111 protein-coding genes, 5 tRNA genes and 1 riboswitch (2 of these 117 cut by a window edge) are annotated in these 112635 nt (G+C 70.3%); of the genes, 86 read left to right on the forward strand and 30 right to left on the reverse strand.

Translation table 11 applies throughout. The features are described 5' to 3' along the window. The 7 genes from AB0M63_RS36200 to AB0M63_RS36230 form a co-directional block, all read left to right on the forward strand. A protein-coding gene (locus AB0M63_RS36200; protein WP_355925102.1) for a DUF4241 domain-containing protein crosses the window boundary here: on the forward strand, positions 1-133 show its 3' end. The gene continues 527 nt to the left of window position 1, outside the view; only the last 133 of its 660 coding nucleotides appear in the window; its start codon lies beyond the left edge, outside the window; it ends in the stop codon at positions 131-133. A 55-nt stretch (positions 134-188) separates the two neighbouring features. Further along, positions 189-920: an HAD family hydrolase gene (locus AB0M63_RS36205; protein ID WP_366022344.1), complete on the forward strand. Its 732-nt coding sequence runs from the start codon at positions 189-191 to the stop codon at positions 918-920. A gap of 92 nt (positions 921-1012) precedes the next feature. Then, positions 1013-1084, forward strand: a tRNA-Gln gene (locus AB0M63_RS36210). A gap of 42 nt (positions 1085-1126) precedes the next feature. Then, a tRNA-Glu gene (locus AB0M63_RS36215) sits at positions 1127-1199 on the forward strand. A 62-nt stretch (positions 1200-1261) separates the two neighbouring features. Further along, positions 1262-1334 (forward strand) — tRNA-Glu (locus tag AB0M63_RS36220). Positions 1335-1354: 20 nt separating this feature from the next. Continuing rightward, positions 1355-1426: transfer RNA gene (locus AB0M63_RS36225), tRNA-Gln, on the forward strand. 27 nt (positions 1427-1453) lie between these two features. After that, positions 1454-1526: transfer RNA gene (locus tag AB0M63_RS36230), tRNA-Glu, on the forward strand. A gap of 53 nt (positions 1527-1579) precedes the next feature. Here AB0M63_RS36230 and AB0M63_RS36235 read toward each other — a convergent pair. After that, positions 1580-2224 carry a MerR family transcriptional regulator gene (locus AB0M63_RS36235; RefSeq protein WP_366022345.1) on the reverse strand — a complete coding sequence of 215 codons (645 nt, stop codon included), beginning with the start codon at positions 2222-2224 and terminating at the stop codon, positions 1580-1582. Positions 2225-2335: 111 nt separating this feature from the next. On the opposite strand from AB0M63_RS36235, the gene AB0M63_RS36240 reads away from it, so the two are divergent. After that, on the forward strand, positions 2336-2830 hold the full coding sequence (locus AB0M63_RS36240) for a DUF4188 domain-containing protein (RefSeq protein WP_355922775.1): 495 nt from the start codon (positions 2336-2338) through the stop codon (positions 2828-2830). 59 nt (positions 2831-2889) lie between these two features. Here the strand turns inward: AB0M63_RS36240 and ndgR are convergent, their stop codons facing one another. Then, positions 2890-3606 carry an IclR family transcriptional regulator NdgR gene (gene ndgR, locus AB0M63_RS36245; RefSeq protein WP_019068721.1) on the reverse strand — a complete coding sequence of 239 codons (717 nt, stop codon included), beginning with the start codon at positions 3604-3606 and terminating at the stop codon, positions 2890-2892. 188 nt (positions 3607-3794) lie between these two features. Here ndgR and leuC point away from each other — a divergent pair, with 188 nt between their 5' ends. The 4 genes from leuC (at position 3795) to AB0M63_RS36265 (ending at position 7102) form a co-directional block, all read left to right on the forward strand. Beyond that, complete coding sequence (leuC, locus tag AB0M63_RS36250) at positions 3795-5219, forward strand: 3-isopropylmalate dehydratase large subunit (protein ID WP_355922772.1); 1425 nt, start codon at positions 3795-3797, stop codon at positions 5217-5219. 5 nt (positions 5220-5224) lie between these two features. Then, positions 5225-5818, forward strand: a complete 594-nt coding sequence (gene leuD / locus AB0M63_RS36255) for a 3-isopropylmalate dehydratase small subunit (protein WP_355922769.1) — start codon at positions 5225-5227, stop codon at positions 5816-5818. Positions 5819-6082: 264 nt separating this feature from the next. Beyond that, a complete protein-coding gene (locus AB0M63_RS36260; RefSeq protein WP_019068724.1) occupies positions 6083-6313 on the forward strand; it encodes a hypothetical protein in 231 nt (76 codons plus the stop codon). Between the two features lie 138 nt (positions 6314-6451). Further along, positions 6452-7102, forward strand: a complete 651-nt coding sequence (locus AB0M63_RS36265) for an HU family DNA-binding protein (RefSeq protein WP_366022347.1) — start codon at positions 6452-6454, stop codon at positions 7100-7102. Positions 7103-7214: 112 nt separating this feature from the next. Here the strand turns inward: AB0M63_RS36265 and AB0M63_RS36270 are convergent, their stop codons facing one another. Beyond that, complete coding sequence (locus AB0M63_RS36270) at positions 7215-7418, reverse strand: hypothetical protein (protein WP_355922763.1); 204 nt, start codon at positions 7416-7418, stop codon at positions 7215-7217. Positions 7419-7437: 19 nt separating this feature from the next. Beyond that, positions 7438-8076 carry a 2-phospho-L-lactate guanylyltransferase gene (gene cofC / locus AB0M63_RS36275; RefSeq protein WP_366022349.1) on the reverse strand — a complete coding sequence of 213 codons (639 nt, stop codon included), beginning with the start codon at positions 8074-8076 and terminating at the stop codon, positions 7438-7440. 144 nt (positions 8077-8220) lie between these two features. On the opposite strand from cofC, the gene AB0M63_RS36280 reads away from it, so the two are divergent. The 3 genes from AB0M63_RS36280 to AB0M63_RS36290 are packed head-to-tail and all read left to right on the forward strand — an operon-like array spanning position 8221 to position 11230. Then, the gene (locus tag AB0M63_RS36280) at positions 8221-9006 is read left to right on the forward strand and encodes a lysophospholipid acyltransferase family protein (protein ID WP_355922757.1); all 786 of its coding nucleotides are present in this window, start codon (positions 8221-8223) and stop codon (positions 9004-9006) included. Further along, a complete protein-coding gene (locus AB0M63_RS36285) occupies positions 9003-10013 on the forward strand; it encodes an NAD(P)H-dependent glycerol-3-phosphate dehydrogenase (RefSeq protein WP_366022350.1) in 1011 nt (336 codons plus the stop codon). The genes AB0M63_RS36280 and AB0M63_RS36285 overlap by 4 nt, the downstream gene beginning before the upstream one ends. A gap of 59 nt (positions 10014-10072) precedes the next feature. After that, entirely contained in the window at positions 10073-11230 is a 1158-nt protein-coding gene (locus AB0M63_RS36290; protein WP_355922751.1) for a D-alanine--D-alanine ligase family protein, read from the forward strand. 1 nt (position 11231) lies between these two features. Here AB0M63_RS36290 and AB0M63_RS36295 read toward each other — a convergent pair whose 3' ends face one another. Next, complete coding sequence (locus AB0M63_RS36295; RefSeq protein ID WP_355922749.1) at positions 11232-11723, reverse strand: DUF3515 domain-containing protein; 492 nt, start codon at positions 11721-11723, stop codon at positions 11232-11234. Positions 11724-11743: 20 nt separating this feature from the next. After that, positions 11744-11977 carry an Lrp/AsnC ligand binding domain-containing protein gene (locus AB0M63_RS36300; RefSeq protein WP_003997603.1) on the reverse strand — a complete coding sequence of 78 codons (234 nt, stop codon included), beginning with the start codon at positions 11975-11977 and terminating at the stop codon, positions 11744-11746. Positions 11978-12180: 203 nt separating this feature from the next. On the opposite strand from AB0M63_RS36300, the gene AB0M63_RS36305 reads away from it, so the two are divergent. Together AB0M63_RS36305 and thiD are read left to right on the forward strand one after the other, a co-directional pair. Then, complete coding sequence (locus tag AB0M63_RS36305) at positions 12181-13146, forward strand: thiamine-phosphate kinase (RefSeq protein WP_355922746.1); 966 nt, start codon at positions 12181-12183, stop codon at positions 13144-13146. Beyond that, a complete protein-coding gene (gene thiD / locus AB0M63_RS36310; RefSeq protein WP_366022352.1) occupies positions 13143-13937 on the forward strand; it encodes a bifunctional hydroxymethylpyrimidine kinase/phosphomethylpyrimidine kinase in 795 nt (264 codons plus the stop codon). The genes AB0M63_RS36305 and thiD overlap by 4 nt, the downstream gene beginning before the upstream one ends. An 83-nt stretch (positions 13938-14020) precedes the next feature. On the opposite strand, the gene rpmB is transcribed toward thiD, so the two are convergent. Then, on the reverse strand, positions 14021-14206 hold the full coding sequence (gene rpmB, locus AB0M63_RS36315; protein WP_004924906.1) for a 50S ribosomal protein L28: 186 nt from the start codon (positions 14204-14206) through the stop codon (positions 14021-14023). Positions 14207-14433: 227 nt separating this feature from the next. On the opposite strand from rpmB, the gene AB0M63_RS36320 reads away from it, so the two are divergent. Beyond that, positions 14434-16155: a DAK2 domain-containing protein gene (locus AB0M63_RS36320; protein ID WP_366022353.1), complete on the forward strand. Its 1722-nt coding sequence runs from the start codon at positions 14434-14436 to the stop codon at positions 16153-16155. 3 nt (positions 16156-16158) lie between these two features. Here the strand turns inward: AB0M63_RS36320 and AB0M63_RS36325 are convergent, their stop codons facing one another. Continuing rightward, on the reverse strand, positions 16159-19095 hold the full coding sequence (locus AB0M63_RS36325; RefSeq protein WP_366022355.1) for a tetratricopeptide repeat protein: 2937 nt from the start codon (positions 19093-19095) through the stop codon (positions 16159-16161). Continuing rightward, positions 19095-20933 carry an HSP90 family protein gene (locus AB0M63_RS36330; RefSeq protein ID WP_366022356.1) on the reverse strand — a complete coding sequence of 613 codons (1839 nt, stop codon included), beginning with the start codon at positions 20931-20933 and terminating at the stop codon, positions 19095-19097. The genes AB0M63_RS36325 and AB0M63_RS36330 overlap by 1 nt, the downstream gene beginning before the upstream one ends. 169 nt (positions 20934-21102) lie before the next feature. Here AB0M63_RS36330 and recG point away from each other — a divergent pair, with 169 nt between their 5' ends. The 8 genes from recG to mutM all read left to right on the forward strand — a co-directional run bounded on the left by recG (position 21103) and on the right by mutM (position 28456). Further along, the gene (gene recG / locus AB0M63_RS36335) at positions 21103-23322 is read left to right on the forward strand and encodes an ATP-dependent DNA helicase RecG (RefSeq protein ID WP_366022358.1); all 2220 of its coding nucleotides are present in this window, start codon (positions 21103-21105) and stop codon (positions 23320-23322) included. A gap of 99 nt (positions 23323-23421) precedes the next feature. Continuing rightward, on the forward strand, positions 23422-24009 hold the full coding sequence (rsmD, locus tag AB0M63_RS36340; RefSeq protein WP_355922728.1) for a 16S rRNA (guanine(966)-N(2))-methyltransferase RsmD: 588 nt from the start codon (positions 23422-23424) through the stop codon (positions 24007-24009). Continuing rightward, the gene (gene coaD / locus AB0M63_RS36345) at positions 24006-24515 is read left to right on the forward strand and encodes a pantetheine-phosphate adenylyltransferase (RefSeq protein ID WP_366022359.1); all 510 of its coding nucleotides are present in this window, start codon (positions 24006-24008) and stop codon (positions 24513-24515) included. The genes rsmD and coaD overlap by 4 nt, the downstream gene beginning before the upstream one ends. A gap of 99 nt (positions 24516-24614) precedes the next feature. Beyond that, positions 24615-25685, forward strand: coding sequence for an ATP synthase F0 subunit B (locus AB0M63_RS36350; protein ID WP_355922722.1), 1071 nt, complete (start codon positions 24615-24617; stop codon positions 25683-25685). A gap of 134 nt (positions 25686-25819) precedes the next feature. Continuing rightward, a complete protein-coding gene (locus AB0M63_RS36355) occupies positions 25820-26479 on the forward strand; it encodes a YceD family protein (RefSeq protein ID WP_355922784.1) in 660 nt (219 codons plus the stop codon). A gap of 2 nt (positions 26480-26481) precedes the next feature. Continuing rightward, positions 26482-26655 (forward strand): 50S ribosomal protein L32, encoded by a 174-nt coding sequence (rpmF, locus tag AB0M63_RS36360; protein WP_015657589.1) that lies wholly within the window; start codon positions 26482-26484, stop codon positions 26653-26655. A 7-nt stretch (positions 26656-26662) separates the two neighbouring features. Continuing rightward, positions 26663-27517: a ribonuclease III gene (gene rnc / locus AB0M63_RS36365; protein ID WP_366022361.1), complete on the forward strand. Its 855-nt coding sequence runs from the start codon at positions 26663-26665 to the stop codon at positions 27515-27517. 78 nt (positions 27518-27595) lie between these two features. Beyond that, positions 27596-28456, forward strand: a complete 861-nt coding sequence (gene mutM, locus AB0M63_RS36370; protein WP_366022362.1) for a bifunctional DNA-formamidopyrimidine glycosylase/DNA-(apurinic or apyrimidinic site) lyase — start codon at positions 27596-27598, stop codon at positions 28454-28456. Here the strand turns inward: mutM and AB0M63_RS36375 are convergent. Together AB0M63_RS36375 and AB0M63_RS36380 are read right to left on the reverse strand one after the other, a co-directional pair. Next, complete coding sequence (locus tag AB0M63_RS36375; RefSeq protein ID WP_355922713.1) at positions 28429-28830, reverse strand: helix-turn-helix domain-containing protein; 402 nt, start codon at positions 28828-28830, stop codon at positions 28429-28431. The genes mutM and AB0M63_RS36375 overlap by 28 nt on opposite strands. Before the next feature lie 81 nt (positions 28831-28911). Further along, entirely contained in the window at positions 28912-30102 is a 1191-nt protein-coding gene (locus AB0M63_RS36380; RefSeq protein ID WP_366022363.1) for a CAP domain-containing protein, read from the reverse strand. A 155-nt stretch (positions 30103-30257) separates the two neighbouring features. Here AB0M63_RS36380 and AB0M63_RS36385 point away from each other — a divergent pair, with 155 nt between their 5' ends. The 4 genes from AB0M63_RS36385 (at position 30258) to AB0M63_RS36400 (ending at position 36676) form a co-directional block, all read left to right on the forward strand. Then, on the forward strand, positions 30258-30539 hold the full coding sequence (locus AB0M63_RS36385) for an acylphosphatase (protein WP_355922707.1): 282 nt from the start codon (positions 30258-30260) through the stop codon (positions 30537-30539). 393 nt (positions 30540-30932) lie between these two features. Continuing rightward, positions 30933-31133, forward strand: coding sequence for a hypothetical protein (locus AB0M63_RS36390; protein ID WP_019068749.1), 201 nt, complete (start codon positions 30933-30935; stop codon positions 31131-31133). Positions 31134-31355: 222 nt separating this feature from the next. Continuing rightward, positions 31356-35045, forward strand: coding sequence for an AAA family ATPase (locus AB0M63_RS36395; protein ID WP_366022365.1), 3690 nt, complete (start codon positions 31356-31358; stop codon positions 35043-35045). Between the two features lie 209 nt (positions 35046-35254). Then, complete coding sequence (locus AB0M63_RS36400) at positions 35255-36676, forward strand: sugar porter family MFS transporter (protein ID WP_355922700.1); 1422 nt, start codon at positions 35255-35257, stop codon at positions 36674-36676. Positions 36677-36750: 74 nt separating this feature from the next. Here AB0M63_RS36400 and AB0M63_RS36405 read toward each other — a convergent pair whose 3' ends face one another. Then, positions 36751-37110, reverse strand: coding sequence for a hypothetical protein (locus tag AB0M63_RS36405; protein WP_355922697.1), 360 nt, complete (start codon positions 37108-37110; stop codon positions 36751-36753). Between the two features lie 52 nt (positions 37111-37162). After that, entirely contained in the window at positions 37163-38134 is a 972-nt protein-coding gene (locus AB0M63_RS36410; RefSeq protein WP_355922694.1) for an LLM class flavin-dependent oxidoreductase, read from the reverse strand. A gap of 135 nt (positions 38135-38269) precedes the next feature. Between AB0M63_RS36410 and ftsY the strand changes: the two genes are divergently transcribed. After that, positions 38270-39457, forward strand: a complete 1188-nt coding sequence (ftsY, locus tag AB0M63_RS36415) for a signal recognition particle-docking protein FtsY (RefSeq protein WP_355922691.1) — start codon at positions 38270-38272, stop codon at positions 39455-39457. A gap of 122 nt (positions 39458-39579) precedes the next feature. Here the strand turns inward: ftsY and AB0M63_RS36420 are convergent, their stop codons facing one another. Beyond that, on the reverse strand, positions 39580-40245 hold the full coding sequence (locus AB0M63_RS36420; protein WP_366022368.1) for a bifunctional DNA primase/polymerase: 666 nt from the start codon (positions 40243-40245) through the stop codon (positions 39580-39582). A 446-nt stretch (positions 40246-40691) separates the two neighbouring features. On the opposite strand from AB0M63_RS36420, the gene AB0M63_RS36425 reads away from it, so the two are divergent. The 6 genes from AB0M63_RS36425 (at position 40692) to ftsH (ending at position 50434) form a co-directional block, all read left to right on the forward strand. Then, complete coding sequence (locus AB0M63_RS36425; RefSeq protein WP_355922685.1) at positions 40692-42176, forward strand: hypothetical protein; 1485 nt, start codon at positions 40692-40694, stop codon at positions 42174-42176. 455 nt (positions 42177-42631) lie between these two features. Continuing rightward, entirely contained in the window at positions 42632-43966 is a 1335-nt protein-coding gene (locus AB0M63_RS36430) for an ammonium transporter (protein WP_355922682.1), read from the forward strand. Further along, positions 43963-44301 carry a P-II family nitrogen regulator gene (locus AB0M63_RS36435; RefSeq protein ID WP_003997576.1) on the forward strand — a complete coding sequence of 113 codons (339 nt, stop codon included), beginning with the start codon at positions 43963-43965 and terminating at the stop codon, positions 44299-44301. The genes AB0M63_RS36430 and AB0M63_RS36435 overlap by 4 nt, the downstream gene beginning before the upstream one ends. 26 nt (positions 44302-44327) lie before the next feature. Further along, entirely contained in the window at positions 44328-46778 is a 2451-nt protein-coding gene (locus AB0M63_RS36440; protein ID WP_355922679.1) for a [protein-PII] uridylyltransferase, read from the forward strand. Between the two features lie 82 nt (positions 46779-46860). Continuing rightward, entirely contained in the window at positions 46861-48414 is a 1554-nt protein-coding gene (gene ffh, locus AB0M63_RS36445) for a signal recognition particle protein (protein WP_355922676.1), read from the forward strand. A gap of 73 nt (positions 48415-48487) precedes the next feature. Beyond that, positions 48488-50434 carry an ATP-dependent zinc metalloprotease FtsH gene (ftsH, locus tag AB0M63_RS36450; protein ID WP_366022370.1) on the forward strand — a complete coding sequence of 649 codons (1947 nt, stop codon included), beginning with the start codon at positions 48488-48490 and terminating at the stop codon, positions 50432-50434. 3 nt (positions 50435-50437) lie between these two features. On the opposite strand, the gene AB0M63_RS36455 is transcribed toward ftsH, so the two are convergent. Beyond that, the gene (locus AB0M63_RS36455) at positions 50438-51295 is read right to left on the reverse strand and encodes an SAM-dependent methyltransferase (protein WP_366022371.1); all 858 of its coding nucleotides are present in this window, start codon (positions 51293-51295) and stop codon (positions 50438-50440) included. Positions 51296-51493: 198 nt separating this feature from the next. Between AB0M63_RS36455 and proS the strand changes: the two genes are divergently transcribed. From proS to AB0M63_RS36545, 18 genes are all read left to right on the forward strand, one after another. Then, complete coding sequence (gene proS / locus AB0M63_RS36460; RefSeq protein ID WP_366022372.1) at positions 51494-52909, forward strand: proline--tRNA ligase; 1416 nt, start codon at positions 51494-51496, stop codon at positions 52907-52909. A 260-nt stretch (positions 52910-53169) separates the two neighbouring features. Then, positions 53170-53766, forward strand: a complete 597-nt coding sequence (locus AB0M63_RS36465; RefSeq protein WP_355922664.1) for a hypothetical protein — start codon at positions 53170-53172, stop codon at positions 53764-53766. Between the two features lie 275 nt (positions 53767-54041). Further along, positions 54042-54470, forward strand: coding sequence for a 30S ribosomal protein S16 (rpsP, locus tag AB0M63_RS36470; protein ID WP_355922662.1), 429 nt, complete (start codon positions 54042-54044; stop codon positions 54468-54470). A gap of 2 nt (positions 54471-54472) precedes the next feature. Continuing rightward, a complete protein-coding gene (locus AB0M63_RS36475) occupies positions 54473-54712 on the forward strand; it encodes an RNA-binding protein (RefSeq protein ID WP_005479813.1) in 240 nt (79 codons plus the stop codon). Between the two features lie 83 nt (positions 54713-54795). Further along, positions 54796-55341: a ribosome maturation factor RimM gene (gene rimM, locus AB0M63_RS36480; protein ID WP_355922659.1), complete on the forward strand. Its 546-nt coding sequence runs from the start codon at positions 54796-54798 to the stop codon at positions 55339-55341. Then, on the forward strand, positions 55341-56174 hold the full coding sequence (gene trmD / locus AB0M63_RS36485; protein WP_355922656.1) for a tRNA (guanosine(37)-N1)-methyltransferase TrmD: 834 nt from the start codon (positions 55341-55343) through the stop codon (positions 56172-56174). The genes rimM and trmD overlap by 1 nt, the downstream gene beginning before the upstream one ends. Positions 56175-56308: 134 nt before the next feature. Beyond that, positions 56309-56659, forward strand: coding sequence for a 50S ribosomal protein L19 (gene rplS, locus AB0M63_RS36490; RefSeq protein WP_148010680.1), 351 nt, complete (start codon positions 56309-56311; stop codon positions 56657-56659). A 44-nt stretch (positions 56660-56703) separates the two neighbouring features. Further along, entirely contained in the window at positions 56704-57429 is a 726-nt protein-coding gene (lepB, locus tag AB0M63_RS36495; protein ID WP_355922653.1) for a signal peptidase I, read from the forward strand. Next, positions 57422-58534: a signal peptidase I gene (lepB, locus tag AB0M63_RS36500; protein ID WP_355922650.1), complete on the forward strand. Its 1113-nt coding sequence runs from the start codon at positions 57422-57424 to the stop codon at positions 58532-58534. The genes lepB (AB0M63_RS36495) and lepB (AB0M63_RS36500) overlap by 8 nt, the downstream gene beginning before the upstream one ends. After that, positions 58422-59405 carry a signal peptidase I gene (gene lepB / locus AB0M63_RS36505; protein WP_355922648.1) on the forward strand — a complete coding sequence of 328 codons (984 nt, stop codon included), beginning with the start codon at positions 58422-58424 and terminating at the stop codon, positions 59403-59405. Before lepB (AB0M63_RS36500) ends, lepB (AB0M63_RS36505) begins: the two co-directional genes overlap by 113 nt. A 77-nt stretch (positions 59406-59482) precedes the next feature. Continuing rightward, positions 59483-60259, forward strand: a complete 777-nt coding sequence (gene lepB / locus AB0M63_RS36510; protein WP_355922645.1) for a signal peptidase I — start codon at positions 59483-59485, stop codon at positions 60257-60259. Continuing rightward, positions 60249-60782, forward strand: coding sequence for an NUDIX hydrolase (locus AB0M63_RS36515; RefSeq protein ID WP_366022375.1), 534 nt, complete (start codon positions 60249-60251; stop codon positions 60780-60782). The genes lepB (AB0M63_RS36510) and AB0M63_RS36515 overlap by 11 nt, the downstream gene beginning before the upstream one ends. Positions 60783-60839: 57 nt before the next feature. Further along, positions 60840-61148 carry a DUF2469 domain-containing protein gene (locus AB0M63_RS36520; RefSeq protein ID WP_003965949.1) on the forward strand — a complete coding sequence of 103 codons (309 nt, stop codon included), beginning with the start codon at positions 60840-60842 and terminating at the stop codon, positions 61146-61148. A 126-nt stretch (positions 61149-61274) separates the two neighbouring features. Then, a complete protein-coding gene (locus AB0M63_RS36525; RefSeq protein WP_355922640.1) occupies positions 61275-61637 on the forward strand; it encodes a YraN family protein in 363 nt (120 codons plus the stop codon). A gap of 1 nt (position 61638) precedes the next feature. Continuing rightward, positions 61639-63264 carry a YifB family Mg chelatase-like AAA ATPase gene (locus tag AB0M63_RS36530; RefSeq protein ID WP_366022376.1) on the forward strand — a complete coding sequence of 542 codons (1626 nt, stop codon included), beginning with the start codon at positions 61639-61641 and terminating at the stop codon, positions 63262-63264. Further along, positions 63261-64433, forward strand: a complete 1173-nt coding sequence (gene dprA / locus AB0M63_RS36535; RefSeq protein ID WP_366022377.1) for a DNA-processing protein DprA — start codon at positions 63261-63263, stop codon at positions 64431-64433. Before AB0M63_RS36530 ends, dprA begins: the two co-directional genes overlap by 4 nt. 271 nt (positions 64434-64704) lie before the next feature. Next, complete coding sequence (whiG, locus tag AB0M63_RS36540; protein ID WP_355919261.1) at positions 64705-65547, forward strand: RNA polymerase sigma factor WhiG; 843 nt, start codon at positions 64705-64707, stop codon at positions 65545-65547. A gap of 118 nt (positions 65548-65665) precedes the next feature. After that, positions 65666-66223, forward strand: coding sequence for a helix-turn-helix domain-containing protein (locus tag AB0M63_RS36545; RefSeq protein WP_355919515.1), 558 nt, complete (start codon positions 65666-65668; stop codon positions 66221-66223). A gap of 13 nt (positions 66224-66236) precedes the next feature. Here the strand turns inward: AB0M63_RS36545 and AB0M63_RS36550 are convergent, their stop codons facing one another. Further along, the gene (locus AB0M63_RS36550) at positions 66237-66818 is read right to left on the reverse strand and encodes a M23 family metallopeptidase (protein WP_366022379.1); all 582 of its coding nucleotides are present in this window, start codon (positions 66816-66818) and stop codon (positions 66237-66239) included. A gap of 270 nt (positions 66819-67088) precedes the next feature. Between AB0M63_RS36550 and rpsB the strand changes: the two genes are divergently transcribed. The 10 genes from rpsB to AB0M63_RS36600 all read left to right on the forward strand — a co-directional run bounded on the left by rpsB (position 67089) and on the right by AB0M63_RS36600 (position 77513). Then, positions 67089-68045: a 30S ribosomal protein S2 gene (rpsB, locus tag AB0M63_RS36555; protein WP_355919267.1), complete on the forward strand. Its 957-nt coding sequence runs from the start codon at positions 67089-67091 to the stop codon at positions 68043-68045. Between the two features lie 175 nt (positions 68046-68220). After that, the gene (gene tsf / locus AB0M63_RS36560) at positions 68221-69057 is read left to right on the forward strand and encodes a translation elongation factor Ts (RefSeq protein WP_355919269.1); all 837 of its coding nucleotides are present in this window, start codon (positions 68221-68223) and stop codon (positions 69055-69057) included. Between the two features lie 172 nt (positions 69058-69229). Continuing rightward, positions 69230-69988 (forward strand): UMP kinase, encoded by a 759-nt coding sequence (pyrH, locus tag AB0M63_RS36565; RefSeq protein ID WP_355919272.1) that lies wholly within the window; start codon positions 69230-69232, stop codon positions 69986-69988. 130 nt (positions 69989-70118) lie between these two features. Further along, positions 70119-70676 (forward strand): ribosome recycling factor, encoded by a 558-nt coding sequence (gene frr / locus AB0M63_RS36570; RefSeq protein ID WP_355919275.1) that lies wholly within the window; start codon positions 70119-70121, stop codon positions 70674-70676. Next, positions 70676-71869 carry a phosphatidate cytidylyltransferase gene (locus AB0M63_RS36575; protein ID WP_366022380.1) on the forward strand — a complete coding sequence of 398 codons (1194 nt, stop codon included), beginning with the start codon at positions 70676-70678 and terminating at the stop codon, positions 71867-71869. Before frr ends, AB0M63_RS36575 begins: the two co-directional genes overlap by 1 nt. 127 nt (positions 71870-71996) lie before the next feature. Then, a complete protein-coding gene (locus AB0M63_RS36580; RefSeq protein ID WP_366022382.1) occupies positions 71997-72443 on the forward strand; it encodes an SRPBCC family protein in 447 nt (148 codons plus the stop codon). A 56-nt stretch (positions 72444-72499) separates the two neighbouring features. Then, complete coding sequence (gene rlmN, locus AB0M63_RS36585; protein WP_355919284.1) at positions 72500-73606, forward strand: 23S rRNA (adenine(2503)-C(2))-methyltransferase RlmN; 1107 nt, start codon at positions 72500-72502, stop codon at positions 73604-73606. A 31-nt stretch (positions 73607-73637) separates the two neighbouring features. Further along, positions 73638-73744: riboswitch (TPP riboswitch) on the forward strand. Beyond that, on the forward strand, positions 73741-74817 hold the full coding sequence (locus AB0M63_RS36590) for a thiamine ABC transporter substrate-binding protein (RefSeq protein WP_355919287.1): 1077 nt from the start codon (positions 73741-73743) through the stop codon (positions 74815-74817). Its footprint overlaps the riboswitch before it by 4 nt. A 47-nt stretch (positions 74818-74864) precedes the next feature. Beyond that, a complete protein-coding gene (locus AB0M63_RS36595; RefSeq protein ID WP_366022383.1) occupies positions 74865-76466 on the forward strand; it encodes an iron ABC transporter permease in 1602 nt (533 codons plus the stop codon). Further along, the gene (locus tag AB0M63_RS36600; protein WP_366022384.1) at positions 76467-77513 is read left to right on the forward strand and encodes an ABC transporter ATP-binding protein; all 1047 of its coding nucleotides are present in this window, start codon (positions 76467-76469) and stop codon (positions 77511-77513) included. A 55-nt stretch (positions 77514-77568) separates the two neighbouring features. Here the strand turns inward: AB0M63_RS36600 and AB0M63_RS36605 are convergent, their stop codons facing one another. From AB0M63_RS36605 to AB0M63_RS36635, 7 genes are all read right to left on the reverse strand, one after another. Then, positions 77569-78249: an LAETG motif-containing sortase-dependent surface protein gene (locus AB0M63_RS36605; RefSeq protein WP_366022386.1), complete on the reverse strand. Its 681-nt coding sequence runs from the start codon at positions 78247-78249 to the stop codon at positions 77569-77571. Positions 78250-78409: 160 nt separating this feature from the next. Then, a complete protein-coding gene (locus tag AB0M63_RS36610) occupies positions 78410-79531 on the reverse strand; it encodes an LOG family protein (RefSeq protein ID WP_355919299.1) in 1122 nt (373 codons plus the stop codon). Between the two features lie 25 nt (positions 79532-79556). After that, entirely contained in the window at positions 79557-79964 is a 408-nt protein-coding gene (locus tag AB0M63_RS36615) for a VOC family protein (protein WP_355919302.1), read from the reverse strand. A gap of 61 nt (positions 79965-80025) precedes the next feature. Beyond that, entirely contained in the window at positions 80026-81363 is a 1338-nt protein-coding gene (locus tag AB0M63_RS36620; RefSeq protein WP_366022388.1) for a hypothetical protein, read from the reverse strand. Further along, positions 81345-82085, reverse strand: a complete 741-nt coding sequence (locus AB0M63_RS36625; RefSeq protein WP_355919308.1) for an ATP-binding cassette domain-containing protein — start codon at positions 82083-82085, stop codon at positions 81345-81347. The genes AB0M63_RS36620 and AB0M63_RS36625 overlap by 19 nt, the downstream gene beginning before the upstream one ends. A gap of 192 nt (positions 82086-82277) precedes the next feature. Next, positions 82278-83657, reverse strand: coding sequence for an aspartate aminotransferase family protein (locus AB0M63_RS36630; protein WP_356056766.1), 1380 nt, complete (start codon positions 83655-83657; stop codon positions 82278-82280). Then, positions 83642-84157: an Lrp/AsnC family transcriptional regulator gene (locus tag AB0M63_RS36635; protein ID WP_355919314.1), complete on the reverse strand. Its 516-nt coding sequence runs from the start codon at positions 84155-84157 to the stop codon at positions 83642-83644. The genes AB0M63_RS36630 and AB0M63_RS36635 overlap by 16 nt, the downstream gene beginning before the upstream one ends. Before the next feature lie 165 nt (positions 84158-84322). On the opposite strand from AB0M63_RS36635, the gene AB0M63_RS36640 reads away from it, so the two are divergent. After that, positions 84323-85762, forward strand: coding sequence for a gamma-aminobutyraldehyde dehydrogenase (locus AB0M63_RS36640; RefSeq protein ID WP_366022390.1), 1440 nt, complete (start codon positions 84323-84325; stop codon positions 85760-85762). Between the two features lie 393 nt (positions 85763-86155). On the opposite strand, the gene AB0M63_RS36645 is transcribed toward AB0M63_RS36640, so the two are convergent. Further along, positions 86156-86680 carry a hypothetical protein gene (locus AB0M63_RS36645; protein WP_366022391.1) on the reverse strand — a complete coding sequence of 175 codons (525 nt, stop codon included), beginning with the start codon at positions 86678-86680 and terminating at the stop codon, positions 86156-86158. A 122-nt stretch (positions 86681-86802) separates the two neighbouring features. Between AB0M63_RS36645 and AB0M63_RS36650 the strand changes: the two genes are divergently transcribed. The 3 genes from AB0M63_RS36650 (at position 86803) to AB0M63_RS36660 (ending at position 90003) form a co-directional block, all read left to right on the forward strand. Further along, the gene (locus AB0M63_RS36650; RefSeq protein ID WP_355919323.1) at positions 86803-87459 is read left to right on the forward strand and encodes a response regulator transcription factor; all 657 of its coding nucleotides are present in this window, start codon (positions 86803-86805) and stop codon (positions 87457-87459) included. An 8-nt stretch (positions 87460-87467) separates the two neighbouring features. Beyond that, complete coding sequence (locus tag AB0M63_RS36655; protein ID WP_366022392.1) at positions 87468-88694, forward strand: ATP-binding protein; 1227 nt, start codon at positions 87468-87470, stop codon at positions 88692-88694. A gap of 109 nt (positions 88695-88803) precedes the next feature. Then, complete coding sequence (locus tag AB0M63_RS36660) at positions 88804-90003, forward strand: extracellular solute-binding protein (RefSeq protein ID WP_366022394.1); 1200 nt, start codon at positions 88804-88806, stop codon at positions 90001-90003. Between the two features lie 56 nt (positions 90004-90059). On the opposite strand, the gene AB0M63_RS36665 is transcribed toward AB0M63_RS36660, so the two are convergent. Continuing rightward, complete coding sequence (locus AB0M63_RS36665) at positions 90060-90509, reverse strand: MarR family transcriptional regulator (protein ID WP_355919332.1); 450 nt, start codon at positions 90507-90509, stop codon at positions 90060-90062. Positions 90510-90614: 105 nt separating this feature from the next. On the opposite strand from AB0M63_RS36665, the gene AB0M63_RS36670 reads away from it, so the two are divergent. The 7 genes from AB0M63_RS36670 to AB0M63_RS36700 all read left to right on the forward strand — a co-directional run bounded on the left by AB0M63_RS36670 (position 90615) and on the right by AB0M63_RS36700 (position 95993). After that, entirely contained in the window at positions 90615-91691 is a 1077-nt protein-coding gene (locus AB0M63_RS36670) for an ABC transporter permease (RefSeq protein ID WP_366022395.1), read from the forward strand. Between the two features lie 88 nt (positions 91692-91779). Then, complete coding sequence (gene lpdA, locus AB0M63_RS36675; protein ID WP_366022396.1) at positions 91780-93201, forward strand: dihydrolipoyl dehydrogenase; 1422 nt, start codon at positions 91780-91782, stop codon at positions 93199-93201. A gap of 159 nt (positions 93202-93360) precedes the next feature. After that, positions 93361-93732, forward strand: a complete 372-nt coding sequence (locus AB0M63_RS36680; RefSeq protein ID WP_366022397.1) for a sortase-dependent protein — start codon at positions 93361-93363, stop codon at positions 93730-93732. Beyond that, the gene (locus AB0M63_RS36685) at positions 93729-94349 is read left to right on the forward strand and encodes a class F sortase (RefSeq protein ID WP_366022398.1); all 621 of its coding nucleotides are present in this window, start codon (positions 93729-93731) and stop codon (positions 94347-94349) included. The genes AB0M63_RS36680 and AB0M63_RS36685 overlap by 4 nt, the downstream gene beginning before the upstream one ends. A 113-nt stretch (positions 94350-94462) precedes the next feature. After that, entirely contained in the window at positions 94463-94954 is a 492-nt protein-coding gene (locus tag AB0M63_RS36690; protein ID WP_366022399.1) for an RNA polymerase sigma factor, read from the forward strand. Then, positions 94938-95426 (forward strand): hypothetical protein, encoded by a 489-nt coding sequence (locus tag AB0M63_RS36695; RefSeq protein WP_366022400.1) that lies wholly within the window; start codon positions 94938-94940, stop codon positions 95424-95426. Before AB0M63_RS36690 ends, AB0M63_RS36695 begins: the two co-directional genes overlap by 17 nt. 42 nt (positions 95427-95468) lie before the next feature. After that, positions 95469-95993 carry a hypothetical protein gene (locus tag AB0M63_RS36700; protein WP_366022401.1) on the forward strand — a complete coding sequence of 175 codons (525 nt, stop codon included), beginning with the start codon at positions 95469-95471 and terminating at the stop codon, positions 95991-95993. Here the strand turns inward: AB0M63_RS36700 and AB0M63_RS36705 are convergent. Further along, positions 95986-97140: a serine hydrolase domain-containing protein gene (locus AB0M63_RS36705; protein WP_366022402.1), complete on the reverse strand. Its 1155-nt coding sequence runs from the start codon at positions 97138-97140 to the stop codon at positions 95986-95988. The two genes, AB0M63_RS36700 and AB0M63_RS36705, sit on opposite strands and share 8 nt — an antisense overlap. A gap of 268 nt (positions 97141-97408) precedes the next feature. Here AB0M63_RS36705 and AB0M63_RS36710 point away from each other — a divergent pair, with 268 nt between their 5' ends. Together AB0M63_RS36710 and AB0M63_RS36715 are read left to right on the forward strand one after the other, a co-directional pair. Further along, positions 97409-98692, forward strand: coding sequence for an alginate lyase family protein (locus AB0M63_RS36710; protein WP_366022403.1), 1284 nt, complete (start codon positions 97409-97411; stop codon positions 98690-98692). 23 nt (positions 98693-98715) lie between these two features. Then, positions 98716-100908 (forward strand): sigma-70 family RNA polymerase sigma factor, encoded by a 2193-nt coding sequence (locus AB0M63_RS36715; RefSeq protein WP_366022404.1) that lies wholly within the window; start codon positions 98716-98718, stop codon positions 100906-100908. On the opposite strand, the gene AB0M63_RS36720 is transcribed toward AB0M63_RS36715, so the two are convergent. Beyond that, on the reverse strand, positions 100890-101249 hold the full coding sequence (locus tag AB0M63_RS36720) for a helix-turn-helix domain-containing protein (RefSeq protein WP_366022406.1): 360 nt from the start codon (positions 101247-101249) through the stop codon (positions 100890-100892). The two genes, AB0M63_RS36715 and AB0M63_RS36720, sit on opposite strands and share 19 nt — an antisense overlap. A gap of 39 nt (positions 101250-101288) precedes the next feature. On the opposite strand from AB0M63_RS36720, the gene AB0M63_RS36725 reads away from it, so the two are divergent. After that, positions 101289-101957, forward strand: coding sequence for an NAD(P)-binding domain-containing protein (locus AB0M63_RS36725; RefSeq protein ID WP_366022407.1), 669 nt, complete (start codon positions 101289-101291; stop codon positions 101955-101957). Here the strand turns inward: AB0M63_RS36725 and AB0M63_RS36730 are convergent. Next, complete coding sequence (locus tag AB0M63_RS36730; protein ID WP_366022409.1) at positions 101941-102627, reverse strand: glycerophosphodiester phosphodiesterase; 687 nt, start codon at positions 102625-102627, stop codon at positions 101941-101943. The two genes, AB0M63_RS36725 and AB0M63_RS36730, sit on opposite strands and share 17 nt — an antisense overlap. Positions 102628-102663: 36 nt before the next feature. Next, a complete protein-coding gene (locus AB0M63_RS36735) occupies positions 102664-103731 on the reverse strand; it encodes an adenosine deaminase (RefSeq protein WP_366022411.1) in 1068 nt (355 codons plus the stop codon). A 199-nt stretch (positions 103732-103930) separates the two neighbouring features. Here AB0M63_RS36735 and AB0M63_RS36740 point away from each other — a divergent pair, with 199 nt between their 5' ends. Further along, a complete protein-coding gene (locus AB0M63_RS36740) occupies positions 103931-104707 on the forward strand; it encodes a DUF4190 domain-containing protein (protein ID WP_366022412.1) in 777 nt (258 codons plus the stop codon). Here the strand turns inward: AB0M63_RS36740 and AB0M63_RS36745 are convergent. Continuing rightward, positions 104692-105282: an NADAR family protein gene (locus tag AB0M63_RS36745; protein WP_366022414.1), complete on the reverse strand. Its 591-nt coding sequence runs from the start codon at positions 105280-105282 to the stop codon at positions 104692-104694. The two genes, AB0M63_RS36740 and AB0M63_RS36745, sit on opposite strands and share 16 nt — an antisense overlap. Positions 105283-105493: 211 nt before the next feature. On the opposite strand from AB0M63_RS36745, the gene AB0M63_RS36750 reads away from it, so the two are divergent. The 6 genes in view from AB0M63_RS36750 to AB0M63_RS36775 are tightly spaced (at most 52 nt apart) and all read left to right on the forward strand, a layout consistent with a single transcriptional unit that may run on beyond the window. Beyond that, complete coding sequence (locus AB0M63_RS36750; protein WP_355919379.1) at positions 105494-107029, forward strand: gamma-aminobutyraldehyde dehydrogenase; 1536 nt, start codon at positions 105494-105496, stop codon at positions 107027-107029. Between the two features lie 52 nt (positions 107030-107081). Beyond that, positions 107082-108329, forward strand: coding sequence for a spermidine/putrescine ABC transporter substrate-binding protein (locus AB0M63_RS36755; RefSeq protein WP_355919382.1), 1248 nt, complete (start codon positions 107082-107084; stop codon positions 108327-108329). Next, positions 108326-109486: an ABC transporter ATP-binding protein gene (locus AB0M63_RS36760; RefSeq protein WP_355919385.1), complete on the forward strand. Its 1161-nt coding sequence runs from the start codon at positions 108326-108328 to the stop codon at positions 109484-109486. The genes AB0M63_RS36755 and AB0M63_RS36760 overlap by 4 nt, the downstream gene beginning before the upstream one ends. Next, the gene (locus AB0M63_RS36765) at positions 109486-110415 is read left to right on the forward strand and encodes an ABC transporter permease (protein ID WP_355919388.1); all 930 of its coding nucleotides are present in this window, start codon (positions 109486-109488) and stop codon (positions 110413-110415) included. The genes AB0M63_RS36760 and AB0M63_RS36765 overlap by 1 nt, the downstream gene beginning before the upstream one ends. Continuing rightward, positions 110416-111216, forward strand: a complete 801-nt coding sequence (locus AB0M63_RS36770) for an ABC transporter permease (RefSeq protein ID WP_355919391.1) — start codon at positions 110416-110418, stop codon at positions 111214-111216. 29 nt (positions 111217-111245) lie between these two features. Beyond that, on the forward strand, positions 111246-112635 hold the 5' portion of the coding sequence (locus AB0M63_RS36775; protein WP_366022415.1) for an FAD-dependent oxidoreductase. 29 nt of this gene lie beyond the right edge of the window; 1390 of the gene's 1419 nt are visible here — the first part of the coding sequence; the start codon lies at positions 111246-111248; its stop codon lies off the right edge, out of view.

The following is a 112635-nucleotide window of genomic DNA, read 5'->3' on the forward strand; positions in this document are numbered from 1 at the left end:
CCCCGACACCGGGCACAACCTGATCGCCTTCACCTCCGGCTGGGGCGACGGCGCCTACCCCACCTGGATCGGCCGTACGGCGGCCGGCGAGGTCACCTGCTTCGTCACGGACTTCTTCGTCGCCCCCGAGTGACGGCCGGGCAGGGGGGGGGCAGACGTGCCCCCGGGCCCCGGGTTACCGTCGGATCATGACCATTCGGGCCGTTGTCTGGGACGTCGACGACACCTTGTTCGACTACACCGGCGCGGACCGCGCCGCCATGTGCGCGCACCTGGCGGCCGAGGGGCTGCTCGACGGGCACGCGAGCGTGGTGGACGCCCTGGAGCGCTGGCGGGAGGCCACCGAGTTCCACTGGGCGCGGTTCTCGGCCGGCGAGGTCTCGTTCGAGGGGCAGCGCCTGGACCGCGTCCGACTGTTCCTGGGGCGGGAGCTGACCGACGCAGAGGCCGAGGACTGGTTCCGGCGCTACAAGACCCACTACGAGACGGCCTGGGCCCTCTTCCCGGACGTCCTGCCCGTCCTCGACGCCCTCGCGGCCACCCACCGGCACGCCGTCCTGTCCAACTCCAGCCTCATTGTCCAGGACCACAAACTGCGCACCCTCGGCGTGCACGACCGCTTCGAGGTCATTCTGTGCGCGGCCGAACTGGGCGTCTCCAAACCCGAGGCCGGGGCCTTCCTCGCGGCCTGCGAGGCGCTGGGACTGCCGCCGCGCGAGGTGGCGTATGTCGGAGATCACCCCGAGATCGACTGGCGGGGTGCGGCGGACGCCGGACTGCTGTCCGTCTGGATCGACCGCCACGGTGTGCACGCCCCCGTCGAGGCCTTCGTGGGACGGCACCGGATCGCCTCTCTCGCCGAACTCCCCGCGCTCCTCGGCGCGGATACCCGTTTTGGAGCCCCGTCCACCTTCGGGTAATGTTCTTCCTGCGCCGCCGGAGAGCGGGCCGGAAGGTCCTAAAGCCGGAGGCGCAAGCTAGAACAAGATCTCCATCAGAGGTTGCGTTCCAGTGGCCTATGGTGTAATTGGCAGCACGACGGTTTCTGGTTCCGTTAGTCTAGGTTCGAGTCCTGGTAGGCCAGCTCGCAGAGCTCATCTGCACCGCAGAGATCCAGCTCTGCAAAGCCCCCGTTGTGTAGCGGCCTAGCACGCTGCCCTCTCACGGCAGTAGCGCCGGTTCGAATCCGGTCGGGGGTACAGATCCTTCTCAGGGAGGCAGTCCGGGTCGCACCCGCTGTGTCTCATGCAGGATCGCTAGGGCCCCCGTTGTGTAGCGGCCTAGCACGCTGCCCTCTCACGGCAGTAGCGCCGGTTCGAATCCGGTCGGGGGTACGCTTTACCTTGCAATACCTTGGTCTATGGTGTAATTGGCAACACTACGGTTTCTGGTACCGTCATTCTAGGTTCGAGTCCTGGTAGACCAGCTCTGATCTGCGGAAACGCACATCTAGGCCCCCGTTGTGTAGCGGCCTAGCACGCCGCCCTCTCAAGGCGGTAGCGCCGGTTCGAATCCGGTCGGGGGTACGCGTGAATGAAGGCCCTCCACTTCGGTGGGGGGCCTTCGTCGTACCCGATGCTCACTCGAAGCCGTACCGCCGAGCCGACTCCTCCTCCTGTGCCAGCCGGTGCAGTGCCTGGAGCACCGGCTCGTTGAGGATCGCCCCCAGGATCGCGAACTCGACCCGCTCCGCCTCCGACGGATACGTCTCCATGTTGTCCAGGTCGAGGACGGCGGTCCGGTGCATCAACTCGGCGTACGGCGCGAGCAGTTCGGCCCCGAAGCCGTAGCCGATCCGGCGGAACGCGGCCACCGCCACCACGAGCGAGCGGTACGCGGGGGAGATGGTCGTGAGCTGTTTGGCGTTCTCCCAGCCGAGCCGGTCGAGGAGCGCGGCGACCGTCTGGTGCGCGGCCTGGACGTACTCGTCCTCCTCGTCCGGCTCCGGCACCTGTGGCAGTGCCCACAGGGTCGCGCCGAGCCGGATCGTGCGGCCCAGCGAGTCGTCGTCGACATGGCCGAGCACCTCCCGGACCGTCGCCACCGGGACGCGGCCGACCTGGATCATCGCGCGCACCAGCCGCAGCCGGCGCAGGTGCTCCTCGTCGTACTCGGCGGTGGTCGCGTTGAGTTGCCGCCCCGGCGCCAACAGGCCTTCGCGCAGGTAGTACTTGATCGTCGCGGTGGACACACCGCTGCGCTCGCTCAACTCGGCCAGCCGCATCTGTCGCGCCTTTCTTCGGGGGGCTTGCGCCCTCCCATTGGGAAGTGTCACTATCCAAGCATCGTCCAGAAGGATAGTGCCGCTATCCGATCAGGGAATCAGGGGGCTGCCATGTTCGCGAAACCGGTGTCGGGCCGTACGACCGCGGATGCCGAGGGCGATGTGGTGGTCCTGCTGATCGGGATGCGCGTCAACCACTTCTGGGCGGTGCACCAGTGGCTCCCGGTGATGCTGTCGATGTTCCGCATGCTGGGGGAGCTTGCGCGGGACAGCACCCGGGGGCTGCTGGGGCACGTACTGCTGACGGCGTCCCCGCGGACGTACTACGTCGTCCAGTACTGGGAGTCCAAGGAGAAGCTCTACGCGTACGCGAGTTCGCCCGACATGTTCCATCACAAGGCGTGGGCGATCGTCAACCGCAAGGAGAGGGCCGGGAAGGTGCGCGGCCATGTCGGGCTCTGGCACGAGAGCTATGTGGTGCCACAAGGGTCGTACGAGGCGATCTACGCCGACATGCCGGCCTTCGGGCTCGCCGCCGCGCACGGACAGGTGCCGGTGGAGAAGCGGGGGCGGCGGGCCAAGGACCGGTTCGCGTACCGGTCGTAGACATGACGGAGGGCCTGCCGCGGCGTTGAGGCAGGCCCTCCTGTGGTGTTCCCGGGGGTTCAGCCGGTGCGGCGCAGGGCCTCGGAGAGGCGGGCGGCGGCGTCGATGACCGCCTGGGCGTGCATACGGCCCGGGTGGCGCGTCAGGCGCTCGATGGGGCCGGAGACGGACACCGCGGCCACCACGCGGTTCGAGGGGCCGCGCACGGGCGCGGAGACGGACGCGACGCCCGGCTCCCGCTCGCCGATCGACTGGGCCCAGCCCCGGCGCCGTACGCCCGAGAGGGCGGTGGCCGTGAAGCGGGCGCCCTGGAGGCCGCGGTGCAGGCGCTCCGGCTCCTCCCAGGCCATCAGGATCTGCGCGGACGAACCGGCTTTCATCGTGAGCGTGGAGCCGACCGGGACCGTGTCCCGGAGTCCGGACAGGCGTTCCGCCGCGGCGACGCAGATGCGCATGTCGCCCTGGCGGCGGTAGAGCTGCGCGCTCTCGCCCGTGATGTCCCGCAGATGCGTGAGCACCGGGCCCGCCGTGGCGAGCAGCCGGTCCTCGCCGGCGGCCGCGGCCAGCTCGGCGAGCCGGGGACCGAGAATGAAACGGCCCTGCATGTCGCGCGCCACCATACGGTGGTGTTCCAAAGCCACGGCCAGTCGGTGTGCCGTGGGTCGTGCCAGCCCGGTCGCCGCGACCAGACCCGCGAGGGTGGCCGGACCGGACTCCAGAGCGCCCAGGACAAGGGCTGCCTTGTCCAGGACGCCGACGCCGCTACTGTTGTCCATGAAACGATACTCGCGTCTCACTCTGTGAAACGCAAGTTCCTTTTTCCGTGAGACGCGCAACCCTTGTATGCACAGCGGCCCGCCGACCAACGGGCCAGGCGGCGGCTGCCCGTGAACCAGGGGTGCGAGCGCCGTCTCCTCAAGATCTCTAGTTGGGCCGACGCGTTTTGCCGGCCGGAGGGAAAGCGATGGGTAGGACACTCGCGGAGAAGGTCTGGGACGACCATGTCGTCCGGCGCGCCGAGGGCGAGCCCGACCTCCTCTTCATCGATCTGCACCTGCTGCACGAGGTGACCAGCCCGCAGGCCTTCGACGGTCTCCGCCAGGCCGGGCGTCCCGTGCGGCGCCTCGACCTCACCATCGCCACCGAGGATCACAACACCCCGACCCTCGACATCGACAAGCCCATCGCGGACCCGGTCTCCCGGGCCCAGCTGGAGACGCTGCGCAAGAACTGCGCCGAGTTCGGTGTGCGCCTGCACTCCCTCGGCGATGTCGAGCAGGGCGTCGTCCACGTCGTAGGGCCGCAGTTGGGCCTGACCCAGCCCGGTACCACCGTCGTGTGCGGTGACTCCCACACCTCCACGCACGGCGCCTTCGGCGCGCTGGCGTTCGGCATCGGCACCTCCCAGGTGGAGCATGTGCTGGCCACCCAGACGCTGCCGCTGGCCCGCCCGAAGACCATGGCCATCACGGTCGACGGCGAACTGCCCGACGGCGTCACCGCCAAGGACCTGATCCTCGCCATCATCGCGAAGATCGGCACCGGCGGCGGCCAGGGCTACATCCTGGAGTACCGCGGCTCCGCCATCGAGAAGCTCTCGATGGAGGCCCGCATGACCATCTGCAACATGTCGATCGAGGCCGGCGCCCGCGCGGGCATGATCGCCCCCGACGAGACCACCTTCGAGTACATCAAGGGCCGCGCCCACGCCCCCGAGGGCGAGGACTGGGACGCCGCCGTCGCGTACTGGAAGACCCTGAAGACCGACGCGGACGCGGAATTCGACGCCGAGGTCGTCATCGACGGTCCCTCGCTGGCGCCGTTCGTCACCTGGGGCACCAACCCCGGTCAGGGCGCGCCGCTTTCGGCGTCCGTCCCCGACCCGGCTTCGTACGAAGACGCTTCGGAGCGCCACGCCGCCGAAAAGGCCCTGGAATACATGGGGTTGGAGGCCGGCCAGCCGCTGCGCGACATCAAGGTGGACACCGTCTTCGTAGGTTCGTGCACCAACGGCCGTATCGAGGACCTGCGTGCGGCCGCCGCGATCGTCGAGGGCCGCAAAGTCGCCGACGGCGTACGGATGCTGGTCGTCCCCGGCTCCGCGCGGGTCGGTCTCCAGGCCGTCTCCGAGGGCCTGGACGTCGTCTTCAAGGACGCCGGCGCCGAATGGCGGCACGCGGGCTGCTCGATGTGTCTGGGCATGAACCCGGACCAGTTGGCACCCGGTGAGCGCTCCGCGTCCACCTCCAACCGCAACTTCGAGGGCAGGCAGGGCAAGGGCGGCCGTACGCACCTGGTCTCGCCGCAGGTCGCCGCCGCGACCGCCGTGCTGGGCCACCTGGCCTCGCCCGCCGACCTGTCCGACGCCCCTGTGCCCGCTGGAGTCTGAGAGCCATGGAAGCATTCACCACGCACACCGGCCGGGCCGTCCCGCTGCGCCGCAGCAACGTGGACACCGACCAGATCATCCCTGCTCACTGGCTCAAGAAGGTGACCAGGGACGGGTTCGAGGACGGGCTCTTCGAGGCCTGGCGCAAGGACGAGAACTTCATCCTCAACCGCCCCGAGCGCAAGGGCGCCACGGTCCTGGTCGCCGGCCCCGACTTCGGTACCGGCTCCTCCCGTGAGCACGCCGTGTGGGCGCTGCAGAACTACGGGTTCAAGACCGTCATCTCCTCCCGTTTCGCCGACATCTTCCGCGGCAACTCGCTGAAGAACGGCCTGCTCACGGTGGTTCTGGACCAGAAGATCGTGGAGGCCCTCCAGGACCTCGCCGAGCAGGACCCGCAGGCCGAGATCACGGTCGACCTGGAGGCCCGCGAGGTGCGCGCCGAGGGCATCACCGCGTCCTTCGAACTCGACGAGAACGCCCGCTGGCGACTGCTGAACGGGCTGGACGACATCTCCATCACCCTCCAGAACGAGGGCGACATCGCCACGTACGAGGCCAAGCGCCCCTCGTACAAGCCGCGGACGGTCCAGGTCTGACCGAACCCCCGCGCCAGGTCGGGATCCGGCCACCGCGACACCCCGTCTGTACCCCCGATCGCCACGATTGGGGGTACAGCCATGTCTGCACCCGAACGGCCCTGCGCGCCTGCAACGCTTTGCTCAACTTCCCGTGTTAGACAGGGTGTTGACCGGGTAGGCGCTGCTTTGAGCCAACGCCGCCGCCGGGCTCCGGAAGGCTGTCTGAGGTGCCAGTTGCTACCCCCGCAGGCGACAACTCGCCCCAGATGGCACAATCTGTGCATGGAACACGACGGCCAACTCAAGCTCTATGCGGCGGTCGCGGACCAACTCAAGGAAGCGCACACAAGGGTGCGCGCACTGCAAGTCCCGGAGGGCGTACGGATGGCGCTGGCCCGGAAGCTGCTGGTCATTACGGCCGCGGCCAAGCACGATCTCGCCGACGCGACAAGGCGACTGGACCGCTTCACCGCGGACCTCGACGCGGGTCGATTCCCGGAAGAGGAACGCTGAAACAAGTCCAGGACAGCCGAGTTCGTTGCGGCGCACGGGTGATTAGCCCGTTTCGTGTTTGATTTGCGGTATATATCTGCCTAACGTGCGAAAAAGCCGGAGCAGTTTCGTTCCGGCAATGTCTCCGAAGGGGAAGACGTGAACAAGGCGCAGCTCGTAGAAGCGATTGCGGACAAGGTCGGTGGCCGTCAGCAGGCCGCCGAGGCGGTCGACGCGGTACTGGACGCTGTCGTCCGCGCCGTGGTGAATGGGGACCGGGTTTCGGTCACCGGCTTCGGTTCGTTCGAGAAGGTCGACCGTCCGGCCCGTTACGCCCGCAACCCCCAGACGGGCGAGCGGGTTCGGGTCAAGAAGACCTCCGTGCCGCGCTTCCGCGCGGGCCAGGGTTTCAAGGACCTGGTGAGCGGCTCGAAGAAGCTCCCGCGCGGCGGCGAGGTCGCCGTCAAGAAGGCGCCCAAGGGCAGCCTGAGCGGCACGGCTTCGGCGACGGTCAAGAAGGCCGCGGCCAAGAAGACCACCGCCAAGAGGGCCACGGCCACCGCGAAGAAGACCGTGGCGAAGAAGACGGCGGCCAAGACGGCCACCGCCAAGAAGACCACGGCCAAGAAGTCGACCGCCAAGAAGACCACGGCGACGGCCAAGAAGACGGCGGCCAAGAAGGCCACCGGTACCGCCAAGAAGGCGACGGCGAAGAAGGCCCCGGCCAAGAAGGCGACGGCCAAGAAGGCCCCCGCCAGGAAGTCGACGGCGCGCAAGACCACCGCCAAGAAGGCCACCGCCACCCGCTAGTCACGGGTCGCAGGGCACTCACGCGCCGGGCCGGACTCCCTGAGGGAGTCCGGCCCGCGGCGTATTCACGGCCCCTGGAGGGTCGTTCGGAAGTTCTGTCCAGAAGGTCTGCTCAGAAGGTCTGCAGGGTCACCAGTGTGACCCTGAGCCCGTCCTTCGGTCCCTCGGTCTCGATCCGCACCCGCTGTCCCGGCCGCAGCAGCCGAAGCCCGCCCGCGTCGAACGCGGCGGCGTCGAAGGGCACCGGGGTGCCGTCGTCGAGCAGCACACTGCCGGTGCGGGTCCCGGCGTCGTAGGTGTAAGCGGTCGCCTGCATGGCCGCAGCCTACTGCCGTCTACTGCCCGGGAATCAGCAGCCCCGCCGCCGCTGCCGCCGTGCGCGGCCCCACCCCGAGCGCCAGCGCCGCCCGCAGGTCCTCGCCGGTGTCCACGTCCTGTCGTACGGAATCCACCGCGTCCAAGGCGAGTTCCGTCGCCCCCGAGGCGTGATGGCGGGCGCGGGAATCCGGGCCGAAAGCCGGGCGCAATTCGCGACCGTCTCTCGCGGTGAGCAAGGTGGTGCCGATTGCGGCCGCGTCCGGGAGAAATGCGCGCGGGAATTCCGCGGCCGCGTCCAGGACCCTGGCCAATTCCGCGGGGCGCAGCGCCGGCAGATCGGCGTTCAGGGCCGCGACCGCGCTTTCGGGGCGGGAAACCCGCACGACCCCCGCCGCGTGCCGCAGCGCGGCGTTGAGGCCCCCTCCCGGCTCGTCCGCGACGATCCGGGCGCCCAGTGCGGCGAGTTCGCGGCCGGCCAGGGTGTCGTCCGTGACGACCGCCACATCATGGACCGCCGGGCAGGCCAGCGCGGCCGCCACGGTGTCCTGGGCGAAGGCGAGGGCGAGGCCCGGGCGCAGCCCGTCGCCCGCGGTGTCCGAGAGCCTGCTCTTGGCTCGCGCCAGAGACTTCAGGGGTATGACCAAGGTCCACTGCACGAGCGTTCCGTCCCTCTCTTGTCCGCGCCATTGTCACCCGGCACCCCTGGCGGTGTCGGTGGCGGGGCGTACGGTGTTCTCGACAGACCGGCGGCCTGGGGCGACACTTGTGCGGCCCCCCAGGTCCTAGAGGAAGGTGTTCGCGTGCCCCGCCGCAGAATCGGGTTCTGGTACCGCTTCGCAGCGGTCCTCTGCAAACCGCCGCTGGTGGTTCTGATCAAGCGGGACTGGCGCGGAATGGAGCACATTCCGGCCGAGGGCGGATTTATCACCGCGGTGAACCACAATTCGCACGTAGATCCCCTCGCGTACGCTCACTTTCAGTACAACACCGGGCGCGTTCCGCGATTCCTCGCGAAGAGCGGTCTTTTCAAGAAGGGATTCGTCGGCGCCGCGATGCGCGGTACCGGACAGATCCCCGTCTACCGCGAGACCACCGATGCGCTGAGCGCCTTCCGCGCCGCGATCGACGCCGTGGAGCGTGGTGAGTGCGTCGCGTTCTATCCCGAGGGCACCATCACCCGGGACCCCGACCAGTGGCCCATGACCGGCAAGACCGGTGCCGCGCGGGTGGCCCTGCAGACCCAGTGCCCGGTGATTCCCGTCGCGCAATGGGGCGCCAACGAGTTGCTGCCTCCGTACGCCAAGAAGCTGCACGTCCTCCCGCGCAAGACCAGCCATGTGCTCGCGGGCCCGCCGGTGGACCTCACGCGGTTCTACGGCAAGGACATGAGCCCGGACCTCCTGAGGGAGGCGACCGAGGTCATCATGGCCGACATCACCCGCCTGTTGGAGCAGATCCGCGGCGCGCAGGCGCCCGAGACGCCCTACGATCCCCGCCGCGAGCGGATCGAGCAGCGGCGCCGGACGGCCGCGGAGACCGAGCAGTTGGAGCCCAGGGTGGAACAGGAAGAGGGGCAGGGCACGTGAGCAAGCCGGTCAAGGCGGCTGTCTTCAGCGCCGGTTCGTGGGGCACGGCCTTCGGCATGGTGCTCGCCGACGCGGGGTGCGAGGTCACGCTGTGGGGGCGCCGCGCGGAAGTCGTGGAAGCCATCAACTCCAGCCGTACGAACCCCGATTACTTCCCGGGCATCGAACTCCCGCAGAACCTGCGGGCCACCACCGACCCCGCCGAGGCCGCCGCCGGCGCCGACTTCACCGTCCTGTCGGTCCCTTCGCAGACGCTGCGCGCCAACCTGGCCGACTGGGCACCCCTGTTGGCGCCAGACACGGTCCTCGTCTCTCTCATGAAGGGCGTCGAACTCGGCTCCGTCATGCGGATGAGCGAGGTCATCGAGGACGTCGCCAAGGTCGGCCCGGACCGTATCGCCGTGGTCTCCGGACCCAACCTCGCGCGGGAGATCGCCTCCCGGATGCCGGCCGCCGCCGTGGTCGCCTGCACCGACGAGGCGGTGGCCCGCAGGCTCCAATCGGCTTGCCACACGCCGTACTTCAGGCCTTACACCATCACCGACGTGGTCGGCTGCGAGCTCGGCGGCGCGGTGAAGAACGTGATCGGGCTCGCCGTCGGCATCGCGGACGGCATGGGGCTCGGGGACAACGCGAAGGGCTCGCTCATCACCCGCGGTCTCGTCGAGACCACCCGGCTCGGTATCGCGATGGGCGCGGACCCGCTGACCTTCTCCGGACTCGCGGGCCTCGGCGACCTGGTGGCGACCTGCTCCTCGCCGCTGTCGCGCAACCACACCTTCGGCACCAACCTCGGCAAGGGCATGACCCTCCAGGAGACCATCGCGGTCACCAAGCAGACCGCCGAGGGCGTCAAGTCCTGTGAGTCCGTGCTGGATCTGGCCCGCAGGCACGACGTCGACATGCCGATCACCGAGACGGTCTTCGAGATCGTGCACGAGGGCAAGCCCCCGGTGGTCGCCGTCAAGGAGCTGATGTCGCGCAGCGCGAAGCCCGAGCGACGCTGAGCAAACCCGGTGGGTGGACGCTGTATCAGGGCAGTACCACCGGGTACGCTCATCGCGATATGAGCACCGAGAACCTCTCCCAGAACCCTGAGCAGCCGCCTCGCAAGCCGCGTGTGGCCGTCGTGTTCGGCGGCCGCAGCTCCGAACACGGGATCTCCGTGGTCACCGCCGGCGCCGTCCTCGCGGCCATCGACCGGACCAGGTACGACGTCCTGCCGATCGGCATCACCCGCGAAGGCCGCTGGGCCCTCACCGCCGACGAACCGGACCGCATGGCGATCACCGACCGCCGCACCCCGGACGTCGCCGAACTCGCCGAGTCGAGCGAGGGCGGCGTGGTGCTCCCGCTCGACCCCGGAAACCGCGAAGTCGTCGTCAGCGAACCGGGATCCGTGCCCAAGGCCCTCGGCGAGGTCGACGTCGTCTTCCCCGTCCTGCACGGCCCCTACGGCGAGGACGGCACCCTGCAAGGACTCCTGGAGCTGTCCGGGGTGCCGTACGTGGGCGCCGGTGTGCTCGCCTCGGCCGTCGGCCAGGACAAGGAGTACATGAAGCGGGTGTTCACCTCGTTCGGCCTCAGGGTCGGCCCCTACGTGGTGATCCGGCCGCGCGAGTGGGAGCGGGACGAGTCCGCCGCCCGCAAGAAGATCATCGACTTCGCGGGTGAGCACGGCTGGCCGCTGTTCGTGAAGCCCGCGCGCGCGGGTTCGTCGATCGGCATCACCAAGGTCGACGACCTGGGCGGGCTCGACGAGGCGATCGCGGAGGCGCAGCGGCACGACCCGAAGATCCTCGTGGAGGCCGCGCTGCGCGGACGCGAGATCGAGTGCGGGGTGCTGGAGTTCGAGGACGGGCCGCGGGCGAGCGTGCCCTCGGAGATCCCGCCGCCGGACGCGCACGCGTACTACGACTTCGAGGCGAAGTACATCGACTCGACGCCCGGCATCGTGCCCGCCCCGCTGACCCCCGAGGAGACCGCCGAGGTCCAGCGGCTCGCGGTGGACGCCTTCGAGGCGGCCTCCTGCGAGGGGCTCGTGCGCGCGGACTTCTTCCTCACCGAGGACGGCGAGTTCGTCATCAACGAGATCAACACCATGCCCGGCATGACACCGATCTCGATGTACCCGCAGATGTGGCAGGCCAGCGGGGTCTCCTACCCCGAGCTGGTGGAACTCCTCGTCCAGGCGGCCCTGCGCCGGTCCACCGGACTTCGCTGAGCTAGTCGGCGATCCCTTCGGGGATCGCCTTCTTGACGGCCTTCGCCAGGTCGACCAGGGGCGCCAGACCGTCTCCGGTGCGGTCCTTCGGTATGGTCACCTCGACATAGGCCTTGCGCAGCGTCGTGGTGAACCGGAACGCGCCGTCGTCCTGCTTCTGCAGCAGCCAGCCCACCCCGTTCACGTCGACGCCGTCCGCCTCCGGGTCGTTCATCTTCGCGGGCCTGACGACACCGCAGCGCAGTATGATCGCCGGGTTCCCCCAGCCCGCGGTCAGCGCGGACGCGGGCTCGGGATCCCGGCGGCCCTGGCTGTCGACTTCTGACGGCAGCACCTTGTCCAGATTCCGGCACAGCCCGGTGACCTTCGCTCCCGGCGAGGGAACCGCCGCCGACGCGCTGTCGTCTGCTGAGGAGCAGCCCGCGACGGTGATCAGCAGGGCGAGCACGGGCAGCCCGGCGGCAGAACGGCGCCGGGGACGGAGAGAGTTCACCGGCCAAGGGTAGACGGGGGCTACAGATGCACCACCGGGCAGGTCAGGGTTCGGGTGATGCCGTCCACTTGCTGGACCTTGGCGACCACCATGCGGCCGAGGTCGTCGACCGTGTCGGCCTGGGCCCGCACGATCACGTCGTACGGTCCTGTCACGTCCTCGGCCTGGATCACTCCAGGAATCTTGCTGATCGTCTCGGCGACGGTCGACGCCTTGCCGACCTCCGTCTGGATCAGGATGTACGCCTGTACCACGGAACCTCCAGGGCGGCCACGAGGATCATGTGGGGAAAAGGAACGCCACGGTATCGCGTCGCCGCTCGCCGCGGGGAGACCCGCGGGGACCTGGACCTGCGCGCCGGGGCCCGGGCACGACCGAAGTTGACGGTCACCTCGACCGTACCGAGCACACCGACGGCTCGCGACCGGGCGCTGTCGTCACGAGAAGAGGACGAACGATGAAGGGCACCGTCGGTGAGTTGGGGGAGTTCGGGCTCATCAGGGAGCTCACTTCCCGGCTCACCACCACCCCCGCGGTCCGGGTCGGTCCCGGCGACGACGCCGCGGTCGTCGCCGCGCCCGACCGCAGGGTCGTGGCGAGCACCGACATCCTGCTGGAGGGGCGGCACTTCCGCCGCGACTGGTCCACCGCGTACGACGTCGGGCGCAAGGCCGCCGCACAGAACCTCGCGGACATCGCCGCCATGGGCGCCGTACCGACCGCGCTGCTCCTCGGCCTGGTCGTGCCGGCCGAACTCCCGGTCACCTGGCCCATGGAGCTGATGGACGGGCTGCGCGACGAGTGCCAGGTCGCGGGCGCCTCGGTGGTCGGCGGCGATGTCGTACGCGGCGACACGATCATGGTGTCGATCACTGCGCTCGGTGATCTCCGGGGCCGCGAGCCGGTCACCCGGGGTGGCGCCCAGCCCGGCGACGTGGTCGCGGTGACCGGCTGGCTGGGCTGGTCCGCGGCCGGGTACGCGGTGCTCTCCCGGGGTTTCCGCTCACCGCGCGCGTTCGTGGAGGCGCACCGGCGCCCCGAGCCGCCGTATCACGCGGGTCCGGCGGCGGCCGGGCTCGGGGCGACCGCGATGTGCGATGTCAGCGACGGGCTGATCGCCGACCTCGGGCACATCGCCGAGGCCAGCAAGGTGCGGATCGACATCCGGTCCGGGGCGATCGACGTCCCGACGCAGATGAACGACATCGGGCAGGCCGTCGGCGTCGACCCCATCCAGTGGGTGCTCACCGGGGGAGAGGACCACGCGATCGTGGCGACCTTCGCACCGGACGTGAAGCTGCCGGCCCGCTGGAAGGTGATCGGCGAGGTCCTCAACCCGTCCGCGCTGCCCCAGGTGACGGTGGACGGGGCGCCGTGGACCAGCAAGGGCGGCTGGGACCACTTCGGGGACATCGAGTCGTGAAGCCCCTCGTGCTGACCGTCGCGGGCTCCGACTCCGGTGGCGGGGCCGGGATCCAGGCCGACTTGAAGACGATGCTCGCGCTCGGCGTGCACGGTATGAGCGTCGTCACGGCGGTCACCGCGCAGAACTCCCTGGGCGTGCAAGGGGCTTGGGAACTTCCGGCGGAGGCGGTGCGCGCCCAGTACCGCAGCGTCGTCGACGACATCGGCGTACAGGCCGTGAAGACCGGGATGCTCGCGTCTGCCGAACTCGTCGAGACGGTCGCGGAGTTGCTCGCGGGGACGGACGCCCCGGCGGTCGTCGACCCGGTGGGCATCTCCAAGCACGGCGATTCGCTGCTGGCCGACTCCGCGCTGGACGCGGTCCGCACGCACCTGCTGCCGGAGGCGACCGTGGCGACGCCGAACCTCGACGAGGTGACCCAGTTGACCGGTGTACGGGTCGACTCGGAGGACGGGTTGCGGGAAGCAGCGGCGGCCGTGCTGTCGTACGGGCCGCGCTGGGTGCTGATCAAGGGCGGTCATCTGCCGGGTGACGCCGTGGACCTGCTGACCGACGGCTCCGAGGAACACTGGCTGCGCGCGCCCCGGCACGACAACCGGCACACCCACGGCACGGGCTGCACACTCGCCTCGGCGATCGCCGCGCACCTCGCCATGGGGCGGTCGGTGCCGGAGGCGGTGACGGCGGCGAAGGAGTACGTCACAGGCGCGATCGCGGCGGGGTTCGCGCTCGGCGGCGGGATCGGGCCGGTGGACCACGGGTGGGCGCTGCGGCGGGGCACCTACTGACAGGGCACGGCAAAAAGCCGGCCCACACGAGGTGGACCGGCTCGATGCAGCGAACCAGCAGTGGCCGCGCGCTCAGCAGTGCGTCAGCGCGAGACCTTGCCGGCCTTGATGCACGAGGTGCAAGCGTTCACGCGCTTCGGCGTCCCGCCGACCACGGTACGGACGCGCTGGATGTTCGGGTTCCAGCGACGGGGCGTACGGCGGTGCGAGTGCGAGATGTTGTTGCCGAAGCCCGGCCCCTTGCCGCAGACGTCGCAGTTGGCAGCCACGGGTCACTCCAAAGACTTCAGATGCACAGATGCACTTACGGATGATCCCGGCATGCCGGGATCGAGATCGTGAGATCTGAGTGGCACTGCCAGGGGGGATGGCCCGATCGGGATCGGGCAACCGGAGCAGCATACAACGACTGCGCCAGTACAACGAAACTACCATGCCTGGTCGGGGGCCCGCTCCGGCCCTCCTCGGGCCCGGACGGCCCCGGGGTCTACGCTGCGTGCCAGTCCAGCAGCTCAAGGAGGCGCAGGTGCCGCAGGTGTCGCGGACATTCTTCGATGCTCTCGCGGTGCGCACCTGGTGCGGTCTCGCGCTGCGGGCGCTGGGGCGGGCGCGCGAGGAGATCGACGCGATCAACGTGTACCCGGTGGCCGACGGCGACACCGGTACCAACCTGTACCTGACCATGGAGTCCGCGGTGACGGCCGTCGAGGCGTTGTTCGACGGACACGACACCCTGACCGGGCAGAAGCCGCCGCTGGCCGACGCAGCCCGCGCGATGGCCCACGGGGCGCTCATAGGGGCGCGCGGGAACTCCGGGACCATCCTCGCGCAACTGCTGCGGGGCATGGCCCATGTGCTCGCCGCCGACGGTGAGACGACTCACACGGACGGGGAGGGACTGCGCCTCGCCCTGCGGCACGCGGCCGACTCCGCCCGGCACGCGGTGGCCCACCCGGTCGAGGGCACGGTCCTGTCGGTCGCCTCGGTGGCGGCGGACGCGGCCGACGCCACCGAGGGCGACTGCGGGACCGTGGCGCGGGCCGCCTACGAGGGGGCGTGCGCGGCGCTGGCCGAGACCCCGGGGCAACTGGCCGTCCTGGAGCGCGCGGGAGTCGTCGACGCGGGCGGACGGGGGCTGGTGGCGGTGCTGGCCGCGCTGGTCGAGACGTTCACCGGCGAGCTTCCGGTCTTCACGGCCCTGGAGACGCACGCACGCGTGCCCGGCGACGCCACGCACGCACGCGTGGAGACCGTTTCCGTTCCCGGTGCTCCCGAAGGCACCCCGTGCGCGGGCGGCCCCGCCTTCGAGGTGATCTACCTCCTGGAGGCCGAGGACACCGCCGTTGACCGGCTGCGGGAGCGGCTGGACGCGCTCGGCGACTCGCTCGTCGTGGTCGGCGGCGACGGCCTGTGGAACGTCCACGTGCACGTCGACGACGCCGGTGCCGCGGTGGAGGCAGGCGTCGAGGCCGGACGGCCGTACCGCATCCGGATCACCCACTTCGGGCTCGGTGACGTCCACACCACCGGCGCCGAACGACCGCCCAGGGAGCGCGCGCAGCGGGCCGTCGTCGCCGTCGTCCCCGGCGAGGGCCTGGCGGGGCTCTACGGCGAGGCCGGCGCGACCACCGTGCTCGCGCGCCCCGGGGAGCCGCCGGCCAGCGGGGAACTGGTCGCGGCCGTGCGGCGGGCACACGCGCGTGAGGTCGTGCTGCTGCCCAACGACGCGGACCTGCGCCAGACCGCGGCGGCGGCCGCCGAGCAGGCCCGGGCCGAGGGCATCCGGGTCGCGCTGATCCCGACCCGGTCCGCGGTCCAGGGGATCGCCGCGCTCGCCGTGCACGAGCCGCAGCGCCGCTTCGACGAGGACGTCGTCTCCATGACCTCGGCGGCGGGCGCGACCCGCTACGCCGAGGTCGCCGTCGCGGAACGCCAGTCCTGGACCATGGCCGGCATCTGCCAGGCCGGGGACGTCCTGGGCCTCGTCGACGGCGACGTGGCCGTGATCGGCGCCGACGTCACGGCCACCGCCCGGGCCGTCCTGGACCGCATGCTCGCGGCCGGCGGCGAACTCGTCACCCTCGTCCTCGGCGACGAGGCCCCCGCGGACGTCGCCGACATCCTGGAGGTCCACGTCCGGGAGTCGTACCTCGCGGTCGACACGGTGGTGTACCGGGGCGGCCGGCAGGGCGCCCTGCTGCTCATCGGCGTGGAGTGACCCCTACTGGTGCCCGGTCTGCTCCTCCATGAGTTGGAGCAGTTGCTCCGCCTCGGCGCGGCGCGCGGCCACCGTCTCGTCGCCGTCGTCGGCACCCTCGTAGGCCTTCAGCACGCCACGCGCGCGTGCCGCCGCGTCGGCGGGACGGCTGAGGTCGGCCTCCAGCCAGCCCGCGGCCAGTTCGGCGGCGGTGCGCGTGTGCACGGCGCCCTCCCCGAGGGCGGCGAACACGGCGACGGCCTCCGCCGTCTGTGCCAGGGCGTCCTCGAACGCGGCCTGGATCGCGGTGTCCTCGGCCTCCTCGGCGACGGAACGCGCCAGCAGCTCGCCGAACTGCCGGTGCGTGTGGCCGAGTTCACCGGTGAGCCGCTGCCGCGCCTCCTCGTCGTCCGTCACGAGCAGCGCCACCTCGCACTCCTCGATGCCTTCCGACATCAACTCCCGCGCGCTGTCCGGACTTTGATCCGCGCGCAGGGCCAGCCAGGCGCGGGCGCGCAGCGAGCGGACGAGCCCGTGCACGTTCCCCAGGGACCGCCACAGCTCACCCGCGCGCGCGTACGCCTGATCCGCCTCGACGGGCAGCCCCGCCTGCCCCAGGGACTCGGCCGCGAGGTGCGCGAGCGTCGCGTGGTCGTGCTGCTCGGGCCACTCCCGCGCGATCTCGGCCGCCTGCAACCGCCGCTCGGCAGCGGCCCGGTGCTCACCCAGCTCGCTCAGACAGTCACCGAGCCACCACTGCGTCTGTACGACCGCGCCGTCGCCGTGCGTCTCGGCGCTCAGGTCGGGCAGCGCCGACTCCAGCACCTCCGCGGCCTCGGCCCACCGGCCCTGTCGCAGCAGGAAGCCGCCGAGCTGATGCCGTGCCCAGGCGCCCAGCGTCGGCCCCTCGCCCGCCTCGTCGGACCAGTGCGCCGCCTCCAGGGCGTGTTCCGCCGCCTCCTGGGACCGGCCCCGGCCGCCGAGCACCTCGGCGAGCTGAAGGTGCAACTGGGCCCGTCCGGGAGCCTCCAGATACGGCCCGCCGTGCTCCAGGGCCGCCCGCAGCGCCCGCTCCGCCTCCGTGACGTCGCCGAGCTGATGGGCGAGCCCGGCAGAGCGGGCCTCGTACTCCACCGCGAACCACGGCAGCCCCGCGCCCACGAACGCGGCCGACGCCTTCGCGAACAGCCGGACGGCCGTCTCCGCGTCCCCGCCCCGCAGCGCGAGTTCGGCCAGCATCGCCTGCCCCTCGGCACCCCGCGCGGCCAGCCGGACATCGTCCCCCGTGTGCCCCTCGACCAGCGCCAGCACCTCCCGTACGGCGGCCTCGGCGGCGGCCATGACCTCCGCGTCGGGGGAGTCGACCGAGGGGTCCTCGTGCACGGCCCGCATCAGGACGCGCGCCCGGCTCATCAGCACGGCCGCCGTCTGCCGTACGCCCGTGGCGCTCTCGGAGTACAGGGCCAGCACCCCGTCGTACGGCTCGGCGATCACCGCGAGCGCCTCGTCGACCTCGCCCGCCAGAGCCCGTACGTACGCTCCACGCGCGCGTGCCGCCAGCGCTTCCCCGGGGTCGCCCGCCTCCGCGTACAGCTCGGCGGCGCGCTCGAAGAGGGCGATGCCCTCGGGGCCCCGGTCCATCGCCTGGTGGTCGGCGATCTCGGCCCGGTCGCGGGCGTCCAGCTCGACCCCCTCGGCGGCCCGGGAGACCGCCGACCAGGCCTCCACGGCGTGCGGTCGCAACGTGTCCGACAGCCGTCGGGCCTCCGTGAGCAGCGCGGCGAGGTCCTGCTCCGGGGACGATTCCGGGAGCGTGGCGGCCGCCACCGGTGCCGGGGCAGGCCGGGCCGCCGAACGCACCCCCAGGGGCAGCCGTTCCACCGACGGGCGCTGGTCCATGCGCGCGCGTGCCCCGTCGCCGACGTACGTCGTGCCGTTGCGCTCGTCGAAGCGGGCGGCCAGCGCGAGGGCCTCCACGCGTGCGTGGACGGCGAGTTCGCCGGCCGTCCATGCCCGGCCGGGCGGCCCCGGCACCCGCTGGTCGCCGAGCCCCAGCACGGTCAGGCGGTCCATCAGCAGCGCCACCACGGACAGGAACTCCAGCCCGCTGCGCGGGTTCCCGGAGTCCGTGAAGTACGCCGGACGCTCCGCGAGCAGCTCCAGACCGCGCGCCTCGTTGCCGCTCAGCGCGCAGAACTCCACATGGTCCGCGTACGCGCCCCGCATGCTCTCCATGGGCCGTACGAGACGGAAGCCCCGCAGATGATGGGCGCGGGCCTCGTCGGGCCGCCCCAGGCGCAGCAGCGGGGCCAGGGAGGACGCCAGGACGGTGTGCGGCTCGTGGGCGCAGGTGAACTCGCCCTCCAGGACCGGCGCCCACAGATCGAGCGCCTCGGCGTCCCGCCCCCGCCGCACCTGCCACTCGCCCTGGCTGTGCAGCTCGCACGCGTGGCAGTCGGCCATGGTGTCCCGGTCGGCGGCCAGCCACGCCGCGTACGCCCGCTCGGCCCGCGCCAGGTCCCCGATGTGCGAGGCGACACTGAACTCGGCGCTGCGCACCGCCCGTTCGGAATGTCCCGCCAGCCGGTAGCGGTGCTCCATCTCGCCGAGCCACTTCTCGATCGACGCGAGCGGGATGTGCGGCTGGCCGAGCATGCCGGACGACATCCACTTGAAGACCCAGTGCAGCGAGTGGACCTCGTACTCGTCGAAGTCCTCGGGCCGCTCGTCCCACATGCGCAGCAGGCGCGCGAAGGGGACGAACATCTTGTCCTTCTCGGAGCTGTAGTTGTAGACCTTCAACTGGTGCCCGAGCGCCTCGATCACCGCGAGCGGGATGTCCAACTTCTCGGCCTCGGCGAGCAGTTGCTCCGCGCGCGCGTTGCGGGCCGGTCCCTCCGGCTCCTCGGAGTTCTCGGCCATCGCCCGGCGCAGCGCGTCGAAGTCCGTGATCCCTGTCATCAGTGGTCGCCCTCCCCGTGTGTCTCCCCGTGTGTGGCCCACTCCAGGAGGCCGATGAACGCCCGGTTCAGCAGTGCCGAGTCGGCGGGGCGCAGGGGGCGCTGCGCCATCAGGAGTGCCTGCCCGTAGAGCGACTCCGTGGCCGTCCCGATCAGGTCCCGGTCCTTGAGCGAACTGATCCGCCGGATCAGCGGGTTGAGATGGTTGAGCACGAGACGCGCGCGGGGCGCGCTGCCCCGCAGCGAGCCCAGGATGCCCGCCCACAGGTCGTCGGCCTGCTCCTCGGCCTCCGCGCGGGCCTGCTCGTGCCGGGCGGACCGGTCGTCCAGGTGCAGCGCGGGCACCGACAGCGGATGGAACGCCCGGAGGACCACGTCACAGCCCAGCGGGTCCAGCTTGGCCCGCGCCGCCGCCAGGAAGTCCGCCAGCGCCAGCTCCTCGGCCGGGTCCACCGAGTCAAGATGCGCGGTCACGGTGTCCGAGTCCAACTCGGCGACCACCGTCCCCGGGCGCACCGACGGCAGCGCCTCGACCAGCTCGCCGTCGTAGGTGTAACCGCCGTTGATCACCCCGATGCCCTGCGCGGACGCGATGGGGGCGACCTGCCGGTACTCCTCGACGGTCCGCGTGAAGTGCACCACCGGGTGCCGCTGCGCGAACTCCTCCAGGGACACCCGTCCGTCGGTCGTCTCGAAGGGGAGCCACGGCAGCATCGTGCGCAGCATCTCCGGGTCGTGCCGCGCCAGGGACTTCACGCCCAGGTGGTGCACCGCCAGGAACGCGGCAAGCCGCTCCGGATCACCGGCCGCGAGCCCGGTCAGCCAGGAGCGAATCCTTTCCCCGAGCGCCTCCCGTACGGCGGCCAGCGTCTCGTCCTCGTACAGCGACTCGCGCGAGGCCGTGGGCCGCAGACTGTCCGTGTCCAGCACGCAGCGCACGAAGAACGCCCAGTCGGGCAGCAGCTGTTCGGCCCGCTCGGTCAGCAGCATGCCCTTGAGATGCACCCGGTGGGTCGCGCGCTGCGCCGGGCTCACCGCCGACGGCAGCACATAGGCGACCCCGCGGATCCCGGCGAGCGGCACGGACAGCTCGATCGAGTCCAACGGCGTGAACCCGAACAGCTCGTGACAGTGCCGGGCCAGCGCCACCCTGCGGCTGCCGGGACTCGGATACGGCCGGTCCCAGGGCGCGGGCAGATCGGTGATCGCCTCACCGTCCACCCGCACGTCGTACGGCAGCAGCGCCCCGAAGTCCCGCGCCAGCGCGAGCACCCGCTCCTTGGTGAGCCACTCGCCGGCCCCGGCGCGCGCCACCAGGTGCACGGTGGTGCCCGGTTCGGGATGCTCGGCGGCGGGCAGCGTCCGCACGGTGTACGAGCCGTCGTCGGTCGCCGTCCACTCCACGGGCGGCGCCTCGGGCGTACGGGCGCTGCGGCTGACGACCCGGATCCGCTCGGCGACCACGAAACAGGCGAGCAACCCGATGCCGAACTGCCCGAGGAACTCGGAGCGGGCCTCCTGGAGCCCGTCCGCCCGCTTGGAGCTACGGCCGATGGTGGCGAGGAGGTTGTGCACGTCCGCCTCGGTGAGACCGACGCCGGAGTCCTCGACGCGCAGGGTGCCGCCCTCGGCGCACAACCGCACCACGGCAGGGGCGTCGGGCTGTTCGGCCCGGCGGGCGGTGATCGCGTCCACGGCGTTCTGCAGCAGTTCGCGCAGATAGACCTTGGGGCTGGAGTAGAGGTGATGGGAGAGCAGGTCCACCAGACCGCGCAGGTCGACCTGGAACGTGTGAGGTGACTGGGATGCCTGGGATGACTGTGAGGTCTGGGAGTCCATCGTCGCAGCGCCGAGGTTGGGGGAGGTGCGATCGGCGCGGGGGTCGGGCGGTCCCTGTGAGGCGGTGACCGCGGGGGATGGCCGGAGCGCGCCATCCTAGAGCCGGAACGACCCGCCTGACCAGGGGTTTCGCGAGACGTATACGGGATTGTCAGTGGCGTGGTGTGCAATGGATCTCGTGCCCGCACTGGAAGAACCACTGAAACAGTCACTGAAATCAGTGCTCGGCCCCGCCACCGCGAAGGTGATGGCCGAGCATCTCGGCCTGCACACCGTGGGCGACCTCCTGCACCACTACCCGCGCAGATACGAGGAGCGTGGCCAGCTCACACACCTCGCCGAGCTGCCGATGGACGAGCACGTCACCGTGGTCGCCCAGGTCGCCGACGCCCGTCTGCACACCTTCGCGTCCAGCAAGGCACCCCGGGGCAAGGGCCAGCGTCTCGAAGTCACGATCACGGACGGCAGCGGCCGGCTCCAACTCGTCTTCTTCGGCTCGGGAGTTCACAAACCCCACAAGGAACTGCTGCCGGGCACGCGCGCGATGTTCGCCGGCAAGGTCTCGGTCTTCAACCGCCGTCTGCAACTCGCTCATCCGGCCTACGAGTTGCTGAAGGGTGACACCGAGGAAACGGTGGAGACCTGGGCGGGCACCCTGATCCCCATCTACCCCGCCACCGCCAAACTGGAGTCCTGGAAGATCGGCAAGGCCCTCCAGACGGTCCTGCCCAGCGCCCAGGACGCCGTCGACCCCCTCCCGGACTCCCTTCGTGAGGGCCGCGGCCTGGTTCCCCTCCCGGAAGCCCTCCTCAAGATCCACCGCCCCCACACCAAGGCCGACATCGCCGCCGCCCGCGACCGCCTCAAGTGGGACGAGGCATTCGTCCTCCAGGTAGCCCTGGCCCGCCGCCGCCACACGGACGCCCAACTCCCCGCCGTGGCCCGCAAACCGTCCCCGGACGGCCTCCTCACCGCCTTCGACGACCGCCTGCCGTTCACCCTCACGGACGGGCAGGTGAAGGTCTCCAGGGAGATCTTCGACGACCTGGCGACCGAGCATCCGATGCATCGGTTGTTGCAGGGGGAGGTCGGATCGGGAAAAACAATGGTCGCCCTCCGCGCCATGCTCGCCGTCGTCGACGCGGGCGGTCAGGCCGCCATGCTCGCCCCCACCGAAGTGCTCGCCCAGCAGCACCACAGGTCGATCACCGAGATGATGGGGGAGCTGGCCGAGGGCGGGATGCTGGGCGGGGCCGAGCGGGCCACCAAGGTCACGCTGCTCACCGGTTCCATGGGGACCGCCGGCCGGCGGCAGGCGCTCCTCGACCTCGTCACCGGCGAGGCCGGGATCGTGATCGGCACGCACGCGTTGATCGAGGACAAGGTCCAGTTCCACGACCTCGGCCTGGTCGTGGTCGACGAACAGCACCGCTTCGGCGTCGAGCAGCGCGACGCCCTCCGCGGCAAGGGCAAGCAGCCCCCGCACCTCCTCGTCATGACCGCCACCCCCATTCCGCGCACGGTCGCCATGACCGTCTTCGGCGACCTGGAGACCTCGGTCCTGGACCAGCTCCCGGCCGGCCGCTCACCCATCGCCAGCCACGTCGTCCCCGCCGCCGACAAACCCCACTTCCTGGCCCGCGCCTGGGAGCGGGTGCGCGAGGAGGTGTCCAACGGCCATCAGGCGTACGTCGTCTGCCCGCGCATCGGCGACGAGGAGGACGATCCCAAGAAGGCGGGCAAGAAGAAGTCCCCCGAGGACGAGGCGGAGAAGCGCCCGCCACTCGCCGTGCTCGACATCGCCGCGCAACTCGCCGCAGGCCCGCTCCAAGGGCTGAAGGTCGAGGTGCTGCACGGCCGGATGCACCCCGACGACAAGGACGCCGTGATGCGCCGCTTCGCCGCCGGGGACACCGATGTCCTGGTCGCCACCACGGTCATCGAGGTCGGCGTCAACGTGCCCAACGCCACCGCCATGGTGATCATGGACGCGGACCGCTTCGGCGTCTCCCAGCTCCACCAACTCCGCGGCCGGGTGGGGCGCGGCTCGGCGCCCGGCCTCTGCCTCCTGGTCTCCGAGATGCCCGAGGCCAGCCCGGCCCGCCAGCGCCTCACCGCCGTGGCGTCCACCCTCGACGGCTTCGAACTCTCCCGCATCGACCTCGAACAGCGCAGGGAGGGCGATGTGCTGGGCCAGGCCCAGTCCGGCGCCCGCACGTCCCTGCGGGTGCTGTCGGTCATCGAGGACGACGAGGTCATCGCGGAGGCGAGGGAGGAGGCGACGGCGGTGGTGGCGGCCGATCCGGAGCTGGAACACCTCCCGGGCCTGCGTGTGGCACTGGACGCACTGCTGGACGAGGAAAGGGAGCAGTACCTGGAGAAGGGCTGAGACCTGCGAGCGAGGGGCCGTATTCGATGTGCGGCTACCGCCGCGCGGGCCCGACCAGCCACACTGATACCTGAAGACGCCCACAAGCAAGGACCCAAGATGACCCGCGTGATCGCCGGCGCAGCCGGTGGACGTCGACTCGCCGTGCCGCCGGGCACCGGCACCCGCCCCACCTCCGACCGCGCGCGCGAGGGCCTCTTCTCCACCTGGCAGTCGCTCCTCGGCGCCCCACTGCACGGCGAACGGGTCCTCGACCTCTACGCAGGCTCGGGCGCCGTAGGCCTCGAAGCCCTCTCCCGAGGCGCGAGCCACACCCTCCTTGTCGAGGCGGACGCGCGGGCGGCCCGGATCATCAGGGAGAACGTCAAAACCCTCGGGCTCCCCGGCGCCGAGGTGAGGGCGGGCAAAGCCGAACAGATCGTCCGGACACCGGCGCCGGCGGAGCCGTACGACATCGTCTTCCTCGACCCGCCGTATGTTGTCGCAGATCACGATCTTCGGGAGATTCTGCTCACACTCCGTACGGAGGGGTGGCTCGCGGACGAAGCGCTCGTCACCGTGGAGCGCAGCACCAGAGGCGGCGAATTCGGGTGGCCGGACGGTTTCGAGGGGATCCGGACCCGTCGTTATGGCGAGGGGACCTTTTGGTACGGTCGCGCCGCCTCTACGTGCGAAGACGCACGATGACCGGACCGGAGAGCGAGGGAACTCAAGTGCGCCGCGCCGTTTGTCCGGGGTCGTTCGACCCCATCACCAATGGACACCTCGACATCATCGCCCGTGCCTCCAGGCTCTACGACGTCGTGCACGTCGTAGTGATGATCAACCAGTCGAAGAAGGGCATGTTCTCCGTCGACGAGCGGATCGGGCTGATCCGCGAGGTCACCGCGGAGTTCGGCAACATCCAGGTCGAGGCCTACCACGGCCTGCTCGTCGACTTCTGCAAGCAGCGCGACATCCCCGCCATCGTCAAGGGACTGCGCGCGGTCAGCGACTTCGACTACGAACTCCAGATGGCCCAGATGAACAACGGACTGTCGGGCGTCGAAACCCTGTTCATCCCGACCAGCCCCACCTACAGCTTCCTGTCCTCCTCGCTGGTCAAGGAGGTCGCGCAGTGGGGCGGCGACATCTCCCACCTGGTGCCGGGCGTCGTCCTGGAAGCGCTCAGGGAGCGGCTCGGCAAGGGCTGAGGGGATGACAGTGCGTCACCCGGTGTCGGGCGGGGCGGGAGTGGTCGTACAGTCGACCCGTCCGTCTCCAACACGTCGGTAGAGAGTGGCGAGCACACGGTGGACGTGCAGAAGAAGCTCGACGAGATCGTCGCCTCGGTCTCCAGCGCCCGGTCCATGCCCATGTCGGCCTCGTGCGTGGTCAACCGCGCCGAGCTGCTCACGCTGCTCGAAGAGGTGCGCTCGGCGCTGCCGGACTCGCTGGCCGAGGCGCAGGAGCTGATCGGCGGTCGGCACGAGATGGTCGAGCAGGCCCGCCAGGAGGCCGAGCGGATCATCCAGACCGCGCACGCCGAGCGCGGCTCGCTGATCTCCGACACCGAGGTCGCCCGCCGTTCGCAGAACGAGGCGGACCGCATCCTCGACGAGGCCCGTCAGGAGGCCGAGGAGATCCGCGCGGAGGCCGACGACTACGTCGACTCCAAGCTCGCCAACTTCGAGGTCGTCCTCACCAAGACCCTCGGCTCGGTCGGCCGCGGCCGCGAGAAGCTGCTCGGCACCGGCCCGGGCATCGACGAGCAGGGCTACGAGGACGAGGACGCCCCCGAGCGCAGCCACGACCCGGAGACCCTGCGCCGCGACGCCGACGCGTACGTGGACGTCAAGCTCGGCGCCTTCGAGGCGGTCCTCGCCAAGACCCTGGAGGCCGTCGGCAAGGGCCGGCAGAAGCTGCACGGCCGGATCGCCAGCGACGACCTCGGCGCCCTCGCCTTCGACGACGACGGCAACCAGGTCCAGCACACCAGCGACGCCGACTACCTCGCCGACCTCGCGTCCGTGACGGAGACCCCGGTCCCGGCGCAGCAGCAGCCCGAGCAGCAGGACTACGCCCCGCAGGCGGCCTACGACTACCAGCAGACCGCGCAGCAGCAGGACCCGTACGGGTACCAGCAGCAGTACGCCCAGCCCCAGCAGCAGGACCCCTACGGCTACCAGCAGGCCGACCCCTACGCCTACCAGGGCTACGACACCGGCCAGCAGCCCGCGTACGACCCGAACCAGATGCAGCAGGCCCAGCTCGACCAGCAGGCCCAGCAGCAGGGGTACGCGCTCGACGAGACCAGCCTCTTCGACACCGGCATGATCAGCGCGGAGCAGTTGCGGGCGTACGAGCAGGGTCGCGGCCTGTAAGGAACCACCGGATTGGGCCGTGAGCGAAAGGTCCAGTATCCTGGCTCTTCGGTCGCGTGTACGTCCGCGATCACCGCTGCCCGGAAGCACCGAAGGGCAGCGCCTCCTTGAGCTCAGCAGACCGAAAGACAGGAATGGCTCTGAACGCCCGCCTCGACCACCGCAACCCTCTCGTGTTCGACACTCACGAGCTGGGTCGGCGTCCTGGTGCGCTGCAGCGCCTGACCCGTTCGATCGACGCCCCCAAGGATCTCGGGATCCAAGGAGTCGTCGGAGTGCCGGAAGGCGCCCCGGTGGAGCTCGACCTCCGCCTTGAGTCGGTCATGGAAGGGGTGCTTGTCACAGGCACCGCCCGTGCACAGGCCAAGGGGGAGTGCGTAAGGTGTCTGGAGCCGCTGGAGCTGTCGCTCGAAGCGGACTTCCAGGAGATGTTCTCGTACCCCGACGCCGACGACCGTGGCCGCGCGAAAGCGGAACCGGCCGACGACGCCGAGGAAGCGGAAGACGAGGACAGGCTCTTCATCGAGGACGGCCTGTTCGACCTCGAACCCGTGCTGCGGGATGCGGTGGTGCTCGCACTGCCGATGCAGCCGGTGTGCCAGGACGACTGTCCGGGCCTGTGCTCCGAGTGCGGAGCGCGGCTCGCGGACGACCCGGACCACCACCATGACGCCGTAGACATCCGCTGGGCGGCATTGCAGGGACTCGCCGGTTCACTCGAAGACGGCGAGAAGGACGAGATCAGTGGTGAAGCGCCCCGACCGGCGCGCGCCAACGAGAAGCAGGAGAAGTAGCCGTGGCTGTTCCGAAGCGGAAGATGTCGCGCAGCAACACGCGCCACCGCCGGTCGCAGTGGAAGGCTGCGGTCACCCCCCTGGTTGCGTGCGAGCGCTGCCACGAGCCCAAGCAGCAGCACATCGCGTGCCCGTCTTGCGGCACGTACAACAAGCGCCAGGTCCTCGAGGTCTGAGCGGCTGGTGAGAGGCTCCATGTCTGACGTCAAGGCGGACTCAGTCGCCAAGAAGCAGGCGGACACGGCCTCGTCCCACACGCTGTTGGAAGGGCGGCTCGGGTATCACCTCGAGTCCGCCCTTCTGGTGCGTGCGCTGACCCACCGTTCGTACGCGTACGAGAACGGCGGTCTGCCGACGAACGAGCGGCTGGAGTTCCTCGGGGACTCCGTGCTCGGCCTCGTCGTCACGGACACGCTGTACACGACCCACCCCGACCTGCCCGAGGGCCAACTGGCCAAGCTGCGGGCCGCGGTGGTCAACTCTCGTGCGCTGGCGGAGGTCGGTCGCGGTCTGGAACTCGGCTCCTTCATCCGGCTCGGCCGGGGCGAAGAGGGCACGGGAGGCCGGGACAAGGCGTCCATCCTCGCCGACACCCTGGAAGCGGTGATCGGCGCGGTCTATCTCGACCAGGGCCTCGACGCGGCCTCCGAGCTGGTGCACCGCCTGTTCGACCCGCTCATCGAGAAGTCCTCGAACCTCGGTGCCGGCCTGGACTGGAAGACCAGTCTCCAGGAGCTCACCGCGACCGAGGGGCTCGGTGTCCCCGAGTACCTGGTCACGGAGACCGGCCCCGATCACGAGAAGACCTTCACTGCTGCCGCCCGCGTCGGAGGCGTCTCGTACGGCACCGGCACCGGCCGCAGCAAGAAGGAGGCGGAGCAGCAGGCCGCCGAGTCCGCCTGGCGGTCCATCCGGGCCGACGCGGACGAGCGCGCCAAGAAGGCGAAGGAGGCGGCCGAACAGCCCGCCCCGGTCGCCGAGGCCGCTGAGCAGCCCGCTGCCGAGGGAAGCGCCGACACGTCGTCGGCGTCCGCCTGACCGAACAGCGCGACCCGAGCGCCCGTCCCCGAGTGGGGCGGGCGCTCGGCTCATTCACCCGTGACCACAGGGGATGCCATGCCCGAGTTGCCCGAGGTCGAGGTAGTCCGGCGCGGTCTGGAGCGGTGGGTCGCCCATCGCACGGTCGCCGACGCCGAGGTGCTGCATCCGCGTGCGGTACGACGTCATGTGGCCGGGGCCGACGACTTCGCGCACCGGCTCAAGGGGCATCGGATCGGTGTCCCCAGCAGGCGCGGCAAGTATCTGTGGCTGCCGTTGGAGGACACCGATCAGGTGGTGCTGGCTCATCTCGGGATGAGTGGTCAACTCCTGGTGCAGCGGCACGAGTTCCCCGACGAGAAGCATCTGCGGATCCGGGTGCGGTTCGCCGACGCCCTCGGCACCGAACTCCGCTTCGTCGACCAACGCACCTTCGGCGGGCTGTCGTTGCACGACACCACCCCGGACGGGCTGCCGGACGTCATCGCGCACATCGCGCGTGACCCCCTGGACCCCTTGTTCGACGACGAGTTGTTCCACCAGGCGCTGCGCCGCAAGCGCACGACGATCAAACGGGCCCTGCTGGACCAGTCGTTGATCAGCGGAGTCGGCAACATCTATGCGGACGAGGCCCTTTGGCGGGCCCGCGTCCACTACGAACGCCCGACGGCGACCTTCACCCGTCCGCGCACCGCCGAACTCCTGGGCCACGTACGGGATGTGATGAACGCGGCTCTGTCCGTGGGCGGCACCAGCTTCGACAGCCTGTATGTCAACGTGAACGGGGAGTCGGGCTACTTCGACCGCTCGCTCGACGCGTACGGCCGCGAGGGTCTGCCGTGCCGGCGCTGCGCCACACCGATGAACCGGCGGGCGTGGATGAACCGGTCGAGCTACTTCTGCCCGAAGTGTCAGAGGGCGCCGCGCGTCTCGTCGTAGCGCGTGCGGGCCGCCAGGACATCGTCCATGCGGTCTTCCACGAAGTCGACGAGACCCTTCAGACGTTCGGCGACACCGTGTCCCAGCGGGGTCAGTTCGTAGTCCACGCGGGGCGGGTTCGTCGGCTGGGCCTCGCGGTGCACCAGGCCGTCGCGCTCCAGCGCGTGCAGGGTCTGCGAGAGCATCTTCTCGCTGACGCCGTCGACGCGCCGCCGCAGTTCGTTGAAGCGCAGCGAGCCCTCGTGCAGCGCGCACAGGGTGAGCCCGCCCCAGCGACCGGTGACGTGCTCCAGGGTGCCTCGGGAGGGACAGGCCCTGGCGAAGACGTCGTACGGGAAGCTCTGCTCCTCCGTGCGCTCCTGGGTGGTGTCCATGTATCCAGCGTACGTGAACGCAGCGCTAACCGACAGGGAGCACTAACCAGAGGTTAGTGCTCCCTGTCGGTCGTGAATGGATCAGTATCCGAAGTCCTGCGTCCACCAGGGGCCGCCGGTGCCGAGGTGCACACCGACGCCCAGGGTCTTGAAGTCGCAGTTCAGGATGTTGGCCTTGTGGCCGGGGCTGTTCATCCAGGCGTCCATGACCGCGGCCGCGTCGGCCTGGCCGCGGGCGATGTTCTCGCCGCCGAGGTTGGTGATGCCGAGCTTCTCCGCACGGTCCCAGGGGGTCGCCCCGCTGGGGTCGGTGTGATCGAAGAAACCCTCGTCCGCCATCTGCGTGCTGAAGGCCCCGGCCAGATCGGTCAGCGCGCTGTTGGCGGCCACCGGGCTGCAGCCGACGATCGCGCGCTGTTCGTTGACGAGCTTGAGCACCTCGGCCTCGGCGGCGGCCTCCGCGGAGACCGTCACCGGCGCGGCGGCGGAGTGCGTGGGCGTCGGAGTCGGCTTGGCCGAGGGTGCCGTGGTCGGCTTCTCGGTCGGGGTGGCCACCGGCTTCTTCGTCGGTGCCTTGGTGGCCGGCGCGGTGGCGGACTTGGTCGGCGCCGCCGACGGCGAGGCCGTACGGTCCGCGTCGCGGCTGGTGGACGAGCCGGCGTCGCGGGACTCCGCGCTGCCGGAGGTGCCGCCCTGCTCGGTCGCCGTGTTGGACGGCGACCCCACCGCCTGCACGTTGTCCGAGCCGCCGCCACCACCGAGCTTGAAGTTGTCCAGCCCCGGCATCGCGCCCGCGGCGACCGCGACGGTACCGAGGGCGACAGCGGCGGAGACACCGATCAGGCCGGTGCGGACCGGGGTCACGCCCTTGCGCTTACGACGGCGCCCGCGGCCCGCGCGCGAGCCGTCACCCCGGGAGGAGGCACCCGCCGCCTCCGGGAAGACCACCGCGTAGTCCTCCTCGGTGGCGAAGAGATAGGCCTCGCTCTTCAGGCGGGCCTCGGCCTTCACGCGGGCTTCGGACTTCGGCGGAATCCCGTTGGAGGTGTAGGCCTGGTGGTGGTTCACGTGGAACTCGGCGGGCCCCTCCGGGTGGAGATAGGGCGCCATGCCGATCGTGGAGCCGTCCGCCGGGTGCCAGTCGTTGCGGTCGTTCCAGTCGTACGAGTCGTGCGGGTCGTAGCCGCTCGTGTATGAGCCGTGCGTCTGTGTGACCCCCGTGGCGCGGCTCGTGGCGGCGCGGCCGGCGGCGGAGCGTCGGTGGCGTCCCATGTCCTTGCCTTTCGTCCTTGCGGTCAACTCGTCCGTGCGGTGACCCAGCTCACTCGATCGAGTGAGTTTCATATGAGATTCATTGGGGCGGACGGTACCGCATGGCGGGAGGGGAGCAAGTGCCCAGAGAGACATTGGCCGGTTAGGTTGCAGCCATGAGCGAGGATGTGCGGATGGTCGCCTGGGTGCGAGGGCGTGTGCAAGGTGTGGGTTTTCGGTGGTTTACCCGTGCCAAAGCCCTGGAGATCGGCGGCCTGAGTGGTTTTGCTCTCAATTTGGGCGACGGACGGGTGCAAGTGGTCGCGGAGGGATCGCGCGAGGGCTGCGAGGGGCTCCTCGGCTGGCTCCGCGGGCGCGACACGCCCGGGCGTGTGGAGGGCGTCACCGAGATCTGGGACACACCTCGCGGCGGCTACGACGGCTTCGCGATCCGCTGAGCACATTCTGCGAAAAGGTGTAAAGCGGCCCTGGCGGAAGCGGAGGGGCATGCCACCGGCAGGTGCCCACGGCGGAAACGACCTGGTGGTTGCCAAGAACGGCTCGCTCTGGCAGGCTCCGCACCTAAGGATGATCGCCACATCCCGTACGGCCCCGAAGGAGTCGCAGCGCCGCCCGGTCAGGGTCGCGTGCCCCCGGGTTGCCCGCCAATACGGGGCGTGATCGTGTTGACCGTCAAACATTTTGGTGAGACGCTGAAAACCCCGCGCACCTTAGCTGTTTGGCATGGAAGAACAGCAGAGCAACCCTCACGTGTGCCAAGCATCGCGGGTGCGATTCCCTCACGACCCACACCGCTTCGGTCGGTCACTCAGTGTGGAGGACCATCCATCATGGCAAAGGCGCTTCTCGGTTACGTCGGCGGCTCCGACCCGCGACTCCTCGCCGAGATGCGACGGCTCCAGCAGCGCGTCCAGGACCTGGAATCCGAGCTCGTACGGATCCAGGAAGAGAACGACGCGCTGACGGCTGCCGCAACTCACGATTCGCTTCTTGAGCTCGACGCACGCCAGGCGGAGCCCGCGCTCACCTGATCACCGCATCACGACAAGAACATGACACGCAGTGGTTGGTCTGCCCGTATCAACCGCTGAGTCGTCAGAGTTTGCAAGGGACGCTTCGGCGTCCCTTCTTTCTTTCCCCCGTAGGTCTCCACCCTCTTTAACGTTTGGTGTGCCCTGCACGTTCAAGGGTGAAACCGCGGGGAACCGGACGTTCATGGAGAGAGCGAGCGGCGGAAGGTAGAGTCCAGCGGCGTGCACCTCAAGGCCCTGACCCTCCGAGGGTTCAAGTCGTTCGCCTCGGCGACCACGCTCCGGTTCGAGCCGGGGATCACGTGCGTCGTCGGTCCGAACGGCTCGGGCAAGTCCAATGTCGTGGACGCGCTCAGCTGGGTCATGGGCGAACAGGGCGCCAAGTCGCTGCGCGGCGGCAAGATGGAGGACGTCATCTTCGCCGGCACCACCGGCCGCCCCCCGCTGGGCCGCGCCGAGGTGTCCCTGACCATCGACAACTCAGACGGGGCGCTGCCCATCGAGTACGCCGAGGTCACCATCACGCGGATCATGTTCCGCAACGGCGGCAGCGAGTACCAGATCAACGGCGACACCTGCCGTCTCCTCGACATCCAGGAACTCCTCTCCGACTCCGGCATCGGCCGCGAGATGCACGTCATCGTCGGCCAGGGCCAGCTCGACTCCGTACTCCATGCCGACCCGATGGGCCGCCGTGCCTTCATCGAGGAGGCGGCCGGCGTCCTCAAGCACCGCAAGCGCAAGGAGAAGGCGCTGCGGAAACTGGACGCGATGCAGGCCAACCTCGCGCGCGTGCAGGACCTCACCGACGAACTCCGCAGACAGCTCAAGCCCCTGGGCCGGCAGGCCGCGGTCGCCCGCCGCGCCGCCGTCATCCAGGCGGATCTACGAGACGCGCGCCTGAGGCTGTTGGCCGACGATCTCGTACGACTACGCCAGGCGCTGAACACCGAGATCGCCGACGAGGCCGCGCTGAAGGAACGCAAGGAAGCCGCCGAACTGGAGCTGCGCAAGGCGCTCCAGCGCGAAGGGCTCCTGGAGGACGAGGTACGGCAGCTCACTCCGCGCCTCCAGCGCGCCCAGCAGACCTGGTACGAGCTGTCCCAACTGGCCGAGCGGGTGCGCGGCACGATCTCGCTGGCCGACGCCCGGGTGAAGAGCGCGACCTCGGCACCGCCCGAGGAGCGGCGCGGGCGTGACCCCGAGGACATGGAGCGCGAGGCTGCCCGGATCCGGGAGCAGGAGGCCGAGCTCGAAGCGGCGCTGGAGGCGGCCGAGCACGCGCTGGAGGACACGGTCGCCCACCGTGCCGAACTGGAGCGCGAGTTGGTCGCGGAGGAACGGCGGCTGAAGGACGTGGCCCGTTCCATCGCCGACCGACGGGAGGGCCTGGCCCGGCTCAACGGCCAGGTCAACGCGGCCCGTTCGCGAGCCGCCTCCGCGCAGGCCGAGATCGATCGGCTCGCCGCCGCCCGCGACGAGGCCCAGGAACGGGCCACCGCCGCGCAGGAGGAGTACGAGGCACTCCAGGCCGAGGTCGACGGCCTCGACGCCGGCGACGCGGAACTCGCCGAGCGGCATGATGCGGCGAAGCGCCAACTCGCGGAAGCCGAGGCCGCGTTGAGCGCCGCCCGCGAGGCGGCCACCGCGGCGGAACGCGCACGTGCCGCCACCCAGGCCCGCCACGAGGCGCTGGCACTGGGCCTGCGCCGCAAGGACGGCACGGGGATACTGCTCGGCGCACGGGACAGACTCACCGGACTCCTGGGCCCGGCGGCGGAACTGCTGACGGTGACCCCGGGCCACGAGGTCGCCCTGGCGGCGGCCTTCGGCGTGGCGGCGGACGCGATCGCCGTGACGACACCGGTATCGGCAGCGAACGCGATCCGCCTGCTGCGCAAGCAGGACGGGGGCCGGGCGGCACTGCTCCTGGCGGGCGCACCGGATGAGCCGAGGCTCGGCGCCGGACCGGGTGGTCGTACTCCGGCCGGGGCGCCCGGTGCCGATGGGGGAGGGCCCGCGGGCGCCGGGGCTGGGCTGCCTGCGGACGGTGGTCTCGTCCCGGGTGCGGTGGTAGCGCCGGTGGACGGGGGTTCTCCTGAGGGCGCCGGCCTCACCTACGCCGCAGACCTGGTCCGTGCCCCCGTCGACCTGGCCCCCGCCGTCCGCCGCCTCCTCCGCGACATCGTCGTCGTCGACACTCTCGAAGCCGCCGAGGAACTCGTCTACGCACGGCCCGAGTTGACCGCCGTCACCGCCGAAGGCGACCTCCTCGGCGCCCACTTCGCGCACGGCGGCTCCGCCGGTGCCCCCAGCCTCCTCGAAGTCCAGGCCTCCGTCGACGAAGCAGCCGCCGAGCTGGAGGAACTGGCCGTACGGTGCGAGGAGTTGGCCGGTGCGCAGCAGGCGGCAGGGGAGCGGCGCAAGGAATGTGCCGCGCTGGTCGAGGAGTTGGGGGAGCGGCGCCGGGCCGCGGAGCGCGAGAAGTCGGCCGTGGCACAGCAGTTGGGGCGGCTGGCCGGGCAGGCGCGGGGAGCTGCCGGAGAAGCCGAGCGGTCCACCGCTGCCGCCGCGCGGGCGCAGGACGCGCTCGACAAGGCCGTAGAAGAGGCCGAAGTGCTGGCCGAGCGGCTGGCCGTTGCCGAGGAGATGCCGGTCGAGGAGGAGCCCGATACCGGGGTGCGGGACCGGTTGGCCGCCGATGGGGCCAATGCGCGGCAGACCGAGATGGAGGCGCGGCTTCAGGTCCGTACGCACGAGGAGCGGGTCAAGGGGCTTGCCGGGCGGGCCGATTCGCTGGACCGGGGGGCCAGGGCCGAGCGGGAGGCGCGGGCGCGTGCGGAGCAGCGGCTCGCGCGGCTGCGGCACGAGGCGGGTGTGGCCGAAGCCGTCGCGTTCGGGGCGCGGCAACTGCTCGCGCACGTCGAGGTGTCGCTCGGCCGCGCCGACGAGGAGCGCACCGCCGCCGACGCGGCCAAGGCACGGCGCGAGCAGGAGCTGGCCGCCGCCCGCAACCAGGGGCGTGACCTCAAGGGCGAACTCGACAAGCTGACGGACTCGGTGCACCGCGGCGAGGTGCTCGGTGCCGAGAAGCGGATGCGGATCGAGCAACTGGAGACCAAGGCGCTGGAGGAGCTGGGCGTGGAGCCCGCCGGGCTGGTCGAGGAGTACGGCCCGCACCAGCTCGTGCCGCCCTCGCTCGCGGCCGAGGGCGAGGTGCTGCCCGAGGACCCGGAGGACCCGCGCAACCAGCCCCGGACGTTCCACCGTGCCGAGCAGGAGAAGCGGCTCAAGGCCGCCGAACGGGCGTATCAGCAGTTGGGCAAGGTGAACCCGCTCGCCCTGGAGGAGTTCGCGGCGCTGGAGGAGCGGCACAAGTTCCTCAGCGAGCAGTTGGAGGACCTGAAGAAGACCCGTGCCGACCTGCTTCAAGTGGTGAAGGAGGTCGACGAGCGCGTCGAGCAGGTCTTCACCGAGGCCTACCGGGACACGGCCCTGCAGTTCGAGGGGGTCTTCAGCCGGCTCTTCCCCGGCGGTGAGGGGCGGCTGATCCTGACCGATCCCGACAACATGCTCACCACGGGTGTGGATGTGGAGGCCCGTCCGCCCGGCAAGAAGGTCAAGCGGCTCTCCCTGCTCTCCGGCGGGGAGCGTTCCCTCACCGCCGTAGCCCTCCTGGTGTCGATCTTCAAGGCACGGCCCAGCCCGTTCTATGTGATGGACGAGGTCGAGGCGGCGCTCGACGACACCAACCTCCAGCGGCTGATCCGGATCATGCAGGAGCTGCAGGAGGCCTCGCAGCTCATCGTGATCACCCACCAGAAGCGCACGATGGAGGTCGCCGACGCGTTGTACGGCGTCTCCATGCAGGGCGACGGTGTGTCGAAGGTCATCTCGCAGCGGCTTCGCTAGTCCGCCCTCAATCCTTCAATTCTTGAACACAATTCCCTGACCTGTGGGGTTCGAAGTCACAGCAGACCCCCTATTGACTTCGAAACTTGAAGGCATAGTCTCTGCAACGTTGCTTTTACCTTCAGGTGGTGGGCAGCGGGAAGCTGTGCGCCACTGGAAGGGTCGCCCCCCCACCCCGGCAGCGACGCCGGTGGCCCCAGGAGTTACACGTGACCAGCACTGCGCAGGCATCCCAGTCAGGAGCCGGGTCGGCTCATCCCGAACATCTCGGGCACGTCATCTTCATCGCGGCGGCGGCCGCGATGGGCGGCTTCCTCTTCGGCTACGACAGCTCGGTGATCAACGGCGCCGTCGAGGCGATCCGCAGCCGCTACGACATCGGCTCCGCGGCCCTCGCCCAGGTCATCGCGATCGCCCTGATCGGCTGTGCCATCGGCGCCGCGACCGCCGGCCGCATAGCCGACCGCATCGGCCGTATCCGCTGTATGCAGATCTCCGCCGTGCTGTTCACGATCAGCGCCGTCGGTTCGGCGCTGCCCTTCGCGCTCTGGGACCTCGCCTTCTGGCGGATCATCGGCGGCTTCGCCATCGGTATGGCCTCCGTCATCGGCCCCGCCTACATCGCCGAGGTCTCCCCGCCCGCCTACCGCGGCCGGCTCGGCTCCTTCCAGCAGGCCGCGATCGTCGTCGGCATCGCGATCTCGCAGCTCGTCAACTGGGGCCTGCTGAACGCCGCCGGCGGCGACCAGCGCGGACAGCTCATGGGCCTGGAAGCCTGGCAGGTCATGCTCGGCGTCATGGTGATCCCGGCCGTCCTCTACGGCCTGCTCTCCTTCGCGATCCCCGAGTCCCCGCGCTTCCTGATCTCCGCGGGCAAGCTGGCCCGCGCCCACGACGTGCTGCGCGAGGTCGAGGGCGACGACGTCGACCTGGACGCCCGGGTCGCCGAGATCGAGCACGCGATGAAGAGCGAGCACAAGTCGACCTTCAAGGACCTCCTCGGCGGTGGCGGCTTCTTCTTCAAGCCGATCGTCTGGGTCGGCATCGGCCTCTCGGTCTTCCAGCAGTTCGTCGGTATCAACGTCGCGTTCTACTACTCCTCGACGCTGTGGCAGTCGGTCGGCGTCGACCCGACGGACTCGTTCTTCTACTCCTTCACGACGTCGATCATCAACATCGTCGGCACCGTGATCGCCATGATCTTCGTGGACCGCGTCGGCCGTAAGCCGCTGGCGCTCATCGGCTCCGTCGGCATGGTCATCGGGCTCGGCCTGGAGGCCTGGGCCTTCTCCTTCGACCTCGTGGACGGCAAGCTGCCCGCCGCGCAGGGCTGGACCGCGCTGATCGCCGCGCACATCTTCGTCCTCTTCTTCGCCCTCTCCTGGGGTGTCGTGGTCTGGGTCTTCCTCGGCGAGATGTTCCCGAACCGGATCCGCGCCGCCGCGCTCGGCGTCGCCGCCTCCGCGCAGTGGATCGCCAACTGGGCCATCACCGCGAGCTTCCCGTCGCTGGCCGACTGGAACCTCTCCGCGACCTACGTGATCTACACGGTCTTCGCCGCCCTCTCCATCCCGTTCGTCCTGAAGTTCGTGAAGGAGACGAAGGGCAAGAAGCTGGAAGAGATGGGCTGACCGGCCCTCCCCGAACTCGGGGAGGCGGGCTCCATCCCCCGCCGCCCGCCTCCCCGAAACCCTCTACGCGGCCGTCACCAGATCAGGACACCGCCGCCGATCTCCCGGGCGCGCACGGCCGCCGCCTCGATGTTGTCCAGCCGGCTCCCGACCAGATCGGCACGCTCGCCGACCGCGGCGGCGACGGCTTCGAGGTTCGCCCGTACCAGCTCCACCTCGCGCAGGAAGTCCGGCACCTCCGAGGCCTCGACGTAGAGGTCGCTGGAGGCCAGCACGGGAAAGTACGTGGCCCCCAGCGCGCGCACGGCAGGCGAACCCCATACGGTCTCGCGCCAGTTCTCGAACCCCGCCGAGTCGTTGCACCCCTCCGGAACGTCGAGCACGTTCCACCGGCCGTCCGCGTCACGCAGGAACACATCCACTGCCAAGGTCATGACCGCAGTGGACCACCGGCGGTCCGGCCGGTCCACCAGTTGCGGGTAAGAGTCACTCCGCGAGCCTCGGCAGCACCCGCTCCGCGAACAGCCGCAGGCTGCGCCATCCCTCCTCCACCGGCATCCCGCCCGCCAGCGGATGCAGTACGAGGTTGTCGAGCCCCAGCGCCACGCACTCGTCCGGCGTGAGGATCCGGTAGACGCCCTCCGCGCGCAGCTCGGCCACGGTGGTGGCCCCCGACTTCACCGCCGAGCGGATCTCCCCGGACTGCCAGGAGGCGTACGTCCGCGCCTCGTGCAGGAAGTGCGCGCCGTACTCCGCCCAGGCCCGGTCCGGGTCCTCGGCGATGTGCAGCAGCGGGGTCTCCGCGCCCGGCATCATGGTCCAGCCCTCGGTGCCGTACTCGACGAGCCGGTCCTTGTAGTACGCCTCCAGGTCCGGCAGATGCGCGCTGGGGAAGAAGGGCAGCCCCAGCCGCGCGGCCCGGCGCGCGGCGGCCTTCGAGGAGCCGCCGACCAGGAGCAGCGGGTGCGGGTCGGAGAAGGGGCGCGGGGTGACCCGCACGGTACGGCCCCGGTACTCGAACTCCTCCCCGGACCACGCCTTCAGCACGGTCTCCAGCAGCTCGTCCTGGAGCCGGCCCCGGCGCTTCCAGTCCACGTCGAACTGGGCGTACTCCTCGGGCCGGTAACCGATCCCGGCCACGGTCACCAGCCGCCCGCCGCTCAGCAGGTCCAGTACGGCGATGTCCTCGGCCAGCCGCAGCGGGTCGTGCAGCGGGCCGATGACCGCGGACACGGTCACGGCGATGTGCCGGGTCGCGCCGAACACCGCGCCCGCGAAGGCGAAGGGCGACGGCAGCCAGTTGTTGGCGACGCCGTGGTGCTCCTCCGTCTGCACGGTGGTGATCCCGTGCTCGTCGGCGTACGCGGCCATCTCCAGGGCGGCCCGGTAGCGGGCGCTGAGCGAGGCGGGGGTGGCACCGGGTTCGACGAGGTTGAAGCGGACGACCGAGACGGGCATGGGAGGTCCCCCTTACGGTGTGTGGTGGGGGACGGTAGCTGACGGTGCATCAGATAGCCATGGGTGCGGACGCCCCGCCGGACGCGCTCCCGCCGCCGTACGGCCGACCGGGAGGTCACGCATACTGGACGGGTTATGGAAACCGTCATCCTTGCTGTAGTCATCGCCGTGGTCGTGCTCGGTGCGCTCGGTGGGCTCGTCGTCGGCAGCCGGCGCAAGAAGCCGCTGCCCCCGCCGCCCACCTCCGTGCCCGACATCACCGCCCCGCCGGCCGAGCCGCACATCGGCGACGAGGCCGAGACGCCGCGCGACGAAGCGCGCCGGACGATAGAGGAGGTGGATCTTCCGGACGGTTCAGCCCCGGTCGCCGTCGAGGAACCGCCCGTACTGGAGGTCCCCGAGCCGACCGCCGGACGGCTCGTCCGGCTGCGCTCCCGGCTCTCCCGCTCCCAGAGCGCGCTCGGCCAGGGGCTGCTCACGCTCCTGTCGCGCGAGCACCTCGACGACGACACCTGGGAGGAGATCGAGGACACGCTCCTCACCGCCGACGTCGGCGTGGCGCCCACCCAGGAACTGGTCGACGGGCTGCGCGCGCGCGTGAAGGTGCTCGGCACCCGCACCCCGCAGGAGCTGCGCACCCTACTGCGCGAGGAACTGCTCAAGCTGGTCGGCACCGACGTCGACCGCACGGTGCGCACCGAGCCCGAGGACCGCAAGCCCGGCATCGTGATGGTCGTCGGGGTCAACGGAACCGGCAAGACCACCACCACCGGCAAGCTGGCCCGTGTGCTCGTGGCCGACGGGCGGACCGTCGTGCTCGGCGCCGCCGACACCTTCAGGGCCGCGGCCGCCGACCAGCTCCAGACCTGGGGCGAGCGCGTCGGCGCCCACACCGTGCGCGGGCCCGAGGCCGGCGACCCCGCCTCCGTCGCCTTCGACGCGGTGAAGGAGGGCAAGGAGATGGGGGTGGACGTGGTGCTGATCGACACGGCGGGCCGCCTGCACACCAAGACCGGGCTCATGGACGAGCTGGGCAAGGTCAAGCGGGTCGTCGAGAAGCACGCGCCGCTCGACGAGGTGCTGCTCGTCCTCGACGCCACCACCGGGCAGAACGGGCTCGTGCAGGCCCGCGTCTTCGCCGAGGTCGTCGACATCACCGGCATCGTCCTGACCAAGCTGGACGGCACGGCCAAGGGCGGCATCGTGATCGCCGTACAGCGCGAACTCGGCGTACCGGTCAAGCTGATCGGCCTCGGCGAGGGCGCCGACGACCTGGCACCGTTCGAGCCGGAGGCGTTTGTTGACGCCCTTATCGGAGACTGATCGCCCCCGGACTTCCGGAAGCGTCACAAGAAGTGCCCGCCCCCAAGGTGCAGTTGGGGACGGGCACTTCGTCGTGACGACCGGCTGTCTACGGCCTGCTGTCTACGGCCGACTTTCTACGGCTATGCGCGCGACCGGTGTGCCACGTACGCCAGCGTCCCCAGCAGCAGCCGTGCCGCCGGCGGTCGGGTCGCCGAGTCCAGGGCGGGGGAGCGGAGCCAGCGGACCGGGCCGAGGCCGCCCCGGTCGGAGGGCGGGGCGGTGATGTGGCTGCCCGGGCCGAGGCCGCGCAGGTCGAGCGAGGTGGGGTCGTCCCAGCCCATGCGGTAGAGCAGCGCGGGGAGTTCGGCGGCGGCGCCGGGGGCGACGAAGAAGTGGGCGCGGTGGTCGGGGGTCGCGGCGACCGGGCCGAGCGGGAGGCCCATCCGCTCCAGGCGGGCCAGCGCGCGCCGGCCCGCGGGCTCGGCCACCTCGATCACGTCGAACGCGCGCCCCACCGGCAGCATCACCGCGGCACCCGGCAACTCGGCCCAGATCCCGGTCACTTCGTCGAGGGTGGCGCCTGCCCGCACCTCCGGCGCGAAGGTCAGCGGATGCGCGCCCGGCGCGGGGCACCCGGTGTCACCGCAGGAACACGCGCCACCCGCGGCCCGCGCGCCCGCGACCACGTCCCAGCCCCACAGCCCGGTGAACTCGGCCACGGCCGTGCACTCCGAGGTGCGGCCGCGGCGGCGCGTGCCGGACCGGATGTCGCGGATACCCCGGCTGCTGCCGATCGTGAAGCCCATGCCCCCTCCAACGGGTCCGACGCACCGGTGGTTACGAGACGGATGCGGATCGTCACTGTGCGTCCACGCCTACCCGGCACCGCACGATCCAGACGGCGCCCCGGGGCAACCCAGGTGGTGCGGTCGACGGCGCGCGCCCCTGCGTGCATCGCTCCGCCCACTCCCGGTCGTCCTATGTCAAGTGAATCGTGCGCGGGCAACCGTTAGTTCATTCGAAGGGGTGGCGAATGGTGGCGTTTCCGGGATCGCCGTGGCTGGACCAGTGATCGTAGGATTACTTTGTGTGCACAAGCCCTCGGGGCACATGCGCTTGTGGGTATGCCGGAGGCAACTCGGCTTCTCGTTCGAAGGGTGACAAGTGCGGGACGGGAAGCAGTATTTACCGGCATTCTGATAGGGCTTGGCGCACAGCGGCGACAAGTGGTTCCAGGGATGGGGGCGTTCCAGTGGGCGGCAACGACGGAAGCGGGACGACCGCGACCAGTACGGACAAGCGCCCCAATGAGCTGCTCGGCTCGTGGTTCGTGCGCAGCGGCTGGTCCAAGGGTGAGCTGGCGCGCCAAGTGAACCGCAGGGCACGGCAGTTGGGGGCCAACCACATCTCCACGGACACTTCGCGGGTGCGCCGCTGGCTGGACGGCGAGAATCCGCGCGAGCCGATCCCCCGCATCCTCTCGGAGCTGTTCTCCGAGCGCTTCGGCTGTGTCGTCTCGGTCGAGGACCTGGGCCTGCGCGCCGCCCGCCAGGCACCCTCCGCGACCGGTGTCGACCTGCCCTGGACGGCTCCGCAGACGGTGGCCCTGCTCAGCGAGTTCTCGCGCAGCGACCTCATGCTGGCGCGGCGCGGCTTCCTCGGGACCTCGCTGGCCCTGTCCGCGGGGCCGACCCTCATCGAGCCCATGCAGCGCTGGCTCGTCCCCGGTCCCTCGGCCGGCCGGACGGAGCCCGAGCCGGTCGGCTCCTCCCGGCACGTCGGGCGGCTCTCCAGGCCCGAGTTGGAGCTGCTGGAGTCCACCACCGCGATGTTCCGCAAGTGGGACGCCCAGTGCGGTGGCGGCCTGCGCCGCAAGGCGGTCGTAGGACAGCTCCACGAGGTGACCGACCTCCTCCAGGAACCCCAACCCGAGGCCACCAACCGCAAGTTGTTCAAGGTCGCCGCCGAACTCGCCGAACTGGCCGGCTGGATGTCGTACGACGTGGGGCTCCAGCCCACCGCGCAGAAGTACTTCGTGCTCGCCCTGCACGCGGCCAAGGAGGCGGGCGACAAGCCGCTCGGGTCGTATGTGCTCTCCAGCATGAGCCGCCAGATGATCCACCTCGGCCGGCCCGACGACGCGCTGGAGCTGATCCACCTCGCCCAGTACGGCAGCCGGGACTGCGCGAGCCCGCGCACCCAGTCGATGCTGTATGCGATGGAGGCCCGCGCCTACGCCAACATGGGCCAGCCCGGCAAGTGCAAGCGGGCGGTCCGGATGGCCGAGGACACCTTCGCGGACGTACACGACTGGGACGACCCGGACCCGGACTGGATCCGCTTCTTCTCCGAGGCCGAGCTGTACGGCGAGAACTCGCACTCCTATCGCGACCTCGCCTACGTCGCCGGCCGCAGCCCCGCCTACGCCTCACTGGCCGAGCCCGTGATGCAGCGGGCGGTGGACCTCTTCAGCGAGGACGACGTGCACCAGCGGTCGTACGCACTCAATCTCATCGGCATGGCCACCGTGCACCTGCTGCAGCGGGAACCCGAGCAGAGCACGGTCCTCGTGGCGGAGGCGATGACCGTCGCCAAGAAGGTGCGCTCCGAGCGCGTCAACACTCGTATTCGAAAGACCGTCGACACCGCGGTCCGTGACTTCGGCGAGCTGGCCGAAGTCGTCGACCTCACCGACCGGCTCGCGATCGAGCTGCCGGAGACCGCCGAAGCGGTCTGACCCCGAGCCCCGGCCGCGGCCGGCCTTCCCGAACCGCCCGACTCGGCTCCCCCATGCCAGGTCATCGGAAGGCCGACCGCGGCCGGTTCCACCTCCTGCGGCCCTTCGCGACTCGTATTCGAAAGGCCGTCCGCGCGACGGTGCGCGATGTCGGTGGCCCGACGGGAATCGCAGGCGTCACCGAGCCCGGTGCCAGGCCGCCCGAAGGCCCGTCGCGGCTGGTTTCACGCCGTCGGGAAAGGTTGCGCCACGATAACGATCGCGCGGCTGGAGATCCGGCAGTTCATCGACGCGTAACACACACGGCGTCTTCGTCACTCCGGCGAAACAACGAGGGGCCTCGACCGAAACCGCGCTGCGCCAATCTCATGGCGCATAACCGGACCCCCCCGCCTTGACCGGACCGCACTCAGGCTTCGCCCGCACGGGGCCGTACAACCGACGAGGAGACGCCGATGGCATCAGCCGCCATCACGCTTGCCGCGGAGGCACCCAAACTGTCCTCCGCGAACACAGGCTTCATGCTCATCTGTTCCGCCCTGGTGTTGCTCATGACACCGGGACTCGCCTTCTTCTACGGAGGCATGGTCCGCGTCAAGAGCACCCTGAACATGCTGATGATGAGCTTCATCAGCATCGGGATCGTCACCATCCTGTGGGTTCTCTACGGCTTCTCGCTCGCCTTCGGCTCCAGCAACGGCTTCATCGGCTGGAACTCCGACTGGCTGGGCATGAGCAACGTGGGACTGACGGAACTCTGGGACGGCTACACCATCCCGATCTTCGTCTTCATGGTCTTCCAGATGATGTTCGCCGTCATCACGCCGGCCCTGATAAGCGGTGCCATCGCCGACCGCGTCAAGTTCTCGGCCTGGTCGCTCTTCGTCGCCCTGTGGCTGACGGTCGTCTACGTCCCGGTCGCCCACTGGGTGTGGGGCGCCGACGGCTGGGCCTACAAGCTCGGTGTGATCGACTTCGCCGGTGGTACGGCGGTCCACATCAACGCCGGTGCCGGCGCCCTCGGCGTCATCCTGGTCATCGGCAAGCGCAAGGGCTTCAAGCGTGACCCCATGCGCCCGCACAGCCTCCCGCTGGTCATGCTCGGCGCCGGTCTGCTGTGGTTCGGCTGGTTCGGCTTCAACGCCGGTTCGTGGCTCGGCAACGACGACGGCGTAGGCGCGCTGATGTTCGTCAACACGCAGGTCGCCACCGCCGCCGCCATGCTCGCCTGGCTCGCCTACGAGAAGATCCGGCACGGCGCGTTCACCACGCTGGGCGCCGCCTCCGGCGCGGTCGCCGGTCTGGTCGCCATCACCCCGTCCGGTGGTGCGGTCTCCCCGATGGGCGCGATCGCCGTCGGCGCCATCGCCGGTGTCGCCTGCGCCGCGGCCGTGGGCCTGAAGTTCAAGTTCGGCTACGACGACTCCCTCGACGTCGTCGGCGTCCACATGGTCGGCGGCATCATCGGCTCCCTGCTGATCGGCTTCTTCGCCACCGGCAAGGGCCAGTCCACCGCCACGGGCGTCCTCTACGGCGACCACACCTTCACCCAGCTGTGGAAGCAGTTCGCCGGTGTCGGCGCGGTCCTCGGCTACTCCCTGGTCGTCTCCGCGGTCCTCGCCTTCCTCCTCGACAAGACCATCGGTATGCGGGTCACCGAGGACGAAGAGGTCGCCGGCATCGACCAGGCCGAGCACGCCGAGACCGCATACGACTTCAGCGGAGCGGGCGGCGGCCTGGGCGGCAGCTCGCTGGCCACCGCCACGGAGACGAAGAAGGTGGACGCATGAAGCTCATCACCGCCGTCGTGAAGCCCCACCGGCTCGACGAGATCAAGGAGGCCCTCCAGGCCTTCGGGGTGCACGGTCTGACGGTCACCGAGGCGAGCGGCTACGGTCGTCAGCGGGGACACACCGAGGTCTACCGGGGCGCCGAGTACACGGTCGACCTGGTCCCCAAGATCCGCATCGAGGTGCTGGCCGAGGACGACGACGCCGAGCAGTTGATCGACGTCATCGTCAAGGCCGCCCGCACCGGCAAGATCGGTGACGGCAAGGTCTGGTCCCTCCCGGTCGAGACGGCGGTCCGGGTCCGGACCGGCGAGCGCGGACCGGACGCGCTCTAAAAGAGAAACAGAACAGGAGTCGCTGGGTGACGAGTACGGACGTGCGCAAGGATGCAGAGGACTCCGGACCCAGCGGCTACGCGGCGGCCCGGCTGCGTCTCCTCACCGAGGAGGCGCGGTCCGGGCCGCCGCGCCGTGCCGCCCTCGCCGAACTGACCGACGACTGGCTGTCCGGCCTCTTCACGGCCGGCTCCGAGGCCGTCAAGGGCGTCTCCCTGGTCGCCGTCGGCGGCTACGGCCGCGGTGAACTCTCCCCGCGCAGCGACCTCGACCTGCTCCTCCTGCACGACGGCGGTGACTCCGGCGCGGTCGCCGCCCTCGCCGACCGCATCTGGTACCCGGTCTGGGACCTCGGCCTCGCCCTCGACCACTCCGTGCGCACCCCCTCCGAGGCCCGCAAGACGGCCGGCGAGGACCTCAAGGTCCAGCTCGGCCTCCTCGACGCCCGCCACATCGCCGGCGACCTCGGCCTGACCGCCGCCCTGCGTACGGCCGTCCTCGCCGACTGGCGCAACCAGGCGCCCAAACGCCTCCCCGAACTCCAGGAGCTGTGCGCCGAACGCGCCGAGCGCCAGGGCGAGTTGCAGTACCTCCTGGAACCCGACCTCAAGGAGGCCCGCGGCGGCCTCCGTGACGCCACCGCGCTGCGCGCCGTAGCGGCCTCCTGGCTCGCCGACGCCCCGCGCGAGGGCCTCGCCGACGCCCGCCGCGCCCTCCTCGACGTACGGGACGCCCTGCACCTCACCACCGGCCGCGCCACCGACCGGCTCGCGCTCCAGGAGCAGGACCAGGTCGCCGCCGAGCTGGGCCTGCTCGACGCGGACACCCTGCTGCGGCAGGTCTACGAAGCGGCACGCGTCGTGTCGTACGCCAGTGATGTCACCTGGCGTGAAGTGGGGCGCGTGCTGCGGTCGCGGGCCGTGCGGCCGAGGCTGCGCGCCATGCTCGGCGGCGGCGCCAAGCCCACCGCCGAGCGCTCCCCGCTCGCCGAAGGGGTCGTGGAGCAGGACGGCGAGGTGGTGCTCGCCCGCGCCGCGCGCCCCGAACGCGACCCGGTCCTCCCGCTGCGCGCCGCCGCTGCCGCCGCCCAGGCCGGCCTCCCGCTCTCGCTGCACGCGGTCCGGCGCATGGCGACCGGCGTGCGACCGCTGCCCACACCCTGGCCCGCCGAGGCGCGCGAACAGCTCGTCACCCTGCTCGGCTCGGGGCAGCCCACCATCGACGTGTGGGAGGCGCTGGAGGCCGAGGGCCTGATCACGCAGCTCCTCCCCGACTGGGAGCGGGTGCGCTGTCGCCCGCAGCGCAACGCCGTGCACATCTGGACCGTCGACCGGCACCTCATCGAAACCGCCGTCCGCGCCTCGGAGTTCGCCCGCCGCGTCAGCCGCCCCGACCTCCTGCTGGTCTCCGCGCTGCTGCACGACATCGGCAAGGGCTGGCCCGGCGACCACTCCGTGGCCGGCGAGATCATCGCCAAGGACGTGGCCGCCCGCATCGGCTTCGACCGCGCGGACGTCGCCGTACTCGCGACTCTCGTACGGCACCACCTCCTCCTCATCGACACGGCCACCCGGCGTGACCTGGAGGACCCGGCGACGGTCCGTTCGGTCGCGGAGGCGGTCGGTACGACGAGCACCCTTGAGCTGCTGCACGCGCTGACCGAGGCGGACGCGCTGGCCACCGGCCCGGCCGCCTGGTCGTCCTGGCGGGCCTCCCTCGTCGCCGACCTGGTGAAGCGGGTCGCCGCCGTCCTGACCGGGGACGCCCCCGAGGAGCCCGAGGCCCTCGCGGCCACCGCCGAACAGGAACGCCTCGCGATCGAGGCGGTGGCGACGGGCGGCCCGGTCCTCGCGCTGCGCGCCCAGACCGAACCCCCGTCCGAAGACGAGCCGGCCGGAGACCCCGAACCGCTCGGCGTGGAGCTGCTGATCGCCGTACCGGAACAGCCGGGCGTACTCCCCGCGGTGGCGGGCGTGTTGGCGATGCACCGCCTCACCGTCCGCACGGCCGAACTGCGTGCCCTGGACCTGCCCGACGGCGTCGAGGGTTCGGTGCTCCTGCTGAACTGGCGGGTCGCCGCCGAGTACGGCTCCCTGCCGCAGGCGGCCCGGCTGCGCGCCGATCTCGTACGGGCCCTGGACGGATCCCTGGACATCGCGGGCCGCCTCGCCGAACGCGACGCCGCCTACCCGCGCCGCCGGGGTGTCGTGGCACCGGCGGCCCGTGTCACGGTCGCCCCCGCCGCCTCCCGGCACGCCACGGTCATCGAGGTGCGCGCGCACGACGCCCCGGGCCTGCTGCACCGCATCGGACGCGCACTGGACGAGGCGAAGGTCCGCGTCCGGAGCATGCACGTCTCCACCCTCGGCGCGAACGCCGTGGACGCCTTCTACGTCACCGGGGGCGAGGGCACGCCGCTGCCGGGGGAGGAAGCGACGGCGGTGGCGCGGAGACTGGAGGAGACATTGCGGGCGTGACCCGGTCTTGTCCAGGGCCTGTCCGGCCGGGATACCCTGGAAGACGCCCACACCGCCCCCGACTCCGAGGACCGACTCCGCCGTGTTCGATACTCTCTCCGATCGCCTTTCAGCGACCTTCAAGAACTTGCGCGGCAAGGGGCGCTTGAGCGAAGCGGACATCGACGCCACGGCGCGCGAAATCCGTATCGCCCTCCTCGAAGCCGACGTCGCCCTGCCGGTCGTCCGGGCGTTCATCAAGAACGTCAAGGAGCGTGCCCTCGGCGCCGAGGTCTCCGGCTCGCAGTACCCGGCCCAGCGGGTCCTCGACATCGTCAAAGAGGAACTGGTCACCATCCTGGGAGGCGAGACCCGCCGCCTCCGGTTCGCCAAGCAGCCCCCGACCGTGATCATGCTCGCGGGTCTCCAGGGTGCCGGTAAGACCACCCTCGCGGGCAAGCTCGCCAAGCACCTCAAGGAAGCGGGCCACTCGCCGCTGCTGGTCGCCGCCGACCTCCAGCGCCCGAACGCGGTGACCCAGTTGAGCGTCGTCGCCGAGCGCGCGGGCGTGGCCGTCTTCGCCCCGGAACCGGGCAACGGCGTGGGCGACCCGGTCAAGGTCGCCGAGGACTCCATCCAGTTCGCGAAGACCAAGGTCCACGACATCGTCATCGTGGACACCGCCGGCCGCCTGGGCATCGACCAGGACATGATGCGACAGGCCGCGGACATCCGGGACGCGGTCTCGCCGGACGAGATCCTCTTCGTCGTCGACGCGATGATCGGCCAGGACGCCGTCGCCACGGCGGAGGCCTTCCGTGACGGCGTCGGCTTCGACGGTGTGGTCCTCTCCAAGCTCGACGGCGACGCCCGCGGTGGTGCGGCCCTGTCGATCGCCTCGGTCACCGGCAAGCCGATCATGTTCGCCTCGAACGGCGAGAAGCTGGAGGACTTCGACGTCTTCCACCCGGACCGGATGGCCTCGCGCATCCTCGACATGGGTGACCTGGCCACCCTGTTCGAGAAGGCGCAGAAGGAGTTCAGCGAGGAAGAGGCCGCCAAGATGGCCTCCAAGCTCGCCTCCAAGAAGGGCCAGGACTTCACCCTCGACGACTTCCTGTCCCAGATGGAGCAGGTCAGGAAGATGGGCAGCATCAGCAAGCTGCTCGGCATGATGCCCGGCATGGGCCAGATCAAGGACCAGATCAACAACATCGACGAGCGGGACGTCGACCGTACGGCGGCCATCATCAAGTCGATGACCCCGGGCGAGCGCGCCGAGCCGACCATCATCAACGGCTCGCGCCGCGCCCGTATCGCCAAGGGCTCCGGCGTCGAGGTCAGCGCGGTGAAGGGCCTGGTCGAGCGGTTCTTCGAGGCCCGCAAGATGATGTCCCGCATGGCCCAGGGCGGCGGAATGCCCGGCATGCCGGGGATGCCCGGCATGGGCGGCGGCCCCGGCCGTACGAAGAAGCAGCCCAAGAAGGCCAAGGGCAAGCAGCGTTCCGGCAACCCGATGAAGCGCAGGCAGCAGGAGCTGGAGGAGGCCCAGCGCCGCGAGGCCGGCGCCGCTCCGGGCGGCAACGCGTTCGGGCTGCCCGAGCAGGGCGCCCAGGACTTCGAGCTGCCGGACGAGTTCAAGAAGTTCATGGGCTGACCTTCGGAAAGTCCATGGGCTGAGCTCACGCTCTGCGCATGCCAAGGGTTGGTCCGTGTCGTAACGTCCCGATATGACCAACCCTGCGCCGCCGCGCAAGTCCCCCGACCAGCCCTGGCGTACCGAGGGCACCCCCGACGAGCCCCCGAAGCCGTCGCCGGGCGGGAAGAAGATGCGCGGCGGCTGGTGGAGCCTGATCCTCACCGCACTGGTCGTGTACCTGATCGCCAACCTCATCCTGTCCTTCTTCAACGAGGGCGACGAGCCGACGATCTCCTACACGGAGTTCAGCAAGCAGGTCGACGCGGGCAACGTCACCAAGATCTACGCCAAGGGCAACGCGATCCAGGGCCAGCTCAAGAAGGCCCAGGACAACCCGGGCGGCGACGGCAAGTACACCAAGTTCGACACCGAGCGGCCGACCTTCGCGGACGACCAGCTCTGGGAGGACCTGACCAAGCACGACGTCACGGTCACCGCCGAGCCGGTCGTCCAGCACCGCAGCTTTCTGGCCAATCTCCTCATCGCACTGGCCCCGATGCTGCTCCTGGTCGTCCTGTGGATCCTCATCGCGCGCCGGATGCGCGCGGGGCTCGGCGGCGCGGGCGGCATGCTCGGCCGCAAGGCCCCGCCGAAGCCGGTCGAGCTGGAGCCGGGCAAACAGCGCACGACGTTCGAGGACGTGGCCGGCATCGACGAGGTCGAGGGCGAGCTGAACGACGTCGTCGACTTCCTCAAGAACCCCGACGCCTACCGGAAGATGGGCGCCAAGATGCCCCGGGGCGTGCTGCTCGCGGGCCCGCCCGGCACCGGCAAGACGCTGCTCGCGCGGGCGGTCGCGGGGGAGGCGGGGGTGCCGTTCTTCTCGGCCTCGGCCTCCGAGTTCATCGAGATGATCGTCGGTGTCGGCGCCTCACGCGTGCGTGAACTGTTCGCGGAGGCCCGCAAGGTGGCCCCGTCGATCATCTTCATCGACGAGATCGACACCATCGGCCGCGCCCGCGCCCGCGGCGGCGGCAGCGGGATGGGCGGTCACGACGAGCGCGAGCAGACCCTGAACCAGATCCTCACCGAGATGGACGGCTTCTCCGGCTCCGAGGGCGTCATCGTCATCGCGGCGACCAACCGCGCCGACGTCCTGGACCCGGCGCTCACCCGCCCCGGCCGCTTCGACCGGGTGGTCGTGGTCTCGCCGCCCGACCGCGGCGGCCGCGAGGCGATCCTGGAGATCCACACCCGCGAGATCCCGCTCGCCGAGGACGTGAACCTCGCCCAGGTCGCCCGTACGACCCCGGGCATGACCGGCGCCGAACTGGCCAACCTCGCCAACGAGGCCGCCCTCCTCGCGGTCAAGCGCAAGCAGGACCAGGTCACCCAGTCCGACCTCTCGGAAGCCCTGGAGAAGGTCCAACTGGGCGCCGAACGCCCGCTGGTGATGCCCGAGGAGGAACGCAGGCGCACCGCTTACCACGAGAGCGGCCACGCCCTCCTCGGCATGCTCCAGCCCGGCGCCGACCCGGTCCGCAAGATCACCATCGTCCCGCGCGGCCGTGCCCTCGGCGTCACGCTCTCCACGCCGGACGCGGACAAGTACGCGTACACCGAGGAGTACTTGCGCGGCCGGATCATCGGCGCCCTCGGCGGCATGGCCGCGGAACAGGTCGTCTACGGCGTGATCACCACCGGCGCCGAGAACGACCTCGAACAGGTCACCAACATCGCGCGCGGGATGGTCGCCCGCTGGGGCATGAGCGAGCGCGTCGGCCGCCTCTCCGCGCTCCCCAGCGACGCCCAGCAGGCCTACGGCCTCGCCGCCGCACCGCAGACCCTGGACGTGATCGACGACGAGATGCGCCGCATCGTCGACGAGTGCTACGACGAGGCCTGCCGCAAACTCCGCGACCACCGCGGCCAGTTGGACGCGCTCGCGGCGGCCCTCCTGGAGAACGAGACGCTGGAGGAGACGGACGCGTACCGCATCGCGGGCGTCACCCGCCTCTTCAAGGAGGACTCCCCGTAGTCCTCAGGGAGTACGCGCGATCAGGTACCGGAACACGTTCGGCATCCACACCGTGCCGTCCCGCCGCTGATACGGATGCAGGGCCTCCGTCAACTCCTTGTCCACCTGCACCTGGTCCGTCGCGGTGATCGCCGCGTCGAAGAGACCCGTCGACAGCAGCCCTCGTAGAGCACTCTCCACATCGGCGTACCCGAAGGGGCACGACACCCGCCCGGAGCCGTCCGGCCGCAGGCCCGCGTGCTGGGCGACCTCCTCCAGGTCGTCGCGCAGCGCCGGGCGCCAACTGCCCCCACCGCGCAGCGGATCCGCCAGCCTGGTGGCCACCCGCAGCACGGACGAGGTGGCGCAGCGCTCCGGCGGACCCCAGCCGGCCAGCACCACGGGCGCCCCGCGCTCGGTCAGCGGCGTCGCGGCCGCGAGCAGGTCGCCCAGGCCCTCCGAGTCGCCCGCGAGACACCCGATGGGCTCGAAGGCGGTCACCAGGGTGTACGCGGGCGTCTCCGCGTCGGCCGCGTCCCTGGGGGAGCCGTGGACGAGCCGGGTGTGTGCACGCGCGCGTGGGGACCACGCGTCGGGCAGCAGCCGCTCGCGGGCGAGGGCCAGCCGTTCGGGCGAGGAGGACTCGACACCGGTGATCGAAGCGCCTCTGGAGGCCGCCATCAACAGGGCGAGCCCGGAGCCGCAGCCGAGGCCGAGCAGCCGGGTGCCGGGCCCCACTTCGAGTCGCTCGTAGACGGCTTCGTGGAGCGGCACCAGCATCCGCTCCTGGATCTCGGACCAGTCACGCGCGCGTGCACCCAGGTCCACACGGGGCACGGGCCCCGCATGAGGCAGGTACTGCCGCACGAGCGTAGGTGTCATCGAAAGCGCCCCAATCCGCCGAGAGTTGTGGCCGTGCCCGTTTCCGGGGCCCCCGTGATGTGCGCCCGCACTTCCCCCGTATGTCAGCAAACTCCGCGCTCGCTACGGCGTCCAGAGGTTGTGGGGCCCGGCTTGTGGCTTCCCTGTGGGAGTGGCGAGAATTCACATGGCGGCAACGTGGACCCGTACGATCTCGCCATGGCCAAGGCACCCGTACTCACGCCTCGGGCGGACGACTTCCCCCGCTGGTACCAGGATCTGATCAGCAAGGCCGAGCTGGCCGACAACGGCCCGGTGCGCGGCTCCATGGTCATCCGACCGTACGGGTACGGCCTCTGGGAGCGGATGCAGGCCGAGATGGACGCCCGGATCAAGGAGACGGGCACCGAGAACGCCTACTTCCCGCTGCTGATCCCGCAGTCCTACCTCGCCCGCGAGGCCGACCACGTGGAGGGCTTCGCGCCCGAGCTGGCCGTGGTCACCCACGGCGGCGGCAAGGAACTCGAGGAGCCCGCGGTCGTCCGGCCCACCTCCGAGATGATCGTCAACGAGTACTTCGCGAAGTGGGTGCAGAGCTACCGCGATCTGCCCCTGCTGATCAACCAGTGGGCGAACGTGGTCCGTTGGGAGCTGCGGCCCCGGCTCTTCCTCCGGACGAGCGAGTTCCTCTGGCAGGAGGGCCACACCGCGCACGCGACCTACGAGGAGGCGCGCGACTTCGCCGCGCACATCCACCGCCAGGTCTACGAGGACTTCATGGTCAACGTCCTTGCGATGGACGTCGTACCGGGGCGCAAGACGGTCAAGGAGCGGTTCGCGGGCGCCGTCAACACCCTCACCCTCGAAGGGATGATGGGCGACGGCAAGGCCCTCCAGATGGCCACCAGCCACGAGTTGGGCCAGAACTTCGCCAAGGCCTTCAACACCCAGTACCTGTCCAGGGAGGGCAAGCAGGAGCTGGTCTGGCAGACCTCCTGGGGTTCCACCACGCGCATGATCGGTGCCCTGGTGATGATGCACGGCGACGACGACGGACTCCGGGTGCCGCCGCGGCTGGCGCACATCCAGGTCGTCGTCCTCGCGATCAAGGGCGACGAGGCGGTTCTGGCCAAGGTCCGCGAGATCGGGGCCCGGCTGAAGGTGGCGGGCGTCCGCGTCCGGGTCGACGACCGCACCGACATCCCCTTCGGGCGCCGCGCCGTCGACTGGGAGCTGAAGGGCGTGCCCGTACGGATCGAGGTCGGGCCGCGTGACCTGGAGAACGGCACGGCGATGCTGGCCCGTCGGATCCCGGGCGGCAAGGAGCCGGTGGCGATCGACTCCCTCGTAGAGCTGCTCCCTCTCGTCCTTGAGGAGGATCAGGCGATGCTCCTGAAGCAGTCCCGCGAGCGGCGCGAGTCACGCACCTCCGAGGTGTCGACGGTCGCGGAGGCGGTCGAGGCCGCGACCTCCGGCGGCTGGGCGCGCATCCCGTGGGCGGCCCTCGGCGAAGAAGGCGAGGCCGAGCTGGCCGAGCACGCGGTGACCGTACGGTGTCTGGTCGCCGAGGACGGGTCGGTACCGGACGCCGACAAGGCACCCGGTAACGTCGCGGTCGTCGCGCGCGCATACTGAGGCGGCGCCCTCCGGCGGCAGAGCGACCGAAAGGCCTCTTGCGCAACGGCGGACACCAGCTCCCCCGGCGCGCGGACACCGTCTACGCGCCGGGTCGTACCGAGGACTACGCACCAGCTTGGTATGAGCTGTGAGGCTTCTCCGCAGATCAGCGCACCCGCCCTCGTCTCCACGCATCAGCGGCAACTGACGGGTACGTGCAAATTATTTGGGATGCCCCGGAATCGGAACACAGGGGCACTCCGGCTCGTTGTCATTACGTGAGCACGACACAGACACCACCTGTTCTCGCCGCAGAGCTGGCAGAGGCGTGGGCCGACATTCAGCGGTACCACCCCGAGCTGCCCGATCTGGCCGCGCCCGAGTCCCTGATCGGAGAGTCGTCGTCCGCCTGCGGACACGAACTCTCCTTCGAGCGACTGCTCCATGAGGCAGTCCATGGCATCGCCGCCGCGCGCGGCGTGCGCGACACGTCCCGCGCCGGCCGCTACCACAACCGCAGATTCCTCGCGATCGCCGAGGAGCTGGGCCTGGACCACCCCGACGAACCGCACCCCAGCAGCGGTTTCTCGCTGGTCCAGCTCAACCCCGAGGCCAAGCGGCGCTATCGGCCGACGATGGAGCGCCTCCAGCGCGCGCTGAAGGCCCACACCGTCGCCACCTCCGCGGACACCTCCCGCACCTTCCGCGGTCCGGCCGCCCGGCACGGGTCCTCCGGTGGGGGCGTCCGCGTCAAGGCGGTGTGCGACTGCGGTCGTAACGTACGGGTCGTCCCTTCGGTGCTGGCCCAGGCGCCGATCGTGTGCGGGGGCTGCGGCAAGCCCTTCCGCATCCCGGAGGTCCTCGGAGCGGCCTGAGGCTGCGGCTGCTCGTGGCAGCCGCATCCCGCAGGGCCGGGTTGCGCACACCCGCGCCGGTCACCTCCCGGCGCCGGGTGTCGCTTCCGCGTGGGCGGGAGCGTCCTCCCGGTCGGCCGGGCCTTCGGCGTGTGGCACAATGGCTAGCTGTACTCGACAGCCGCACAGGAACCCTCTCGCCTCCGGCTGACGCGTCCATCGGGCACTCGGGTACCGCAACCCCACGCGGCCATCTGCCGTGCCCAACCACGTCAAAACCAGGAGAACCCACTCCCGTGGCAGTCAAGATCAAGCTGAAGCGTCTGGGCAAGATCCGTTCGCCTCACTACCGCATCGTCGTCGCCGACTCCCGTACCCGCCGTGACGGCCGGGCCATCGAGGAGATCGGTCTGTACCACCCGGTGCAGAACCCCTCGCGCATCGAGGTCGACACCGACCGCGCGCAGTACTGGCTGGGTGTCGGCGCGCAGCCGACCGAGCCCGTCCTCGCCATCCTGAAGCTCACCGGCGACTGGCAGAAGTTCAAGGGCCTCCCGGCCCCGGCTCCGCTGCTCGTGGCCGAGCCGAAGGCCGCCCGCCCGGTGTTCGACGCCCTCGGTGGCGACGACCAGGGCAAGGGCGAGGCCATCACCCAGAAGAAGAAGGCTGAGAAGAAGGACGAGGCTGCCGCCGAGTCGTCTTCGTCTGAGTCGACCGAGGCCTGAGCGTGCTTGAGGAGGCTCTTGAGCACCTCGTGAAGGGCATCGTCGACAACCCTGACGATGTGCAGGTCGCCTCGCGCGACCTGCGTCGTGGGCGCGTGCTGGAGGTCCGGGTGCACCCCGACGACCTCGGCAAGGTGATCGGTCGCAACGGCCGCACCGCTCGCGCTCTGCGCACCGTCGTGGGCGCCATCGGCGGCCGGGGTGTCCGCGTCGACCTCGTCGACGTGGACCACGTCCGCTGACGCCAATTCGCACACCGGCTCGGGCCGGGGAGGGCCACTGGCCGTCCCCGGCCCGAGCTGTATGACACAGGAGATTCGGACACGTGCAACTGGTAGTCGCACGGATCGGCCGTGCCCATGGCATCAAGGGCGAGGTCACCGTCGAGGTACGCACCGACGAACCGGAGCTCAGGCTCGCGCCCGGTGCCGTCCTGGCCACCGAACCGGCCTCCGCCGGCCCGCTGACCATCGAGACCGGCCGGGTCCACAGCGGCCGCCTCCTGCTGCGCTTCGCGGGCGTGAGCGACCGGACCGGCGCTGAGGCCCTCCGCAACATCATCCTGATCGCCGACGTCGATCCGGAGGAGCTGCCGGAGGACGAGGACGAGTACTACGACCACCAGCTCATGGACCTCGATGTCGTCACCAAGGACGGCACCGAGGTCGGCCGGATCACCGAGATCTCGCACCTGCCCTCGCAGGACCTCTTCATCGTGGAGCGGCCCGACGGCAGCGAGGTGATGATCCCCTTCGTCGAGTCGATCGTCACCGAGATCGACCTGGAGGAGCAGCGCGCGGTCATCGACCCGCCGCCGGGCCTGATCGACGACCAGGCCGAGGTCGTCTCCTCCGAGGAAGAAGAGGCGTAATGCGGCTCGACGTCGTCACGATCTTCCCCGAGTACCTGGAACCGCTGAACGTCTCCCTCGTCGGAAAGGCACGCGCGCGTGGACAGCTGAATGTGCACGTGCATGATCTGCGCTCCTGGACGTACGACCGCCACAACACGGTCGACGACACCCCCTACGGCGGCGGCCCCGGCATGGTCATGAAGACCGAGCCCTGGGGCGATGCCCTGGACTCCGTCCTGGCCGACGGCTACGAGACGGGCTCCGGCGCACCCGCGCTCATCGTGCCCACCCCCAGCGGCCGGCCGTTCACCCAGGAACTCGCCGTGGAACTCTCCGAGCGCCCCTGGCTGGTCTTCACACCCGCCCGCTACGAGGGCATCGACCGGCGGGTCATCGACGAGTACGCGACCCGGATGCCCGTCTACGAGGTGTCCATCGGCGACTACGTGCTCGCCGGCGGCGAGGCGGCCGTCCTGGTCGTCACGGAGGCCGTGGCGCGGTTGCTGCCGGGTGTCCTGGGCAACGCCGAGTCGCACCGCGACGACTCCTTCGCGCCCGGCGCGATGGCCAACCTCCTGGAGGGGCCGATCTACACCAAGCCGCCCCAGTGGCGCGGCCGGGAGATCCCGGACGTGCTGCTCAGCGGCCACCACGGAAAGATCGCCCGCTGGCGGCGCGACGAGGCGCTGAAGCGAACGGCCGCCCACCGGCCCGACCTCATCGAGCGCTGCGAGCCCAAGGCCTTCGACAAGAAGGACCGCGAGATGCTGTCGATCCTGGGCTGGGCACCGGACCCGGCGGGGGAGCCGTACGGCCGATTTTGGCGCAGGCCGGACGGCGTGGAAGAATAGGTCGCTGTTGTGCGTCGTCCGGCGTGCGCCCCTGCCACAGGGGGACACGACGCCCGCCCCGATGAGCACGGCAGACTATTTGCATCCCTAGTTCCCGTTGGTGACCTGTGGCATCAGCGAAGAAAGCAGACGAAATGTCCCACCTGCTCGACACCGTCGACAGCGCCTCGCTGCGCACCGACATCCCGGCCTTCCGCCCGGGTGACACCGTCAACGTCCACGTCCGCGTCATCGAGGGCAACCGCTCCCGTGTGCAGCAGTTCAAGGGCGTAGTCATCCGTCGCCAGGGCGCCGGTGTCCGTGAGACCTTCACGGTCCGCAAGGTCTCGTTCTCCGTCGGCGTCGAGCGCACCTTCCCGGTGCACACCCCGATCGTCGAGAAGATCGAGCTCGTGACCCGTGGTGACGTCCGTCGCGCGAAGCTGTACTACCTCCGTGACCTGCGCGGCAAGGCCGCGAAGATCAAGGAGAAGCGCGACAACTAGTCGCGTACGGGGTTCTTATCGGGGCCGGATAGCATCTGGCTCCGATGGACACCGAAGCACAGCCGACGGAGCGCGACCGCTCCTCCCGCCCTTCCGACTCCGAGGACACCTCGGACACCGGAGGACCGGAGGGCCGGTCGCGTTTCGCGTTGGTGTCGCGTGCCGCCGAGTGGCTGCCCGGCGGGCGGATCACCCTGACCGTCCTAGTCTGTCTGGTGTTTCTGCTGCTGCTCAACACCTTCTTGCTCCAGCCTTTCCAGATTCCTAGCGGATCCATGGAATCCGGATTGAGGATCGGCGACCGCGTTCTCGTAAATAAGTTGGCGTACCGTTTCGGTGCCCATCCGCAGCGCGGCGACATCGTTGTGTTCGATGGCACTGGCTATTTCGGGGACGCCGACTACATCAAGCGCGTTGTGGGTGTGGGGGGAGACCACGTGGTCTGCTGCGACAAGGAGGGGAGGATCCAGGTGAACGGGCGGTCGGTCGACGAGTCGGCGTTCCTGTACCCAGGGGATGCTCCGTCCACCGTGTCTTTCGACCTGGTCGTGCCCGAGGGGACCCTCTTCGTCCTGGGCGACCACCGCGCCGACTCAAGTGACTCCAGGGACCACCTGGGAGACCCGGGCGGAGGCATGATTCCCGTTGGTGACGTCGTCGGGCGAGCCGACTGGATCGTCTGGCCCACCCGCGACTGGACCCACCTCGTCCGGCCCGGGGCCTACGCGCGCGTACCGAACGCGAAAAGCGCCGGCGGCGCCCATGGGTAACCGCGGCAGGCCGCGCGGCGCGGCGCCGGGCGGCTCCTCCGGCAACGAGAACCTGCTGCCGACCGGCTTCCGGCGGGCGGGCGCGCTCGCCCCTGCCGGGGGCGCGGGCCGCAGCCGGGCCGAGCGGCGCAAGCTCCAGCGCAAGGTCAAGCGGCGGCGCAGGCGCGGCGCGGTCCGGGAGATACCGCTCCTGGTCGGTGTCGCCGTACTCATAGCCCTCGTCCTGAAGACCTTCCTGGTCCAGGCGTTCGTGATCCCTTCGGGCTCCATGGAGGAGACGATCCGCGTCGGCGACCGCGTCCTGGTCGACAAGTTCACCCCGTGGTTCGGTGCCGAGCCCAAGCGCGGTGACGTCGTCGTCTTCCACGACCCGGGCGGCTGGCTGGGGGACGAGACGACCACCAAGAAGAACGACCCCATCGTCGTCAAGCAGGTCAAGGAAGGCCTTCAGTTCATCGGCCTGCTGCCCTCCGACAACGAGCAGGACCTCATCAAGCGGGTCATCGGCGTCGGCGGCGACCACGTCAAGTGCTGTGACGCGCAAGGGCGGGTGACCGTCAACGGCGTCCCCCTGACCGAGGCCGACTACCTGTATCCCGGGAACGCACCGTCCGAAACAGCGTTCGACATCACCGTCCCCAAGGGCCGGCTGTGGGTGATGGGCGACCACCGCGGCAACTCGGCGGACTCCCGCGCACACCAGAACACCAGCTACGGAGGCACCGTCCCGCTCAGCCTGGTGGTGGGGCGGGCCAAGATGATCGCCTGGCCCATGGACCACTGGACCAGCCTGAACGAACCTAAAACCTTCGCATCGGTTTCCAACTCGGTGTCCGGGACGACCGCCGCCCCCGAACTGTCGCATAGGGTTGCCCCGGTCGATCCGAACGGATCGGTCCAACTCCCGAGCCCTGCGGAACTCCCGCTCGTTATGGGAGTGGTGGGCCTGCGTCGAAGATGGCGCGGGCGGCGGCACGGAGTAAGGAGTTGGCGTGGGGGATGTGGCGGTTGGCGCACGGTCCGGACACGACGGCGAGGAGCACCGCGGACGTCCCGTGGAAGCACCCGCCCCGGCCGCGGACAGCGCCGTGACCTCCGGGAGTGACGCCGGAGCGGACGAGGACGGCAAGGACGGCGTGGAGTCAGGTACACAGACCAGGACCGAGGGCCAGGGGCCGGGCGACTCGACCCCCCAGGCGAAGAAGCCGCGCTCCTTCTGGAAGGAGCTGCCGATCCTGATCGTCATCGCGCTGGTCCTCGCGCTGCTCATCAAGACGTTCCTGGTGCAGGCGTTCTCGATCCCCTCCGACTCGATGCAGAACACCCTCCAGCAGGGTGACCGCGTCCTGGTCGACAAGCTCACCCCGTGGTTCGGCTCCGAGCCCGAGCGCGGCGAGGTCGTCGTCTTCCACGACCCGGACGACTGGCTGGCGGGTGAGCCCACGGCCAACCCCAACGCCCTGCAGACCGTGCTCAGTTGGATCGGCCTGATGCCCTCCGCGCAGGAGAAGGACCTCATCAAGCGGGTCATCGGCGTCGGCGGCGACACCGTCTCCTGCAGCGGCACCGGCCCGCTGATGGTCAACGGCAAGGCGCTGAACGAGCCGTACGTCTACCCCGGCAACACCCCGTGCACCAACGACGACCAGGGCGGCCAGTTCACCGTCAAGGTCCCCAAGGGCGACATCTGGGTGATGGGCGACCACCGGCAGAACTCGCGGGACTCGCGCTACAACCAGTCCGACAAGCACCACGGCATGGTCCCGGTGAACGAGGTCGTCGGCCGCGCGATCGTCAAGGCCTGGCCCATCAACCGCTGGGGCACGCTGCCGATCCCGGACACCTTCGACCAGACGGGCATCAACACCCAGGCCTCGGCCTCCCGCCTGCTGACGGCCGCCCCGCAGGGCCTCGCCCTCGTCGGTGTCCTGCCCCTGGTCCTGTGGCGCCGCAGGCGCTCGGCCAAGGACGAGTAAAGGCCTTGTGGAGCTTGTGACCCAGGTCCCGGATGAAGGGCTGACCACCCTCGGTACCGCCGGGTAGGGTGCCGCCCATGGGTGGCGAGAGCGCAACACGTACGGCCCCGCGTACCAGCGGTGGCACTGGCAAGGGCCCGGTGGGCCGCCGGACCGGAGAGCGGTTGTCCGGACTGGCCGTCGCACTGGGCCTTGTGCTGTTCCTCGGCGGGTTCGGCTGGGGAGCGGTGGTGTACCGGCCGTACACGGTGCCCACCAGTTCGATGACGCCGACCATCGACGCGGGTGACCGGGTGCTGGCCCAGCGGGTGGACGGCGACGAGGTGCGCCGGGGCGACGTCGTGGTCTTCACCGACAAGACCTGGGTGACGAACGCTCCCGTGGTCAAGCGCGTGGTCGCCGTCGGCGGGGACACCGTCTCCTGCTGCACGAACGGCAAGCTGGTCGTCAACGGCAAGCAGATCGACGAGCCCTACCTCAAGGGCGGCGCGGTCGAGGACAAGACGATCCCCGCCGTGAAGGTCCCCAAGGGCCGCCTGTTCCTGCTCGGCGACGAACGCCAGGGCTCCCTGGACTCCAGCGCCCACCTCACGGACGTCGCCAGCGGCACCGTCGCGAACAGCGCCGTGAGCGCCCGCGTGGACGCCGTCGTCTGGCCCATGAAGGGCATGCTGGAGCGCCCCACCAACTTCGAGGTACTGGGCGGTCTCTCCCAGCCCGGGCCCCTGCGCACGATCCTCGCCGTGATCGTCGCGGGCGCGGTGCTCGTCCTCGGCGGCGGCGCCTACGGCCCGGTCGCCAAGCTGGCCGGCCGCCGCTCCCGCCCCCGGCCGGAGCCCGCCGGTGCCCGCTGAGGCCACCGAGGAGGACCAGGACTCCTACGAGGGCGGCCCGCGCAAGGTCGCCCGGGTCGTCCTCCTCGACCCGCAGGACCGGATCCTGCTGCTCCACGGCCACGAGCCGGAGAACCCGGCCGACGACTGGTGGTTCACCCCCGGCGGCGGCCTGGAGGGCGACGAGACCCACGAGGAGGCCGCGCTACGGGAACTCGCGGAGGAGACCGGGATCACACAGGTCCGGCTCGGCCCGGTGCTGTGGACGCGGACCTGCTCCTTCCCGTTCGCGGGCCGCCGCTGGGACCAGGACGAGCGGTACTACCTGGCCAGGACGTCCACTACGGCCGACGGCGTGCCCGGCGCCACGGCCCTCACAGAGCTGGAGCGGCGCAGCGTCTCCGGAGCGCGTTGGTGGACGTGCCGGGAACTGGACCGGGCGCATGAGACGGTGTATCCGACCAGACTCGCCGAGCTGCTCCGCAGGCTGCTCGACGAAGGTCCCCCGGCCGGACCGGTGACCCTGGACACCGAAATCGTCTAGGGGCGCACGGGACTGGCGCACAATGGTGGGATCAGCACGGCTGAAGGGGAACATGCCATGAGCGCCGAGGACCTCGAAAAGTACGAGACCGAGATGGAGCTGAAGCTCTACCGGGAGTACCGCGATGTCGTCGGTCTGTTCAAATACGTGATCGAGACCGAACGGCGCTTCTACCTCACCAACGACTACGAGATGCAGGTGCACTCGGTCCAGGGCGAGGTGTTCTTCGAGGTGTCCATGGCGGATGCCTGGGTGTGGGACATGTATCGACCCGCTCGCTTCGTGAAACAGGTGCGAGTCCTCACGTTCAAGGACGTGAACATCGAAGAGCTGAACAAGAGCGATCTGGAACTGCCGGGCGGCTGACGGCGGGTCCCGCGGGGTGATCATCGCTCGTGCGGGTGACGGAGTTCTCCACAACCACTGAACGGTCCACCAAGATCCACTTGGTGGACCGTTCCGCGTCACGGTTGGCGCGGAGGTGGTGCCGACATGAACGCACGCAGTGCACTCGGCAGGTACGGCGAGACGCTGGCCGCACGACGGCTGGTCGAGGCCGGGATGACGGTCCTGGAGCGCAACTGGCGCTGTGGCAGGACCGGCGAGATCGACATCGTGGCGCGGGACGGCGACGTCCTGGTCGTCTGCGAGGTCAAGACACGGCGGACGGGTGCCTTCCAGCATCCGATGGCCGCCCTGACCCCGGAGAAGGCGGAGCGCCTGCGCGGCCTCGCCGGACGCTGGATCCACGCACACGGAGGGGCGCCGCCGGGCGGCGTCCGCATCGACCTGGTGGGCGTGCTCCTGCCCGGCCGCGGCGCACCCGTCGTCGAGCACGCGCGGGGGGTGGCCTGAGATGGGCTTCGCTCGTACGTGTTCGGTGGCGCTGGTGGGCGTCGAAGGCGTGGTGGTCGAGGTCCAGGCCGACCTCGAACCGGGCGTCGCCGCGTTCACGCTGGTGGGACTGCCCGACAAGAGCCTGACGGAGAGCAAGGACCGGGTGCGGGCCGCCGTGGTCAACTCGGGCAGCGCCTGGCCGCAGAAGAAACTGACGGTGGGCCTGAGCCCGGCATCCGTGCCGAAGAGCGGCAGCGGCTTCGACCTGGCCGTGGCGGCGGCCGTGCTCGGCGCCGCCGAGCGGATCGATCCCCGGGTGCTCGCCGACATCGTGATGATCGGTGAGCTGGGACTGGACGGCCGGGTGCGCCCGGTCCGGGGCATCCTCCCGGCGGTGCTCGCGGCGGCGGACGCCGGGTACGAGCAGGTGGTGGTGCCGGAGTGCGCCGCCGCCGAGGCGTCCCTCGTGCCCGGGGTGTCCGTGCTGGGCGTCCGCAGCCTGCGGCAACTGATCGCGGTACTCGCGGACGAGCCCGTCCCCGACGAGGAGCCGGACGACCTGAGCCGCCCGGATCCGCTCCTCGCCGGTCTGCGTGTGCCGGGCACCGGCGCGGCCACCGGAATGCACAGCGTGGGAGCGGCGCACCACGACCCGGGGCACGACCTCGCGGACGTCGTCGGGCAGCTCTCGGCGCGCACCGCGGTGGAGGTCTCCGCGGCCGGCGGCCACCACCTCTTCCTCGAAGGTCCGCCCGGTGCCGGCAAGACCATGCTGGCGGAGCGGCTGCCCGCGATCCTGCCCCGGCTCAGCAGGCAGGACTCGCTGGAGGTCACTGCGGTCCACTCGGTGGCGGGCCTGCTGCCCCCGGGCAAACCCCTGATCGACGTCGCCCCCTACTGCGCCCCGCACCACTCGGCCACGATGCAGGCCCTGGTCGGCGGCGGGCCCGGGATCGCGCGGCCCGGTGCGGTCTCGTTGTCGCATCGCGGAATTCTCTTTCTGGACGAGACCCCGGAGTTCAACAGCCAGGCACTGGACGCCCTCCGGCAGCCACTGGAGGCGGGACATGTGGTGATCGCGCGCAGTGCCGGGGTCGTGCGGTTCCCGGCCCGCTTCCAGATGGTGCTCGCGGCCAACCCCTGTCCGTGCGGCCGCTTCTCGCAGACCGACGACTTCTGCGAGTGCCCGCCGATGACGATCCGCCGGTACCAGGCCAGGCTCTCCGGGCCGCTGCTCGACCGGGTGGACCTGCGGGTCGAGGTGGACCGGGTCACCCGCGCCGAACTCACGGAGCGGGGCGCCCGGGGCGAGTCCACCGCGACGGTCGCGGACCGGGTGCGGGCCGCCAGGGAGCGGGCGCGGGCCCGTCTCGCGGGCACCCCGTGGCAGACCAACAGTGAAGTGCCCGGCCGTGAGCTGCGCAGCCGCTGGCAGGCCGTGCGCGGGGCGATGGACGAGGCCGAGCGCAGCCTGGAGCGGGGCATGCTGACCGCGCGGGGTATCGACCGCGTCCTGCGCGTGGCCTGGACGGTCGCGGACCTCAAGGGCCACGACCGACCGGACGCGACGGACGTGGCCCTCGCCCTGCAACTGCGCACCGGCGTTCCCCGGGGAGCCCCGATGGCCATCGGGGCACTGACATGACCTCGAGCGTGACCACGAACGAGGACCCGGGCGAGGAGTTCCACGCCCGTGTCTTCCTCGCCCGGGTCGTCGAGCCCGGCGACGAAGTGGCCGGCCGGTGGATCCGCGAACTGGGCGCCGCGGAAGTGGCCCGGCGCCTGCGGGACGGCGGCCCGCAGCTCGTCGGGGTGACCGACAGGCGCTGGGCCGGGCTGCGCGCGCGGGCCGGACTGGTCGAACCGGGCCGGGACCTGGCCGTCGCACGGGATGCCGGCGTCCGGTTCGTGTGTCCCGGCGACGCTGAGTGGCCCGCGCAACTCGACGACCTCGGGGACGCGCGGCCCACCGGACTGTGGGTGCGCGGGCTGCCCAGCCTGCGGCAGTGGGCGCTCACCTCGGTCGCCGTCGTCGGCGCCCGCGCCTGCACCGAGTACGGCGCCCACATGGCGGCCACCCTCGCCGCCGGCCTCGCCGAACTCGGCTGGGTGGTCGTGTCCGGCGGCGCCTACGGAGTCGACGGCGCCGCCCATCGCGGCGCCCTCGGCGCGGGCGGCGCCACCGCCGCCGTGCTCGCCTGCGGAGTCGACCGGCCCTACCCGCGCGGCCACACCGAGTTGATCAGCAGGATCGCCGAACAGGGGCTCGTGGTGGGCGAGTTGCCGCCCGGGGAACATCCGACGCCGAGCAGGTTCATCCTCCGGAACAGGGTGATCGCGGCGCTCACCAGGGGCACCGTGGTCGTCGAGGCCGCCCATCGGAGCGGGTCCCTCGTCACCGCGCGGGCCGCGCAGAAGCTGGGGCGCCACACGATAGGAGTGCCCGGCCCGGCCACCAGCTCACTCTCCGCCGGAGTGCACGAACTCCTGCGCGGGGAAGCGGTGCTGGTGACCGACGCCGCGGAAGTCGTCGAACTGGTCGGCGACATGGGCGAACTGGCTCCCGACCGACGCGGACCGGTGCTCCCGCGCGACCTGTTGGCACCGGCGGCCCGCCGCGTCCTCGCCGCACTGCCCGGCAACAGGGCGGCGCCACCGCAGGAGATCGCGCGCGGTGCGCAGACCACTCAGGACGACGTGATCGCGAGACTGTACGAACTCAGAGCACTTGGTTACGTCGAACGACACAGCGACGGCTGGAAGTTGACACGCCAGGCGATGATCTCGGTCCGGGCCGGTCGGGGGCGCCGCTGACCGAGCGTGTTCGGCCGTCCGGGGGAACCCCGACACCCTTGGAAATTCCCGCAGTTGGCACATTCCGATGATCACGCAGAGCGATCGTAGTCACCCGTTCCGGCACCTCGTCGAACGCGTCCGTGCCCGGTCCGGGCCTCGCCCTTCGCGCACCGCGACACTCCAGTCACGCTACGCTCACGGGGATTCCGGCACAGACCGGCAACTCGGCATCACTCCGACAGCTCACCCAGGCAACCGCACTTCACAGCAGAACGGCACAAGGCGACGAATGCCCCAGCACACCTCCGGGTCCGACCGGGCGGCGATCCCCCCAGCCGCCCGCGACGGTGGCGCCGTCCGGCCGCCCGCTCCCTCGACGCTTGAGGAGCTCTGGCGGTCGTACAAGACGACGGGGGACGAGCGGCTGCGCGAGCAGTTGATCCTGCACTACTCGCCGCTCGTGAAGTACGTCGCGGGGCGGGTGAGCGTCGGGCTGCCGCCCAATGTGGAGCAGGCGGACTTCGTGTCGTCGGGGGTGTTCGGACTGATCGACGCGATCGAGAAGTTCGACATCGAGCGGGAGATCAAGTTCGAGACGTACGCGATCACCCGTATCCGGGGCGCGATGATCGACGAGCTGCGCGCGCTGGACTGGATCCCGCGCTCGGTGCGGCAGAAGGCGCGGAACGTGGAGCGGGCGTACGCCACGCTGGAGGCGCGACTGAGGCGCACCCCCAGCGAGGGCGAGGTGGCCGCAGAGATGGGCATCGCGGTGGACGATCTCCACGCCGTCTTCAGCCAGTTGTCGCTGGCCAACGTGGTGGCGCTGGAGGAGTTGCTGCACGCGGGCGGGGAGGGCGGCGACCGGCTCAGCCTGATGGACACCCTGGAGGACACCGCCGCCGACAACCCGGTGGAGGTGGCCGAGGGCCGGGAGCTGCGGCGGTTCCTGGCGCGGGCGATCAACACCTTGCCCGAGCGGGAGAAGACCGTCGTCACGCTGTACTACTACGAGGGCCTCACCCTCGCCGAGATCGGCAACGTGCTCGGGGTGACCGAGAGCCGGGTCAGCCAGATCCACACCAAGTCCGTGTTGCAACTGCGCGCCAAGCTGGCGAGTTTCGGCCGTTGAGCAGAACCCCTACGGCTTTCCTGACCTCGCAGAATCGTGCCTGCATGGCCCGAGTCACTCCCGCCGGGGGTGGACCGTCCGTAGAGTGGTTGACGTGCCAAGGATTCGAGCGGCCTCCGTGGCCGAGCACCGATCGATGCAGCGAGCCGCCCTGCTGGACGCGGCTCGTTCCCTGCTGTCCGAGGGCGGGACGGAGGCGCTGACCTTCCCGGCCCTGGCCGAGCGGACCGGTCTCGCGCGCTCGTCCGTGTACGAGTACTTCCGCTCGCGGGCGGCCGTCGTCGAGGAACTGTGCGAGGTCGACTTCCCGGTCTGGGCGGCGGACGTGTCGGCGGCGATGCGGAGTGCGGGCTCGGCCGAGGGCAAGGTCGAGGCGTATGTACGGCAGCAGCTCGCCCTTGTCGGGGACCGTCGGCACCGAGCCGTGGTCGCCATCTCCGCGAGCGAACTGGACGCGGGGGCGCGGGAGAAGATCCGTGCCGCGCACGGCGGGCTGGTGGCGATGATCGTCGAGGCGCTGGCCGAGATGGGGCATGCTGAGCCCCGGCTGGCGGCGATGCTGCTCCAAGGGGTCGTCGACGCGGCCGTGCGGCGGATCGAGCTGGGCGCCGCCGAGGATCCCTCGGTGATCACCGAGGCCGCGGTGAGTATGGCTCTGCGGGGTGTGCGGGGGTAGGTGGGGGCTTCCCTCAACCGGGCGCTGTCAGTACGGGCAACAGGCGTGACGGGCTCCTGTTCAGCAGCCACGGCGGCAGCAGGGCCAGTGGGTCCAGGTACAGCTCCCCTCTCAACAGGCCCCAGTGCACGCACGAAGTCGCGCAGTGGGAGCCCGTGAGTTCCACGGTCCCCACCACCTCGCCCGCCGCCACCTCGTCCCCCTTCTTCACTGACGCGCTCACCGGTTCGTAGGTCGTGCGCAGGTCCGTGCCGGTCAGCTCGACCGACACCACCCCCTTGCCCGCCACCCGGCCCGCGAAGGACACCCGGCCCGCCGCCACCGCCCGCACCGGAGCGCCGGCCGGGGTCGCGAGGTCCACGCCGCGGTGGCCCCGGGCGTAGAGCGTCGCCGGGGGCTCCCAGCCCCGTAGGACCAAGGGGTGTGAGCCGACGGGCCAGACCCGGGCCACGGCCGGTACGGGAGGGGGCGGGACTCCGGGAGTCGGGGAAGAGCCGTCGTCGGCCCGGGCAGCGCAGGTCAGCAAGGTCAGCAGTAGGAGCGGCAGTAACGCCAGGGCCGCCCGCACGGATCGTTCACGTCGTCGCGTTCGCATGGCACAAACCGTGCCGTACCGATGCCGATCATGGCCGGGACCTGTGGACCGCCGGGAGCCTGTGGACAACGGCGTCACCCGGTACCTCGCGGGTCCCGTACACTTCCTTTGGCGATCCGGGTCACCGGGTCGACTTCGCACGCCCCGACATCTGGTCGTCACAGACCGGTGTCAGCGCACCTCGGTCCTCTGGGCACGCGCACGTGGGCGTCAGGCGCGAGTGCCGTCCCGGCACCCGCGGCACAACCGAGAAAATCAAGGAGAACGGCCATGGCCGTCGTCACGATGCGGGAGCTGCTGGAAAGCGGCGTCCACTTCGGTCACCAGACCCGTCGCTGGAACCCGAAGATGAAGCGCTTCATCTTCACCGAGCGCAACGGCATCTACATCATCGACCTGCTCCAGTCGCTGTCGTACATCGACCGCGCCTACGAGTTCGTCAAGGAGACCGTCGCCCACGGCGGCACGGTCATGTTCGTCGGCACGAAGAAGCAGGCGCAGGAGGCCATCGCCGAGCAGGCCACCCGCGTCGGCATGCCCTACGTCAACCAGCGCTGGCTGGGCGGCATGCTCACCAACTTCTCCACCGTCTACAAGCGTCTGCAGCGCCTCAAGGAGCTTGAGCAGATCGACTTCGAGGACGTCGCCGCGTCCGGTCTCACCAAGAAGGAGCTTCTCGTGCTCTCGCGCGAGAAGGCCAAGCTGGAGAAGACCCTCGGTGGTATCCGCGAGATGTCCAAGGTTCCCAGCGCCGTCTGGATCGTGGACACCAAGAAGGAGCACATCGCGGTCGGTGAGGCCCGGAAGCTCAACATCCCGGTCGTCGCCATCCTCGACACGAACTGCGACCCCGACGAGGTCGACTACAAGATCCCGGGCAACGACGACGCGATCCGCTCCGTCACCCTGCTCACCCGCGTGATCGCGGACGCCGTCGCCGAGGGCCTCATCAGCCGCTCCGGTGTCGCCGCCGAGGCCAAGGGTGACAAGGCCGCCGGTGAGCCGCTCGCCGCGTGGGAGCGCGACCTGCTCGAAGGCGAGAAGAAGGCCGACGAGACCCCGGCCGCCGAGGCCGAGGTCCAGACCTCCGCCGAGACCGAGAAGGTCGCCGACGCCGAGCAGGCCGAGGCTCCGGTCGCCGTCGAGGAGGCCGCTGCCGAGGCCCCCGCCGCGGAAGCTGCCGCCGAGGTCGAGGCCGCTCCGGCCGCCGAGGCCGAGCAGGCCTGACCTTCCGGGCCAAAGGGCTGAGCTGAAGTGACGGCGGGTGGTGCCGACCGCGCCACCCGCCGTTCACTCACAGCCCCTAGATCTTCGTAGCCCGTAGATCCTTGGCGGAAGCCCGCTGAACCCGCGGCCGCCGCCGACTTCGAGACTTCGAACTCCGAGAAGAGATTCACAGATCATGGCGAACTACACCGCCGCCGACGTCAAGAAGCTCCGTGAGCTGACCGGCGCCGGCATGATGGACTGCAAGAAGGCGCTGGACGAGGCCGACGGCAACGTCGAGAAGGCCGTCGAGGCGCTCCGTATCAAGGGCCAGAAGGGCGTCGCCAAGCGCGAGGGCCGCTCCGCCGAGAACGGCGCTGTGGTCTCCGTCATCGCCGACGACAACACCTCCGGTGTCCTGGTCGAGCTGAAGTGCGAGACGGACTTCGTCGCCAAGGGCGAGAAGTTCCAGGCCGTCGCCAACCAGATCGCCCAGCACGTCGCCAAGACCGCCCCGGCCGACATCGAGGCGCTGCTCGCCTCCGAGATCGAGCCCGGCAAGACGGTCCAGGCGTTCGTGGACGAGGCCAACGCGAACCTGGGCGAGAAGATCGTCCTGGACCGCTTCGCCCAGTACGCCGACGGCTACGTCTCCGCGTACATGCACCGCACGATGCCCGACCTGCCGCCGCAGATCGGTGTCCTCGTCGAGCTGGACAAGCCCAACGCCGAGGTCGCCCGCGGCGTCGCCCAGCACATCGCCGCCTTCGCGCCGAAGTACCTGGCCAAGGACGACGTGCCGACCGAGGTCGTCGAGTCCGAGCGCCGTATCGCCGAGGAGACCACCCGCGCCGAGGGCAAGCCCGAGGCCGCGATCGCCAAGATCGTCGAGGGTCGTGTCAACGGCTTCTTCAAGGACGCGACGCTGCTCGGCCAGCCGTACGCGCTCGACCCCAAGAAGTCCGTCCAGAAGGTTCTGGACGAGGCGGGTGTCACCCTGAAGCGCTTCACGCGCATCAAGGTCGGCATCTGAGTCCGTACCGCGACGGGCGCGCGACCCCTATAAGGTCGTATGCGGTTGTCTACGGCTGACGGACGACAGCGGATCTGACGAGGAGGCCATTGCCGAGCACGGGTTGCGAACGACACCCCACCGGCAGTGGCCTTCTTCGTGTGTGCGACCACGTAAAAGAGGCGAGAACGTCATGACCACCAAGCCCCAGAAGAGCGACGACGGCAAGGTACGCGGCCGGTTCATGCTGAAGCTGTCCGGAGAGGCCTTCTCCGGTGGCGGGGGCCTGGGCGTCGACCCCGACGTGGTGCACAAGATCGCCCGTGAGATCGCGGCCGTCGTACGGGACGGCGCGGAGGTCGCCGTCGTCATCGGCGGCGGCAACTTCTTCCGCGGTGCCGAACTCCAGCAGCGCGGCATGGACCGGGCCCGCTCCGACTACATGGGCATGCTCGGCACGGTGATGAACTGCCTCGCCCTCCAGGACTTCCTGGAGAAGGAGGGCATCGACAGCCGCGTCCAGACCGCCATCACCATGGGCCAGGTCGCCGAGCCGTACATCCCGCTGCGTGCTGTGCGCCACCTGGAGAAGGGCCGCGTGGTCATCTTCGGCGCCGGTATGGGCATGCCGTACTTCTCCACCGACACCACCGCCGCCCAGCGCGCCCTCGAGATCAACGCCGAGGCGCTGCTCATGGGCAAGAACGGCGTGGACGGGGTCTACGACTCCGATCCGAAGACGAACTCCGAGGCCGTCAAGTTCGACGCGCTCAGCTACGGCGAGGTCATCACCCAGGACCTCAAGGTCGCGGACATGACCGCCATCACCCTGTGCCGCGACAACAAGCTTCCGATCCTGGTCTTCGAGCTTCTGGCGGAGGGCAATATCGCCCGCGCCGTCAAGGGTGAGAAGATCGGCACGCTTGTGGGTGACCAAGGCAGCCAGGGCTGATGACCCTGACCGGGGGATGGACAATGTCCTGCCGGTCGGGAACCGTGCAGGAAGAAGACGCGACGCAGCCGGCCGCCGACGCCGACACAGCACAGCAGCCGGGCCTACTCAAGACACGCAGGAGCAAGTGGTGATCGAAGAGACCCTCCTCGAAGCCGAGGAGAAGATGGAGAAGGCCGTCGTGGTCGCCAAGGAGGACTTCGCCGCGATCCGCACCGGCCGTGCGCACCCGGCGATGTTCAACAAGATCGTGGCCGACTATTACGGCGCACTGACACCGATCAACCAGCTGGCTTCGTTCTCCGTGCCGGAGCCGCGCATGGCCGTGGTGACCCCGTTCGACAAGAGCGCGATGCGCAACATCGAGCAGGCGATCCGGGACTCGGACCTCGGCGTCAACCCGAGCAACGACGGCAACATCATCCGTGTGACGTTCCCCGAGCTCACTCAGGACCGCCGCAAGGAGTACATCAAGGTCGCCAAGACCAAGGCCGAGGACTCCAAGATCTCGATCCGCTCCATCCGCCGCAAGGCCAAGGAAGCGATCGACAAGGCGATCAAGGACGGCGACATCGGCGAGGACGAGGGCCGTCGCGCCGAGAAGGAACTCGACGACACCACGGCGAAGTACGTCGCCCAGGTGGACGAGCTCCTCAAGCACAAGGAAGCGGAGCTGCTCGAGGTCTGATGAACGACTCTTCCTGGGGTGCACCGCCACAAGCCGGGTACTGGGGGCCGTCCGACCAGGGGCCTGTCCAGGGGGCTGCCCCGGCGGGTCCCACGTACGATGCGCCTGAGGCGCAGCAGACTCGCCCCATGCCCATCGTGCCCGACGAGCCCGCATACGGCGGACACCAGGATGACGACCGGGGGGCCGCTCGGCTGAGCGGTCCCTTGTTCCGCGACGAGACACGGCAGCCGCCGTACGACACACGGCAGCCGCAGCCGTACGACCCGCCGCGGACGCAGCCCGCCGACATGCCGTACGCACAGCCCTACGGGGCGGTGCCGCAGAATCCGGAGCCCATGCCCGACGCCCCGTCACCGGTGCCCGCCCCGCAGAAGAAGAGCGCGGGCCGGGACCTCGGTGCGGCCATAGGCGTCGGGGTCGGACTCGGCGCGGTGATCATCGCGTCCCTGTTCGTCGTCAAGGCCGTGTTCATCGGCGTGATAGCGGTCGCCGTCGTCGTGGGTCTGTGGGAGCTGACCTCGCGGCTGCAGGAGCGCAAGGGCATCAAGGCGCCCCTCGTGCCCCTCGCGGTCGGCGGCGCCGCGATGGTCGTCGCCGGATACGTCCGGGGTGCCGAGGGCGCCTGGGTGGCGATGGCGCTGACCGCGCTGGCCGTCCTGGTCTGGCGGATGACGGAACCGCCGGAGGGCTACCTCAAGGACGTCACGGCGGGCGTCTTCGCGGCGTTCTACGTGCCGTTCCTGGCCACGTTCGTCGCCCTGATGCTCACCGCCGACGACGGCGCCTGGCGGGTCATGACGTTCCTGCTGCTGACCGTGGTCAGCGACACGGGCGCCTACGCCGTCGGCTGGCGTTTCGGCACCCACAAGCTCGCCCCGCGCATCAGTCCCGGAAAGACCCGCGAGGGCCTGTTCGGAGCGGTGTCCTTCGCGATGGTGGCGGGCGCGCTGTGCATGCAGTTCCTGATCGACGACGGCAGTTGGTGGCAGGGCCTCGTCCTGGGCCTCGCGGTCGCCGCCAGCGCCACGCTGGGCGACCTCGGCGAGTCCATGATCAAGCGCGACCTCGGCATCAAGGACATGGGCACGCTGCTGCCGGGCCACGGTGGCATCATGGACCGGCTGGATTCGCTGCTGCCGACGGCTCCGGTGGTGTGGCTGCTGATGGTGCTGTTCGTCGGGTCCGCCTGACGTTCGTCCGACGTCCTGCCGTACGGCATTCCGGGCGCCCCTGACCTGTACAGGACGGGGGCGCCCGGTCGTACGATTTCGGTGTAAGCCCTCGCAAGGGGGACCGCCCTGAACGAAGGAGGGCGTCATGTCCGCCTTCCATGAAGAGTTCGACGTGGACTGCCGTCCCGAGGATGCCTGGGCGTACGTCATCGACCCGTCCCACCTGCCCGAATGGCAGGAGAGCGCGGTCCTGGCCGAACAACTCGACGACCGCCCGTTCGGACTCGGCTCCCGGGTCCGCGTCACCCGGCACGTGGGCCGCCGCGACATGGCGATGACCATGGAGTGCACCGAGTTCCAGCCGCCGCGCGCCTGGACCGTGCGCGGGATCGACGGCCCCGTCAGGGGCAACTTCCGCGGTGAGATCACACCCGTCGACGACGGACGCCGTACCCACGTGACGATGGACCTCGACTTCGAGGGGCACGGCATCGGCAAGGTCCTGCTGCCCCTCGTCGTCCGCCCCCAGGTCCGCCGCGAGATGCCCCACAACGAGAAGCTCCTGAAGGAACACCTGGAGCACACCGGCTGACCGAGCCCACCGGCTGAAACGGATCACCGTAAACGATCTGCGACACTGGTACAGCCATGCCTAAGCCCGGAGAACTCACATTCGTCGCCCCCCGCGGAGCCAAGAAGCCCCCGCGGCACCTTGCCGATCTCACGCCCGCCGAGCGCAAGGAAGCCGTCGCCGCGATCGGGGAGAAGCCGTTTCGCGCCAAGCAGCTCTCGCAGCACTACTTCGCGCGGTTCGCGCACGACCCGGAGCAGTGGACCGACATCCCCGCCGGTTCGCGCGCCAAGCTCCAGGAAGCGCTGCTTCCGGAGCTGATGACCGTCGTACGGCATCTGTCGACCGACCAGGACACCACCCGCAAGACGCTGTGGCGGCTGTTCGACGGGACGCTCGTCGAGTCGGTGCTGATGCGGTACCCGGACCGGGTGACCATGTGCATCAGCTCGCAGGCGGGGTGCGGGATGAACTGCCCGTTCTGCGCGACGGGCCAGGCCGGCCTCGACCGGAACCTCTCCACCGGTGAGATCGTGCACCAGATCGTGGACGGCATGCGGGCGCTGCGCGACGGCGAGATCCCCGGCGGTCCCGCGCGGCTGTCCAACATCGTCTTCATGGGTATGGGGGAGCCGCTCGCCAACTACAAGCGGGTCGTCCAGTCCATCCGCGCCCTCACCGACCCCGAGCCGGACGGCCTCGGTCTCTCGCAGCGCGGGATCACCGTCTCGACCGTCGGACTGGTCCCGGCGATCCACCGCTTCAGCGACGAGGGCTTCAAGTGCCGCCTCGCGATCTCGCTGCACGCGCCCGACGACGAGCTGCGCGACACCCTGGTCCCCGTGAACACGCGGTGGAAGGTGCGCGAGGTCCTCGACGCCGGCTGGGAGTACGCGGCGAAGTCCGGGCGCCGGCTGTCCATCGAGTACGCCCTGATCCGCGACATCAACGACCAGGCGTGGCGTGGTGACCGGCTCGGCCGGCTCCTCAAGGGCAAGCCCGTGCACGTCAACCTGATCCCGCTGAACCCGACACCGGGCTCCAAGTGGACGGCCTCCCGCCCCGAGGACGAGAAGGCGTTCGTCGAGGCCATCGCCGCCCACGGCGTGCCGGTCACCGTCCGGGACACCCGTGGCCAGGAGATCGACGGAGCCTGCGGTCAGCTCGCTGCCACCGAGAGGTAACCTTCACCTGCACCACCTGTACGTACACCTTCATATCCGACAGGGGAGCGCGCAGCGCTGAGAGTGCGGCAATCGGGCCGCAGACCCTCTGAACCTCGCCCAGGTCATTCTGGGTAGGAAGTTCGGTCATCACCGTGAACACCAAGAAGTACTGTGCTGTCCTCGTCGGCCTCGGCCTGGTCACGCTGTCCGCGTGCGGCTCGGGGTCGGACGGGAGCGGCGGCTCCGACTCCAAGACGGTCACCCTCGTCAGCCACGACTCGTGGGCCGTCTCGAAGAGCGTCCTCAAGGACTTCGAGAAGCAGTCCGGCTACACCGTCAAGGTCCTCAAGGACGGTGACGCGGGCCAGGCCGTCAACAAGGCGATCCTGACCAAGGACAACCCGCAGGGCGACGTCTTCTTCGGCGTCGACAACACCCTGCTCTCCCGCGCCCTCGACAACGGTCTCTTCCAGTCCTACGACGCGAAGGGCGCGGATCTCGTCAAGTCCGCGTACCGCGTCGACCAGACCAAGCACCGGGTCACGCCCATCGACACCGGCGACATCTGCGTCAACTACGACAAGGCCTATTTCAGCAAGCACAAGCTGACCCCGCCGGCCTCCTTCGCCGACCTGGTCAAGCCCGCGTACAAGAACCTCCTCGTCACCGAGAACGCTGCCACCTCCTCGCCCGGCCTCGGCTTCCTGCTCGGCAGCGCCGCGCAGTACGGCGACGACGGCTGGCAGGCGTACTGGAAGAAGCTGAAGGCCAACGGCGTGAAGGTGGTCGACGGCTGGGAGCAGGCCTACGACCAGGAGTTCTCCGGTTCCGCCGGTGGCAAGAAGGCGGGCGGCGACCGGCCCCTCGTCGTCTCGTACGCCTCCTCGCCGCCCGCCGAGGTCATCTACGGCGACCCGAAGCCGACGACCGCGCCCACCGGGGTGTCGTACGGCACCTGTTTCCGGCAGACCGAGTACGCGGGACTGCTCAGCAACGCGAAGAACACCAAGGGCGGCAAGGCCTTCATCGACTTCCTGCTCACCAAGGAGTTCCAGGAGGACATGCCGCTCAACATGTTCGTCTACCCGGTGATCGACGGCGCCACGGTGCCGCAGGAGTTCGTGAAGTACGGCCGTCAGGCCCCGGACCCCGAGACCATGGCGCCCGCGAAGATCGCCGCCGACCGGGACCAGTGGGTCAAGTCGTGGACCTCGCTCGTACTGAAGTAGCCCCGCGGCGGAAGATCCGCAAAGGGAACGCGACGCGGCTCGGGCTCATGGCCGTGCCCGTCGCGTTCTTCGCGGTGTTCTTCGCCTACCCCGTCGCCTCGATCGTCGCGCGCGGTCTCAAGGTGGACGGCGCCTGGCAGTTGGGCCGCATCGGGGACGTGCTCGCGCAGTCCGACATCCGGCACGTGCTGTGGTTCACCACCTGGCAGGCGCTCGCCTCCACCGCGCTCACGCTGCTGATCGCGCTCCCCGGAGCTTATGTCTTCGCGCGCTTCGACTTCCCGGGCCGGCATGTGCTGCGGGCCGTCGTGACGGTCCCCTTCGTGCTGCCCACGGTCGTCGTCGGTACGGCGTTCCTCGCCCTCGTCGGCCGGGGCGGACTCCTCGACGACCTGTGGGGCGTACGCCTCGACACCACCGTCTGGGCCATCCTGCTCGCGCACGTCTTCTTCAACTACGCGGTCGTCGTACGGACGGTGGGCGGCCTCTGGGCCCAGCTCGACCCCCGTCAGGAGGAGGCCGCGCGCATGCTCGGCGCCTCCCGGCTCCGGGCCTGGCGGCAGGTGACACTGCCCGCGCTCGGGCCCGCCGTGGCCGCCGCCGCGTTGATGGTCTTCCTCTTCACGTTCACGTCCTTCGGTGTCGTGCAGATCCTCGGCGGCCCGACCTTCTCCACCCTCGAAGTGGAGATCTACCGCCAGACCTCGGAGGTCTTCGACCTCTCCACGGCGGCCGTGCTGACGATCGTCCAGTTCGTCGCGGTGGGCGCCATCCTCGCCGTCCACGCCCGGACGGTACGGCGCCGGGAGACGGCCCTACGGCTGGTGGACCCGTCGGTGACCGCACGGCGCCCGCGCGGGGCGGGCCAGTGGGCGCTGCTCGCCGGGGTCCTCGCCTCCGTGCTCCTGCTGCTCGTGCTGCCGCTCGCCGTGCTGGTCCAACGCTCGCTGGACACAGCGGACTTCGGCTTCTACCGGGCGCTGACCCACGACGACGGCGGCACCTTCCTGGTCCCGCCGATCGCCGCGATCGGCAACTCGCTGGAGTACGCCGTCGCCGCCACCGCCATCGCCGTCGTGATTGGCGGTCTCGCCGCCGCGGCCCTGACCCGGCGCGATGCCGGGCGGCTGGTGCGGGGCTTCGACGCGCTGCTGATGCTGCCGCTCGGGGTGTCGGCGGTGACGGTCGGTTTCGGCTTCCTGATCTCGCTCGACAAACCCCCGGTGGATCTGCGGAGTTCATGGATCCTGGTGCCGTTGGCGCAGGCGCTGGTCGGCGTCCCCTTCGTCGTACGGACGATGCTGCCCGTGTTGCGGGCGGTGGACGGGCGGCTGCGGGAGGCGGCGGCCGTGCTCGGGGCGTCGCCGTGGCGGGTGTGGCGCGAGGTCGATCTGCCGCTGGTGCGGCGGGCGTTGCTGATCGCCGCCGGGTTCGCGTTCGCGGTGTCGCTCGGCGAGTTCGGGGCGACCGTGTTCATCGCGCGGCCCGACAACCCGACCCTGCCGGTCGCGGTGGCCCGGTTGCTGTCCCGGCCGGGTGATCTCAACTACGGCCAGGCGATGGCCCTTTCGACGATTCTGATGCTCGTGTGCGCGGTGGCCCTGCTGGTCCTTGAGCGGCTGCGCACCGACCGGACGGGGGAGTTCTAGATGCCACCGAGCGTGACGACGGAGCTGCTGCTGAGCCTTGAGGGCGCGACCGTACGGTTCGGCGGCCGGCCCGTGCTGGACGCCGTCGATCTCGATGTCGCCGAGCACGAGATCGTGTGCGTCCTCGGACCCAGCGGCAGCGGCAAGTCGACGCTGCTGCGGGCGGTGGCCGGGCTGCAACCCCTGGACTCCGGGCGGGTGTTGCTCGACGGACGCGACCAGGCCGGGGTGCCCGCGCACAAGCGGGGAGTGGGCCTGATGTTCCAGGACCATCAGCTCTTCCCGCAGCGGGACGTGGCCGGCAATGTCGCCTTCGGGCTGCGTATGCACGGGACGTCGAAGGCCCAACAGGACGATCGGGTGGGCGAGTTGCTCGAACTCGTCGGACTGCCGGGGGCCGCCCGCCGGGCCGTCGCGGGGCTGTCCGGCGGTGAGCAGCAGCGGGTGGCGCTCGCCCGGGCGCTCGCACCCCGGCCGCGGCTCCTCATGCTCGACGAACCGCTCGGCCAGCTCGATCGCTCACTGCGGGAGCGGCTGGTCGTCGAACTCCGTGAGCTGTTCGGGACGTTGGGCACGACCGTGCTCGCGGTCACGCACGACCAGGGTGAGGCGTTCGCGCTCGCCGACCGGGTGGTGGTGATGCGGGACGGGCGGATCGCCCAGTCCGGTACGCCACTTGAGGTCTGGCAGCACCCGGCCGACGAGTTCGTGGCCCGCTTCCTGGGCTTCGACAACGTGGTCCCGGCGACCGTGGCCGGAGAGGCCGCCGACACCCCGTGGGGCAAGGTGCCGGTCCCCGAGGACGCCCCCCAGGGCCCGCGCACGCTCCTCGTACGCCCTGCCGGGGTCCGTCTGGTCCCCGCCGACGCGGGCCTGCGCTGCACGGTCGCCGCCCGCACCTTCCGGGGCACCCATGTCGCCGTACAACTCCAGCCGGAGGACGCCCCGCGCCTGGAGGCGGCCTGCGCGCTGCGGGAGGCACCGGAGGTCGGGGGCACGGTCGGGGTGGAGTTCGACGCGGCCGAGATCGTCGTACTCGGCGGCTAGAAGACATGCGTGTGGCCCGCCCCCACGAACCGGGCGGGCCACAACAACGGGTGGATCAGCGGCCTGCCGTACCGCGGCGACGCATGCCGAAGTAGACGGCTCCGCCGCCCACGACGACGAACGCGCCCGCGATACCGGCGATCATGCCGGTGTTGGAGTTGGCACCGGTCTCGGCGAGGTTCGAGTCACCGGCCGCGGGAGACGGCGCGTTGTCCGTCGTCGTCGCGGGGGCGGTGCTGCTGCTCTCCGTGGCCGACGGGGTCGGGGTGTCGGACTCGGCCGGAGTGGAGGCGGTCTGCGACGGGGTCGGAGAGGCCTCCGTCGGGGTCGGGCTGGGCGACTCCGTCTGGCAGGCCTTGGACGGGGTGGTCAGGTTCGGCGAGATGTTCTTGTTGAGGCCGTTGGTGGCCGTGACGTGCACGCGGTACGTGGCGTTCGGCTGCCAGTCCTCGGCGAAGGAGATGGTGACGCCCTCTTTGGAGCCCTTGACCGTCTGGGCCTCGCCGATCTGCTTCGCGTCGGCGCCGTTGTTCTCCAGGAACACCGTGACGGTCGCCTCGGTGGCCGAGGCGTCCTTGTCGGTGACGGTGATGACACCGTTGGTGCCGTCGCAGGTGGCTTCGGCGGAGAACTCACCGATGTTGCAAGCGAGCGCGTTGCCCGCGAATCCCAGCGCGAGAGCGGCCGAGGCGGACGCGACACCGAGGATGCGTACGGAACGTCGAGATATGGACACGTTTGCCCTTCACGGGATGTGCAACTGCGGGGGGTTTAGGGGGAGATGAAGCAGCGTTGAGGTGAGGCACCATCACCCCCAGGAGTCTCACTGGTGTATAAGCCTCGCGTAAGCAGTGTCAATGCAAATGCGGTGTACAGCAGTTGCCTTTACCGGCACTTTAATCAGCGAGACGTTTCAGCGCCTCGGGAGCCTCCTCGATCCGGTCAACGAGGGCGATACGGCTCTCCATCGACCGTTCCCGGGCAAGTGCACGCAGCAGCGGCCACGTCGGCAGCCGCTCCGTCCAGTGCTCCCGGTCCACCAGAACCATCGGAGTGGGCTCGCCGCGCGACTCGTAGTAGTTCGGCGTCGCGTTGTCGAAGATCTCCTGTACGGTCCCGGCCGCGCCCGGCAGAAACACCACACCCGCGTTCGAGCGGGCCAACAGGCCGTCCTCGCGGGTGGCGTTGGCGAAGTACTTGGCGATGTGCGAGGCGAAGGCGTTCGGCGGCTCATGGCCGTAGAACCACGTGGGGATGCCGATCGAGTGGTTGCCCTTGGGCCAGCGGGTGCGGACCTCGAAGGAGCACTGTGCCCAGTCGGTGATCGAGGGGCTGAACGACGGTGAGGCGGCGAGGAGTTCGCACGCCTTCTCCAGCATGGCGTCCTCGTACGGCGCCGCGTACGCGCCCAGGTTCGCCGCCTCCATCGCGCCGGGGCCGCCGCCGGTCGCCACCGTGAATCCGGCGCGGCTCAACTCGCGGCCCAGGCGCGCGGCACCGGCGTAGGCCTCCGTCCCGCGCGCCATCGCGTGGCCGCCCATCACGCCCACCACCCGTGCCCCGCGCAGGAGTTCGTCGAGGGCGTCGGAGACGGAGTCGTCGTGGATCGCGCGCAGCATCGAGGCGTATATGTCGCCGTCCGCCTTGGTCCGCTGGAACCAGGCGTAGGCGAGCGCGTCCGGGGTCTGCTCGTATCCCTTGTCGAGGGAGGCGAACAGCTCGGCGGGCGTGTAGAGATGGCCGCGATAGGGGTCGAACGGCAGGTGCGGGACGGGCGGGAAGACCAGGGCACCGTCGGCACGGATCTTCGCGGCCGCCTCGTCGCGCATCGGGCAGCCGAGGAAGACGGCGCCCGCGGCGCTCGTGGTGAGCAACTCCCGCGTACGGTCCGTCAGATCGACGGCCTGGACGCGGTATCCGGCGAGGGTGCCGCGGGCCGAGACGGTCGCGTCGAAGTCCTCGACCGTCTCGATCTCGCGTTCGTCGTGGTGGGCCGCATGGGCCGGGCTCGTCTGCACGCGCCCATGCTAGGCACCCGGTGCGTCAGCCCTGGACCGCCGCCGGGTCCATCCACACGACCTCCCAGGAGTGGCCGTCGAGGTCCTCGAAGGAACGGCCGTACATGAAGCCCTGGTCCTGGACGTCGTCGTTGGCGGTGCCGCCCGCCGCGACCGCCTTGTTCACCAGCTCGTCGACCTTCTCGCGGCTCTCGGCGCTCAGACAGACCAGCACCTCGCTGGTCTTCGTGGAGTCCGCGATCTCCTTCTTCGTGAAGTCGGAGTAGCGCTGCTTGCTGAGGAACATCGCGATGATGGTGTCGCTGATGACGACACAGGCGCAGTCGTCCGTGCTGAATTGCGGGTTGATCGTGTAGCCCAGCTCCGTGAAGAACTTCTTCGACGCGTCGACGTCGTTGGTGGCCAGGTTCACGAAGATCATCTGCTGGTACATGCGAGTCTCTCCCATCGGGGTGCGTGCAGTTCGGTGGGTAGACCGGAGGTCGGCGAGAAACTCATCGGCCGGCCAGCGGCAGTGCCGCCAGCTCGGCCACGAACAGGGTCAGCGGGAGGAACAGGGCGAGCAGCGCGCCCGCGCGCAGGGCCGCCGCGCTGCGCAGCATGGTGGCGGGGGCGCCGAGGCGGAGCAGCGCGGCCGTGGTGTCGGCGCGGGCGTGCTTGGCCTCCAGGGCCGCGGTGAGCAGGGTCGCCACCGTGCAGCCGGTGACCAGGAGTCCGCCGAGGGTGGTCAGCGGGCCGAAGGACGGGGCGTTCGGGTCGTAGAGCGCCGTCATCGCGAACGCGCCGGACGCCACCGCGCAGACCACGCCCAGCGGACGTCCGATGCGGGTCGCCTCCTCCATCAGCACCCGCCCGGCCAGCAGCCGCAGTGCGCCCGGGCTGACGGACTGGAGCAGCCGGCCGCACAGGTGCGTGAGCCCGGGGCCGGCCAGCGCCAGCCCGATCGCGGTCAGCACCCAGCCCGCCAGGACGCTCGCGGGCCCGTCGGCGAGACCGCCGGGCAGGGACAGCCCGCCGCCGTCCCGCTCCCGGTTCGCGTACGCCTCCACCGCGAGCCCCGCCGCCAGCACCGCGACACCCCAGGGGAGCCCGCGAGGGGCCTCACGAGGGGCCGGGGGGCGCGAGGGGTCCGGGTCCGGTGCAGTGGTGGGCTCGGACTCTTCGACGGTCCCGTCGTCCTCCGTCGCGTCACTGCGGCCACCGCCGCGCAGGCGCGCGCCGAAACGGCCGTACGCCCCGAAGGTCTCCCGCGCGCCCGGGCGGCCGTGCGCGCCGAAGCGGCCGTACGACCTCGCCGGGCCCTTCTCGGAGGCGGGCCGGAGGTCCCGGGGCCGTAGGACGAGGGCGACCGCGACGGAGGCGGTCGCGGGTACGAGGGAGAGGAGTGTCAGCGCGGCAGGCAGGGGCAGCGGCTGGTCCGAGGCCAGGAACTCCGCCGCCGCTCCGTCGAAGGGCATGCCGGTGAGGTCGCCGCGGAGGTGGAGGAAGAAGAGCAGCGCCAGCATGGAGCCGAGGAGGCAGGCCAGCGCGGTCGTCGTCGCCGAGATGGCCATCAGGCGGCCCGGGCCGAGGCCGATCGCGGAGAGGCCGGGGCGGGGTTTCGTCGCCGGGTCGGTGCGGGCGACGGCGACCGCGAAGTAGACGGTGGCGGCCAGCGGGGTCGCGCACCAGGCCAGCCGGAGGGCCGAGGCGGCGGGGGAGTCGGGGTGGCCCATCGCGTAGCCGAGGGTGCACAGCAGCAGGAAGCCCGTGCCCGCCGAGGCCACCGCGACCAGCAGCCGGCGCAGTTGGACGGCGGGGTGCGAGCCGCGGGTCAGACGGAGAGCGAGCACGCGGCCCGGCCTTCCGTCTCGGTGACCGGGGGAAGGTGGACCGTGTTCACCCGGCGTCCGTCCAGGAGCGACACCGTACGGTCCGCGAGGGCCGCGGTCTCCGCCTCGTGGGTCGCCAGGACGACCGTGATGCCGTGCGAGCGGGCCGCCGTGGTGAGCGTGCGCAGGACGTGGGCGCGGTCCGCGCGGTACAGCGGGGCCGTCGGCTCGTCGGCGAACAGGACCGTCGGCGCCGGGGCCAGCGCACGGGCGATCGAGACCCGCTGGCGCTCCGCCTGGCGCAGCTCGTGCGGGCGTTTGCGCGCGTGCTCGCCGATGTCGAGGCGCTCCAGCCACTCCAGTGCGGCGGTCTTGGCGCGACGGCGGCTGGTGCCGCGCAGCATCAGGGGGAGGGCCGCGTTCTCCCAGACGTTCAGCTCCGGGACGAGCACCGGCGCCGGGTCGATCCAGCCGAAGCGGTCGCGGCGCAGCCGTTCCCGGGTGAGCGGGCCCATGGTGTGCACGGGCACGCTGTTGAACCAGACCTCGCCGCGGCCCGGGCGCTCCAGACCGGAGAGACATCTCAGCAGGGTCGTCTTGCCGCTGCCGCGCGGTCCGCTGACGGCGAGGATCTCGCCCTCCCGGACACCGAGCGAGACGCCGCCGAGGGCGGGCGTTCCGTCGTGGTGCTGGAAGTGCAGGGCACGTGCCCAGAGCACGTCGTTGTCCGGCGGGGCCACCATGCGCGTACACCTCGTTCAGATCCGTTTTCCCGTGCCGAATCCCCCAAGCGGGGGAACGAGGACGGGGCCGATCGGTTACCAGGCACGCTAAGGAGCGGGGGACGTGACCCCGGACAGCACACGGCCCGGGGTGCACCCTTCCCACTCGTACGGGTGCACCCCGGGCCGTATAAACCGCTGAACTGCCGGAGGCTAGAGCTTGGTCCACGCCTCCGTCAGTACCTGGCGGACGATCGACTCGATCTCGTCGAAGGTCGACTGGTCGGAGATCAGCGGCGGCGACAGCTGGATGACCGGGTCACCGCGGTCGTCGGCACGGCAGTAGAGGCCGTACTCGAACAGCTTCTTGGAGACGAAGCCGTAGAGCACGCGCTCCGACTCCTCGTCGGTGAAGGTCTCCTTGGTGGCCTTGTCCTTGACCAGCTCGATGCCGTAGAAGAAGCCGTTGCCGCGGACGTCTCCGACGATCGGGAGGTCGTGCAGCTTCTGCAGGGTCTGCAGGAAGTTGGCCTCGTTGTCGAGGACGTGCTGGTTGAGGCCCTCGCGCTCGAAGATGTCGAGGTTGGCGAGGCCGACCGCCGCGGAGACCGGGTGGCCGCCGAAGGTGTAGCCGTGCAGGAAGGTGTTGTCGCCCTTGTAGAACGGCTCGGCCAGGCGGTCGGAGATGATGCAGGCGCCGATCGGGGAGTAGCCCGAGGTCATGCCCTTGGCGCAGGTGATCATGTCCGGTACGTAGTCGAACTTGTCGCAGGCGAACATCGTGCCCAGGCGGCCGAAGGCGCAGATGACCTCGTCGGAGACCAGGAGTACGTCGTACTGGTCGCAGATCTCGCGTACCCGCTGGAAGTAGCCGGGCGGCGGCGGGAAGCAGCCGCCGGCGTTCTGCACCGGCTCCAGGAAGACCGCGGCGACCGTCTCCGGGCCCTCGAAGAGGATCTGCTGCTCGATCTGGTCGGCGGCCCAGCGGCCGAAGGCCTCCGGATCGTCGCCGAACAGCGGGGCCCGGTAGATGTTGGTGTTGGGGACCTTGTGCGCACCCGGGACGAGCGGCTCGAACGGGGCCTTGAGGGCCGGGAGTCCGGTGATGGACAGGGCGCCCTGCGGGGTGCCGTGGTAGGCGACCGCGCGGGAGATCACCTTGTACTTGGTGGGCTTGCCCTGGAGCTTGAAGTACTGCTTGGCGAGCTTCCAGGCGGTCTCGACCGCCTCGCCGCCGCCGGTGGTGAAGAAGACCTTGTTCAGGTCACCGGGCGCGTGGTGGGCGAGACGCTCCGCCAGCTCGACGGCCTTCGGGTGGGCGTAGGACCAGATGGGGAAGAAGGCGAGTTCCTGCGCCTGCTTGGCCGCGGTCTCGGCCAGCTCGGCGCGGCCGTGACCGGCCTGGACCACGAACAGACCCGCGAGACCGTCGAGGTAGCGCTTGCCCTTGTCGTCGTAGATGTAGGTGCCCTCACCACGGACGATCGTGGGAACGGGCGCGTTCTCGTACGAGGACATGCGGGTGAAGTGCATCCACAGGTGGTCGTACGCGGTGCGGCTGAGGTCCTTGCTCACGGTTATCGGGTTCCCCACATGTAGGTCTGCTTCTTGAGCTTCAGATAGACGAAGCTCTCGGTGGAGCGCACTCCGGGCAGGGCCCGGATGCGTTTGTTGATGACGTCCAGCAGGTGGTCGTCGTCCTCGCAGACGATCTCGGCGAGGAGGTCGTACGAGCCCGCGGTCATCACCACGTACTCCACTTCCGGCATGGCCGTCAGCGCGTCCGCCACGTTCTCGACATCGCCCTCGACGTTGACACCGACCATCGCCTGCCTGCGGAAGCCCACGGTGAGCGGGTCCGTGACGGCGACGATCTGCATGACGCCCTGGTCGAGCAGCTTCTGGACGCGCTGGCGCACGGCCGCCTCGGAGAGGCCGACGGCCTTGCCGATGGCGGCGTACGGCCGGCGGCCGTCCTCCTGGAGCTGTTCGATGATGGCGAGGGAGACGGAATCCAGATGGGGAGTCCCGCTCCTGGACTCGCGGGAGTCCCTGTGTTCTGCGCTGCGACTGGCCACGGCTTCACTGTGCACGACGTCTCGACCGTTCCGCAAGGCCGCTTCGATGAAATTCGTTGTTTACGTGGCCAAGACTTGCGGATTTCGCAGCGCCGGTGCGATCGGGGGTGTTGAAAACGTGGGATCACGGATTACTGTGGGTGTCTCAGTCAATGGACACCCGAACTTGGAGGGCCGGCAGTGAGCACCGAGCTGCGTCGTCTGCGCAATTACATCGACGGTGAGTTCCGGGACGCCGCCGACGGACGGACCACCGAGGTGGTCAACCCGGCGACGGGGGAGGCGTACGCGACCGCGCCGCTGTCGGGGGCGGCGGACGTGGACGCCGCGATGACGGCGGCCGCGGCGGCCTTCCCGGCCTGGCGGGACGAGACCCCGGCCAAGCGGCAGAAGTATCTGCTGGACATCGCCGCCGCCTTCGAGGAGCGCGCCGAGGAACTGATCGCGGCCGAGGTGGAGAACACCGGCAAGCCGATCGGGCTCACCCGCTCCGAGGAAATCCCGCCGATGGTCGACCAGATCCGCTTCTTCGCGGGTGCGGCCCGGATGCTCGAAGGCCGTTCGGCCGGCGAGTACATGGAGGGCCTGACCTCCATCGTCCGGCGCGAGCCGATCGGCGTCTGCGCGCAGGTCGCGCCCTGGAACTACCCCATGATGATGGCCGTCTGGAAGTTCGCGCCCGCGCTCGCCGCCGGCAACACGGTCGTCCTCAAGCCCTCGGACACCACCCCCGCCTCCACCGTCCTGATCGCCGAGATCATCGGCTCGATCGTGCCCAAGGGCGTCTTCAACGTGGTGTGCGGCGACCGCGACACCGGCCGCGCGATGGTCGAGCACCACATCCCGGCGATGGCCTCCATCACCGGCTCGGTGCGGGCCGGCATGTCGGTCGCCGAGTCCGCGTCCAAGGACCTCAAGCGGGTCCACCTGGAGCTGGGCGGCAAGGCTCCCGTCGTGGTCTTCGAGGACACCGACATCGCCAAGGCCGTCGAGGACATCTCGGTCGCGGGCTTCTTCAACGCCGGGCAGGACTGTACGGCGGCGACGCGAGTCCTGGTCCAGGAGTCGATCCACGACGAGTTCGTGGCCGCGCTCGCGAAGGCGGCGGCCGAGACGAAGACCGGACAGCCGGACGACGAGGACGTGCTGTACGGCCCGTTGAACAACCCCAACCAGCTCAAGCAGGTGACCGGCTTCATCGAGCGGCTGCCCGCGCACGCGAAGGTGGAGTCCGGCGGCCACCGGGTCGGCGAGAAGGGCTACTTCTACGCCCCGACCGTCGTCTCCGGCCTCAAGCAGGACGACGAGATCATCCAGAATGAGGTGTTCGGGCCGGTCATCACCGTCCAGTCGTTCACGGACGAGACCCAGGCCATCGAGTGGGCCAACGGCGTCGACTACGCCCTCGCGTCCTCGGTGTGGACCAAGGACCACGCGCGCGCCATGCGGCTGTCCAAGTCCCTCGACTTCGGCTGCGTCTGGATCAACACCCACATCCCGCTGGTCGCGGAGATGCCGCACGGCGGCTTCAAGAAGTCCGGCTACGGCAAGGACCTTTCGGGGTACGGGTTCGAGGACTACACGCGGATCAAGCATGTGATGACTTCGCTCGACGGGTAGGCCTCCGGCGGTTGAGCGGGTTTTTGTGCGGCCCTGGGCGGGATGAACTTCCGTTCGGGGCCGCGGTGTTGTTCTGGCTGGACGGTCGGGCGTGTTCGTAGGTTTGGGGGGAGAGGGCGGTGTCGGCGTTTTGCGGGTGATGATGGCTTCTTTGTAGGGGTGGGCTCGACGGGTCGGCCTACGGCGCTTGGGCGGATGTGGGTGCGGCCCTGGACGGGATCGACTTCCGTCCGGGGCTGCGGTGTTGTCCCGGCTGGTTGGTCGGGTGTGTTCGGGGGAGGGCGGGGTCCGTGTTTGCCGGGTGCTCGGCGGGCCGGTCTTTGGCGGGTTTGGGTGCGGCCCCGGGCGGGATCGACTCCCGGCCGGGGCCGCTGTGTTCCCCCCTCGGGATGGTCAGGCGGGCTCGAAGGCTCGGGTGAGTGAGGGGAGTTCCGACGTGCCCTTGTGCTGGGTGATGCCGCCCTTGCCCGGAGTCGGCGGGGACGGCAGGTCGGCCGGGTTCGGGAAGGTGATGCCGGTCTTCTTCAGGATGGGGCCGCAGGCCTTGATGGCCTTCTGGTAACTGGACGACGTCGGGTCGAACTTCGCGCCCCGGCTGCTGATGTCCACGCGCAGCAGGATCCCGCCGTCCGGGCCCTTGGACGCGTGGAAGCCGGGGAAGACCGACACGCCCTGTGCGCGCATGCACCTGGCGAAGCGGGGGTTCGCCGCGTTGAGGTCGCCGGGGGCCTTCGAGGTCGGTGTGTACGCGACCGCGAAGGGCGGGCGCTTGCCTGTTTGGTGGGCAACAGTCGTGCCGGAGACGGCCGTTGAGTGGGACGCGGGCGCCGCCGACGCGCTGACGGTGCCGAGTGCGGCGGCCGACAGTACGGCGATCCCGAGGGCGAGCCGCTGCGGCCCGGTCGCCAGAGTGCGCATGGTTCCTCCTGGTGGTCGTGCGGGTGTCGCTGGACGGGATCCACACAACCGTCCGGGCGGTTACGCCACGGGAACGGCCGGCCTTATACCCGTGTAACCGCCCGCCCGCCACACTGAGCGCCATGCGTGTGCTGGTGGTCGAGGACCACGAAGAACTCGCCGAGACGGTGGCGGCCGGGCTGCGCCGCGAGGGCATGGCGGTCGACCTCGCCTTCGACGGTCCTACGGCCCTGGAGCGCGCGGAGATCAACGGCTACGACGTCGTCGTACTCGACCGCGATCTGCCCGGCGTCCACGGCGACCAGGTGTGCCGGACGCTCGCGGCGGGCGGCAGCCGGGCGCGGGTGCTGATGCTCACCGCGTCCGGGACCGTCGCCGACCGGGTCGCGGGGCTCGGGCTGGGCGCCGACGACTATCTGCCCAAGCCGTTCGCGTTCACCGAACTCGTCGCCCGGATAAGGGCGTTGGCCCGTCGTGCGCAGCCCGCGCTGCCGCCGGTGCTGGTGCGCGGCGAACTCCGGCTCGACCCGGCCCGCCGGGAAGCCACCCGGGCCGGCTGCCAACTGCCCCTCAGTCCCAAGGAGTTCGCCGTACTCGAACTGCTTCTCGGCGCGCAGGGGACGGTCGTGTCCACCGAGGAACTCCTGGAGCGGGCATGGGACGAGGCCGCCGACCCGTTCAGCCAGACCGTGAAGGTGACCGTCAGCAGGCTGCGGCGGAAACTGGGGGAGCCGCCGTTGGTCGAGACGGTGGACCGGGCCGGGTACCGCATCCGATGAGGGTGGGGATGAGGATGAGGGTGGGGGGCTTCCGGCGTCTGCGGGTGCGCGGGCCGCGTACGGTCAGGTGGCGCCTGACCCTGCTCTACAGCTCGCTGTTCGTGGTCGCCGGGGCGCTGCTCCTGGCGTTCACCTACCTCCTCTACGCGCACGACGGGTCCGGGCAGGTCGTCGGCACCGTCGAGGGCCCGCGGTCGGTGAGCGGGGTGCCCGGCACGGACCCCGCGCCGACCCTGACCGCCGTCGTCGCCGCCGTCCGCGAGGACCAGCGGCACCAACTCCTCGTCAAGGCATGCGTCGCGCTCGCGGTGATGGCGCTGGCCTCGCTCGCGCTGGGCTGGCTGATGGCCGGCCGGGTGCTGTCGCCGCTGCGGACGATGACGGCCTCGGCGCGCCGGATCTCCGCCGACAATCTGCACGAACGGCTCGCGGTGCCCGGCCCGGACGACGAGTTGAAGGCGATGGCGGACACCTTCGACGCCGTACTGGCAAGGCTGGAGGGCGCGTTCGAGGCGCAGAAGCAGTTCGTCGCCAACGCCTCGCACGAACTGCGCACCCCGCTCACGCTCCAGCAGGCCGTCGTGGACGTCACCCTCGCCGATCCGGACGCCTCGGCCCAGGTCCTGCGGGACGCGCTCGCGCGGGTACGGGCGGCCGGGCAGGAGCAGGAACGGCTGATCGAGGCGCTGTTGACGCTGGCGCGCAGCCAACAGGGGGCGGGGGAGCGGGAGTTCGTCGATCTCGCGGCGGTCGTGCGGGACCGGCTGCCGGAAGCGGACTCCGTCGACGGGGGCCCGCGTGTCGAGGCCCGGCTGGAATCCGCCCCGGTCCTCGGTGATCCACAGCTCATCGAGCGGCTCGTCGTCAACCTCACCGACAACGCCGCACGGCACAACCTCCCGGCGGGGGAGGAGAGTTGGGTGAGCGTGTGGACCGGGCTCGACGCGCTGGGCCGGTCCGGGCTGCGGATCGAGAACAGTGGTCCGGTGATCCCGGCCGACCAAGTGGCCGGACTCTTCGAGCCGTTCAGGAGACTGGGCGCGGAACGGATCGGCAGGAGGGACGGCCTCGGCCTCGGCATGTCCGTGGTGGCGGCGGTCGTAGCGGCGCACGGTGGCCGGGTGTGGGCGCGGACGCGTCCGGCGGGCGGGCTGGTGGTGGAGGTGAGTCTGCCCCGGTACGCCGCGAGGCCCTCCCCGGCAGGCGTCGCCCCGCCCCGCGCACATGTCGTGTGAACGGGCGGTTACTTCACAGACAACCGATCGACAAGGTGTCGGGTCCACGGGAGCGTGCTCGACGCAGCGTCCATTGATCGGACCGGGGTGGACGGGCCATGCTGCGCGGGTGCCCCAGACTCCGAAGGCTCCGAAGTCGTACCCGCCCTCCCGACGCTCCCTGCTGCGCGGGCTCGGCGGCACCGCCGCGCTCGGTGCCCTCGCCGGGTGCGGTGTGCCCGCCGCGTATGTGAAGGCGGGGGACCGGGCCGGTGCCGATCTGTCCGCCACGGACAAGCGGCTGACCTGGGCGAACTGGCCGCTGTACATCGATACCGATGACGACGACGAGACGAAGCGGCCCACGCTGGACGCCTTCGAGAAGCGCACCGGGATCTCCGTCGACTACATCGAGGAGATCAACGACAACGACGAGTTCTTCGGCAAGATCAGCCCGGCCCTCATGAACCACCAGCAGACCGGCCGCGACCTGATCGTCATGAGTGACTGGATGTGCGCGCGGTTCGTCCGCCTCGGCTGGGTCCAGCGGATGGACCGGGCCGCGCAGCCCAACGTGGCGAAGTACCTGGACCCGCAGCTCGGTTCGCCCGCCTTCGACCCGGGCCGCCGGTACACGGTGCCGTGGCAGTCGGGCATCACCGGCATCGCGTACAACCACCGCAAGCTGGGCCGCGAGATCCGTTCGGTCTCCGACCTGTGGGCGAGCGACCTCAAGGGCCGGGTCACCCTGCTCTCCGGCCTGGACGAGGCCTTCGCGCTGCTGATGCAGGGCAACGGCGTCGACATCACCAAGTGGACCGCCGCCGACTTCCACAGGGTGTGCGACCAGGTGCGGACGCAGATCAGCAGAAAGCAGATACGCCGCTTCACCGGCAACGACTACACCAAGGACCTCGTCAGCGGCGACGTCCTGGCCTGCCAGGCCTACTCCGGCGACGTCATCCAGCTCCAGGCCGACAACCCGGACATCCGCTTCGTCGTCCCCGAGCAGGGCGCCGAACTCTGGGCGGACTCCCTGATGATCCCCGACCTGGCCCGCCACAAGACCAACGCCGAAAAACTGATCGACTACTACTACGACCCCGAGGTCGCCGCCGAACTCGCCGCCTGGGTCAACTACGTCTGCCCCGTCCCCGCGGCCCAGGACGTCCTCGCCGCCTCCAAGGACAAGGACACGGCGGCCCTCGCCGAGAACCCCCTGATCTTCCCGGACACGACCATGCGCAAGCACCTCGCCATCGCGCGGGACATCACGTCGACGGAACGGGTGGAGTTCTCGAAGGAGTGGAACCAGATCGTGGGGTTGTAGGGGGCTGACGGTCCTCGTTCACGGCCCCCGGTCCTCACCCCCGCCCCCACCCCCCCTCACTCCTCCCCGCCCTCCATCGCCGACGGATTCAGCGAAGCCAACAGCTTCAGCAGCAGTGCGTGTGTCTGCTCCTGCTCCGCCGGTGTCAGCGCCCGGAGGGCTTCCGCGTGGGCCGCGTCCACCGTGTCCGAGGCCTCGGCCGCGAGGCGGATGCCGGCCTCGGTGGCGTGCAGGCGTTGCGTGCGGCGGTCGCCGGGGGTGGTGCGGCGCTCCAGCATGCCCCGTTCGACCAGGCCGTTGACCGCGGTGCCCATGGACTGCGGGGTGATCGCCGCCCGGCGGGCCGCGGTCGCGCTGGAGACCCCCGGGTCGAGGACGGCCTGCATCAGGGCCCGGTGCTGGGCGAGGGTCAGGCGGAGCGGGCGCAGGGCGCGCTCCATCCGGGCCGCCATGATCTGGCCGATCTGCCAGGCCACGTAGCCGGTACGGCGGTCGGGATGGTTCACGGAGAGGACCTCTTCTGCGGAGTGCTCACACGGGGCACCTTTGTAAGGCAGCTGATTGTGATGTACAAATATTATCAGTTGCCTTCTAATCTAGGACTGCATCCGATGTCCCAGCAAGTCGCCCCCGGAGCCACCCGACAGCCGCACAAGCACGCCCTGGACGTGGCCCATCCGCCGCCCGGCCCCGGAAACCTCCGTGCCGTCCTGCTCCCGGTGGCCGTCGTCCTGCTGATCGGCTCCGTGTTCGTCAGCGTCTACCTCGCCGCCTTCCACGCCCCGAGCCCCCATCAACTCCGCGTCGGCACAACGGAGATAGGTACGGCACAGGCCCACCTGAGCCAGGACCTGGAGCGCGTCGCCCCGGGCGGCTTCACCGTGGAGACCTACCCCGACGAGTCCGCCGCCCGGGACGCCGTACAGGACCGGGACGTCTACGCGGCCTACCTCGGCGACGGAAAGCTGCTCTACGGCAGCGCCAACGGAGCCTCCGTCACCGCGACCGTGACCACCGCCTTCGGCTCCGTGGCGCACGCGGAGAACCATGAACTCGCCGTAGAGGACGTGGCCCCGGCCGCAGCGGGCGACACCCGGGGCCTGTCCGTGTTCTACGCCGCCTTCGGGCTGGTCCTCGCCGGCTACCTCTTCGGCATGACCACCTACCAGCTCGCACCCCGGCTCCAGTACCGCTGGCGGATGGCCAGCCTGGTCCTGTTCGGGGTCGTGGGCGGACTCCTCATCGCCACCATCGCGGGCAGTACGGGCTTCGGCGCGCTGCCCGGCTCCTTCCTGCCCCTCGTGGCCGTGATCTCCCTCATGGGCGCCGCCGTCGCCGCCACGACCATGGTGCTGCTGCGGATCTTCGGCTCGGCCGGTGTCACCCTCGCCTCGATCCTCATGCTGATCCTCGGCAACAGCAGCAGCGGCGGCATCATGCCCGCGGCCTATCTGCCGGGCTGGCTGCGCCCGCTCTCGGAGATCCTGCCGGTCGGCGTCGGTGTCCGCGCGATGCAGGGCCTGTCCCGCTTCCAGAACGACGGCCTCGCCCGCGCCCTGGTGATCCTCCCGGTGTGGGTCCTCGGCGCTGTCCTCGTGCTGTACCTCAAGGACGTGTACCGGCGCGGGACTCCGAAGGTCGCCCCGGGCGAGCGGACCGCCCCGCAGCCCGAGCCCGCGACGGTCTGACCTCGCCGACGCGACTGCCATCCTGGAGGCGGTAGAGGATCACCGGAAGACGCTCGCCGTGGACTTCCCCCCGGGAAAGGATCTATCGATGGACCAGCAGGACGCGCAGGACGAACGCTTCGATGTCGTCGTACTCGGCGCGGGCCCCGGTGGCTATGTCGCCGCCGTCCGCGCGGCCCAACTCGGCAAGCGGGTCGCGGTGGTCGAGGAGAAGTACTGGGGCGGTGTCTGTCTCAACGTGGGCTGCATCCCGACCAAGGCACTTCTGCGCAACGCCGAGTTGGCGCACATCTTCACCCGCGAGGCGAAGACCTTCGGCATCAAGGTCGAGGGGGAGGTCTCCTTCGACTACGGCGAGGCGTTCCGCCGTAGCCGCCGGGTCGCGGACGGCCGGGTCAAGGGCGTCCACTACCTGATGAAGAAGAACAAGATCACGGAGATCGACGGCCGCGGCACCTTCCTCGACCCGCACACCCTCCAAGTGGCGGGCTACGACGGCGAGACGCGCACCGTCGGCTTCGAGCAGTGCGTCATCGCCACCGGCGCCACCCCCAGGCTGCTGCCCGGCACCAAGCGCAGCGCGCGGGTCGTGACGTACGAGGAGCAGATCCTCGCCGACGACCTCCCGCGGTCCATCGTGATCGCGGGCGCCGGCGCCATCGGCATCGAGTTCGCGTACGTGCTGCACAACTACGGCGTGAAGGTCACGATCGTCGAGTTCCTGGACCGTGTCGCGCCCCTGGAGGACGCCGAGGTCTCCGCCGAACTCGCCAAGCAGTACCGCAAGTTGGGCATCGACGTCCTCACCTCCACCCGTGTCGAGTCGATCGACGAGTCCGGCCCGCAGGTCCGCGTCACGGTCACCGGCAAGGACGGCGCCCAGCAAGTCCTGGAGGCCGACAAGGTGTTGCAGGCCATCGGCTTCGCGCCGAACGTCACCGGCTTCGGCCTGGAGAACACGGGCGTACGGCTGACCGAGCGCGGCGCGATCGACGTCGACGGCCGCTGCCGCACCTCCGTCCCGCACCTGTACGCCATCGGCGACGTCACCGCGAAGCTGATGCTCGCGCACGCCGCCGAGGCGATGGGCGTGATCGCCGCCGAGACCCTCGCGGACGCGGAGACCATGGAGCTGGACTACGCGATGATCCCGCGCGCCACCTACTGCCAGCCGCAGATCGCCAGCTTCGGCTACACCGAGGCGCAGGCGCGGGAGTTGGGCCACGACATCAAGGTCGCGAAGTTCCCCTTCACCGCGAACGGCAAGTCGCACGGCCTCGGCGACACCACCGGTTTCGTGAAGCTGATCAGTGACACGAAGTACGGCGAACTCCTCGGCGGCCACCTCATCGGCCCCGACGTCACCGAACTCCTTCCCGAACTCACCCTCGCCCAGCAGTGGGACCTCACCGTCCACGAGGTCGCCCGCAACGTGCACGCCCACCCGACCCTGGGCGAGGCGGTGAAGGAAGCGGTGCACGGCCTGGCCGGCCACATGATCAACATGTGAGCCCCCGCCCGACGGCGGTACCAGCCATCCGGCGACTTTGCCCGCTCTTTACAACCCGCCCTCCCGCTGCCTCGTCTCTCCGCTCGTCCGTAACCCGCCCCGCTGCCGGACCGTCCGACCATGGACCCCGGCGGGGCGGCCGACGAGAGAGAGCGATTCATGCGCCGAACTGTCCTCAGCGCCCTGGCACTTTCGTGCGGCGCCGTGCTGGCGAGCACCGTGCCCGCGTTCGCCGCGGGGGCGTCCGCGTCCCCCACCAGCGCCGCGACCGCGGCACCGACCCCGGCCGGCAGCGCCGACCCCACCAGCGACGCGAGCAGCGCGCCCAGCGCCGAGCCCAGCGCCGCACCGACCCGGGACAGCGGTCAGGTCTCCGTCGTCCCCAGCGGCGCCCCGGACACCGGTGTCGCGCCGGAGTCGAAGTCGTCCGGGGACCTGACGACCGGGCTGGTCGGCGGGGGAGCAGCCGCGGTGGCCATCGGCGGCGGTGCCCTCGTCGTCGTACGGCGTCGGAGGGCGACCGGGGTATGACCCCACTCTCCCGGCGCGCCTTCGTCACCGCGGCGACGGCGGCCCTGCTCGCCGGCTGCGGCGGCGGCCACGGGACCACCGCGACCGCGAACTCCCCTGAAAAGCAAGGGAGTTCGACACCCTCCGGGCAAACCGGCGCCAAGACGGCGCACGCCCTCGCGCGGTCCGTCCCGGTCACCCTGCGCATCCCGGCCATCGGGGTCGACACCCCGGTCATGGGGCTGGGGCTGGCCTCCGACGGCACCGTGCAGGTGCCGCCGATCGCCGCGCACGACCGGGCGGGCTGGTACCGGAACTCGCCGACCCCCGGCCAGCGGGGGCCGTCGGTGATCCTCGGGCATGTGACCGTCGGCGCCTACGGGGACGGGGTCTTCCGTCACCTCGCGCGGCTGCGCACGGGGGACCGGATCGAGGCGGGCCTGGAGAACGGCACGACGGCCACGTTCACCGTCACCGGGGTGCGCACGGTCGCCAAGGCCGACTTCCCGTCGGACCAGGTGTACGGCGACGTGAACCGGCCCGAGCTGCGGCTGATCACCTGCGGCGGGACCCGTACCGGTACGGGCTACCTCGACAACGTGATCGTCTTCGCCGCCCTGACCCCGGCGAGTCCCTGAGCACCACCTGAGTACCTACTGTGTCCGGGCCGGTGGAACGTACGCCGTCGGCCCGGACTCTTCCCCCACGAGCGCCCGCACGAGCGCACAGCACGTCACGACCATGGAGAGCGTTGAAACGGTCCCGCGAGAGGGCAGCGTCCGAGCTGTTCGCCGCCGTCTACCCGCGCCTCGCCGGCTGGTGCCGCCGACTCGTCGACGACGACGAGACGGCCCACGAGATCGCCTCCGAGGCGTTCACCCGGCTCTGGGCCCGCTGGACGAAGGTGGCGGAACCGCGCGGCTTCCTCTACGTCACCGCGGCCAATCTCGTCCGCGACCACTGGCGCAAACTGGAGCGCGAGCGCCGGGCCGTACGCCGTGTCACCACCGAGGAGGCGATCCGGCCGCCGACCGAGCAGACCGACCCGTCCGTACGGCTGCTGGTGCAGTCGCTGCCCGAACGGCTGCGCGTCCCGATCCTCCTGCACTACTACGCTGACATGCCGATCCGGGAGGTGTCCGTGCTGACCGGGCGCAAGGAAGGAACCATCAAGGCCGACCTCCACGCGGCCCGCGAACTGCTCCGTGACCATCTGAGGAGAAGCCTTGACCACACACTTTGACGAGGAGGACGAGGGCTTGGACGCCGACCGCCCCCTCGACGACCCCCTCACGGTCATCCTGCGCCCCTCCTCCTCCGCGTACCTCGGCCCGCCGGCCGGCCGCTACGAGTCGATCCGCCGCGGCGCGCACCGCCGCCGCCTGCTCCGCGCGGCCGTCGGCGCCGGCGCGACCTGCGCCGTGATCGTCCTCGCCACCCTCCCCTTCCGCCTGGCCGGACACGACTCACCGACGGCCCCCACGGTCCCGCTCGCCCCGCCCCCCGCCAGCAGCGGTCCTACGGCTTCGCCCACCCCGTCCGCGTCGACGGCACCCACGCCCAGCGCGCACCCGAGTTTCCCCGAGGCGTCCCGGGACCCGGGAGGCGCTGCCACCCCCACCACGGAACCGTCCATGGCCCCCACGGCATCGGCGTCGGCCGCACCGACGTCCCCAACCGCCGAACCCACGGATGGGCGGACCCGGGCACCGTAACAGGGTTTTGAACGCGTTCAAATGACGGCGTAAGCTGCCGCCATGAACGACAGAGCCGCCCTCCTGAAGGGCATCCGCGCCTGGCTGGTCCTGTTCGTCGTCTGTCTGGTGCTCAGCGGCGCCACGGCCTTTCCGCTGGTCCATGAACTCCGCTGGACCGAGGAGGCGTTGAGGTCCCTGTCCGTGCCGCACTACCTGCCCGCCCTGGCGGACTGGATCGCGCGGGTGCGAGAGGGACTCGACACCGCCGACACCGACTACCCCTTCCTCCTCTACGGCACGGACTGGCTGGCCTTCGCGCACCTCGTCATCGCCGTCGCCTTCTACGGCCCCTACCGGGACCCGGTCCGCAACATCTGGGTCGTCGAGTTCGGGATGATCGCCTGCGCCGGGATCATCCCGCTCGCCCTGATCTGCGGACCGGTCCGCGGGATCCCCTTCTGGTGGACGGTGATCGACATGTCCTTCGGGGTCGTCGGAGTCGTCCCGCTGTACGTCGTCCGGAGGAAGATCAAGCTCCTGGAAGCGGCGCTCGCGCCAACTCCCGCCCCCGTCCCGGCTACTTGAGTGCGGCCACCACGATCCGCTGGGCGACCGCGTTCATCGAATCGCCCTTCGCGTCCGTCGCGCCGACCGAGAAGACGAGGGTGCGGGAGAGATCGCGGGTGGCGGCGACCGCCGTACTGTAGCCGTACCGGGCACCGGACTTGAGCCAGTACACCCGGCCGCCGTACTCGAACCGCTGGAGCCCGGCACTGTAACTGGCGCCCTCGATGCCCGCCGGGACCGTGAACATCTCCTTCAACTGCGGGCCCGGCACGATCCGGCCCCGGAACAGTGCCGTGATCAGCCGCTCCAGGTCGGCGGTCGTCGAGATCATGTCGCCGGCCGCCCAGCGGTCCGACTGGTTCCAGTCGGTGACGTCCACGAACTCCGTTGTCCCGTCAGCCTGTTGGACCGCCTGGTAGCCGTGGTTGTGCGGGCCGCGGATACGCGGGTCGCTGCCGGGGAAGTACGTGTCCCGCATGCCCGCCGGGCGCAGCACCAGCCGGGTCGCCTCCGAGGCGTACGAGTGTCCCGTCACCTTCTCGATCAGCAGGCCGAGGATCGTGTAGTTGATGTTGAGGTAGTCCTGCCGCTCGCCCGGCCGGAACTCCGGTCCCTTCGCCACCGCCGACGCCACCACCTCCTTCGGCGTGAGCGTGTCGAAGCGGTGCGCGTACTGGTCCGCGAAGGCGTCCCCGAAGCCGTCGCCGGCCTGGATACCGCTCGTGTGGTTCAGCAACTGCCGTACGGAGACGGGCTCGAAGGCCTTGGTGAGCAGCCCCGGCAGGTAGTTCTGAACCGCTGTGTCCAGGTCGACCTTCCGCTGCGCCGCGAGTCGCAGCACGGTCGCCGCGGTCACGATCTTCGTCGTCGAACCGGCCCGGAAACGCGCGTCGGGGTCGGCGGCGGCACCGCTCGCCAGATCGTGCACCCCCGCACTGCCGCGCCAGATGCCGTCGGTGCCTCCCACCCGTACCAGAGCCGCCGTGGCATCGGCGTCCGGCAGCCCGGCGAGCGCGGCGCGCAGCGCGACGGCGTCCGGTCCGGCCGTCTCCCGCGCGACGGCCGCCGGGGACGCGGCGAACGCGGGCGCGGCCAGCGGTCCGGCCGCGAGCGCGAGGACGAGGGAGGTGGTGAGGACGGCGGTGGTGCGGTGGCGGGGGCGCATCGGCTTCTCCTGGGATCTCCGGTGACTGTCGGTGATCAGCCTCATCGCCCACGGCTGTCCGCGGATCGTCGGCGAGGAGGGTGCCCGCCCCTGATGCTGCCCCGATCAACTCCCGTACAGGACAAGGGTTTTACGGGGGAAGCCCCCTACGGGATCTGCGTCGCCGCGCTCCTCGCGCGGCGACCCGCGCGCAAAAACTGTTATCGCGGAAGCCCTCACTCCGTCTCCCTCTCCGTCCCCCGTCCTCTCACGCACCGGAGCCACCCACATGGCCACCAGCGCCCGCAAGCCCCTCAACAAACACCGCCTCACCCGCCGCGGCCTCTTCACCCTCGGCGGCGGAGTCGCGGCGGCGGGAGTAGTCGGCGGCGGGATCGCCGCGCTCTCCGGCGGTGGGGCCGACGCCGCGCAGCCGGGCGCGGTCATCGGTACCGCCACCGCGAGGCCGAAGGCCCTCGCGCACCCGGGCCTGCTGCACAACGCCGGAGACCTGCACCGCGCCAAGGTCCGCGTCGCCGCTGCCGACGACCCCTGGCTGAAGGGCTGGACGCGGCTCGTCAACAACCCGCACTCCGCGAGCACTTGGCAGCCCCGCCCGCAGGCCGTCGTCGTCCGCGGCGGCACCGGCCAGAACTACGGCGTCCTCTACAACGACATCCACGCCGCCTACCAGAACGCCCTGCGCCGGCAGATCGGCGGCACCGAGGCCAACGGCGACACCGCCGTCGCCATCCTCAACGCCTGGTCGGCCACCCTCACCGCGGTCAACGGCAACTCCGACCGCTTCCTGGCCGCGGGCATCTACGGCTACCAGTTCGCCAACGCCGCCGAACTCGTCCGCGACCACCCGGACTTCGAGTTCGCCCGCTTCAAGAACATGCTCCGCACGGTCTTCAAGCCGATGAACATCGACTTCCTGACCCACCACAACACCGCCAACATCACCAACTACTGGGCCAATTGGGACCTGTGCAACGTCGCCTCCCTCATGGCGACCGGCATCCTCTGCGACGACCGGGCCACCTTCCAGCGCGCGGTCACCTATATGAAGTCCGGTGCGGGCAACGGCTCGTTCAGGCACGCCATCCCCTTCGTCTACGGCGGCCAGAACCTCGCCCAGTGGCAGGAGAGCGGCCGCGACCAGGGCCACACCATGCTGGGCATGGGCCTCATGGGCGCGATCTGCGAGATGGCCTGGAACCAGGGCGTGGACCTCTACGGCTACCTCGACAACCGGTTCATGAAGGCGGCCGAGTACGTCGCCAAGTACAACCTCGGCGCGGCCGTGCCCTTCACGACGTACGCCTGGCGCAGCGGCCAGGGCACCGGCCGGGCCATGGAACAGCCGGTGATCTCCGACCTGGCCCGGGGCGACCTCCGCCCGGTCTGGGAGATCCTGCACAACCACTACGCCCGCAGGCGGCGCCTGGACACGCCGTTCATCACCCTCATGGCGGAGAAGGTCCGTGCGGAGGGCGGTGGCGGCGACTACGGCCCGAACAGCGGCGGTTACGACCAACTGGGCTTCGGGACGCTGCTGTACAGCAAGTGATGTCGGGGAGGGCGGGGAGCGACATGGACGGGCGGCAGTGGGGTTCCACCATCGCGGCGGCACAGGCCGGTGACCGGCGGGCGCTGGACGAACTGGTCGCGGGCTGGCTGCCGTTGGTCTACAACGTGGTCGGCCGCGCCCTCAACGGTCACGCGGACGTGGACGACGTGGTCCAGGAGACGATGCTGCGCGCCGTCGACCACCTCGGCTCGCTCCGTGACCCCGACAGCTTCCGGTCCTGGCTGGTGGCGATCGCCGTGCGCCAGATCCGGGACCGGGCCCGCCGCCGGAAGTCCCCCGACCAACTGCCCGACGGGCTACCGGCGGACGACGTCGACTTCGCCGAACTCACCGTGCTGCGGCTCCAGTTGGAGGGGCAGCGGCGCGAGGTCGCGGAGGCGGTGCGCTGGCTCGACGACGAGGACCGGCATCTGCTGTCCCTGTGGTGGCTGGAGGTGGCCGGCGAACTCACCCGCCGCGAACTGGCGTCGGCCCTCGGCATCAGCCGCCAGCACGCGGCGGTCCGCGTCCAGCGGATGAAGGAACGCCTGGAGACCGCCCGAGGCGTCGTCCGTGCCCTCGACGGCGCCTGCCCCGACCTCCACGACCTCACCGCCCGCCGGAACGGCCGCCGCGACTCCGTCTGGCGCAAACGCCTCGCCCGCCACCTCCGCGGCTGCGCCCACTGCGGCGACCCCCGCGACTCCGTCGTACCCGCGGAACGCCTCCTCGCCGGCATCGCCCTCGTCCCCCTGCCGATCGGCTTCACCCTGTCACTGGCCTTCGGCGCGAAGACGGCGGCGGCAGCGGCGGGGCTGGCGGGAGCGGCCTTCGCGGCGGGGGGCTCCGCCGGGGCGACGGGGATGACTGGCGCGGTGGGCGCGGTGGGCGCTGCCGGTTTCGCGGGTTCGGCGGGGGCAGTTGGGGCGGCGGGGTCACTGGGGTCGGCGGGTGCGGCCGGGGCTGCTGGCTGGGCGGGGGCGGGAGGAGCGGCGGGTTTCGCTGGTTCGGCCGGGATCGCTGGTTCGGTCGGTGCTGCGGGGGCTGCCGGCGGTGCGGGTGCGGGAGGGGCGGCGGGTGTCGCGGGTTCGGCGGGGGTCGCAGGTGTTTCGGGTGTCGCAGGTTCGGTGGGAGCCTCTGGGGCGGCGGGCCCGGCCGGGATCGCGGGTTCCGCCGGTGCTGCGGGAGCTGTCGGTGGGGCGGGTGCGGGAGGGGCGGCGGGTGTTGCGGGTTCGGCCGGGGTCGCAGGTGTTTCGGGTGTCGCAGGTTCGGTGGGAGCCTCCGGAGCGGCGGGGTCCGCCGGGATCGCGGGTTCGGCCGGGGCTGTCGGTGGGGCGGGTTCGGCCGGGGCCTCGGGGGCGGCGGTGCCACTGGGGTGGTCGGCCAAGGTGGTGGGGCTGTTGACCAAGCCCGTCATCGCCGTGACGGCGGGCGCGACGATCGCGGCGGGCGGTGTCTACGTCGCCACCCAGAACCCCGGCGACCCACCCCCGAAGGCACTCGCCCCCACGGCAGCGGCAAGCACTCCCCACCTCCCGCCCACCACAGCACCCTCCCCGTCCGCACCCCCCTCGAAGACGACCACCGCCCTCTACGGCTCGGTCGTCGACGCCGTGGACAAGGCGCCGAACCCGAACACCCCGCCCGTCGCCCTCCCGCACCGCCCCGCCTCCGGCGTGACCAGCACGGGCGGCGCGCACGCCACCATGAACCATCGCGGGGACAACGTGACGCTCAGCGGCCAGGGTTACGTCCTCGTGCGCTGGCAGATCTCGCCGCAGACCCGCGCAGGCAACCTGGTCATGCCGAGCTGGACCGCCCTCAAGGGCAAGCTCTTCCACGTGGCCTCGGGCGGCGGCCGCCGTATGGACGACCCGGTCAGCACCACCGACACCACCGCCACCGGCATGGGCAGCACGGCCACCGGCTACGAGATCCTGCCCAGCGGCACCCAGCAGATGTGGCAGAACGAGTACTTCTACCTCGACGGCAGCGTCACCCTCACCGTCAACGAACGCGGCGCCGACTACGGCCTCAACGTCTTCCCCACCACGTGGGACGCGGTCGAGCAGGACCTCACCACCGGCCCCGCCCAGGGCGCCATCCGCTACGGCCTGACCCGTGACACCGGCAGGGACGACACCCCGGTCCCGCAGTACGCCACCCGCACCGCCCCGACCGACCCGGCGACGGTGGCTCAGGACTCCCGGGTGTAGGCGTCCTGCGCGGCCATGACCTCGTCGCCGTGCTCGAAGGCCCAGGCCCCGAACGTGTCGATCGGATCGAGCAACGTCCGTCCCAGCGCGGTGAGTTCGTACTCCACCCGGGGCGGCGAACCACCGTAGGACCGCCGCTCCACGAGCCCGTTGAACTCCAGCCGGCGCAGGGTCTGAGTCAGCACCTTCTGACTGATCCCGCCGATTTGCCCGCGCAGCGCGCCCGGCCGTCGCGGGCCGTGCCGCAGGGCCCACAGCACCACACAGTTCCAGGTGTTGCCCAGCAGGTCGAAGGCGAGCCGGGCCCGGCAGTCGGCGAGAAACATCCGCTCGGAGGTCACGCACCACATGGTGCCCGAGCCGCTTCCTACTGTCGTGGCATGCGAATTGGAATTCTCGGCACGGGCGGAATGGCGGACGCGCTCGGCGCGCAGTGGATCAGGGCGGGGCATGAAGTGCTGTTCGGCGGACGGGACTTGGGGCGGGCGGAGGTGCTCGCGCGGCGGTGGAGCGGGCGCTTCGGCACGCTTCGTGAGGCAGCCGGGTTCGGTACTGATGCCGTGCTGATGGCCTTGCCTTGGGCGGCGGCCGTGGAAGTGGCTCGGCAACTCCCGCTGCACGGAAGGGTGTTGATCGACTGCACGAACCCGGTGGGTGAGGGCTTCCGTCTGCTCACCGCGGGCGGACCCGCAGCCGCCGAACGACTCGCTGCCGCCGCCGGCCCCGGCGCCCACGTCGTCAAGGCGTTCAACCTCTGCCACGAGGACGTCTGGCGCCTGACACCCCCGGTGTTCGACGGCCGCCCCCTGGGCGTCCCGCTGAGCGGTGACGACGCGGAAGCCCTCGCGGTCGTAGGGCAGTTGGTGCGGGATCTGGGCTGTGAGCCGTTCGCGGCGGGGGAGTTGGAGCAGGGCGCCGGACTGCTGGAGGCGACCGCCGCGCTGCTGATCCGGTTGTGGGTGGGGGAGGGGGTGGATGCCCGATCCATCGCCCCGCCGGTGGAGTCGGCGGGGCCGCGAGCGCCGGGCGTCCTCAGCCGTCCTTCCTGAGCCCGCACAGCACGTCGACCCGGTTGGTGGTGATCGAGTCGACGCCCATGTCGAGGAGGCGGCGCATCGAGCGGCGGGTGTCCGGGGTCCAGACCGAGACGAGATATCCGTCCCGGTGGATGTGTGCGGTGAGGTCCCGGTCCATCAGTGTGAAGCGGTAGTTGAGCCAGCGCGGCCGTACCGCGTCGAGCAGCGCGGGCCGCGGCGGTGCGAGCGAGGTCCAGGTCATGGCGATCTCGGCGGCGGGGTCGGCGGCGCGTACCGCGAGCATCACATCGGCGCCCGCGCAGTAGTACACCCGGTCCGCCGCCCCGTACTCGCGGATCACGTCCACGATCCGGCGCACCGCCCGCGGATCGGCGGCACCGGGCAGGTCGACCATGACCCGGCTGCCCTCGGTCGCGGCCAGCGCCTCCACCAGCGTCGGCATCCCGCCGGCCGTGAGCCCGCGCACCTCGTCCGCCGACAGCGACTTCAGCGGCCGCTCCAGCTCCCACAGCCGCGTCAGCGTCTCGTCGTGTAGCAGCACGGGCACACCGTCACGGGTCACCCGTACGTCGAACTCGACCGCGTCCGCGCCCTGTTCGAGCGCGGAACGCAGCGAGTCGATGGTGTTCTCACGGACGCGGTAGGGGTCGCCGCGATGTCCCACGGCGGTCACGTTCTGCATGAGGCCATTGTGCTGGGGAGCAGGGGGCGCCGGGTATCAGGGGGCGAGCCATGCCGAGGTGTACGTGTCGATCTCGGCGTTGATCCGGGCCTTGCCCGCCGGGTCGAGGAAGGAGGCCGTCACGGCGTTCTTGGCCAGGTCGGCGACACCGCGTTCGTCGAGGTCGAGGAGGCGGGCGGCGACCGCGTACTCGTTGTTGAGGTCGGTGCCGAACATCGGCGGGTCGTCGGAGTTGATCGTCACCAGGACCCCGGCCCGGGTGAACTCCTTGATCGGGTGCTCGTCGAGTGTGCGGACCGCGCGGGTGGCGATGTTGGAGGTCGGGCAGACCTCCAGCGCGATGCCGTGCTCGGCCAGATGCGCGAGCAGCTCGGGATCCCGCGCGGAACTGGTGCCGTGTCCGATGCGCTCGGCACGCAGCTCGTTCAGCGCGTCCCACACCGTCTCGGGCCCGGTGGTCTCCCCGGCGTGCGGCACGGAGTGCAGCCCGGCCGCGATCGCCCGGTCGAAGTACGGCTTGAACTGCGGCCGGGGCACCCCGATCTCCGGCCCGCCGAGCCCGAACGACACCAGCCCCTCGGGCCGCACCCCGTCCTCGGTGGCGAGCCGCGCGGTCTCCTCGGCGGCCTCAAGACCGGCCTCGCCGGGAATGTCGAAGCACCACCGCAGGACGGTCCCGAACTCCGCCTCGGCCGCCTTGCGGGCGTCCTCGATCGCGTCCATGAAGGCCCGCTCGTCGATCCCGCGCCGGGTCGAGGAGAACGGCGTGATGGTCAACTCGGCGTACCGCACCTGTTGCCGGGCCAGGTCCCGGGCCACCTCGTACGTCAGCAGCCGTACGTCCTCCGGCGTGCGGATCAGATCCACGACGGACAGGTATACGTCGATGAAGTGCGCGAAGTCCGTGAAGCTGAAGTAGTCGACCAGGGCCTCGGGGTCGGTGGGCACCTTGGAGTCGGAGTGGCGGGCGGCCAGTTCCGACACGATCCGCGGGGAGGCGGAGCCGACGTGGTGGACATGCAGCTCGGCCTTGGGCAGCCCGGCGATGAAGGCATGCAGATCGCGGGTCTGGCCGACGGCGGGTACGGCGCTGAGGTCGGACAAGGTTGCTCCCCGGAACGGCGCCCCGGGCAGTGCCGTACGGGACGCGGGTGATCGGCTGATCGATGACTCGGGATCATCGTAGGCCGGGGGGTCGGCGCGGCGACGGGGGCATCCGGGTCGGAAATGGGGGGCGGAGCCGGCGTAGGAACGCTCTAGCATGGTCGGGCCGAAGAACGACCGAGGGGGACGGGGACGGGACATGGGGGACCAGACACAGCCGGACGACGGCGTGGGAGCGAACAACGATCCGTGGGCGCCGCCTGAGAGCAGGCCGTCGCTGGAGAAGGGCACACGGCCGCCCGCGCCCGGGGCGCAGCCGTATCCGCCCGCTCCGGGACAGCAGCCGCATCCGCAAGACCAGCCGCCCGCCGCGGCCCAGCAGCCTCCGCCGCAGCCGTCGTCCGTGCACTACCAGCCCACCATGACCGCCATGCCGTCCGACGGCTTCACCCCGCCCGCATCCGGCGCCCCCGGTTACGGTCAGCCCGGCACACCCCCCGGCCTGCCCAGCTACGGCGCCCCCAACTACGGCCCGCCCAACGGCCCCGGAATGCCGGGCGGCCCGGGGATGCCCGGCGGCTACGGCTACCCCGGCTACCCGCAGGGCTACGGCTGGCCCGGTATGCCGATGGCCCCGCAGAACAACATGGGCACCGCGGCGATGGTGCTCGGCATCCTGTCCTGCTGCCTCTTCTGCGTCTACGGCGTGGTCTCGCTGGGCCTCGGCATCACCGCGATCATCCTCGGCGTCAAGGGCAAGAAGCGGGCCGACCGGGGCGAGGCCACCAACCGGGGCCAGGCCCAGGCAGGTCTGATCACGGGCATCGTCGGGACCGTCCTCGGCGTGATCACGGCCACCGTGATGATCATCGCCATCGTCTTCGCCGTCGAACACGACAACAACGACACGACGGACTCCGACCCCTACTACAACTCCGCCCCCAGCCTGACGGCACCGGTTCAGCCCGTGGTCTGACCCCGCAGCCGCTCCCGCGCGGCCATCAACGCGAACCCCAGCAGATTCGGGCCCCGCCACCGCGCGGGGTCCTGTGCCGCCTCGTCGTCCGCCGCCAGACCGATGCCCCACACCCGGTCCACCGGGCTCGCCTCGACCAGCACCCGGTCACCGGTACCCAGCAGATACGCCCGCAGCTCCGCGTCCGCCGCGAACTTGTGGACGCTCCCCTCGACGACGATCCCGAACCGCTCCCGGGCCCAGGTCTCCTCGTCGAAGCCCCGCACCAGGCGCCCCGCCTTCTTGGCCACGGAAGGATGACCCGCGGCCAGCACCCGCGCCTCCGCCTCCGCGTCACCGAAGAGTCGCGCCTTGCCCGCCATCATCCAGTGCTCGGCGGTCGCATATGTCACCCCCGCCACGGTGAACGGCGACGGCCACCACTGGCTCAGACAGCTCGCGCCCACGCGTCCGTCCGGGCGCGGCCGGTGGCCCCAGAAGTGCAGATATTTGACCTTGGTCCCCGCGCGCACTTCCCTGATCAGGGCTTCCTGCGAATCGATCGCTCCGGCGAGCTTCCCCGTGATCTTCTCCATGCACGCGAGTCTTGCAGGCACCACTGACACTCCGTCCCCCCTTTTCCATCCGGACTCGACACCTGGTCGACAGATTCCGTCGCGTAACCAAAAGGCAACAACGGAATCACTTGTTGGAGTCCCTTTGCTCTGTCAGGATCAGCACTCAAATCGAGCTGGAGCTACGCCACCCGCCAGCGGACGAAGCGGGGCGAAGGCGGAGGAGAGCGACATGCACAACCCGGGCAACGCCACCCCGGAACGATTCCCCGCACAGGAGTACTTCGCGGACGGCGCGCAGTTCATCGCGGGCCGCCTGACCAAGGGCACCTCGGGCCGTACCCACGCGGTCGTCGACCCGGCCACCGGTGAGGACGTCTACACGTACGAGCTGGCCGGTACGGCGGACGTGGACGCGGCCGTGGCCGCCGCCCGCGCCGCCTTCCCGGGCTGGTCGGGTGCCACGCCCGGCGAGCGCTCCGACGCGCTGCACCGCTTCGCCGCCGTGCTCGCCGAGCGCGCGGACGACTTCGCCCGCGCGGAGTCGCTCCAGTGCGGCAAGCCGCTCAAGCTGACCCGCGAGTTCGACGTCCCCGGGACGATCGACAACACCGCCTTCTTCGCCGGTGCCGCACGGCATCTGCAGGGGCAGTCCGCCGGTGAGTACTCCGGCGACCACACGTCGTACGTACGCCGTGAACCCATCGGTGTCGTCGGCTCCATCGCGCCCTGGAACTATCCCCTCCAGATGGCCGCCTGGAAGATCCTCCCGGCGATCGCCGCGGGCAACACGATCGTGCTGAAGCCCGCCGAGCTGACCCCGCTCACCTCGCTGATGTTCGCGCAGGCCGCCACCGAGGCCGGCATCCCGGACGGTGTCATCAACATCATCACCGGCACTGGGAAGGAGGCCGGTGAGCATCTCGTCGGTCACCCCGACGTGGCCATGACCTCCTTCACCGGCTCCACCGCCGTCGGCAAGCGCGTCGCCGAGATCGCCACCGCCACCGTCAAGCGCCTCCACCTGGAGCTGGGCGGCAAGGCACCCTTCGTGGTCTTCGACGACGCCGACCTCGAAGCCGCCGTCCATGGCGCCGTCGCCGGTTCGCTGATCAACACCGGGCAGGACTGCACGGCCGCCACGCGCGCGTACGTGCAGCGGCCCCTGTACGACGCGTTCGTCCAGAAGACCGCCGCCCTCATGGCGGGCGTCCGGGTCGGCGACCCCTTCGCCCCCGGCACCGACCTCGGGCCGCTGATCTCGCACGTCCAGCGCGACCGCGTCGCCGCCTTCGTCGACCGGGCGCGTGGCTACGCGCGCGTGGTGACCGGCGGCGAGGCTCCTCAGGGAGATCTCAAGAACGGCGCCTACTATCGGCCCACCCTGGTCGCGGACGCCGCCCAGGACAGCGAGATCGTGCAGTCCGAGCTGTTCGGGCCGGTGCTCGTCGTGCTGCCCTTCGACAGCGACGACGAGGGCATCGCGCTCGCCAACGACACCCCGTACGGCCTCGCCGCCTCCGCGTGGACCCGGGACGTCTACCGGGCGAACCGCGCCACCCGCGAGATCAAGGCGGGCTGTGTGTGGGTCAACGACCACATCCCGATCATCAGCGAGATGCCGCACGGCGGCTACAAGGCGTCCGGCTTCGGCAAGGACATGTCCGCCTACTCGTTCGAGGAGTACACCCAGATCAAGCACGTCATGTTCGACAACACCGCGGTCGCCGCGAAGGACTGGCACCGCACGATCTTCGGGGACCGATAGCAGCAGCAGGCCGCACGACCCGCGGCCGTTCTCCCGAAAGGGCAGCACGCGCATGAAGCAGTACGAGCCCGACCGCCTGACCCCGGCCGAAGTGGCCGCCGCGCGGCGCAGCTTCCGCAAGAGCCGGTCCGCGACGACCCGCCGTTCGGTGCTGCGCGCCTCCGCGGGCGGCGCGCTCGCTCTCGGCGGACTCGGCGCCCTGAGCGGCTGCGGGATCCCCGCGGCCGGCAAGACACAGGGCGGGGTGTCCGCCGACGACCACTCGGCCAAGGAGAAGGAGATCGACTTCTCCAACTGGCCCGAGTACATCGACACGGACGACAGCGGCAAGCACCGCCCCACGCTGGACGCGTTCACCAAGCGGACCGGCATCAAGGTCAAGTACACCGAGGACATCAACGACAACGACGAGTTCTTCGGCAAGATCCAGCCGCAGCTCGCCGCCGGCCAGGACACCGGCCGCGACCTGATTGTCCTCACCGACTGGCTGGCCGCCCGCATGATCCGGCTGGGCTACGTCCAGAAACTGGACGCGTCCAACCTGCCGCACGCCTACGCCAACCTCTCGGACCAGTTCCGCAGCCCCGACTGGGACCCGGGCCGGGCGTACTCGTACGTGTGGCAGGGCATCTCGACCGTCATCGCCTACAACAAGAAGGCGCTCGACGGCGTCGAGGTGAAGTCGATCTCCGACCTGCTCGACAACCCCAAGCTCAAGGGCCGCGTCGGCTTCCTCACCGAGATGCGCGACAGCGTCGGCATGACCATGCTCGACATGGGCAAGGACCCGGCGAAGTTCACCACCGACGACTACGACGCGGTCATCGCCCGCCTCCAGAAGGCCGTCGACAAGGGCCAGATCCGCCGCTTCACCGGCAACGACTACACGTCCGACCTCACCAAGGGCGACTTCGCCGCGTGCGTCGCCTGGGGCGGTGACATCGTCCAACTCCAGTCGGACAACCCGGACGTCGGCTACGTCATCCCCGACAGCGGCTACATGACGTCGACCGACAACCTGCTGATCCCCAACAAGGCGCGCCACAAGACGAACGCCGAGCGGCTCATCGACTACTACTACGAGCCCGAGCCGGCCGCCGAACTCGCCGCCTACGTCAACTACGTCAGCCCGGTCGCGGACGTGAAGCCGTACCTCGCCAAGATCGACAAGTCGGCGGCGAGCAACCCGTTGATCCTTCCCGACAAGGCCATGGCGGCCAAGTCGCATGCCTTCCGCTCACTGAGCTCGAAGGAAGAGACGGACTACCAGCAGAAGTTCGCAAAGCTCACAGGGGCGTGACGACGATGAACACCAAGGACAACAGCGGCGACGTCCGCCTCTCCGGTATCAGCAAGACCTACGGCTCCTTCACCGCCGTACACCCGCTCGACCTGACCGTCCCGCAGGGCTCCTTCTTCGCCCTGCTCGGCGCTTCCGGCTGCGGCAAGACCACCACCCTGCGCATGATCGCGGGCCTGGAGGAACCTTCCTCCGGAACCGTGTTCCTCGGCGACCAGGAAGTCGGCCATCTCCCGCCCTACAAGCGGCCGGTGAACACGGTCTTCCAGTCCTACGCCCTCTTCCCGCACCTCGACATCTTCGAGAACGTCGCCTTCGGCCTGCGCCGGCGCGGCATCAAGTCGGTGAAGAAGCAGGTCGAGGACATGCTCGACCTGGTGCAGCTCGGCGAACAGGCCCGCAAGAAGCCGCACCAGCTCTCCGGCGGCCAGCAGCAGCGCGTCGCGGTCGCCCGCGCGCTGATCAACCACCCGAAGGTGCTGCTCCTCGACGAGCCGCTCGGCGCCCTCGACCTCAAGCTGCGCCGCCAGATGCAGTTGGAGCTCAAGCGCATCCAGACCGAGGTCGGCATCACGTTCGTCCACGTCACGCACGACCAGGAGGAGGCCATGACCATGGCCGACACGGTCGCCGTGATGAACGCCGGCCGCGTCGAGCAACTCGGCTCGCCCGCCGACCTCTACGAGAACCCCAACACCACCTTCGTCGCCAACTTCCTCGGCACCTCCAACCTCATCGAGGCCGAGGTCGACTCCAAGTCCGGCGACGAGATCGTCCTCAAGGCGGGCGGCGGCAAGCTGGTGCTGCCCGAGGCGCGCTGCAGCGCGCCGACCACGACCGGCGGCAAGGTCCTCGTCGGCGTACGCCCCGAGAAGATCACCCTCACCCACGCCGACGACGCGGGCGACATCGCCGAGGGCCGCAACCGCATCACCGGCAGGATCGCCGACTCCAGCTTCATCGGCGTCTCCACCCAGTACGTCATCGACAGCCCGGTCTGCCCCGAGTTCGAGGTCTACGCCCAGAACATCGACCGCGACTCCCGGCTGCGGCCCGGCGCCGAGGTCGTCCTGCACTGGAACCCGGCCCACACCTTCGGCCTGGACGCGGCCCAGGACATCGACGCCGGCGTCGACACCGAGGAAGAGGCCGCCTGATGTCGACCCTCACCGAGGCGCCCCCGCCCCTCGTCCCGGACGCGCCGGAGAAGAAGCCCCCGCGCAAGCGGGGCCGCTGGACGCCGTACTGGCTGCTGCTGCCCGGCATCCTCTGGCTGATCATCTTCTTCGCGCTGCCGATGATCTACCAGGGCTCCACGTCGATCCAGACGGGCTCCCTGGAGGACGGCTACAAGGTCACCTGGCACTTCGCGACCTACTGGGACGCCCTGTCCGAGTACTGGCCGCAGTTCGTGCGCTCGGGCCTCTACGCCGCCGCCGCGACCATCCTGTGTCTGCTGCTCGGCTACCCGCTCGCGTACCTCATCGCCTTCCGCGCGGGACGCTGGCGCAACCTGATCATGATCCTGGTGATCGCGCCGTTCTTCACCAGCTTCCTGATCCGCACCCTCGCCTGGAAGACGATCCTCGCGGACAGCGGCCCGGTCGTGAGCGCCCTCAACACGCTGCACGTCCTGGACGTCACCAACTGGCTCGGCTGGACCTCCGGCGACCGCGTGCTGGCCACCCCGCTCGCGGTGGTGTGCGGACTGACGTACAACTTCCTGCCGTTCATGGTCCTGCCGCTCTACACCTCCCTCGAACGCATCGACGGACGGCTGCACGAGGCGGCCGGCGACCTGTACGCCAAGCCGTTCACCACCTTCCGCAAGGTCACCTTCCCGCTGTCGATGCCCGGCGTCGTCTCCGGCACCCTGCTGACCTTCATCCCGGCGGCCGGCGACTACGTCAACGCCGAACTCCTCGGCTCCACCGACACCCGCATGATCGGAAACGTCATCCAGACGCAGTTCCTGCGCGTCCTGGACTATCCGACGGCGGCGGCACTCTCCTTCATCCTCATGGCCGCCATTCTCGCCATGGTGACCATCTACATTCGCAAGTCCGGGACGGAGGATCTGGTCTAAATGGCCTTCGTACGCTGGTTCAAGCGCCATCTCGTCGTCATCGCCGGGCTGTTGACCCTCGGATATCTGCTCCTTCCGAACGTCATCGTCACGGTGTTCTCCTTCAACAAGCCGAAGGGGCGCTTCAATTACGAGTGGCAGCAGTTCTCGCTGGACGCCTGGAAGCAGCCGTGCGGTGTCGCCGACATGTGCGGCTCGCTGAGCATCAGCCTCCAGATCGCCGTCTGGGCGACCATCGGCGCCACCGTCCTCGGCACGATGATCGCCTTCGCGCTGGTCCGCTACCGCTTCCGCGCCCGTGGCGCCGTCAACTCGCTGATCTTCCTGCCGATGGCGATGCCCGAGGTCGTCATGGCGGCCTCGCTGCTCACCCTGTTCCTCAACATGGGCGCTCAACTGGGCTTCTACACCATCCTGATCGCCCACATCATGTTTTGCCTCAGCTTCGTCGTCACCGCCGTCAAGGCCCGTGTGATGTCGATGGACCCGCGCCTGGAACAGGCGGCCCAGGACCTCTACGCCGGCCCGGCGCAGACGTTCCTGCGCGTCACCCTGCCGATCGCGGCCCCTGGAATCGCGGCGGGCGCGCTGCTTTCCTTCGCGCTCTCCTTCGACGATTTCATCATCACCAATTTCAACGCGGGCTCCACCGTCACCTTCCCCATGTTCGTCTGGGGTTCGGCACAGCGCGGCACACCCGTTCAGATCAATGTCATCGGTACGGCCATGTTCCTCGTCGCCGTATTGTTGGTGCTCGTCTCCATGGCGATCACCAACCGCCGCAACAAGGTGAAGGCATAACCGCAAGCGCCCTGTAGGGAGTTGAAATCATGGCCCCAAGCGCCATGACCCGTTGGACCAAGTCTCTTTCCGAAGCCCAGCCGATTCCCTATTGGCTGGACGACCCCGGCAAACCCCACCCCGAGCCCGCGCTCACCGGCGCCGAGACCTGCGATCTGCTGGTCGTCGGCGGCGGTTACAGCGGACTGTGGACCGCGCTCATCGCCAAGGAGCGCGACCCGCAACGGGATGTCGTCCTGCTGGAAGGCCGCGAGGTGGGCTGGGCCGCCTCGGGCCGCAACGGCGGCTTCTGCGCCGCCTCCCTCACCCATGGCCTGTCCAACGGCCTCACCCGCTGGCCGGACGAGATCCACCAGTTGGAGAAGCTGGGCGCCCGCAACCTCGACGAGATCGAGGCGGCGGTCGCCCGCTACTCCCTGGACTGCGAGTTCGAGCGCACCGGCGAGATCGACGTGGCCACCGAACCGCACCAGGCCGAGGAACTCCACGACTGGTACGCCGAGTTGGAGAGCAAGGGCCTCGCCGAAGGCACCGAGTTCCTCGACGCGGAAGCGGTCCGCGAACAGGTCGCCTCCCCGACCTTCCTGGCCGGCCTGTACGACAGCCGCGGCGTCGCGATGCTCAACCCGGCAAAGCTGGCCTGGGGGTTGAAGCGCGCCTGTCTCGGGCTCGGCGTCCGCGTCTACGAACACACCCCCGCGCTCGCCCTCAAGGTGTACGGCGCGGGCATGGCCGTCCGCACCCCCTACGGCTCGGTCCGCGCCCGCCGGGTCGCACTCGGCACCAACATCTTCCCGAACCTGGTCAAGCGGGTCCGTTCGTACACCGTCCCGGTCTACGACTACGCGCTGATGACCGAGCCGCTCTCCGCCGACCAGTTGGCGTCGATCGGCTGGAAGAACCGCCAGGGGCTGGGGGATTCGGCGAACCAGTTCCACTACTTCCGGCTCTCCGCCGACAACCGCATCCTGTGGGGCGGTTACGACGCGATCTACCCCTACGGCGGCCGGGTGCGCGCCGAGTACGACGACCGGCCGGAGACCTACGCCAAGCTCGCCGAGCACTTCTTCACCTGCTTCCCGCAGTTGGAGGGCCTGGGCTTCAGCCATGCGTGGGGCGGCGCGATCGACACCTGCTCGCGTTTCTCCGCGTTCTTCGGCACCGCCCACCAGGGCAAGGTGGCGTACGCGGCGGGCTTCACCGGACTCGGTGTCGGCGCCACCCGCTTCGGCGCGGACGTGATGCTGGACCTGCTCGCGGGGGAGCGGACCGAGCGCACGGAACTCGACATGGTCCGCAAGAAGCCGCTGCCCTTCCCGCCCGAACCCTTCGCCTGGACCGGTATCGCGCTCACCAAGTGGTCGCTGGCCCGCGCGGACGACCACGGCGGCCGGCGCAACCTGTGGCTGAAGACGATGG

The organism is Streptomyces sp. NPDC051576 (assembly GCF_040681835.1).
GTDB lineage: Bacteria > Actinomycetota > Actinomycetes > Streptomycetales > Streptomycetaceae > Streptomyces.

Bases quoted from the DNA above. Each gene is read 5' to 3' on its own strand.
- recG (WP_366022358.1), top strand. From the start codon at position 21,103: ATGGATCTCGTGCCCGCACTGGAAGAACCACTGAAACAGTCACTGAAA.
- ftsY (WP_355922691.1), top strand. From the start codon at position 38,270: ATGGAAACCGTCATCCTTGCTGTAGTCATCGCCGTGGTCGTGCTCGGT.
- ftsH (WP_366022370.1), top strand. From the start codon at position 48,488: ATGACCAACCCTGCGCCGCCGCGCAAGTCCCCCGACCAGCCCTGGCGT.
- AB0M63_RS36755 (WP_355919382.1), top strand. From the start codon at position 107,082: ATGAAGCAGTACGAGCCCGACCGCCTGACCCCGGCCGAAGTGGCCGCC.
- AB0M63_RS36670 (WP_366022395.1), top strand. From the start codon at position 90,615: ATGTCCCAGCAAGTCGCCCCCGGAGCCACCCGACAGCCGCACAAGCAC.
- AB0M63_RS36765 (WP_355919388.1), top strand. From the start codon at position 109,486: ATGTCGACCCTCACCGAGGCGCCCCCGCCCCTCGTCCCGGACGCGCCG.
- AB0M63_RS36420 (WP_366022368.1), bottom strand. From the start codon at position 40,245: ATGGGCTTCACGATCGGCAGCAGCCGGGGTATCCGCGACATCCGGTCC.
- AB0M63_RS36715 (WP_366022404.1), top strand. From the start codon at position 98,716: ATGGACGGGCGGCAGTGGGGTTCCACCATCGCGGCGGCACAGGCCGGT.
- AB0M63_RS36710 (WP_366022403.1), top strand. From the start codon at position 97,409: ATGGCCACCAGCGCCCGCAAGCCCCTCAACAAACACCGCCTCACCCGC.
- AB0M63_RS36615 (WP_355919302.1), bottom strand. From the start codon at position 79,964: ATGTACCAGCAGATGATCTTCGTGAACCTGGCCACCAACGACGTCGAC.
- AB0M63_RS36580 (WP_366022382.1), top strand. From the start codon at position 71,997: ATGTCCGCCTTCCATGAAGAGTTCGACGTGGACTGCCGTCCCGAGGAT.
- AB0M63_RS36240 (WP_355922775.1), top strand. From the start codon at position 2,336: ATGTTCGCGAAACCGGTGTCGGGCCGTACGACCGCGGATGCCGAGGGC.
- leuC (WP_355922772.1), top strand. From the start codon at position 3,795: ATGGGTAGGACACTCGCGGAGAAGGTCTGGGACGACCATGTCGTCCGG.
- AB0M63_RS36355 (WP_355922784.1), top strand. From the start codon at position 25,820: ATGGCTCTGAACGCCCGCCTCGACCACCGCAACCCTCTCGTGTTCGAC.
- AB0M63_RS36430 (WP_355922682.1), top strand. From the start codon at position 42,632: ATGGCATCAGCCGCCATCACGCTTGCCGCGGAGGCACCCAAACTGTCC.
- AB0M63_RS36600 (WP_366022384.1), top strand. From the start codon at position 76,467: ATGCCACCGAGCGTGACGACGGAGCTGCTGCTGAGCCTTGAGGGCGCG.
- AB0M63_RS36700 (WP_366022401.1), top strand. From the start codon at position 95,469: ATGAACGACAGAGCCGCCCTCCTGAAGGGCATCCGCGCCTGGCTGGTC.
- AB0M63_RS36375 (WP_355922713.1), bottom strand. From the start codon at position 28,830: ATGGACACCACCCAGGAGCGCACGGAGGAGCAGAGCTTCCCGTACGAC.
- lepB (WP_355922653.1), top strand. From the start codon at position 56,704: ATGGACACCGAAGCACAGCCGACGGAGCGCGACCGCTCCTCCCGCCCT.
- tsf (WP_355919269.1), top strand. From the start codon at position 68,221: ATGGCGAACTACACCGCCGCCGACGTCAAGAAGCTCCGTGAGCTGACC.
- AB0M63_RS36380 (WP_366022363.1), bottom strand. From the start codon at position 30,102: ATGGGACGCCACCGACGCTCCGCCGCCGGCCGCGCCGCCACGAGCCGC.
- AB0M63_RS36385 (WP_355922707.1), top strand. From the start codon at position 30,258: ATGAGCGAGGATGTGCGGATGGTCGCCTGGGTGCGAGGGCGTGTGCAA.
- AB0M63_RS36390 (WP_019068749.1), top strand. From the start codon at position 30,933: ATGGCAAAGGCGCTTCTCGGTTACGTCGGCGGCTCCGACCCGCGACTC.
- lepB (WP_355922650.1), top strand. From the start codon at position 57,422: ATGGGTAACCGCGGCAGGCCGCGCGGCGCGGCGCCGGGCGGCTCCTCC.
- AB0M63_RS36645 (WP_366022391.1), bottom strand. From the start codon at position 86,680: ATGCGCACTCTGGCGACCGGGCCGCAGCGGCTCGCCCTCGGGATCGCC.
- AB0M63_RS36525 (WP_355922640.1), top strand. From the start codon at position 61,275: ATGAACGCACGCAGTGCACTCGGCAGGTACGGCGAGACGCTGGCCGCA.
- AB0M63_RS36725 (WP_366022407.1), top strand. From the start codon at position 101,289: ATGCGAATTGGAATTCTCGGCACGGGCGGAATGGCGGACGCGCTCGGC.
- lpdA (WP_366022396.1), top strand. From the start codon at position 91,780: ATGGACCAGCAGGACGCGCAGGACGAACGCTTCGATGTCGTCGTACTC.
- trmD (WP_355922656.1), top strand. From the start codon at position 55,341: ATGCGGCTCGACGTCGTCACGATCTTCCCCGAGTACCTGGAACCGCTG.
- AB0M63_RS36305 (WP_355922746.1), top strand. From the start codon at position 12,181: ATGAAGGGCACCGTCGGTGAGTTGGGGGAGTTCGGGCTCATCAGGGAG.
- AB0M63_RS36730 (WP_366022409.1), bottom strand. From the start codon at position 102,627: ATGCAGAACGTGACCGCCGTGGGACATCGCGGCGACCCCTACCGCGTC.
- AB0M63_RS36770 (WP_355919391.1), top strand. From the start codon at position 110,416: ATGGCCTTCGTACGCTGGTTCAAGCGCCATCTCGTCGTCATCGCCGGG.
- whiG (WP_355919261.1), top strand. From the start codon at position 64,705: ATGCCCCAGCACACCTCCGGGTCCGACCGGGCGGCGATCCCCCCAGCC.
- AB0M63_RS36680 (WP_366022397.1), top strand. From the start codon at position 93,361: ATGCGCCGAACTGTCCTCAGCGCCCTGGCACTTTCGTGCGGCGCCGTG.
- AB0M63_RS36705 (WP_366022402.1), bottom strand. From the start codon at position 97,140: ATGCGCCCCCGCCACCGCACCACCGCCGTCCTCACCACCTCCCTCGTC.
- ndgR (WP_019068721.1), bottom strand. From the start codon at position 3,606: ATGGACAACAGTAGCGGCGTCGGCGTCCTGGACAAGGCAGCCCTTGTC.
- AB0M63_RS36650 (WP_355919323.1), top strand. From the start codon at position 86,803: ATGCGTGTGCTGGTGGTCGAGGACCACGAAGAACTCGCCGAGACGGTG.
- AB0M63_RS36750 (WP_355919379.1), top strand. From the start codon at position 105,494: ATGCACAACCCGGGCAACGCCACCCCGGAACGATTCCCCGCACAGGAG.
- AB0M63_RS36595 (WP_366022383.1), top strand. From the start codon at position 74,865: ATGGCCGTGCCCGTCGCGTTCTTCGCGGTGTTCTTCGCCTACCCCGTC.
- AB0M63_RS36550 (WP_366022379.1), bottom strand. From the start codon at position 66,818: ATGCGAACGCGACGACGTGAACGATCCGTGCGGGCGGCCCTGGCGTTA.
- AB0M63_RS36530 (WP_366022376.1), top strand. From the start codon at position 61,639: ATGGGCTTCGCTCGTACGTGTTCGGTGGCGCTGGTGGGCGTCGAAGGC.
- AB0M63_RS36685 (WP_366022398.1), top strand. From the start codon at position 93,729: ATGACCCCACTCTCCCGGCGCGCCTTCGTCACCGCGGCGACGGCGGCC.
- AB0M63_RS36260 (WP_019068724.1), top strand. From the start codon at position 6,083: ATGGAACACGACGGCCAACTCAAGCTCTATGCGGCGGTCGCGGACCAA.
- AB0M63_RS36205 (WP_366022344.1), top strand. From the start codon at position 189: ATGACCATTCGGGCCGTTGTCTGGGACGTCGACGACACCTTGTTCGAC.
- AB0M63_RS36435 (WP_003997576.1), top strand. From the start codon at position 43,963: ATGAAGCTCATCACCGCCGTCGTGAAGCCCCACCGGCTCGACGAGATC.
- leuD (WP_355922769.1), top strand. From the start codon at position 5,225: ATGGAAGCATTCACCACGCACACCGGCCGGGCCGTCCCGCTGCGCCGC.
- AB0M63_RS36655 (WP_366022392.1), top strand. From the start codon at position 87,468: ATGAGGATGAGGGTGGGGGGCTTCCGGCGTCTGCGGGTGCGCGGGCCG.
- pyrH (WP_355919272.1), top strand. From the start codon at position 69,230: ATGACCACCAAGCCCCAGAAGAGCGACGACGGCAAGGTACGCGGCCGG.
- AB0M63_RS36745 (WP_366022414.1), bottom strand. From the start codon at position 105,282: ATGGAGAAGATCACGGGGAAGCTCGCCGGAGCGATCGATTCGCAGGAA.
- dprA (WP_366022377.1), top strand. From the start codon at position 63,261: ATGACCTCGAGCGTGACCACGAACGAGGACCCGGGCGAGGAGTTCCAC.
- AB0M63_RS36405 (WP_355922697.1), bottom strand. From the start codon at position 37,110: ATGACCTTGGCAGTGGATGTGTTCCTGCGTGACGCGGACGGCCGGTGG.
- AB0M63_RS36575 (WP_366022380.1), top strand. From the start codon at position 70,676: ATGAACGACTCTTCCTGGGGTGCACCGCCACAAGCCGGGTACTGGGGG.
- AB0M63_RS36740 (WP_366022412.1), top strand. From the start codon at position 103,931: ATGGGGGACCAGACACAGCCGGACGACGGCGTGGGAGCGAACAACGAT.
- mutM (WP_366022362.1), top strand. From the start codon at position 27,596: ATGCCCGAGTTGCCCGAGGTCGAGGTAGTCCGGCGCGGTCTGGAGCGG.
- AB0M63_RS36625 (WP_355919308.1), bottom strand. From the start codon at position 82,085: ATGGTGGCCCCGCCGGACAACGACGTGCTCTGGGCACGTGCCCTGCAC.
- coaD (WP_366022359.1), top strand. From the start codon at position 24,006: ATGACCGGACCGGAGAGCGAGGGAACTCAAGTGCGCCGCGCCGTTTGT.
- AB0M63_RS36325 (WP_366022355.1), bottom strand. From the start codon at position 19,095: ATGACAGGGATCACGGACTTCGACGCGCTGCGCCGGGCGATGGCCGAG.
- lepB (WP_355922645.1), top strand. From the start codon at position 59,483: ATGGGTGGCGAGAGCGCAACACGTACGGCCCCGCGTACCAGCGGTGGC.
- rlmN (WP_355919284.1), top strand. From the start codon at position 72,500: ATGCCTAAGCCCGGAGAACTCACATTCGTCGCCCCCCGCGGAGCCAAG.
- rsmD (WP_355922728.1), top strand. From the start codon at position 23,422: ATGACCCGCGTGATCGCCGGCGCAGCCGGTGGACGTCGACTCGCCGTG.
- AB0M63_RS36520 (WP_003965949.1), top strand. From the start codon at position 60,840: ATGAGCGCCGAGGACCTCGAAAAGTACGAGACCGAGATGGAGCTGAAG.
- AB0M63_RS36270 (WP_355922763.1), bottom strand. From the start codon at position 7,418: ATGCAGGCGACCGCTTACACCTACGACGCCGGGACCCGCACCGGCAGT.
- AB0M63_RS36235 (WP_366022345.1), bottom strand. From the start codon at position 2,224: ATGCGGCTGGCCGAGTTGAGCGAGCGCAGCGGTGTGTCCACCGCGACG.
- AB0M63_RS36330 (WP_366022356.1), bottom strand. From the start codon at position 20,933: ATGGACTCCCAGACCTCACAGTCATCCCAGGCATCCCAGTCACCTCAC.
- proS (WP_366022372.1), top strand. From the start codon at position 51,494: ATGGCCAAGGCACCCGTACTCACGCCTCGGGCGGACGACTTCCCCCGC.
- AB0M63_RS36455 (WP_366022371.1), bottom strand. From the start codon at position 51,295: ATGACACCTACGCTCGTGCGGCAGTACCTGCCTCATGCGGGGCCCGTG.
- AB0M63_RS36290 (WP_355922751.1), top strand. From the start codon at position 10,073: ATGAGCACCGAGAACCTCTCCCAGAACCCTGAGCAGCCGCCTCGCAAG.
- AB0M63_RS36410 (WP_355922694.1), bottom strand. From the start codon at position 38,134: ATGCCCGTCTCGGTCGTCCGCTTCAACCTCGTCGAACCCGGTGCCACC.
- rpsB (WP_355919267.1), top strand. From the start codon at position 67,089: ATGGCCGTCGTCACGATGCGGGAGCTGCTGGAAAGCGGCGTCCACTTC.
- rplS (WP_148010680.1), top strand. From the start codon at position 56,309: ATGTCCCACCTGCTCGACACCGTCGACAGCGCCTCGCTGCGCACCGAC.